At 62.0% G+C, this 111,063-nt stretch carries 109 protein-coding genes, 1 tRNA gene, 1 pseudogene and 1 riboswitch; of the genes and pseudogenes, 57 read left to right on the top strand and 54 right to left on the bottom strand.

The genetic code is table 11. From position 1 onward, the window contains the following. Window positions 1-24 precede the first annotated feature (24 nt). Window positions 25-666, bottom strand: coding sequence for a DNA-3-methyladenine glycosylase family protein (locus AC0L3L_RS06370; protein WP_473636955.1), 642 nt, complete (start codon window positions 664-666; stop codon window positions 25-27). Between the two features lie 92 nt (window positions 667-758). Between AC0L3L_RS06370 and gluQRS the strand changes: the two genes are divergently transcribed. Then, entirely contained in the window at window positions 759-1,634 is an 876-nt protein-coding gene (gene gluQRS, locus AC0L3L_RS06365) for a tRNA glutamyl-Q(34) synthetase GluQRS (RefSeq protein ID WP_473636954.1), read from the top strand. Between the two features lie 463 nt (window positions 1,635-2,097). Beyond that, on the top strand, window positions 2,098-2,973 hold the full coding sequence (locus AC0L3L_RS06360) for a DMT family transporter (protein WP_473636953.1): 876 nt from the start codon (window positions 2,098-2,100) through the stop codon (window positions 2,971-2,973). Between the two features lie 70 nt (window positions 2,974-3,043). On the opposite strand, the gene AC0L3L_RS06355 is transcribed toward AC0L3L_RS06360, so the two are convergent. After that, entirely contained in the window at window positions 3,044-3,895 is an 852-nt protein-coding gene (locus AC0L3L_RS06355; RefSeq protein WP_473489271.1) for a YihY/virulence factor BrkB family protein, read from the bottom strand. A gap of 57 nt (window positions 3,896-3,952) precedes the next feature. Here AC0L3L_RS06355 and AC0L3L_RS06350 point away from each other — a divergent pair, with 57 nt between their 5' ends. The 7 genes from AC0L3L_RS06350 (at window position 3,953) to AC0L3L_RS06320 (ending at window position 9,615) form a co-directional block, all read left to right on the top strand. After that, complete coding sequence (locus tag AC0L3L_RS06350) at window positions 3,953-4,819, top strand: SDR family oxidoreductase (RefSeq protein WP_123149185.1); 867 nt, start codon at window positions 3,953-3,955, stop codon at window positions 4,817-4,819. Window positions 4,820-4,842: 23 nt separating this feature from the next. Beyond that, window positions 4,843-5,034, top strand: coding sequence for a twin transmembrane helix small protein (locus tag AC0L3L_RS06345; RefSeq protein WP_123149186.1), 192 nt, complete (start codon window positions 4,843-4,845; stop codon window positions 5,032-5,034). Window positions 5,035-5,062: 28 nt separating this feature from the next. Next, window positions 5,063-5,644, top strand: a complete 582-nt coding sequence (locus AC0L3L_RS06340; RefSeq protein WP_473636952.1) for a cob(I)yrinic acid a,c-diamide adenosyltransferase — start codon at window positions 5,063-5,065, stop codon at window positions 5,642-5,644. 25 nt (window positions 5,645-5,669) lie between these two features. Further along, the gene (locus AC0L3L_RS06335) at window positions 5,670-6,470 is read left to right on the top strand and encodes a rhomboid family intramembrane serine protease (protein ID WP_473489273.1); all 801 of its coding nucleotides are present in this window, start codon (window positions 5,670-5,672) and stop codon (window positions 6,468-6,470) included. 312 nt (window positions 6,471-6,782) lie between these two features. Further along, complete coding sequence (locus tag AC0L3L_RS06330) at window positions 6,783-7,532, top strand: electron transfer flavoprotein subunit beta/FixA family protein (protein WP_473489274.1); 750 nt, start codon at window positions 6,783-6,785, stop codon at window positions 7,530-7,532. A gap of 157 nt (window positions 7,533-7,689) precedes the next feature. After that, entirely contained in the window at window positions 7,690-8,619 is a 930-nt protein-coding gene (locus AC0L3L_RS06325) for an electron transfer flavoprotein subunit alpha/FixB family protein (protein ID WP_473636951.1), read from the top strand. A gap of 117 nt (window positions 8,620-8,736) precedes the next feature. Beyond that, window positions 8,737-9,615 carry a 3-hydroxybutyryl-CoA dehydrogenase gene (locus tag AC0L3L_RS06320; protein WP_292192597.1) on the top strand — a complete coding sequence of 293 codons (879 nt, stop codon included), beginning with the start codon at window positions 8,737-8,739 and terminating at the stop codon, window positions 9,613-9,615. 443 nt (window positions 9,616-10,058) lie between these two features. Here the strand turns inward: AC0L3L_RS06320 and AC0L3L_RS06315 are convergent, their stop codons facing one another. From AC0L3L_RS06315 to AC0L3L_RS06285, 7 genes are all read right to left on the bottom strand, one after another. After that, entirely contained in the window at window positions 10,059-10,748 is a 690-nt protein-coding gene (locus AC0L3L_RS06315) for a response regulator (protein ID WP_473636950.1), read from the bottom strand. Beyond that, entirely contained in the window at window positions 10,745-13,468 is a 2,724-nt protein-coding gene (locus AC0L3L_RS06310; protein ID WP_473636949.1) for a DUF4118 domain-containing protein, read from the bottom strand. Before AC0L3L_RS06310 ends, AC0L3L_RS06315 begins: the two co-directional genes overlap by 4 nt. A gap of 121 nt (window positions 13,469-13,589) precedes the next feature. Further along, complete coding sequence (locus AC0L3L_RS06305; protein ID WP_473636948.1) at window positions 13,590-14,453, bottom strand: DUF4118 domain-containing protein; 864 nt, start codon at window positions 14,451-14,453, stop codon at window positions 13,590-13,592. 240 nt (window positions 14,454-14,693) lie between these two features. Beyond that, entirely contained in the window at window positions 14,694-16,613 is a 1,920-nt protein-coding gene (locus AC0L3L_RS06300) for a potassium transporter Kup (protein ID WP_473636979.1), read from the bottom strand. Between the two features lie 208 nt (window positions 16,614-16,821). Next, a complete protein-coding gene (locus tag AC0L3L_RS06295; protein ID WP_473636947.1) occupies window positions 16,822-16,911 on the bottom strand; it encodes a K(+)-transporting ATPase subunit F in 90 nt (29 codons plus the stop codon). A gap of 520 nt (window positions 16,912-17,431) precedes the next feature. Continuing rightward, a complete protein-coding gene (locus AC0L3L_RS06290) occupies window positions 17,432-18,070 on the bottom strand; it encodes an NrsF family protein (protein ID WP_473636946.1) in 639 nt (212 codons plus the stop codon). Between the two features lie 52 nt (window positions 18,071-18,122). Further along, entirely contained in the window at window positions 18,123-18,677 is a 555-nt protein-coding gene (locus AC0L3L_RS06285; protein WP_473636945.1) for a sigma-70 family RNA polymerase sigma factor, read from the bottom strand. A gap of 207 nt (window positions 18,678-18,884) precedes the next feature. Here AC0L3L_RS06285 and AC0L3L_RS06280 point away from each other — a divergent pair, with 207 nt between their 5' ends. The 3 genes from AC0L3L_RS06280 to AC0L3L_RS06270 all read left to right on the top strand — a co-directional run bounded on the left by AC0L3L_RS06280 (window position 18,885) and on the right by AC0L3L_RS06270 (window position 22,737). Further along, entirely contained in the window at window positions 18,885-19,895 is a 1,011-nt protein-coding gene (locus AC0L3L_RS06280; protein ID WP_473636944.1) for an iron ABC transporter substrate-binding protein, read from the top strand. A 176-nt stretch (window positions 19,896-20,071) separates the two neighbouring features. Next, a complete protein-coding gene (locus AC0L3L_RS06275; protein WP_473636943.1) occupies window positions 20,072-21,658 on the top strand; it encodes an ABC transporter permease in 1,587 nt (528 codons plus the stop codon). Further along, on the top strand, window positions 21,655-22,737 hold the full coding sequence (locus tag AC0L3L_RS06270) for an ABC transporter ATP-binding protein (RefSeq protein ID WP_473636942.1): 1,083 nt from the start codon (window positions 21,655-21,657) through the stop codon (window positions 22,735-22,737). Before AC0L3L_RS06275 ends, AC0L3L_RS06270 begins: the two co-directional genes overlap by 4 nt. A 47-nt stretch (window positions 22,738-22,784) precedes the next feature. On the opposite strand, the gene AC0L3L_RS06265 is transcribed toward AC0L3L_RS06270, so the two are convergent. The 5 genes from AC0L3L_RS06265 to tlpA all read right to left on the bottom strand — a co-directional run bounded on the left by AC0L3L_RS06265 (window position 22,785) and on the right by tlpA (window position 27,999). Then, window positions 22,785-23,852: a sn-glycerol-3-phosphate import ATP-binding protein UgpC gene (locus AC0L3L_RS06265; RefSeq protein ID WP_473636941.1), complete on the bottom strand. Its 1,068-nt coding sequence runs from the start codon at window positions 23,850-23,852 to the stop codon at window positions 22,785-22,787. Between the two features lie 7 nt (window positions 23,853-23,859). Further along, entirely contained in the window at window positions 23,860-24,708 is an 849-nt protein-coding gene (ugpE, locus tag AC0L3L_RS06260; RefSeq protein ID WP_473636940.1) for a sn-glycerol-3-phosphate ABC transporter permease UgpE, read from the bottom strand. Between the two features lie 8 nt (window positions 24,709-24,716). Then, window positions 24,717-25,601, bottom strand: coding sequence for a sn-glycerol-3-phosphate ABC transporter permease UgpA (ugpA, locus tag AC0L3L_RS06255; protein ID WP_473636978.1), 885 nt, complete (start codon window positions 25,599-25,601; stop codon window positions 24,717-24,719). Between the two features lie 81 nt (window positions 25,602-25,682). Next, entirely contained in the window at window positions 25,683-26,993 is a 1,311-nt protein-coding gene (gene ugpB / locus AC0L3L_RS06250; protein ID WP_473636939.1) for a sn-glycerol-3-phosphate ABC transporter substrate-binding protein UgpB, read from the bottom strand. A gap of 319 nt (window positions 26,994-27,312) precedes the next feature. Beyond that, window positions 27,313-27,999 (bottom strand): thiol:disulfide interchange protein TlpA, encoded by a 687-nt coding sequence (gene tlpA, locus AC0L3L_RS06245; protein ID WP_473636938.1) that lies wholly within the window; start codon window positions 27,997-27,999, stop codon window positions 27,313-27,315. Window positions 28,000-28,034: 35 nt separating this feature from the next. Here tlpA and argH point away from each other — a divergent pair, with 35 nt between their 5' ends. The 3 genes from argH to lysA all read left to right on the top strand — a co-directional run bounded on the left by argH (window position 28,035) and on the right by lysA (window position 31,190). Beyond that, window positions 28,035-29,435, top strand: a complete 1,401-nt coding sequence (gene argH, locus AC0L3L_RS06240) for an argininosuccinate lyase (RefSeq protein WP_473636937.1) — start codon at window positions 28,035-28,037, stop codon at window positions 29,433-29,435. Window positions 29,436-29,662: 227 nt separating this feature from the next. Then, window positions 29,663-29,869, top strand: a complete 207-nt coding sequence (locus AC0L3L_RS06235) for a lipoprotein (RefSeq protein ID WP_095493413.1) — start codon at window positions 29,663-29,665, stop codon at window positions 29,867-29,869. A 52-nt stretch (window positions 29,870-29,921) separates the two neighbouring features. Continuing rightward, window positions 29,922-31,190 carry a diaminopimelate decarboxylase gene (gene lysA / locus AC0L3L_RS06230; protein WP_473636936.1) on the top strand — a complete coding sequence of 423 codons (1,269 nt, stop codon included), beginning with the start codon at window positions 29,922-29,924 and terminating at the stop codon, window positions 31,188-31,190. A gap of 31 nt (window positions 31,191-31,221) precedes the next feature. On the opposite strand, the gene AC0L3L_RS06225 is transcribed toward lysA, so the two are convergent. Continuing rightward, a complete protein-coding gene (locus AC0L3L_RS06225; protein WP_254018312.1) occupies window positions 31,222-31,524 on the bottom strand; it encodes an ArsR/SmtB family transcription factor in 303 nt (100 codons plus the stop codon). A 50-nt stretch (window positions 31,525-31,574) separates the two neighbouring features. On the opposite strand from AC0L3L_RS06225, the pseudogene AC0L3L_RS06220 reads away from it, so the two are divergent. Next, window positions 31,575-32,493: pseudogene (locus tag AC0L3L_RS06220) on the top strand (threonine/serine dehydratase). A 172-nt stretch (window positions 32,494-32,665) separates the two neighbouring features. Beyond that, complete coding sequence (locus AC0L3L_RS06215; RefSeq protein WP_473636935.1) at window positions 32,666-35,314, top strand: TIGR02302 family protein; 2,649 nt, start codon at window positions 32,666-32,668, stop codon at window positions 35,312-35,314. Window positions 35,315-35,326: 12 nt separating this feature from the next. Here the strand turns inward: AC0L3L_RS06215 and AC0L3L_RS06210 are convergent, their stop codons facing one another. Beyond that, complete coding sequence (locus AC0L3L_RS06210) at window positions 35,327-36,184, bottom strand: LysR family transcriptional regulator (protein ID WP_473636934.1); 858 nt, start codon at window positions 36,182-36,184, stop codon at window positions 35,327-35,329. A 274-nt stretch (window positions 36,185-36,458) separates the two neighbouring features. On the opposite strand from AC0L3L_RS06210, the gene AC0L3L_RS06205 reads away from it, so the two are divergent. Then, on the top strand, window positions 36,459-37,409 hold the full coding sequence (locus AC0L3L_RS06205) for a DMT family transporter (protein ID WP_473636933.1): 951 nt from the start codon (window positions 36,459-36,461) through the stop codon (window positions 37,407-37,409). A gap of 120 nt (window positions 37,410-37,529) precedes the next feature. Here AC0L3L_RS06205 and AC0L3L_RS06200 read toward each other — a convergent pair whose 3' ends face one another. From AC0L3L_RS06200 to AC0L3L_RS06190, 3 genes are all read right to left on the bottom strand, one after another. Next, window positions 37,530-37,901: a response regulator gene (locus tag AC0L3L_RS06200; protein WP_473636932.1), complete on the bottom strand. Its 372-nt coding sequence runs from the start codon at window positions 37,899-37,901 to the stop codon at window positions 37,530-37,532. Between the two features lie 369 nt (window positions 37,902-38,270). Further along, a complete protein-coding gene (gene hpt / locus AC0L3L_RS06195; RefSeq protein WP_123148635.1) occupies window positions 38,271-38,813 on the bottom strand; it encodes a hypoxanthine phosphoribosyltransferase in 543 nt (180 codons plus the stop codon). 25 nt (window positions 38,814-38,838) lie between these two features. Then, complete coding sequence (locus AC0L3L_RS06190; RefSeq protein WP_473636931.1) at window positions 38,839-39,477, bottom strand: hypothetical protein; 639 nt, start codon at window positions 39,475-39,477, stop codon at window positions 38,839-38,841. A gap of 192 nt (window positions 39,478-39,669) precedes the next feature. Between AC0L3L_RS06190 and ftsE the strand changes: the two genes are divergently transcribed. The 3 genes from ftsE to AC0L3L_RS06175 all read left to right on the top strand — a co-directional run bounded on the left by ftsE (window position 39,670) and on the right by AC0L3L_RS06175 (window position 42,112). After that, on the top strand, window positions 39,670-40,329 hold the full coding sequence (gene ftsE, locus AC0L3L_RS06185; RefSeq protein ID WP_010911739.1) for a cell division ATP-binding protein FtsE: 660 nt from the start codon (window positions 39,670-39,672) through the stop codon (window positions 40,327-40,329). Further along, window positions 40,322-41,311 carry a cell division protein FtsX gene (locus tag AC0L3L_RS06180; RefSeq protein WP_123148633.1) on the top strand — a complete coding sequence of 330 codons (990 nt, stop codon included), beginning with the start codon at window positions 40,322-40,324 and terminating at the stop codon, window positions 41,309-41,311. The genes ftsE and AC0L3L_RS06180 overlap by 8 nt, the downstream gene beginning before the upstream one ends. 78 nt (window positions 41,312-41,389) lie before the next feature. Next, window positions 41,390-42,112, top strand: coding sequence for a YdcF family protein (locus tag AC0L3L_RS06175; RefSeq protein ID WP_123148632.1), 723 nt, complete (start codon window positions 41,390-41,392; stop codon window positions 42,110-42,112). A gap of 24 nt (window positions 42,113-42,136) precedes the next feature. Here AC0L3L_RS06175 and AC0L3L_RS06170 read toward each other — a convergent pair whose 3' ends face one another. The 3 genes from AC0L3L_RS06170 to AC0L3L_RS06160 all read right to left on the bottom strand — a co-directional run bounded on the left by AC0L3L_RS06170 (window position 42,137) and on the right by AC0L3L_RS06160 (window position 43,920). Next, window positions 42,137-42,769: a pyridoxamine 5'-phosphate oxidase family protein gene (locus tag AC0L3L_RS06170; protein WP_473636930.1), complete on the bottom strand. Its 633-nt coding sequence runs from the start codon at window positions 42,767-42,769 to the stop codon at window positions 42,137-42,139. Between the two features lie 12 nt (window positions 42,770-42,781). Next, window positions 42,782-43,252, bottom strand: coding sequence for a nuclear transport factor 2 family protein (locus AC0L3L_RS06165; RefSeq protein ID WP_473636929.1), 471 nt, complete (start codon window positions 43,250-43,252; stop codon window positions 42,782-42,784). Between the two features lie 116 nt (window positions 43,253-43,368). Further along, window positions 43,369-43,920 carry a carboxymuconolactone decarboxylase family protein gene (locus AC0L3L_RS06160; RefSeq protein ID WP_473636928.1) on the bottom strand — a complete coding sequence of 184 codons (552 nt, stop codon included), beginning with the start codon at window positions 43,918-43,920 and terminating at the stop codon, window positions 43,369-43,371. 107 nt (window positions 43,921-44,027) lie between these two features. Here AC0L3L_RS06160 and AC0L3L_RS06155 point away from each other — a divergent pair, with 107 nt between their 5' ends. Both AC0L3L_RS06155 and AC0L3L_RS06150 read left to right on the top strand, forming a co-directional pair. Continuing rightward, a complete protein-coding gene (locus AC0L3L_RS06155) occupies window positions 44,028-44,939 on the top strand; it encodes a LysR family transcriptional regulator (RefSeq protein WP_123148629.1) in 912 nt (303 codons plus the stop codon). A 103-nt stretch (window positions 44,940-45,042) separates the two neighbouring features. Continuing rightward, entirely contained in the window at window positions 45,043-45,837 is a 795-nt protein-coding gene (locus tag AC0L3L_RS06150) for a lysophospholipid acyltransferase family protein (RefSeq protein ID WP_473636927.1), read from the top strand. A 26-nt stretch (window positions 45,838-45,863) separates the two neighbouring features. On the opposite strand, the gene AC0L3L_RS06145 is transcribed toward AC0L3L_RS06150, so the two are convergent. The 3 genes from AC0L3L_RS06145 to AC0L3L_RS06135 form a co-directional block, all read right to left on the bottom strand. After that, complete coding sequence (locus AC0L3L_RS06145) at window positions 45,864-46,481, bottom strand: LysE family translocator (protein WP_473636926.1); 618 nt, start codon at window positions 46,479-46,481, stop codon at window positions 45,864-45,866. Between the two features lie 146 nt (window positions 46,482-46,627). Continuing rightward, window positions 46,628-47,575, bottom strand: a complete 948-nt coding sequence (locus AC0L3L_RS06140; RefSeq protein ID WP_473636925.1) for an aldo/keto reductase — start codon at window positions 47,573-47,575, stop codon at window positions 46,628-46,630. A gap of 165 nt (window positions 47,576-47,740) precedes the next feature. Further along, the gene (locus AC0L3L_RS06135; protein ID WP_473636924.1) at window positions 47,741-48,709 is read right to left on the bottom strand and encodes a GlxA family transcriptional regulator; all 969 of its coding nucleotides are present in this window, start codon (window positions 48,707-48,709) and stop codon (window positions 47,741-47,743) included. A 169-nt stretch (window positions 48,710-48,878) separates the two neighbouring features. Between AC0L3L_RS06135 and AC0L3L_RS06130 the strand changes: the two genes are divergently transcribed. Beyond that, window positions 48,879-49,859 (top strand): quinone oxidoreductase family protein, encoded by a 981-nt coding sequence (locus AC0L3L_RS06130; RefSeq protein ID WP_473529026.1) that lies wholly within the window; start codon window positions 48,879-48,881, stop codon window positions 49,857-49,859. A gap of 85 nt (window positions 49,860-49,944) precedes the next feature. Here AC0L3L_RS06130 and AC0L3L_RS06125 read toward each other — a convergent pair whose 3' ends face one another. After that, window positions 49,945-50,490 carry a gamma-glutamylcyclotransferase gene (locus AC0L3L_RS06125; RefSeq protein ID WP_473529027.1) on the bottom strand — a complete coding sequence of 182 codons (546 nt, stop codon included), beginning with the start codon at window positions 50,488-50,490 and terminating at the stop codon, window positions 49,945-49,947. Between the two features lie 118 nt (window positions 50,491-50,608). Between AC0L3L_RS06125 and AC0L3L_RS06120 the strand changes: the two genes are divergently transcribed. Both AC0L3L_RS06120 and AC0L3L_RS06115 read left to right on the top strand, forming a co-directional pair. Next, a complete protein-coding gene (locus tag AC0L3L_RS06120) occupies window positions 50,609-51,607 on the top strand; it encodes a DUF2125 domain-containing protein (RefSeq protein ID WP_473636923.1) in 999 nt (332 codons plus the stop codon). Between the two features lie 54 nt (window positions 51,608-51,661). Next, window positions 51,662-52,585 carry a PfkB family carbohydrate kinase gene (locus AC0L3L_RS06115; RefSeq protein WP_473636922.1) on the top strand — a complete coding sequence of 308 codons (924 nt, stop codon included), beginning with the start codon at window positions 51,662-51,664 and terminating at the stop codon, window positions 52,583-52,585. Window positions 52,586-52,683: 98 nt separating this feature from the next. Here AC0L3L_RS06115 and AC0L3L_RS06110 read toward each other — a convergent pair whose 3' ends face one another. Together AC0L3L_RS06110 and hisC are read right to left on the bottom strand one after the other, a co-directional pair. Beyond that, complete coding sequence (locus AC0L3L_RS06110; protein WP_473636921.1) at window positions 52,684-53,619, bottom strand: prephenate/arogenate dehydrogenase family protein; 936 nt, start codon at window positions 53,617-53,619, stop codon at window positions 52,684-52,686. A gap of 19 nt (window positions 53,620-53,638) precedes the next feature. Continuing rightward, on the bottom strand, window positions 53,639-54,748 hold the full coding sequence (gene hisC, locus AC0L3L_RS06105) for a histidinol-phosphate transaminase (protein WP_473636920.1): 1,110 nt from the start codon (window positions 54,746-54,748) through the stop codon (window positions 53,639-53,641). A gap of 311 nt (window positions 54,749-55,059) precedes the next feature. Next, a riboswitch (SAM riboswitch) is annotated at window positions 55,060-55,137 on the top strand. A 119-nt stretch (window positions 55,138-55,256) separates the two neighbouring features. Here hisC and metX point away from each other — a divergent pair. Next, a complete protein-coding gene (metX, locus tag AC0L3L_RS06100; protein WP_473636919.1) occupies window positions 55,257-56,426 on the top strand; it encodes a homoserine O-acetyltransferase MetX in 1,170 nt (389 codons plus the stop codon). Window positions 56,427-56,484: 58 nt separating this feature from the next. Beyond that, window positions 56,485-57,099, top strand: a complete 615-nt coding sequence (gene metW, locus AC0L3L_RS06095) for a methionine biosynthesis protein MetW (protein WP_023797197.1) — start codon at window positions 56,485-56,487, stop codon at window positions 57,097-57,099. Window positions 57,100-57,178: 79 nt separating this feature from the next. On the opposite strand, the gene AC0L3L_RS06090 is transcribed toward metW, so the two are convergent. From AC0L3L_RS06090 to AC0L3L_RS06080, 3 genes are all read right to left on the bottom strand, one after another. Beyond that, on the bottom strand, window positions 57,179-57,979 hold the full coding sequence (locus AC0L3L_RS06090) for a DUF1194 domain-containing protein (protein ID WP_425294106.1): 801 nt from the start codon (window positions 57,977-57,979) through the stop codon (window positions 57,179-57,181). 209 nt (window positions 57,980-58,188) lie between these two features. Beyond that, window positions 58,189-60,015, bottom strand: coding sequence for an ABC transporter ATP-binding protein/permease (locus tag AC0L3L_RS06085; protein ID WP_473636918.1), 1,827 nt, complete (start codon window positions 60,013-60,015; stop codon window positions 58,189-58,191). Between the two features lie 119 nt (window positions 60,016-60,134). Then, on the bottom strand, window positions 60,135-60,911 hold the full coding sequence (locus tag AC0L3L_RS06080; protein WP_473488135.1) for a class I SAM-dependent methyltransferase: 777 nt from the start codon (window positions 60,909-60,911) through the stop codon (window positions 60,135-60,137). 219 nt (window positions 60,912-61,130) lie between these two features. Here AC0L3L_RS06080 and gloB point away from each other — a divergent pair, with 219 nt between their 5' ends. Both gloB and AC0L3L_RS06070 read left to right on the top strand, forming a co-directional pair. Beyond that, window positions 61,131-61,898 carry a hydroxyacylglutathione hydrolase gene (gene gloB, locus AC0L3L_RS06075; protein WP_473636917.1) on the top strand — a complete coding sequence of 256 codons (768 nt, stop codon included), beginning with the start codon at window positions 61,131-61,133 and terminating at the stop codon, window positions 61,896-61,898. Between the two features lie 22 nt (window positions 61,899-61,920). Then, window positions 61,921-62,361: a cupin domain-containing protein gene (locus tag AC0L3L_RS06070; RefSeq protein ID WP_473636916.1), complete on the top strand. Its 441-nt coding sequence runs from the start codon at window positions 61,921-61,923 to the stop codon at window positions 62,359-62,361. Here AC0L3L_RS06070 and AC0L3L_RS06065 read toward each other — a convergent pair. Genes AC0L3L_RS06065 through AC0L3L_RS06055 form a run of 3 tightly spaced genes read right to left on the bottom strand, consistent with a single transcriptional unit; the run spans window position 62,336 to window position 64,708 of the window. Continuing rightward, the gene (locus tag AC0L3L_RS06065; protein ID WP_473636915.1) at window positions 62,336-63,004 is read right to left on the bottom strand and encodes a lysoplasmalogenase; all 669 of its coding nucleotides are present in this window, start codon (window positions 63,002-63,004) and stop codon (window positions 62,336-62,338) included. The genes AC0L3L_RS06070 and AC0L3L_RS06065 overlap by 26 nt on opposite strands. After that, on the bottom strand, window positions 63,004-63,891 hold the full coding sequence (gene yddG, locus AC0L3L_RS06060; protein ID WP_473488106.1) for an aromatic amino acid exporter YddG: 888 nt from the start codon (window positions 63,889-63,891) through the stop codon (window positions 63,004-63,006). The genes AC0L3L_RS06065 and yddG overlap by 1 nt, the downstream gene beginning before the upstream one ends. A gap of 28 nt (window positions 63,892-63,919) precedes the next feature. Further along, on the bottom strand, window positions 63,920-64,708 hold the full coding sequence (locus AC0L3L_RS06055) for a DUF3108 domain-containing protein (protein WP_473488105.1): 789 nt from the start codon (window positions 64,706-64,708) through the stop codon (window positions 63,920-63,922). Window positions 64,709-64,965: 257 nt separating this feature from the next. On the opposite strand from AC0L3L_RS06055, the gene rpmB reads away from it, so the two are divergent. The 3 genes from rpmB (at window position 64,966) to AC0L3L_RS06040 (ending at window position 66,809) form a co-directional block, all read left to right on the top strand. Next, window positions 64,966-65,262: a 50S ribosomal protein L28 gene (gene rpmB / locus AC0L3L_RS06050; protein WP_023797188.1), complete on the top strand. Its 297-nt coding sequence runs from the start codon at window positions 64,966-64,968 to the stop codon at window positions 65,260-65,262. Window positions 65,263-65,343: 81 nt separating this feature from the next. Then, on the top strand, window positions 65,344-66,024 hold the full coding sequence (locus tag AC0L3L_RS06045) for a queuosine precursor transporter (RefSeq protein ID WP_029348632.1): 681 nt from the start codon (window positions 65,344-65,346) through the stop codon (window positions 66,022-66,024). A gap of 83 nt (window positions 66,025-66,107) precedes the next feature. Further along, on the top strand, window positions 66,108-66,809 hold the full coding sequence (locus AC0L3L_RS06040; protein ID WP_473636914.1) for a spermidine synthase: 702 nt from the start codon (window positions 66,108-66,110) through the stop codon (window positions 66,807-66,809). Between the two features lie 33 nt (window positions 66,810-66,842). On the opposite strand, the gene AC0L3L_RS06035 is transcribed toward AC0L3L_RS06040, so the two are convergent. The 4 genes from AC0L3L_RS06035 to AC0L3L_RS06020 form a co-directional block, all read right to left on the bottom strand. Then, a complete protein-coding gene (locus tag AC0L3L_RS06035; protein ID WP_473636913.1) occupies window positions 66,843-67,874 on the bottom strand; it encodes an esterase-like activity of phytase family protein in 1,032 nt (343 codons plus the stop codon). Further along, window positions 67,871-69,769, bottom strand: a complete 1,899-nt coding sequence (gene cobT / locus AC0L3L_RS06030) for a cobaltochelatase subunit CobT (protein WP_473636912.1) — start codon at window positions 69,767-69,769, stop codon at window positions 67,871-67,873. Before cobT ends, AC0L3L_RS06035 begins: the two co-directional genes overlap by 4 nt. Before the next feature lie 47 nt (window positions 69,770-69,816). Beyond that, on the bottom strand, window positions 69,817-70,803 hold the full coding sequence (gene cobS, locus AC0L3L_RS06025; protein ID WP_258121816.1) for a cobaltochelatase subunit CobS: 987 nt from the start codon (window positions 70,801-70,803) through the stop codon (window positions 69,817-69,819). 122 nt (window positions 70,804-70,925) lie between these two features. Next, window positions 70,926-71,555 carry a J domain-containing protein gene (locus AC0L3L_RS06020; protein WP_473546905.1) on the bottom strand — a complete coding sequence of 210 codons (630 nt, stop codon included), beginning with the start codon at window positions 71,553-71,555 and terminating at the stop codon, window positions 70,926-70,928. A 193-nt stretch (window positions 71,556-71,748) separates the two neighbouring features. Between AC0L3L_RS06020 and AC0L3L_RS06015 the strand changes: the two genes are divergently transcribed. Further along, a complete protein-coding gene (locus tag AC0L3L_RS06015) occupies window positions 71,749-72,051 on the top strand; it encodes a BolA family protein (protein ID WP_077372975.1) in 303 nt (100 codons plus the stop codon). Between the two features lie 129 nt (window positions 72,052-72,180). On the opposite strand, the gene AC0L3L_RS06010 is transcribed toward AC0L3L_RS06015, so the two are convergent. From AC0L3L_RS06010 to AC0L3L_RS05995, 4 genes are all read right to left on the bottom strand, one after another. Continuing rightward, a complete protein-coding gene (locus AC0L3L_RS06010) occupies window positions 72,181-72,984 on the bottom strand; it encodes an alpha/beta hydrolase (RefSeq protein ID WP_473636911.1) in 804 nt (267 codons plus the stop codon). Between the two features lie 219 nt (window positions 72,985-73,203). Next, complete coding sequence (locus tag AC0L3L_RS06005; RefSeq protein WP_473488099.1) at window positions 73,204-74,097, bottom strand: HlyC/CorC family transporter; 894 nt, start codon at window positions 74,095-74,097, stop codon at window positions 73,204-73,206. Then, window positions 74,094-75,257, bottom strand: a complete 1,164-nt coding sequence (gene aroB / locus AC0L3L_RS06000; protein WP_473636910.1) for a 3-dehydroquinate synthase — start codon at window positions 75,255-75,257, stop codon at window positions 74,094-74,096. Before aroB ends, AC0L3L_RS06005 begins: the two co-directional genes overlap by 4 nt. After that, window positions 75,254-75,859, bottom strand: coding sequence for a shikimate kinase (locus AC0L3L_RS05995; protein WP_473636909.1), 606 nt, complete (start codon window positions 75,857-75,859; stop codon window positions 75,254-75,256). Before AC0L3L_RS05995 ends, aroB begins: the two co-directional genes overlap by 4 nt. A 274-nt stretch (window positions 75,860-76,133) precedes the next feature. Here AC0L3L_RS05995 and AC0L3L_RS05990 point away from each other — a divergent pair, with 274 nt between their 5' ends. The 5 genes from AC0L3L_RS05990 to AC0L3L_RS05970 all read left to right on the top strand — a co-directional run bounded on the left by AC0L3L_RS05990 (window position 76,134) and on the right by AC0L3L_RS05970 (window position 80,138). Beyond that, complete coding sequence (locus AC0L3L_RS05990; protein ID WP_095493454.1) at window positions 76,134-76,286, top strand: histidine kinase; 153 nt, start codon at window positions 76,134-76,136, stop codon at window positions 76,284-76,286. 23 nt (window positions 76,287-76,309) lie between these two features. Continuing rightward, on the top strand, window positions 76,310-77,227 hold the full coding sequence (locus tag AC0L3L_RS05985) for a site-specific tyrosine recombinase XerD (protein WP_473636908.1): 918 nt from the start codon (window positions 76,310-76,312) through the stop codon (window positions 77,225-77,227). A 99-nt stretch (window positions 77,228-77,326) separates the two neighbouring features. After that, window positions 77,327-78,277, top strand: coding sequence for an acetyl-CoA carboxylase carboxyltransferase subunit alpha (locus tag AC0L3L_RS05980; protein WP_473636907.1), 951 nt, complete (start codon window positions 77,327-77,329; stop codon window positions 78,275-78,277). A gap of 287 nt (window positions 78,278-78,564) precedes the next feature. Beyond that, window positions 78,565-79,857: a L,D-transpeptidase family protein gene (locus tag AC0L3L_RS05975; RefSeq protein WP_473636906.1), complete on the top strand. Its 1,293-nt coding sequence runs from the start codon at window positions 78,565-78,567 to the stop codon at window positions 79,855-79,857. A 5-nt stretch (window positions 79,858-79,862) separates the two neighbouring features. Next, the gene (locus AC0L3L_RS05970) at window positions 79,863-80,138 is read left to right on the top strand and encodes a sulfurtransferase TusA family protein (RefSeq protein ID WP_473636905.1); all 276 of its coding nucleotides are present in this window, start codon (window positions 79,863-79,865) and stop codon (window positions 80,136-80,138) included. Window positions 80,139-80,309: 171 nt separating this feature from the next. Here the strand turns inward: AC0L3L_RS05970 and AC0L3L_RS05965 are convergent, their stop codons facing one another. Both AC0L3L_RS05965 and AC0L3L_RS05960 read right to left on the bottom strand, forming a co-directional pair. Then, entirely contained in the window at window positions 80,310-81,410 is a 1,101-nt protein-coding gene (locus tag AC0L3L_RS05965; RefSeq protein ID WP_473636904.1) for a CobW family GTP-binding protein, read from the bottom strand. Between the two features lie 4 nt (window positions 81,411-81,414). Next, the gene (locus tag AC0L3L_RS05960; RefSeq protein WP_473636903.1) at window positions 81,415-82,605 is read right to left on the bottom strand and encodes a D-alanyl-D-alanine carboxypeptidase family protein; all 1,191 of its coding nucleotides are present in this window, start codon (window positions 82,603-82,605) and stop codon (window positions 81,415-81,417) included. Between the two features lie 355 nt (window positions 82,606-82,960). Here AC0L3L_RS05960 and AC0L3L_RS05955 point away from each other — a divergent pair, with 355 nt between their 5' ends. Then, window positions 82,961-84,124 (top strand): M20 aminoacylase family protein, encoded by a 1,164-nt coding sequence (locus tag AC0L3L_RS05955; protein WP_473636902.1) that lies wholly within the window; start codon window positions 82,961-82,963, stop codon window positions 84,122-84,124. Between the two features lie 336 nt (window positions 84,125-84,460). Here the strand turns inward: AC0L3L_RS05955 and AC0L3L_RS05950 are convergent, their stop codons facing one another. Next, window positions 84,461-84,754, bottom strand: a complete 294-nt coding sequence (locus AC0L3L_RS05950) for a hypothetical protein (RefSeq protein ID WP_473636901.1) — start codon at window positions 84,752-84,754, stop codon at window positions 84,461-84,463. A gap of 149 nt (window positions 84,755-84,903) precedes the next feature. On the opposite strand from AC0L3L_RS05950, the gene AC0L3L_RS05945 reads away from it, so the two are divergent. Then, window positions 84,904-84,980 (top strand) — tRNA-Arg (locus tag AC0L3L_RS05945). A gap of 79 nt (window positions 84,981-85,059) precedes the next feature. Here the strand turns inward: AC0L3L_RS05945 and AC0L3L_RS05940 are convergent. Together AC0L3L_RS05940 and AC0L3L_RS05935 are read right to left on the bottom strand one after the other, a co-directional pair. Beyond that, a complete protein-coding gene (locus AC0L3L_RS05940) occupies window positions 85,060-85,449 on the bottom strand; it encodes a hypothetical protein (protein WP_473636900.1) in 390 nt (129 codons plus the stop codon). Between the two features lie 152 nt (window positions 85,450-85,601). After that, window positions 85,602-86,585 (bottom strand): SMI1/KNR4 family protein, encoded by a 984-nt coding sequence (locus tag AC0L3L_RS05935; protein WP_473636899.1) that lies wholly within the window; start codon window positions 86,583-86,585, stop codon window positions 85,602-85,604. Between the two features lie 329 nt (window positions 86,586-86,914). On the opposite strand from AC0L3L_RS05935, the gene AC0L3L_RS05930 reads away from it, so the two are divergent. Continuing rightward, window positions 86,915-87,451 carry a DnaJ domain-containing protein gene (locus AC0L3L_RS05930; RefSeq protein ID WP_473636898.1) on the top strand — a complete coding sequence of 179 codons (537 nt, stop codon included), beginning with the start codon at window positions 86,915-86,917 and terminating at the stop codon, window positions 87,449-87,451. Window positions 87,452-87,711: 260 nt separating this feature from the next. On the opposite strand, the gene AC0L3L_RS05925 is transcribed toward AC0L3L_RS05930, so the two are convergent. From AC0L3L_RS05925 to AC0L3L_RS05905, 5 genes are all read right to left on the bottom strand, one after another. Next, window positions 87,712-88,236: a prepilin peptidase gene (locus tag AC0L3L_RS05925; protein ID WP_473636897.1), complete on the bottom strand. Its 525-nt coding sequence runs from the start codon at window positions 88,234-88,236 to the stop codon at window positions 87,712-87,714. A 9-nt stretch (window positions 88,237-88,245) separates the two neighbouring features. Next, window positions 88,246-88,791: a tetratricopeptide repeat protein gene (locus AC0L3L_RS05920; RefSeq protein WP_473636896.1), complete on the bottom strand. Its 546-nt coding sequence runs from the start codon at window positions 88,789-88,791 to the stop codon at window positions 88,246-88,248. 58 nt (window positions 88,792-88,849) lie between these two features. Next, complete coding sequence (locus AC0L3L_RS05915) at window positions 88,850-89,479, bottom strand: type II secretion system F family protein (RefSeq protein WP_473636895.1); 630 nt, start codon at window positions 89,477-89,479, stop codon at window positions 88,850-88,852. A gap of 339 nt (window positions 89,480-89,818) precedes the next feature. After that, window positions 89,819-90,790: a type II secretion system F family protein gene (locus AC0L3L_RS05910; protein WP_473636894.1), complete on the bottom strand. Its 972-nt coding sequence runs from the start codon at window positions 90,788-90,790 to the stop codon at window positions 89,819-89,821. Continuing rightward, a complete protein-coding gene (locus AC0L3L_RS05905) occupies window positions 90,790-92,181 on the bottom strand; it encodes a CpaF family protein (RefSeq protein WP_473636893.1) in 1,392 nt (463 codons plus the stop codon). Before AC0L3L_RS05905 ends, AC0L3L_RS05910 begins: the two co-directional genes overlap by 1 nt. 517 nt (window positions 92,182-92,698) lie before the next feature. On the opposite strand from AC0L3L_RS05905, the gene AC0L3L_RS05900 reads away from it, so the two are divergent. The 10 genes from AC0L3L_RS05900 (at window position 92,699) to AC0L3L_RS05855 (ending at window position 100,888) form a co-directional block, all read left to right on the top strand. Then, window positions 92,699-92,908, top strand: a complete 210-nt coding sequence (locus AC0L3L_RS05900; RefSeq protein ID WP_473636892.1) for a Flp family type IVb pilin — start codon at window positions 92,699-92,701, stop codon at window positions 92,906-92,908. A gap of 97 nt (window positions 92,909-93,005) precedes the next feature. Then, window positions 93,006-94,046, top strand: coding sequence for a Flp pilus assembly protein CpaB (gene cpaB, locus AC0L3L_RS05895; RefSeq protein ID WP_473636891.1), 1,041 nt, complete (start codon window positions 93,006-93,008; stop codon window positions 94,044-94,046). Between the two features lie 43 nt (window positions 94,047-94,089). After that, window positions 94,090-95,535 carry a type II and III secretion system protein family protein gene (locus AC0L3L_RS05890; protein ID WP_473636890.1) on the top strand — a complete coding sequence of 482 codons (1,446 nt, stop codon included), beginning with the start codon at window positions 94,090-94,092 and terminating at the stop codon, window positions 95,533-95,535. Between the two features lie 4 nt (window positions 95,536-95,539). After that, the gene (locus tag AC0L3L_RS05885) at window positions 95,540-95,809 is read left to right on the top strand and encodes a hypothetical protein (RefSeq protein WP_473636889.1); all 270 of its coding nucleotides are present in this window, start codon (window positions 95,540-95,542) and stop codon (window positions 95,807-95,809) included. A gap of 60 nt (window positions 95,810-95,869) precedes the next feature. Further along, window positions 95,870-97,402 carry a TadE/TadG family type IV pilus assembly protein gene (locus AC0L3L_RS05880; RefSeq protein WP_473636888.1) on the top strand — a complete coding sequence of 511 codons (1,533 nt, stop codon included), beginning with the start codon at window positions 95,870-95,872 and terminating at the stop codon, window positions 97,400-97,402. Between the two features lie 5 nt (window positions 97,403-97,407). Next, window positions 97,408-97,932, top strand: a complete 525-nt coding sequence (locus AC0L3L_RS05875; protein WP_473636887.1) for a TadE/TadG family type IV pilus assembly protein — start codon at window positions 97,408-97,410, stop codon at window positions 97,930-97,932. Window positions 97,933-97,973: 41 nt separating this feature from the next. Further along, window positions 97,974-98,570, top strand: coding sequence for a TadE family protein (locus AC0L3L_RS05870; protein ID WP_473636886.1), 597 nt, complete (start codon window positions 97,974-97,976; stop codon window positions 98,568-98,570). Then, entirely contained in the window at window positions 98,567-99,730 is a 1,164-nt protein-coding gene (locus AC0L3L_RS05865; protein ID WP_473636885.1) for a CpaE/TadZ family protein, read from the top strand. Before AC0L3L_RS05870 ends, AC0L3L_RS05865 begins: the two co-directional genes overlap by 4 nt. After that, the gene (locus AC0L3L_RS05860; protein ID WP_473636884.1) at window positions 99,714-100,304 is read left to right on the top strand and encodes a L,D-transpeptidase; all 591 of its coding nucleotides are present in this window, start codon (window positions 99,714-99,716) and stop codon (window positions 100,302-100,304) included. The genes AC0L3L_RS05865 and AC0L3L_RS05860 overlap by 17 nt, the downstream gene beginning before the upstream one ends. Window positions 100,305-100,306: 2 nt before the next feature. Then, window positions 100,307-100,888: a hypothetical protein gene (locus tag AC0L3L_RS05855; RefSeq protein ID WP_473636883.1), complete on the top strand. Its 582-nt coding sequence runs from the start codon at window positions 100,307-100,309 to the stop codon at window positions 100,886-100,888. A 455-nt stretch (window positions 100,889-101,343) separates the two neighbouring features. Here AC0L3L_RS05855 and AC0L3L_RS05850 read toward each other — a convergent pair whose 3' ends face one another. Further along, window positions 101,344-101,883, bottom strand: a complete 540-nt coding sequence (locus AC0L3L_RS05850; protein WP_473636882.1) for a hypothetical protein — start codon at window positions 101,881-101,883, stop codon at window positions 101,344-101,346. Between the two features lie 296 nt (window positions 101,884-102,179). On the opposite strand from AC0L3L_RS05850, the gene AC0L3L_RS05845 reads away from it, so the two are divergent. From AC0L3L_RS05845 to AC0L3L_RS05830, 4 genes are read left to right on the top strand one after another with little or no spacing between them, the layout of a single operon-like run. Next, complete coding sequence (locus tag AC0L3L_RS05845; RefSeq protein ID WP_473636881.1) at window positions 102,180-103,628, top strand: TolC family protein; 1,449 nt, start codon at window positions 102,180-102,182, stop codon at window positions 103,626-103,628. A gap of 40 nt (window positions 103,629-103,668) precedes the next feature. Continuing rightward, window positions 103,669-105,798 (top strand): type I secretion system permease/ATPase, encoded by a 2,130-nt coding sequence (locus AC0L3L_RS05840; RefSeq protein ID WP_473636880.1) that lies wholly within the window; start codon window positions 103,669-103,671, stop codon window positions 105,796-105,798. Between the two features lie 49 nt (window positions 105,799-105,847). Then, window positions 105,848-107,137, top strand: a complete 1,290-nt coding sequence (locus AC0L3L_RS05835; protein ID WP_473636879.1) for an HlyD family type I secretion periplasmic adaptor subunit — start codon at window positions 105,848-105,850, stop codon at window positions 107,135-107,137. Window positions 107,138-107,168: 31 nt separating this feature from the next. Next, window positions 107,169-107,765 (top strand): ribbon-helix-helix domain-containing protein, encoded by a 597-nt coding sequence (locus AC0L3L_RS05830; protein WP_473636878.1) that lies wholly within the window; start codon window positions 107,169-107,171, stop codon window positions 107,763-107,765. Window positions 107,766-107,828: 63 nt separating this feature from the next. Here AC0L3L_RS05830 and AC0L3L_RS05825 read toward each other — a convergent pair whose 3' ends face one another. Next, window positions 107,829-108,782, bottom strand: a complete 954-nt coding sequence (locus tag AC0L3L_RS05825) for a transglutaminase-like cysteine peptidase (RefSeq protein ID WP_473636877.1) — start codon at window positions 108,780-108,782, stop codon at window positions 107,829-107,831. A gap of 323 nt (window positions 108,783-109,105) precedes the next feature. On the opposite strand from AC0L3L_RS05825, the gene AC0L3L_RS05820 reads away from it, so the two are divergent. Next, window positions 109,106-111,063 (top strand): Ig-like domain-containing protein (locus tag AC0L3L_RS05820; RefSeq protein ID WP_473636876.1); only part of this gene is annotated, 1,958 nt, incomplete at its 3' end.

Genomic DNA, 111,063 nt, shown 5'->3' with positions numbered 1-111,063 from the left:
GGATTTTCATGCTTTTTTGCGGATTCAGGCAGGAGGCGAGGCGTCCCTGCCCCGGGTTTCACGATAATAGGCCCAAAAAAGCCTTGATGCGACACCTCGCCACGGGCTCCATGATTCGGCGAGCTGGATCAGTGTTTTCTCGGGCGGACGCGGGTCGATGCCGAGCGCGTGGCCGACCGCGCTCTGCAGGGCAACGTCGCGTGCCGGGAAGACATCGGGGTGGCCGGCGGCGAACAAAAGATAGACTTCCGCCGTCCACGGGCCGATGCCCGACACCTTGGTCATCGCCGCGATCGCCTCAGTGGCGTCGAGCAAGCAGAGATGATCGAGGTCGAGGCCATCGACCACCGCCTGGGCGACGGCGATCAGGCCGCGCTGCTTCGGCCGCGACAGTCCGGCCTCGCGAAAAATGGCTTTGTCGGCGGCAAGAATGGCTTGCGGCGTCAGCGGATCGACGAGTTTTGTCAGCCGCCCGAAGATGGCGTCGGCGCTGGCGCGGGAAACCTGCTGCGAGACGATGATCGAGGCAAGGCTTCTGAACCCCGGCTCGGAAAGCCGAAGCGGCACCTCGCCGGCCATGCCGCGCACCTTTGCAAGACGCGGGTCGAGCAGGCAGAGCGCGTCGAGCCCTTGCGCGATGTCGTCGAGCGTGGCGATGCGTTGCATGCTTGCTTGTTCCCAGCGCAAAATAGCAATTCGTAATCAGGCGCAAAGTAGCAACTGGCGAAAGCGCCGCACAACCCGATTGCCGCTCAAGGATGACACTCCTGACATTCCGCTTCGCGCCGAGCCCAAATGGCGAACTGCATCTCGGCCATGCCTATTCGGCGTTGCTCAATCAAAAATTGGCGAGGGCAACCGGCGGGCGCCTGTTGCTGCGCATCGAGGACATCGACACGACGCGCTGCACGCCGGAATTCGAGGCCGGCATTTTACGCGACCTGAGATGGCTCGGGTTTGGCTGGGAAGAACCGGTGCGCCGTCAGTCCGAGCATTTTTCGGACTATCAGGCGGTGCTCGACCGGCTGATCAGGGAAGAACTCGTCTACCCAGCCTTCATGAGCCGCGGCGAAATCCGCGCCTTCATTGCCGACAGCGAAAAGCGCGGCCGCGACTGGCCGCGCGACCCGGACGGGGTGCCGCTCTATCCCGCCGTCGACAAGGCATTGCCGATGAGGGAACGCCAGCGACGGATTGCCGAGAATGCGCCCTTCGCCTGGCGGCTGGACGTCGGCGCTGCGATGGCGCGCGCCGGCACAGACCTGTCATGGCTGGAATTTTCGGATGAGAGGCTTTCCGCGACACGCACGGCCCGTGCTCGGCCGCAGGACTGGGGCGACGTGATCGTGGCGCGCCGTGAAATCCCGACAAGCTATCATCTCGCCGTCGTCGTCGACGACGCGCTGCAAGGCATCAGCCATGTGGTGCGCGGCCAGGACCTCTATTCCGCCACCGGCGTGCAGCGCCTGCTCCAGGAGATCCTCGGGCTGCCGCAACCAAGCTACTTCCACCATCGTCTCGTCCTCGGCCCGGATGGACGAAAGCTGTCGAAGAGTTTTGCGGATACCGGCCTTGCCGCTTTGCGCGAGGCCGGCGCATCACCGACCGATGTCAGGCGGCTGATTGGGATGTAGTTCCTCGACACAGTAGTTTTGACAGGTCGAGCCGATCGGCAGCGAACGTCGACAATTCCTTTCAGCGGCCAATCTCACTGGCAGATCGCAAACCTAGAAGATTAGCTGAAACACCCCCTCGCTTCGTTCATCCCAGGGCGGAGCAAGGAGCGAAGCGACGCGGCGCAGACCCTGGGATGACGAAGGCGCGGGGGCTCACGGCTAATCGCCAGCGTCAGGGATGGCGGCTGGAGGCCGGCCGAAAGCGACCGTCCACGGTCGCTTTCAGGCTCGGTCTAAGAACCAAATCCTCTGTGCAGAGGAACTGGATCATGTTTTGATCTTGATCCTCCCTGCCCCAGAGCGCCTCCTTCAATTCGGGTGAGCCTATGGATCAACCGTTTGGTTTTGCTTGCCGGGTTGAACCGCATTAGAGCAGTCGCGACAGTCAACCCCTCACCGAGCACGCGGCAGCCTTCCGAAAATGCACAGCATCAAGCGGTTCATCCCCGCCTCTTTCGTCGTCCTGTGGGCGACCGGCTTCATTGGCGCGCGTTACGCCATGCCGTGGGCCGAGCCGTTCACCTTCCTGGCCGCGCGCTTCGTTCTGGCAGCCGTCCTGTTGGCCGCCTTGATGGCAGCACTCGGTTCGAGGCGGGCGACCCGCGCGGAAGCGCTGCACGCGACCGGCGCCGGCATCCTGATGCATGGCGTCTATCTCGGCGGCGTGTTCTGGGCCATCCATCGAGGCATGCCGGCCGGGCTTTCGGCCTTGATCGTCGGGCTGCAGCCGCTGATCACGGCGGTGATGGCCGGCCGGTTTCTTGGCGAGGGCATCCTGCCGCGCCATTGGGCCGGTCTCGGCATCGGCCTGTTCGGTGTGGTCATCGTGCTGTGGCCGAAGCTCGGTGCCCTCGGCGGCGGCGTGACGGCCGAGACGCTGGCCGCCTCGCTTGTCTCGGTGCTCGGCATGAGCGCCGGCACGATCTGGCAGAAGCGCTTCGCCTCCGGCGGCGATCTCGTGGCTGCCACCAAATGGCAATATGTCGGCGGCGCGTCGGTGATGGTCCTTGCCTCGCTCGCCTTCGAGACGCAAACGGTGGTCGTCAACGGCGAGCTGATCTTTGCCATGGCATGGCTGGTGCTGGTGCTGTCGATCGGTGCCATCTTCCTGTTGATGGTGATGATCCGCGACGGCGAGATGTCGAAAGTCGCTTCGCTGTTCTATCTGGTCCCGGCGGTCACCGCGGTCATCGCCTGGATATTGTTCGGCGAACAGTTGACCCTGGTCCAGATCGTCGGCATGGCGATCGCGACGCTCGGCGTCGGGCTGGCAACCGCTCAGCCGACCAAAGCATGATCCCGAACCGAAGGTCAGCGAAGCAAAAAGTGGGAACCGGTTTTCGGAGAAGATCATGCTCAAATAAGAATCAGCCAACCCGGGCGCGTGCCTCCAGATAGCGGCTGATCGCGGCGTTGAGCTCACCGCCGAGGATGAAGATCGCCGAGACGATGTAGAGGAAGACGACCGCGACCATGATCGAGGCAAGGCCGGCATAGGTCGTCACATAGGACGAGAAACGGTCGAGATAGGCGGCGAAGATTGTCGACCCGATGAGCCAGGCAATCAGCGTGAAGATGATGCCCGGTATGATCGAGACGAAGCGGCGCTTGCCCGCAGGCAGCCAGTAATGCACTGCGAACAGCCCGCCGACGATGACGACGGAGGCGATGATGTAACGCCACAGCGTGATCGTGCCCATATAGGGCTTTATCCATTCGAAATTGGCCTCGGCCAGCCGCCCCAGTAAGGGCGCGAAAACCACGAGCACGCTGATCACCAGAAAACCTGCCGTGGCGATCAGCACGAAGACGATGCTCTGCACCCGGCGATAGATGATGCCGCGCGTTTCGGAAACGCGGTAGGCGCGGTTGAGCGAGGTGCGCAGCGCCTCGATGCCGTTCGAGGCGAAGAAGGCGGCAAGCAGCACGCCATAGGTCAACAAGTCGGTGCGCTGCACGGTGAGCACGTTGAGCACTTCGCGCGCGATCGGCTTGGCGATTTGCTCGGGCCAGGTGTCGAAGACGAGATGCACGGCGGTGTCGGCAAAAGCCTGTGCGCCGAGGAAGCTGGCCAGCGTCGTGGCGAAAATCAGAAAGGGGAAAAGCGCCATCAGCGCCGTGATCGCCAGATGACTGGCCATCGCCCAGCCATCGTCTGCATCGAAATGGCCGAACGCGTCATAGAGCACGCGTTTGACGGCTACGATCTTCCGCAACACGAACCGCGTTCCCTTCGATTGTCTCGACGCCGAGAATATGGGAAGGGATTGCGGCAAATGGCAAGCCTAGGTCAAAGCACGCCTCCTCCTGGAGGAGAGTTGCGCACCATCATCGTCACCGGAGCTTCTTCCGGGATAGGCGCCTATTGCACCCGGGCGCTGAAGGCGGAAGGCTGGCGGGTGTTCGCGACGGCACGCAAGCCGGAGGATATCGCCGCCCTCGAGGTCGATGGTATCGAGGCCTTCTATCTGGACTACCGCGAGACCGGATCCATCGAGACGCTGGTGGCGTCAGTGCTGGAGCGGACGGGCGGACGGCTCGATGCCCTGTTCAACAACGGCGCTTACGCACAGCCCGGCGCCGTCGAGGACCTGCCGGTGGCAGCACTCAGGGAGCAATTCGAGGCGAATGTCTTTGGCTGGCATGACCTTACCCGCCGCGTCGTCCCGGTGATGCGGCGCCAGGGCCATGGCCGTCTTGTCCACTGCTCCTCGATCCTCGGCCTGGCGCCGCTGCCCTTTCGCGGCGCCTATTCGGCGTCGAAGCACGCGATCGAAGGGCTGATGCTGTGCATGCAGCAGGAACTTCAGGGCAGCGGCATCCATGTCTCGCTGATCGAGCCGGGGCCGGTGACATCGAAGATCGCCAGCAACGGCCTTGTGTGGTTTCTCAGGAATATCGACCGTGAGAATTCCGTCCACCGCCGCGCCTACGAGGCGCAGCTGCAACGGCTGCAGGCCGGCGGCAGCACGTCACGGCTGAAGCCTGGGCCGGAGGTGGTTCATGCGGCCTTGCGCCATGCGCTTCTGTCGCGGCGCCCGCATCCGCATTATGTGGTAACGGTGCCGGCCAGGATCGGCGTTATCCTCAAACGCATGCTGCCGGCATCAATGCTCTACCGCCTGCTTGCCAAACGCGCCTGAACGCAATCGACTGGAAACACACTATGGCAACCGTCTTCAACATCCTCGCTGTCCTCGTCATGGTCGCCGTGGTGATCGTGCTGATCCGCGGCCTCGTCAACATGATGCGCGGCGGCTCCGGCATGACCTCCAACAAGCTGATGCAGACGCGCGTGCTGCTGCAGTTCGTGGCATTGGTGCTGATCATGCTGGCGGTGTATTTCACCCGCAAGTGACGAGGGTGGCGAGTTCGGGAGGCAGAGCGTGGTCAAGCTCAACAAGATCTATACCCGCACCGGCGACGACGGCACCACCGGCCTCGGCACCGGTGAACGGCGGCAGAAATCCGATCTGCGCATCGACGCCTATGGCACGATCGACGAAGCCAATGCCTGCATCGGCATGGCCCGCATCCACACCGCAGCAACATATCCGGCGATCGATGCGATGCTCGGCCGTATCCAGAACGACCTTTTCGACCTCGGCGCCGATCTGGCCGTGCCGGACGACGGCAAGCCGCTCGACTATGAGCCGCTGCGCATCACCGCTGCGCAGACCGACCGTGTCGAAAAGGACATCGACCTGCTCAACAAGGACCTGCAGCCGCTCAAATCCTTCGTGCTCAACGGCGGCACGCCGGCGGCGGCTGCCCTTCACCTCGCCCGCACGGTTGCACGGCGGGCCGAGCGCATCATGGTGGCTTTGACGCAGGTCCCAGGCGAGCAAGTCAACCGCGAGGCGATAAGATACATCAACCGCGTATCGGACTTTCTGTTCGTCGCCGCGCGCGCAGTCAATGACAATGGAAACGCCGACGTGCTATGGGTTCCCGGCAAGAACCGCTGAATCTGCCGAGGCGGGAGGGGGTCCGATGTTCATCCCGCTTTATGACACCAACCGGCTGCGCCACATCAAGCTGCAATATGTGACGATCGGCCTGATCGCGTTCAACACGCTCATCTACTTCGCCACCGCGCTTGGCGGCGAGCAGTTCACCAACGCCGCTGTGCTGGGCCTCGGCTTCATTCCGTCGGTCGTCCACGACAGCGTCGAACTGGCTCCGCAGTTTGTCGTCATTCCGGAGAGCCTGAGCTACGTCACCTATTCCTTCCTGCATGCTGATATTTTCCACCTCGGCGGCAACATGCTGTTCCTCTGGGTGTTCGGCGACAATGTCGAGGACGCGCTCGGCCATGTCCGCTTTCTCATCTTTTATCTGCTTTGCGCCATTGCCGGCGCCTTCTTCCAGGGCCTGATCGCGTGGGACTCGCAGGTTCCGCTGATCGGCGCGTCAGGCGCCATCGCCGGCGTGGTCGCCGCCTATCTGATCCTCTACCCCAGGGTGAAGGTATGGGTGCTGGCCTTCGCCCGCATCCCACTGCGCATCCCGGCCTTCATCCCGCTCATCCTTTGGATCCTGTTCCAGATCGTGATGTTCGCCGCCGGCGGCGAGGATCAGATTTCCTGGGCCTGCCATGTCGGCGGCATCATCGCCGGGGCCGTGCTGGTGCTCGTCTTGCGCAACCGCGCCGTACCACTGCTTGCCGGTGCTGAGGAAGAAACCACGTTGGTCGTCGGCCCGGCACCCGCTGCTGCAGAGCCCACGGCAAGCGACCCGCTAGCGCAGCCGGCGCCGCGCTGGGGCCGGGGAAGCGCCTCCAGTCCGGACTGAACCGATTTGAGTGCGTCGCGGATGATTTGGGCGCGCCCCGGATATTGACGTGCGGGGTCGCCGCAACTACGGAAGCTTTCCCACAATGCATGTCGCGCAAAAGTGTGCAGCGGTTTTGCGATAACGAGATGCATAAAACAACAACCTAAAGCGCGTCGCGTGTGGCCGGTCAAACGCGACGCGCTTTAGGCGGTCGGAGACCAGAATTCCGTCCGGAATGTCGGCTTTCGACAACTCTGAAGAGGCGCACACTGCTATAGCGCGCCCGACTATCTTGAAAGAGGTGGCTATCGTGAAAGAGGTGACAGGCAAATGAAGATCCTTGTGCCCGTGAAGCGGGTTGTGGATGCGAATGTGAAGGTTCGTGTGAAAGCTGACGGTTCGGCGGTGGAACTCGCCAACGTCAAGATGGCGATGAACCCGTTCGATGAGATCGCGGTCGAGGAGGCGATCCGGCTGAAGGAAGCCGGCAAGGCCGAGGAGATCATCGTTGTCTCGATCGGACCGCAGCAGGCGCAGGAGACCTTGCGCACCGCACTCGCCATGGGCGCCGACCGCGCCATCCTGGTCAAGACCGACGAGCAGACCGAGCCGCTGGGTGTCGCCAAGGTGCTGAAAGGCGTCGTCGAGGCGGAAAAGCCCGGTCTCGTCATTCTCGGCAAGCAGGCGATCGACGACGATTCCAACCAGACCGGCCAGATGCTGGCCGCACTTCTCGGCTGGGCGCAAGGTACTTTTGCTTCCAAGGTCGTGATCGATGGCGACAAGGCCAAGGTGACGCGCGAGGTCGATGGCGGCCTGCAGACGGTGGAGCTGAAGATGCCGGCGATTGTCACCGCGGATCTTCGCCTCAACCAGCCGCGCTATGCCTCGCTGCCCAACATTATGAAGGCCAAGAAGAAGCCGCTCGACGAGAAATCGCCCGCCGACTACGGCGCCGACGTCAAGCCGCGCCTGAAAGTGCTCAAGACCGAAGAGCCGAGCGGCCGCAAGGCGGGCGTCAAGGTCAAGAGCGTCGCCGAGTTGGTCGACAAGCTCAAGAACGAAGCCGGCGTGCTCTAAGGAAATCCGATGAGGCCGGCCTGCAAACGGCCGGTTTCTCCGCTTCCGGTGCTCACGTACTGAAGTACGCTCCGCTCCGGTTCTCGAAACCAACCGTTTTCGACTCGGCCTGACCGGATTTCAGGGAGTCTCGAAAAGGAAAGTCAGGGATATCATAATGGCTATTCTTCTGATTGCCGAACACGACAATGAAACGCTTTCCGACCAGACCGCCAAGGCGCTTTCGGCGGCACTGCAGATCGGTTCGGACGTGCATGTGCTGGTCGCCGGCAAGGGCGCCAAGCCGGCAGCCGACGCCGCCGCCAGGCTCAAGGGCGTGAGCAAAGTGCTGCTCGCCGAAGCCGACGAACTCACCGAGCGTCTCGCCGAGCCGCTGGCGGCGCTCGTCGTCGGCCTCGCCGGCGCCTATGACACGATCATCGCGCCGGCGACCTCGTCGGGCAAGAATGTCGCGCCGCGCGTGGCAGCCCTGCTCGATGTCGCGCAGGTGTCGGAGATCATCGAAGTGGTGTCATCAGACACCTTCAAGCGGCCGATCTATGCCGGCAACGCCATCCAGACGGTGCAGTCGAGCGACGCCAAGAAGGTCATCACCGTGCGCACCGCCTCCTTCCAGGCCGCACCCGAGGGCGGTTCCGCTCCGGTCGAGACGATTCAGGCGGCGGCCAATCCCGGCCTGTCGAGCTTCGTCGAGAACAAGCTTTCCGAGACCGATCGCCCAGAGCTGACTTCGGCCAAGATCATCATCTCGGGCGGCCGCGCGCTGGGCTCTTCGGAGAAATTCCAGGAAGTCATCCTGCCGATCGCCGACAAGCTCGGTGCGGCCGTCGGTGCCTCGCGTGCCGCCGTCGACGCCGGCTACGCGCCGAACGACTGGCAGGTCGGCCAGACCGGCAAGGTGGTCGCACCCGATCTCTACATCGCCGTCGGCATCTCCGGTGCCATCCAGCATCTTGCCGGCATGAAGGATTCGAAGGTCATCGTCGCCATCAACAAGGACGAGGAAGCGCCGATCTTCCAGGTCGCCGACTACGGCCTCGTCGGCGACCTTTTCGTCATTCTGCCGGAGCTGCAAAAGGCGCTTTGACGCCTTCTGGCAAAGCGTATTAAATTGTGAAGCGCGGGGTAGACGAAGTCGCCCCGCCCTTTTAGTTTGCACCGCACAAAAAGCAGGCCGCAAAGGCCTTTTGACGGGATCGGTGTAATGAACAAGATCGAGACGATCGGCATCATCGGCGCGGGCCAGATGGGCGGCGGCATTGCGCATGTGTCCGCGCTTGCGGGCTACAAGGTGCTGGTCTACGACATCTCACCCGACCGCATCGAAAAGGGCATCGCCACGATCAGCGGCAACATGGCCCGCCAGGTCGGCTCCGGCAAACTCGAGGAAAAGCTGCGCAACGAGGCGATGGCGCGCATTTCGGCAGCGCCCACCATGGCCGATCTTGCGGGTGCCGATCTGGTGATTGAAGCGGCGACCGAGGACGAGACGGTCAAGCGCAAGATCTACGCCCAGCTCTGCCCGCAGCTCAATCCCGAAGCCATCCTGGCGACGAACACCTCGTCGATCTCGATCACACGTCTCGCCGCGCAGACCGACAGGCCGGAGCGTTTCATCGGCATTCATTTCATGAATCCGGTTCCAGTGATGAAGCTGGTCGAACTGGTGCGCGGCATCGCCACCGAGGACCAGACCTTCGAAGCGGCAAAGGCCTATGTGAACCATCTCGACAAGACGATCACCGTCTCGGAGGATTTTCCGGCCTTCATCGTCAACCGGATCCTGCTGCCGATGATCAACGAAGCGATCTACACGCTCTATGAGGGGGTCGGCTCGGTCGACGCGATCGACACCGCCATGCGGCTCGGCGCCAACCATCCGATGGGACCGCTGCAGCTTGCCGATTTCATCGGCCTCGACACCTGCCTGTCGATCATGCAGGTGCTGCATGACGGTCTGTCGGATTCGAAATACCGCCCCTGCCCGCTGCTGGTGAAATATGTCGAGGCCGGCTGGCTCGGCCGCAAGACCGGACGCGGCTTCTACGACTATCGCGGCGAGCATCCCGTTCCGACGCGCTGACCGGCGATACGAGCCACCGGACATCGCGCGCGGTCGCGCTGAGCGAAGACCATGCGGCTGTTCTGTCGACAGCTTCGTGGCCGCGGATCGAAGACCGCATCGGGCCGAAAGTGGACTGGCGGCTTCTGGTGCGAGATGTGAGTGAGCGGACGTTCTGCACGGCAAGGGTTTGTCCTGATCTGACCATTGCCGTTCCGAAATCGATTTTCTCTCCCGAAACCCGGACCTTCGCGAGGGGCCGATCGAGCCTGGCAAAAAATGCCGAAAGGCACTCGCTTTTGCTCTGCTCGATATGGAGACATCGAGAATGATGTTCTCGAAAGGAACGAAGTCGCCGATCTTCTTGCCAGATCCATTGATGATGCCCTCTTGCCCCGCTTTCTATCTTGAGCAGATCGGAGCGACGAACCGTTCGGTTCAATCTTCCGCCGTATTGCCGCCCCTCAATTCGGTGCACGCAGCCGATAGCCGATCCCGGTTTCCGTAAGGACATACTGGGGACGTTCAGGAATTTTTTCGATCTTCTGTCTGAGCTGGCGGACATAGACCCGTAAGTACTGCGTGTCGGTCAGACCATCCCAGAGCTCGCTCAGCAAAAACCTGTGGGTCAGCACCTTGCCCGCGTGCTGGACCAACAGACGCAACAGGTCATATTCCTTGGGAGAGAGCTTTATTTCTTCTTCGCCTATCCTGACGATGCGACGCACCAGATCGACGGAAAGATCACCGACATGAAAAATCGGTCGCTCGCCCTGCACCTGGAGCTGGTGCCGAAGTGCCGCCCGCATTCGTGCGAGAAGCTCATCCATGCCGAAAGGCTTCGTCACGTAATCGTCGGCGCCGAAATCGAGCGCCTGGACCTTGCCAGCTTCGTCGCCCCGGCTTGACAGAACCACGATCGGGACGCCCTCGTTGCGTTCGCGGATCATCCTCAACAATTCGAGGCCGTCGATGTCGGGAAGACCTAGATCGAGAATGATCAGGTCAGGATTCTGGGCCAACAACTCCAGGCCCGCCTTTCCGTTCGGCGCTTCGAGGACGTCATAGCCGTGAGTCCCCAAACCCATACGCAGCAGCTTGCGGATGGGCGGCTCATCGTCGACGATCAAAACCCGGAGCGTGGAAGCGGTCATGCGGCAGTGTCCAATTGCTTGGAGTTCGCGGGAACGGGCAGCCTGATCGTGAACACCGCTCCGGAGCGGTCGGAGCGGTTCGCCGCGCTGATTGTCCCGTTCATCGCTTCGATGAATCCCTGCGAAATCGCGAGCCCCAGGCCGGTGCCGGCCCGCACTTTATCGCCCTTTCGCGCCCGATAGAACTTGTCGAAGATGTGCTCCAAGTCGCCAATCGGAATACCGTCGCCCTCGTCGAACACTTCCAGGCAGACTGAATTTTCATCACGCCGGCCCTCTATGCGGATGGCCGTCCCGGCTGGGGAGTACTTCGCTGCATTGTCCAGGAGATTGAACAGTGCCTGCTCGAACAGGACAGCATCAAGCATCAGCATCGGCAGGTCGGGGGCGAACTCCAGCTCGACCTCATGCCCACTGAGAATTCGAGTAGCGCGATCAAGCGCGCTTCCCACGATTTCTCCGATATCGTGCAGAGATGTGTTCGCAACGACCGCGCCCGATTCGAGCTTGGTCATGTCGAGGAGGTTGGCGATAAATCGGTTGAGCCGCTCTGCCTCGTCGATGATCGTCGCAAGCAGCTCGGCTCTTTGCGCATCCGCAAGGTCGGGCCACATATCCCGCATCGCTTCTGCTGATCCAAGTACCGCGGAAAGCGGCGTCTTCAGGTCATGCGAGATCGATGTCAGAAGAGCCGATCGTAGCTTCTCGGTTTCGACGGTATGTTTGACGCGTTCCATGTCCTCGACCAGATGGACCCGCTCGATGGCCAGTGCCGCCTGATCGGCCAAGGCGTCGAGCAGGCGCCGCCCGTCGGGCGTGAGAAGTGGCCCCGGCTTGTCGCTGTCGATGCCAACAACGCCCACCGCCCCGCGTCCGGTCCGCATCGGCAGGAACAAGCGCCTGGCGCCGGGCAGGTTCTCTGAGCCGCGCCCGGCCGGGCGATTGCTTTGCCAGGTCCACTTGGCCGCCGCCAAATCGGCCTCGTCCAGCGTGTCTTCTGGTGGATAGCCGGCCTTGACGGCAATTGAACCATTTTCCGGCAGGAGCAGGACCACCCGTACTTTCAGCATCAATGCTGTCTGGTAAGCAGTTGCCCATAGAACATCGTCGAGGATACCGACGCTGGCGAGCTTCTGGGTGAAGGAATAAAGCAGCTCTGTGGTGCGGGCGCGGGCCATCGCAACGAGGGAATGTGCACGTGCGCGCGCCGCAACATTCGAGACGACGATGGCAACGATCGTGAAGAACAGGACAGCTATGAGGTTGGTCGGATCTGAAATGAAGAGCGTGTAGTAGGGCTTGGTGAAAAAGAAATTATAGCAAAGCGCCGATGCGACGCTGGCAAAAAGCGAAGGCAACAAGCCGAAGCGCACAGCAATGCCGACGACGGCGGTGAGAAAGACGAGGTCGGTATTTGTGACGCCGATCCACGGCCATAACGCTGTGCTCATTGCGACCGCCGCAGCGACCCCGAGCGTTGCATAGGCGTAGGGTAGAAAGTCGAAGGGCCGCGGCCGTTCGTCCGTCTTCACGGTGTTCCTGGGGATGAGATCGCTCTTCAACTCCTCGCCGGCGATGACATGAACGCTGATGTTGCCAGCTCCACGCACCAGGTCATGCACGACGGAGCCGTGCAGAATTTCAAACCATCGCGAGCGGCTCGATTTGCCGATGACGATATGCGTGACGTTGTTCGCCTGCGCGTAGGCGATCAGGTCGTCGGCGACACGGCGCGCGCCGCCCGGGATGGTAATGGCCTCGCCCTCAAGGCTCTGCGCCAGGCGAAGCGTATCTGCGACGCGGTCACGCTGTTCTTCATTCAGCTGCAGGCTGCGCCGCGTTTCGATCGAGAGCGCCGTCCACGGAGCGTGCAGGCGATCCGCGAGGCGCTTGGTGTAGCGCACCAGCCCCACGGCGCGTGGATCCTCACTGACGCAGACCAGAATGCGTTCACCGGCCGGCCATGGTCCCGCGATGGCGCGTGCCTGCATCTGCGTCAGCAATTGCTCGTCGACCCGGTCAGCCGTGCGGCGCAGGGCAAGCTCGCGCAGCGCCGTCAGGTTGGCTGGCGAGAAGAAGTGCTCCAGCGCCCGCTCGGCCTGCTTGGGAATATAGACTTTGCCTTCCTTGAGGCGTCCGATGAGGTCTTCAGGGGTCAGATCGATCAGTTCGACGGAATCCGCTCGGTCGAAGATCGAATCCGGAACCGTCTCCCGAACGCGAATTCGTGTGATCTGCGCAACCACGTCGTTCAGGCTCTCGATATGCTGGATATTGACCGTGGTATAGACGTCGATGCCGCTGTTCAAAATCTCCTGCACATCGAGGTAACGTTTGGGGTGGCGGCTGCCCGGCGGATTGGTATGAGCGAGTTCGTCGACGAGAACGATTTGTGGACGGCGCGCCAGGATGGCGTCCAAATCCATTTCCTCGAGCGATCGGCCCCCATATTCGATGCTGCGGCGAGGAATGACTTCGAGGCCTTCCAGCAGGGCCTCGGTCTCTTTCCTGCGGTGGGTTTCCACAACCCCCACGACGACGTCCTGGCCGTCCTTCTTCCGGGCACGGGCGGTCTGCAGCATTCCGTAGGTCTTGCCGACGCCAGTCGCTGCTCCGACGAAAATGCGAAGCTTGCCGGCTCGCCCTTCCTCCGTCCGGGCCGCCTCGAGCAAGGCCTCGGATGAGGGCCGCTTATCACGATCGCTTCGTTCTTCCGGCATCACGCTTCGATACTATCCGGATGTTGACAGGAAAGCATCGCATTCAGTTTGCCGATCGAGCCGAAGCGCGATTCTCCGACTGCTCATTGAACCGTTCCGAGCCGGTCGGATGCGAACTGCCTTATGGCCGAGCATCGCGGTTAGCCCGGAAATGCCGATGGTCAAGGGCCACGGCTAAAAAACGCCCTACGATATCGACTAGCGTGCCGGGCACCGGCGGACGTTCATCGGGATCGAATGCAAGTCCAATGGCGGCGGACTGGCCCTCTGCCGTTGCCACGGGCCAGAAGTCGAACCGCGAGGTCAACGCCGGGTAGACTCCGGCGGGCGAAAAAAGTCCCGTGGCCAACGACGAGCGCGCCGCCTCGATCTCTGCCTCTTGCGGCTCCACGCCACCGACACTCTCAACGGAAACTACTTTGCCCTCCTTAACCAGAATAATGACGACAGGAACCTGGAACAGCGCCGCAAGAGCATGGGAAGTGATTGAGACGATCGCCTTCGCATTGCTGGCCGCCACGACGTCATTGCTGTAGCCTTGCAGCACCGTCAGCTGCCTTCTCAGGAGCGCCGCATCAATTGCCCTGCGCCGGGAGGTAAAGGCAACGGCACTCACGATAAGTCCGACGACAAAAAGTAGCCCGATCGCCCAGACGTTTGCCGGCTCGTCGACGATCAGCGTATAGCGAGGCTCCGTCAGGAAGAAGTTGTAAGCAAGAGCCCCAAGTACCGCCGAAAAGAGGGAGGGGCCTAAACCCAAGCCAACGGCCGCTATGATCACCGGCACCACAAATATGAGGGAGATGTTTGGGATTGCCACTTGGCTGTCGACACCGACAGCCACGACCGCCGCGACGGCGGTCATTGTAAACGTAGCAAGGTAGCGCACTACAGCTGGAGCCTCTGAGGAGGCCAAACGCAAAATCGGATCGGCATCCGGCAACAGCCTGGTTTCCCACCGCAGCTTCGGCTTGACATCGGCCATTGGTTCAACTCCCCAGCCGGTTACACGCGGTCTTATGCGGCAATTTGCTGGCGTAGAGCATACCAGCCTGCCTGCTACGGGCCGCCGCATGACACGAACCTAGGTGGACACCCATAAAGGTTCCATTCGTGCGGGTGCCGCAAAAAATAAAAATCCCATAAAAATTCCATAACCTTGTTCGACGACGGTGCCGGGGACTCAAAGGAAGGCGTCGCAAATTGATGCCCGCCGCGAGTTGGGTCAGATGGTGACTTGGGTGCCGATCTCGACCACGCGCCCAGTCGGGATCTGAAAGTACTCCGTGGCGTCGGCGGCGTTCCCCGCCAGTCCGATGTACAGCCGATCCTGCCAGAGCGGCATGCCGGAATTGGGTGAGGCCTTGAGCGAGCGCCGCGACAGGTAGAAGGACGTCGTCATGATGTCGAACTTCCAGCCCTGCTTGCGGCAGATCGCCAGCGCGCGTGGAATGTTGGGCTGCTCCATGTAGCCGAAGGTCAGCGTCACCCGCATGAACAACTCGTTGATCGTTTCCATCTTGACCCGATCGCTGTCGGGCACCACCGGCTGCGGCGCCGTCACCACCGACAGGATGACGTTCTGTTCATGCAGCACCTTGTAGTGCTTCAGGCTGTGCATCAGCGCGGTCGGCGCGCTTTCTGGATCGCTGGTCAGGAATATCGCGGTGCCTGAAACCAGGTGCGGCTTCTTCTTCAGGAGATTGTCTGCAAGGAAAGCAAGGGGAATTTCGCTCTTGCGGGTCTTGTCGAACAGATAGCGCGTTCCGCGAATCCAGGTCCAGATGATGAGGCACATCACGAGCGCAATGGTGAGCGTGACCCAGCCGCCGTTGACCACCTTGATGACATTTGAGCCAAGAAATACCAGATCGACGACCAAGAATAGTGCTGTAGCCCAGAGCGCCGCAGTCCAGGACCAATTCCAGACCCGGCGCATAACGACGAAGAGGAGCAGATCAGTCACCACCATCTGACCGGTAACCGAAATGCCGTATGCCGACGCGAGATTGCTCGACCTTTCAAAACCCAGCACCAGCACGATGACGCCGGCGCCGAGCATCCAGTTGACTCGCGGAAGGTAGACTTGGCCCTCCTGTGTCTCAGATGTGTGTAGAATACTAAAGCGCGGCAGGAGGTTCATCTGCACTGTCTGGCGGATCAACGAATAGGCCCCGGAAATGACGGCTTGGCTGGCGATAATTGTGGCGGCCGTCGCCAAACCAACCATCGGCAATAGCGCCCACCCCGGCTGCATGTCAAAGAACACGTTTTCGGGCAAGTTAGTCCGCGTCAGAATGTAAGCTCCTTGCCCTGTGTAGTTTAAGAGAAGACAAGGGAAAACGATGGACAGCCACGCCAAGACAATCGGTCTCCGACCGAAATGACCGAGATCGACGTAAAGCGCCTCCGCACCCGTGACAGCTAGAAAAACAGCGCCGATTGTACCTAGCGAGAGCGCTGGATTGGCGGCGAGAAAATGAATCGCATAATAGGGATTAATCGCCCACAGCACGTCGGGATTGGCGATGATATGGGTTAATCCCGAAATTCCGATCGCTATAAACCAGATACCGGTAATTGGGCCAAATACGCCTCCGACTGCGCCTGTTCCAAAGCGCTGAACGGCGAAAAGCGCAATTATAATAAGCACCGTGATGGGCACGACATAGGGCTCGAAGGCTGGCGCCACAGTCTCAAGACCTTCCACCGCCGCAAGCACCGAAATTGCGGGCGTGATCATGGAATCGCCTGTAAACAGTGCCGCACCAATGACGCCTAAGGCCAATATGGCGGTCGAATGCGCAGGGAAACTCCCGCCTGCAAGCGACATCAAAGAGAGCGTACCACCCTCGCCCTTGTTGTCGGCCCGGAGTACGAACCTGATATACTTGACCGTCACGATCAGCGTCAGCGCCCAAACGATCAACGAAAGGACACCAAGCACGTCCTCGCGCGGCGCTGAGCCATCCGAGGCAGCCACCCGAAGTGCTTCGCGAAACGCATAGAGCGGGCTTGTTCCGATGTCGCCGTAAACGACGCCCAGCGCTCCAATCGTCAAGATTTTGAGATTGGGCTGGCCTGATGGTTCGTGGGCTGCAGGCTGCGCGAGATCGGCACGCCTGCCAACGTCATTATTAGCCATCGAAGCTACTCCATCCAGAACTGGCGGGTTGCGAAGGTTCTGTTGGGCCACAAGAGCGGTGGGTTCGCTGCCACGACCGATGCGACCCATGGCCCATACCCTGCCTGTTAGCGCGACACATTAAGGAGCCTAGCCTGTCTTTCGAGAGCGGCGAGTGCCCCGAACGAGGTCGTGGCCTGAAGCCAGTCAGCGATGGTCATGACGCGCCCTAGAACCGGTCGGGCCGCGGCAGCGCGCAGGCGAGATAGATCATCAGTCCCACAGTCACGATGCTGGCGAGCAAGTAGTCGAGAGTCATGGAAACCCCGTTGTAGCCGGTTACAGGTACACCGACGCTTGAAAAGCCTGCGACTGATTGCGAGCCTGACAACAAATCCATCCCGGGACGTGAATTGTTCGGCACGATACCTGCACGCTCGTCAAAAACTCGCGAACAGTCTTCGCGTCCTTCGAGCGGCTAATTGGCAGTGAACGCATATGTTTTCTAGAGGTAGGCGCGCTAGATGTTATAGGAATCCCATATAGGTGCCGTGCAACACCCCGCGGCGCGAACGGCGGCTCTGGAGAAGCGCGGCAATTGGCGCAACCGCGACGTCCAGCGTGACCGCGATGTCTGCTTTCAGGCGGTGGCAAAGCTGACCTCAACGGCCGACATCGGCGCAGAGCTGCCATTCAGAATCTGACGTGTGAGTGTCGCCTTCGGGTCAAGGGCATGAATTCGGCACGGGCGAACGAATTTTCGCAACGGGTCGAACCAGGTCATTCAGAAATGAATGAGTTTTGACGTTAGAGCATCACGGTCTCCGATCGCGCCGTCGCTACCAGCGCACGAAAAGCCGCCCACCGAGCGCGCCGAGCGCGGCGAGAATGGCAATCGCGATCGTGTACCAGGTGGCGACGAAAAGCGGCGAGTCGTCGAAGCAGTGTGCGGCATAGAAGGTTGCCGCCAACCCACCGGCGAGCAGGCCCGCCACCGTTCCAGCAAGCACCGGCCACGTCGGCGCGCCATAGCGCAGCACCGCCAGGAAGACGGCAAGCGGACCAATGCCGATCAGCGGAATGAACGTCAGGCAGACAACCAGGTTGCTGCCGACCAGCCGCGCGCCCCAGTCGGCCGCAGGCACGGAAAGGAGCTCCAGCACCACGGCAATGATCACCAGCAGCGGTGCGGCAATCATCCAGGCCGCCGCCCTGCTCGTAGATGCACCGGGTGTCGACAGGGCGCGGATCAAGACGAAGGCGCTGACGGCCAGAGCCGTCGTGAAGACGAACTTGGCAAGGAAGCGCATCGTATGCATGGCGGTGGCGATGTCGGTGCGTGGGCCGATCGTCAGCCAAAAAACCACCGCCGCGATTAGCGTAGCCGCACCGGCCGCCACCCACCAGGCCGAGCCAAGCGGCATCGCCCTGCAGCGGGCATCGGCGTCAAGCGCCTTGATGAGATCGTCGGTCCTCATGTCATTCCCGCTTAAACTGTTTGGCCCGCCCGAATTGCTTGGCCCGCCCGAATTATTTGGCCCGCCCGAATTGTTTGGCCGCGAACCGTTTAGCAATAGCTGCGAGCCCACGATGCAGCGATACGCGCACCGCCGTCTCGCTGATACCGAACTTCACCGCCGTCTCGCCGATGGAACGGCCTTCGACCGACACCGACGAAACCACGGAACGTTGCGCCGGCGGCAGGCCGTCCAGGGCCCGATTGATGTCGCGCTCGCTGACCGTCTCGGCCTCCGGTTCGGCGAAGGTCTCGGCGATCTCATCGATCTCGATCTCGACGCGCCGCCCGCGCCGCCGAAAGGCGTCGATCAGCTTGAAGCGCGCTATCGCGTAGACCCAGGGCAGCACAGGTAAATCCTGGCGCCAGGTATGCCGTTTCACATGAATAGCCAGCAAGGTTTCCTGCACGACATCCTCGGGATCGACCCCGCCCTGAACGATCTTGCGCCGGGCGAATCCTCGAACGAGAGCAGCCGTCCGGCGCAGAAAGTCGGCGTAAGCCTTTTCATCTCCCGCGATCGCGGCCCGCATCAGCCGGGAAAGGTCGGCTTCGTCCTTGCCGGTCACAAGAGTTCACTCCCGATATTCGCGCCTCGGCGCTGATTTGTTACGTGGCCGGCGAAATAATGTCCAAGCCAAAATATGGGAATATCACGAAGGTTTCACCTCCAGCGCCCGATTACGCAGCTCATCAATGTTGACTACACCGGTCAGGAATTGATAGGTGCAGCCGTGCTAAATCAAAGACCATCGAGATCGAGAGGGATGACGTCCATGAAATATGCTCTTTCCGCCCTTGCCGGTGCCACGGCACTTGCAATCAGCCTGGTCGCCGGCCGCCCGGCGATGGCCCAGGACGGCGGCATCGTCGTCTACAATGCCCAGCACGAAAGCCTGACCAATGCCTGGGTTGAAGGTTTCACCAAGGAAACCGGCATCAAGGTCACCGTTCGCCACGGCGGCGACAGCGATTTCTCCAACCAGATCGTCGCCGAAGGCGCCGCCTCGCCTGCCGACGTGTTCCTGACGGAAAACTCGCCCGCCATGGTGCTGGTCGAGTCCGCCGGCCTGTTCGCGTCGGTCGATGCCGATACGCAAGCGCAGGTCCCGCAGGAGTACCAGCCGGCCAGCGGCAAGTGGGTGGGCATCGCCGCGCGCAGCACCGTCTTTGTCTACGACAACACCAAGCTGACCGCCGAGCAGTTGCCCAAGTCGCTGCTTGATCTCGCCGATCCGAGCTGGAAGGGACGCTGGGCCGCTTCGCCCTCCGGCGCCGATTTCCAGGCGATCGTCAGCGCCCTTGTGCAGCTCAAGGGTGAGGCCGCAACGGCCGACTGGCTGAAGGCAATGAAAGAGAACTTCACCGCCTACAAAGGCAACAGCACGGTGATGAAGGCGGTCAATGCTGGCGAGGTCGAAGGCGGCGTGATCTATCACTATTACTACTACGGCGACCAGGCCAAGACCGGCGAGAACAGCAAGAACATCGGGCTCCACTATTTCAAGAACCAGGATCCGGGCGCGTTCGTCTCGGTTTCCGGCGGTGGCGTGCTGGCCTCCAGCAAGCACCCGAAGGAGGCCCAGGCATTCCTGAAATGGGTGACCGGCAAGGGTGGTCAGGACGTGCTGAAGACCGGCAATTCCTTCGAATACGCCGTCGGCAAGGGCGCGGATTCCAATCCGGCGCTGGTGCCGCTGGCCGATCTGCAGGCGCCGAAGGTCGACGCGACGACGCTGAACTCCAAGAAGGTGACCGATCTGATGACGGCAGCCGGCTTGCTTTAGTTAGCGTTCGTCCTAAAAGGGCAACCGACTGCGCTCCTGCGGGAATTCGCTTTCCGCAGGAGCGCTCTGTTTTTCGAGATGGCATTCGTCGATGACGACAAGCTGTGTTTTTGGCCATTTTTGCGGCCCTTCGACCGTTTCCGCCACTGGGCGGCAGCGGCGCGGCGTCTGAGCTGATGCATTCTGGGGCCGATCTTGCACGTTCAGGCTTGCCGACCGGCGTGGCGGCTGGGCAATGGACGCGCCGGCGGCCGATATCCTGGATTTCGCTCGCCGCCATCCTGGTCTCACTTTTCTCCCTGCTGCCGCTCGCCTTCATCATCTGGATTGCCGTGCAGACCGGCTGGGAAACCGTATCGGCACTGGTGTTCCGGCCGCGCGTCGGCGAGCTGCTGGCCAACACCCTGCTTTTGGTGGTGCTGGCTGTACCGATCTGCATCGTGCTCGCGGTGGCGCTGGCCTGGCTGACCGAACGCAGCAGTCTTCCCGGCGCCCGCCTGTGGGCCTGGCTGTCGGTGGCGCCGCTCGCTATCCCTGCCTTCGTGCACAGCTACGCCTGGATCACCCTGGTGCCGGGACTGCACGGCCTGTGGGCCGGCGTTCTGGTTTCCGTCGTCGCCTATTTCCCGTTCCTCTATCTGCCGGTGGCGGCAGCTTTGCGCCGGCTCGATCCTGCCCTCGAAGATGCCGCGGCAGCCGTCGGCCTCGGGCCGTGGCGCGTGTTCAGGCGGGTGGTGCTGCCGCAGCTCAGGCTCGCCATCTGCGGCGGCTCGCTGCTGATTGGCCTGCATCTCCTGGCCGAATACGGCCTCTACGTGTTCATCCGCTTCGACACCTTCACCACGGCGATCGTCGACCAGTTCCAGTCGACCTTCAACGGCCCCGCCGCCAATATGCTGGCTGCGGTGCTGGTGACATGCTGTTTCGTGCTGCTCGGGATCGAAGTGCTGGTGCGCGGCGAGGAGCGCTATGCCCGCGTCGGCTCGGGCGCCGCGCGGCAGCAGCAACGCACAAGGCTCGGCCGCGCCACGATCCCGTGCTTGGCTCTGCCGGTCGTCACCACCCTGCTGGCGCTGGGCGTGCCGTTCGTCACCATCGGCCGCTGGCTTGTGGCCGGCGGTGCCGATGTCTGGCGCCTCGATGAGATCGGCTTGGCGCTCGGCCAGACCCTGTTCCTGGCGCTCGCCGGTGCGCTGCTCGCTACCGTCGCCGCCATGCCGATGGCCTGGATCTCGATCCGCGCGCCGGGACCGCTGCAGCGTCTCCTGGAGGGCTGCAACTACATCGTCGGCTCGCTGCCCGGCGTCGTCGTGGCGCTGGCGCTGGTCACCATCACTGTGCGCATCGCTCTGCCGCTCTACCAGACCCTGTTCACGATCCTGGTTGCCTATGCGCTGATGTTCCTGCCGCGCGCCCTGATCAGCCTGCGGGCGTCGATCGCGCAGGCGCCGGTCGAGCTCGAACGCGCCGCTGCCAGCCTTGGCCGATCACCGCTCAAAGCGCTGTGGTCGACGACAATCCGTCTGTCGGCGCCGGGAGCCGCGGCGGGCATGGCGCTGGTGGCGCTCGGCATCATGAACGAATTGACTGCAACGCAGATGCTGGCGCCCAACGGCACCCGTACGCTGGCGATGGCGTTCTGGGCCCACAGCGGCGAGATCGACTATGCCTCCGCCGCACCTTACGCCCTTATCATGGTGGCGATGTCGCTGCCGCTGACCTGGCTGCTCTACGTCCAGTCGAAGCGGATGGCCGGGCGATGAGCTTCCTCGAACTCACCGATGTGCACAAGCACTACGGCCCGGTGGCTGCACTGGCCGGTGTCGATCTCAGCGTGGACAGCGGCAGCCGCACCGCAATCGTCGGGCCGTCCGGCTGCGGCAAGACGACCTTGCTGCGGCTGATCGCCGGCTTTGAGTCGCCGGACCAGGGCCGCATCGTGCTCGACGGCGAGGTGCTGGCCAATGGCGGCGCCGCCGTGCCCGCATATCGGCGGGGCATCGGCGTGGTGGCGCAGGACGGCGCCCTGTTCCCGCATCTGAGCATCGCCGCCAATATCGGCTTCGGCATGCGACATCACGAGGACAAGCGCACCGAGCGCATCGTCGAACTCGCTTATATCGTCGGACTCGACAAGGCGATCCTGAAACGGCGGCCGCACGAGCTCTCCGGCGGCCAGCAGCAGCGTGTGGCGCTGGCCCGCGCCATGGCCATGAAGCCGCGGCTGATGCTGCTCGACGAACCATTCTCGGCGCTCGACACCGGTCTGCGCGCCTCTATGCGCAAGGCGGTGGCCGAGCTTCTGGAGACCGCCGGCATCACCACGATCCTGGTCACCCACGACCAGGCCGAGGCGCTGTCCTTTGCCAGCCAGGTCGCGGTGATGCGTGACGGGGTATTTTCGCAGGTCGGCACGCCGCGCGAGCTCTATCTCAAGCCGAAGGACAGGATGGTCGCCGAATTCCTCGGCGATGCCATCATCCTGCCGGCCAAGATCGCGGACGGTTTCGCCAGCTCGCCGCTCGGCCGCATCGCCGTCGACAGCACCGAACGGCGCGATGTCGTCCGCATCATGCTGCGGCCGGAACAGGTGCTGTTGAAACGGACATCGCGCGAAGGCATGTCGGGCACGCCGGACATGCTGTTCGGCGAAGTGACGGAATCCGAATTCGCCGGTTCGATGTGCACCATCGCGGTGCGGCTCTTGAACAGTCCCGATCCGCCGGACGCAGCCGCGATCGGCAACACGCCATTGATCCTGCGCAAGCCGGGCATGGACACACCGGTGGTCGGCGAGATCGTCCGGCTGACGGTGTCGGGAAAGGCGCATGTATTTGCCTGAACGCTCTTGCGCCTCTCGCGGTTCGCTGGTCGGGACGACAGGCGACTTCAATCGACCCGCTTACCGGCCTGATCGAACCAGTGCAGCTTTTCGGCCCTGGCCACGACGCGCAACTGGTCACCGGGCTTCGCGGTAGCGCGACCCGAGACGCGCACCACGATACGGCTGCCGCCTGCTGCGCAGTGAAGAAAGCTTTCGGCACCGACCGGCTCGACCGCCTCGACTGTCGCCGGCAGGACGAGCGCACCGGGCAGCGCCTCCGCATTGAAGGTGACGTCGGCATCTTCCGGGCGAAAACCCAGTGTCACGGCTGGTGTTTCGCGGGCCGCGAAGCCGATCGCCGTGCCGTCAGCCAATATCGGGCCCGAGGAACTTCCGGTCAGCGCCAGAAGATTCATCGGCGGCGCGCCGATGAAGGAAGCGACGAAGATCGAGGCCGGCTTCTCGTAGATGTCGAGCGGCGCGCCCGTTTGCTCGACCAGTCCGGCGTTCATGACAACAAGGACGTCGGCCAGCGTCATCGCCTCGAGCTGGTCGTGGGTGACATAGACCGAAGTGACGCCAAGCTTGCGCTGCAAATTCTTGATCTCGACCCGCATCTGGCCGCGCAATTTGGCATCGAGATTGCTGAGCGGCTCGTCGAACAGGAAGACTTTTGGATTGCGCACGATGGCGCGACCCATGGCAACACGCTGGCGCTGGCCGCCGGAAAGCTCGCGCGGGCGCCGGTCGAGCAGCGCCGAGAGCTCCAGCACCTTGGCGGTCGAGCGCACCCTGCTGTCGATCTCGTCCTTGGGCGTGCCGCGATTGCGCAGGCCATAGGCCATGTTGTCGTAGACCTTCATATGCGGGTAGAGCGCGTAGTTCTGGAACACCATGGCGATGTCGCGCTCGGTCGGGCCGATGGCGTTGACCACCTTGCCGTCGATGGCGACCGTACCGGCAGAAATCGTCTCCAACCCGGCGATCATTCTGAGAAGGGTGGATTTGCCGCAGCCGGATGGACCGACCAGCACGCAAAGCTCCTTGTCGGGAATGGCGATGGAGACGCCCTTCACGGCTTCGACGCCGCTGGGATAGACCTTCTTCACATCCTTCAGATCGACGGTCGCCATCAGCTTCTCACTTTTCGGATTCGACCAGGCCGCGCACGAACCATCGTTGCATCAGCACGACCACCAGGATCGGCGGCACGATGGCCAGCATCGCCGTGACCATGACCAGGTGCCATTCGGTGTCGGCATCGGCGAAGGAAACCATCTTTCTCAGTGCGATGACGATGGTGTTCATATCGTTGCTGTTGGTGACCAGCAGCGGCCAGAGATACTGCGTCCAGCCGTAGATGAAGAGGATCACGAACAGCGCCGCGATGTTGGTGCGCGACAACGGCAAGAGGATATCGAAGAAAAAGCGCCATGGCCCGGCACCGTCGACACGCGCCGCCTCGACCAATTCGCCCGGTATGGTCATGAAGAACTGGCGGAACAGCAGCGTCGCGGTGGCCGAGGCGATCAGCGGGATGATCAGGCCGGCATAGGTGTCGATCATGCCGAGATCGACCATCACCTTGTAGGTCGGCAGGATGCGCACCTCCACGGGAAGCATCAAGGTGATGAAGATCAGCCAGAAGAAGATCATGCGTAGCGGAAAGCGGAAGAACACGATCGCGTAGGCCGACAGGACCGAGATGAAGATCTTTCCCACCGCAACGCCGAGCGCCATGATTGTGGTGTTGAGGAGCAGTTGGCCGACGCTGACGCCGCCGATGCGACCAATGCCGCCGAACAGCGCCTCGCTGTAATTGTTCCACAGCTGGCCGCCGGGCAAGAGCGGCAGCGGCGGCCTGAGGATGGTCTGCAGCGTGTGTGTCGAGGCAACGAAGGTATAGTAGATCGGAAAAACCACGATCAATATGCCAAGGATGAGCACGGCATGGGCGATGAAGGTGCGGAGCGGGGATTGGCCGATCATCGCTGCCCTCAACCGTAATGGACTTTGCGTTCCACGTAGCGGAACTGGATGGCGGTCAGCGCGATGACGATGGCCATCAGGATGACCGACTGCGCCGCCGAGTCACCCAGGATCAGATTGACGAAGCCGTCATTATAGACCTTGTAGACCAGCGTCTCGGTCGTCTTGCCCGGGCCGCCGCCGGTGACGGCATGAACGATGCCGAAAGTGTCGAACAGGGCATAGACCGTGTTGACGACCAGCAGGAAAAAGGTCGTCGGCGCGAGCAGCGGGAAGACGATGGTCCAGAAGCGCTTGGTCTCACCGGCGCCGTCCATGGCCGCCGCCTCGATCAGCGTTTTCGGCACCGCCTGCAGGCCGGCGACGAAGAACAGGAAATTGTAGCTGATCTGCTTCCAGGCAGCCGCCGACACCAGCAGGATCATGGCGTGGGTGCCGTTGAGCAGCGGATCCCAGGCGATGCCGATGCTTCTCAGCAAATAGGCCAACGAGCCGATCGAAGGATTGAATAGAAACAGCCACAGCATGCCGGCAATCGCCGGCGCCACGGCATAAGGCCATATCAACAGTGTGCGGTAGAGGCCTTTGCCGCGCACTGCCTTCTCGGCCATGACCGCAAGCAGGAGGGCCACACCCATGGCAACGATCGCCGTCGCAAGCGAGAACACCACCGTGACCTTGATCGAGTTGAGGTAGGCCGGATCGGCCAGCACCTTGCGGAAATTGGCGAACCAGACGAACTTGGTCCTCAGCCCGAACGGGTCTTGCCTGAGCATCGACTGGTAAAGCGCCTGACCGGCCGGCCAGTAGAAGAAAACCAGTGTTATGGCGAGTTGTGGCGCCACCAGCAGGAAGGGCAGGATCTTGTTGGGAAAGACGATGCGCGGAGACAGGCTGATTTCCCTCGCTATCCAGGGGTCGCCCACGCCAGCTCGCGTGGGCGATATTCCAATCGACCAACCGAGATAATCTCGTCAGTTCTCTAGCGCTTCCTTGATCGCGGCGTTGCCGCGCGTGACCGCGTTGTCAAGCGCCTGCTGAGCGGTTTGCTGGTCGGCCAGCATCTTCTCCAACTCCTCGTTCTGGATATCGCGCACCTGCGGCAGATTCGGCAGGCGCACGCCCTTCGAGTTGTCGGTCGGTGCCTTGCCCGTCATCTGCAGGATGGGCGTCTCGCGGCCGGGGTTCTTTTCATAAAAGCCTGATTTCTTGGTCGCCTCGTAGGCGGCGAGCGTCACTGGCAGGTATCCCGACTTCTGGTGCAGATATTCCTGCACATCGGTCTTGGACAGGTAGGCAAAGAAGGCCGCGACGCCCTTGTATTGCTCGTCCGACTTGTTGCCGAACACCCACAGGCTGGCACCGCCCGGCGTGGTGTTTTGCGGTGCGCCCTTGGCGTCGCTATCGTAGGGAAGCTGGCCGATGCCATAGTTCATGCCGGACTTGACGATGTCGCCGAGACCGCCCGAGGATTCGGTGAAGATGCCGCATTCGCCGGCAAGGAAGATCTGCTTGGCTTCGGAGGTGCGCCCGCCATATTTGAAGGTGCCATCCTTGGCGAGGTCTGCGAGCGCCTGGAAGTGGTTGACGAAGATCGGCGCATTGATCTTGAGTTCGACATCACCGCCGGCCAGACCGTTCTGCTGGGTGGCCCAGGACACATCATTCCACGCCGCGAAATTCTCCAGATGGATCCAGGTCAGCCAGGTCGAGGTATAGCCGCATGAGGCGGCGCCGCTCGTCTTGATCTTCTTGGCAGCTTCCCACACCTCGTTCCAGGTCTTGGGCGGGCTGTTCACGTCGAGGCCCGCTTTCTGGAAGATGTCCTTGTTGTAATAGAGGATCGGCGAGGAGGAGTTGTAGGGGAAGGACAGCATGGTGCCGTCCGGCTTCGAATAATAGCCGACGATGCCGGGCAGATACTGGCTCTTGTCGAAGGTCAACCCGGCACCGGTCATCACCTCGGCCACCGGCTTGATCGCACCCTCGGCCGCCATCATCACGCCGGTGCCGACATCGAACACCTGGAGAATATCGGGCGCCTGTCCGGCGCGGAAGGCGGCGATGCCGGCATTCAGCGTCTCGGGATAGGTGCCCTTGAACACCGGAACCAGCTCATAGTCGCTCTGACTGGCGTTGAAATCCTTTGAGATCTTGTCGACGACCTCGGCGTTGGCGCCGGTCATGGCGTGCCACCAGCTGATCTGCGTGACGGCGAAGGCGGAGGTGGTGGAAAGCAGGGTCATGGTGGCGGCGACACCGGCCGCGAAGCCGAAGAACTTCATGTTTCATCTCCCGTTTTGTCATTGGCGAAAGGGCACTCTCGCAAAGGCAATATGTGCCGCTCGTGACAATTGGACAACGGTTTTGTTGCGGATCGATGAACTCGATCTCGGCCTCAAAATGGTGCACGTTTCGAAATGAGAGCTGATGGAAAGCAATTTGCCAAGCCGGCTTACGGATCGAACAAGGCGACCGAGATCGGCACGATCGCCGGCGCCTAAAGCGCGTCGCGTTTGAATGGATTCCTGCGACGCGCTTTAGGTTCTTGTTTTGATGCATGTCGTTATCGCAAAACCGCTGCGCACCTTTGCGCGACATGCATTAGTCCGACTTGCCGAGCGCCGTCTCGACCAGCCGCTTGGCGTCCGGGCTCGACCATTCGGCCGGGCCGTTCATGTGAGCGATCAGGCAGCCTTCACCGTCGATCAGCATGGTCACCGGCAGGCCGAGCGCCAGGCCGCGTGTCTTGAGATCGTTGAACAGCGCCATCGTCGAATCGCGGTAGTAGCCGAGCGCCTCGACGCCGGTTTCCTCGAGGAACTTTTTTGGCTTGGTGTCGTCGCCGGCATCGACATTGACCGCGACGACCTCGAAGGCGTCGCTGCCCATTTCTTTCTGCAGCGCGTCGAGCGCCGGCATTTCGGCGCGGCACGGCGCGCACCATGTCGCCCACAGATTGAGCAGCACCGTCTTGCCGGCATGGTCGGCGAGCGTCATCGGCTTGCCGCCAGGGTCGTTGAAGGCAAGGCTTTTCAGCGATTGCGGCGGATCGGCCGGCAAGAGTGCGGCAACCTGCCCGGTAGCAGCCGCCGCGACCGTCTTGGCGCGGTCAGCCTTGGCGGCGCAGGCGGCATCGTCCTTGCTGTCGTCAACTGCGACTTGAGCGGGGGCGTTGTTGCCAGAACCGCTCTCGCTGACATATACCGCGACCGCGCCGGCCAGCACGCCCGCCACCAAAGCGGCGAGGATGAGGCGCGGGGCCGGAAAAAATCGATTGCCGTCTGCCATTTTTTAAAAACTGCTCCGGAGCACGGGTTATAGCGATGAGCGACAAGAAGGCCAGCAACCAGATGTGGGGCGGACGTTTTGCCTCGGGTCCGGCCGCGATCATGGAAGCCATCAACGCGTCGATCTCGTTCGACCGCAAGCTCTATGCGCAGGATATCAGAGGCTCGATCGCCCATAGCGAGATGCTGGCGCAAACGGGCATTATTTCGGCGGCCGATCAAGAAAAAATCGCTCACGGGCTGAACACGATCCTGGCAGAGATCGAAGCCGGCACGTTCGAGTTCTCGACCAGGCTGGAAGACATCCACATGAATGTCGAGGCTCGCCTTGCCGAGCTGATCGGGCCGGCCGCCGGCCGCCTGCACACCGCCCGTTCGCGCAACGACCAGGTGGCGGTCGACCTCAGGCTGTGGGTCAAGGACGAATGCTTTCGCGTCGCCGAGGCGCTGAAGGGCCTGATCACGGCGTTCCTGGAACGGGCCGAGGAGCATGCGGCAACGGTGATGCCTGGCTTCACCCACATGCAGGCGGCGCAGCCGGTGACCTTCGGCCACCACTGCATGGCCTATGTCGAGATGTTTTCGCGCGACCTGTCGCGCGTTCGCGATGCCATCGAACGGATGGACGAAAGCCCGCTCGGTGCGGCCGCCCTTGCCGGCACCAGCTTTCCGATCGATCGGCACCAGACGGCCAAGGCGCTCGGCTTCCGCGAGCCGATGCGCAATTCCCTGGACAGCGTTTCGGACCGCGATTTCGCGCTGGAGTTTTTGGGGCTGGCGGCGATCTGCGCGACGCATCTGTCGCGGCTGGCCGAAGAGATCATCATCTGGTCGACGCCGCAATTCGGCTTCGTCAGGTTGTCCGACAGTTTCTCCACCGGCTCCTCGATCATGCCGCAGAAGAAGAACCCCGACGCTGCCGAACTGGTGCGCGGCAAGACCGGCCGCGTCACTGGCCATCTGGTCGGCCTGCTGACTGTCATGAAGGGCATGCCGCTGACCTATGGCAAGGACATGCAGGAGGACAAGGAATCCGTGTTCGACGCCGCCGAGACGCTCGACCTGATGCTGGCGGCGATGACCGGCATGGTGCGCGACATGACGGTGAACGCCGCCGCCATGAAGAAGGCCGCCAGGTCAGGCTATTCGACCGCAACCGATCTTGCCGACTGGCTGGTACGCACGCTCGGCCTGCCGTTCCGCGAGGCGCACCATGTCACCGGCCGCGCAGTGGCGCTGGCCGAAGAGAAGAAGATCGGGCTCGACAGGCTGCCGCTGGAAGACTTGCAGTCCATTCACCCCGGGATCACGGCGGACGTGTTCTCCGTGCTTGCCGTGCAGAACTCGGTGAAGAGCCGCACGAGCTTCGGCGGCACCGCGCCGTCGGAAGTGAGGAAGCAGACCCGATACTGGAAAAAGCACATTGCCAAGGCGTGATGCTCGTGCGGCGAATCCGAAATTCGCATCACGTTGGAGCAGCGCGGCGAACGAATTTCGGATTCAAAAGCCGCACGAGTTAATTGATGAATTCTAGTGTGGTTTGGATTTGAAGTTCCCTAACGCGAATGCCATCAATGACAGGAACTTCAAATCCACCACACTAGGTGCAATGCCAGAAAAACTCGGCTAAAAGCGGCGGGCAAAAGTTTCGGACGGATGGATCGATGACCGCAAGCAGGATTTTGGTGACGCTCGCGCTGCTGGCGGCGCTGGCAACCGTAACGGCCTGCGGCAGGAAAGCCGGGCTCGAGACGCCCTATGAGGCGGCCGTGCAGGCGCGCAAGGACGCACAAAAGGCCGAGCAGCCTGTGCCGCCCGAGCCGGAAAAACCGGTCAAGGACAAGAAGTTCATTCTCGACCCGTTGATCTAGAGCCGATGAGATCGGCCGATCTCATCGTGCTCCAACTTCCGGAATCTCTGTTGTGAACCATTTCGACTACCGCGACGGCGTGCTGCATGCCGAGGACGTGGCGATATCTGATATCGCCGCAAGCGTCGGCACACCGTTCTATTGTTATTCGACGGCGACGCTGACCAGGCATTTCCGCGTGTTTGCGCAGGCCTTTGCCGGGCTCGACGCGCTGGTCTGCTATGCCATGAAGGCGAATTCCAACCAGGCGGTGCTGAAGATCCTGGCAAAACTCGGCGCCGGCGCCGACGTGGTTTCGGAAGGCGAACTGCGCCGCGCGCTGGCCGCCGGCATTCCGGCCAACAAGATCCTGTTTTCCGGCGTCGGCAAGACCGCGCGCGAAATGGATTTTGCGCTCTCGGCCGGCATTCTCTGCTTCAACGTCGAATCCGAGCCGGAACTGGACCTGCTGTCGACCCGCGCCACGGCACTGGGCAAGGTGGCGCCGATCTCGCTGCGCATCAACCCGGATGTCGATGCCAAGACCCACAAGAAGATCTCCACCGGCAGGGCCGAGAACAAGTTCGGCATTCCTTGGCAGAAGGCGCGCCAGGTCTATGCCCGCGCGGCTGAACTGCCTGGCATCAAGGTCACCGGTATCGATACCCATATCGGCAGCCAGATCACCGAATTGCAGCCCTTCGACGACGCCTTCGCGCTGCTGGTGGAACTGGTCGGCGTGCTGCGTGCCGACGGGCACGCCATCGAGCATATCGATCTCGGCGGCGGCCTCGGCATTCCCTACCGCGTCGACAACAGCCCGCCTCCGTTGCCGGACGCTTATGCCCAGATCGTCAGGAAGCACGTCGCCAAGCTCGGGCTGAAGGTCATGTTTGAGCCGGGCCGGCTGATCGTCGGCAATGCCGGTGTCCTCGTCTCGCAAGTGATCTTCGTGAAGGAGGGCGACGCCAAGAACTTCCTGGTCGTCGACGCCGCGATGAACGATCTGATCCGGCCGACACTCTATGACGCCTTCCATGACATCAAGCCGGTGGTGCAGCAGCCGGCCGCGGCGCCGCGCATGACGGTCGACGTCGTCGGCCCGGTCTGCGAGACCGGCGATTATCTCGGCCTCGACCGCGAACTGCCGCGGCTGAAGGCCGGCGACCTGATCGCCGTCGCCACCGCCGGCGCCTATGGCGCGGTGCAGGCCGGCACTTACAACACCAGGCCGCTGGTGCCCGAAGTGCTGGTCGACGGCGACCGTTTCCATGTCGTGCGCCCGCGCCAGACCTATGACGAGCTGATCGGGCTGGATTCTCTGCCTGATTGGCTGAGGTAGAGAGCTTGCAGCGTCACAGCCGGAGCTGAAGCTACAGCCGGTGCTGAATCAGCGCCCTGGTCTCGGCGATCCTGCCCTCGTCGCGGCGATAGAACGTCCACTGCTTGATGCGTTTGCTGCGCAGAAGGCCCGCCTGGGTCAGCACCCGCATATGCTCGCTGAGCGTCGCCTGGGTGATGCCAAGCTTTTCGGCGATCAGCAGCGCGCAGACGCCGTCCTCGACCAGATCGCCATCCGCTTGGCGTGGAAAATGCGCGCGCGGGTCCTTCAGCCAATCGAGGATTTGCAGCCTGCGCTCGTTGGCAATCGCCTTGAAGACATCAACCTCTTGCATTTAGCCATTTTGCTAAGTTACTAAGTGATGTCAACCCTCGGGAGCAGACCATGCTGAACGGCAATATGATCACACGCGAACGCATCGCCGCAATGGAGCCGCGCATCCGGCCATTCGTGCGCCACACGCCGGTGCTGCGCGTCGACATGGCCGATTTCGGCCGTCCGCCTCTTGCCGTCGACCTGAAGCTCGAATGCCTGCAGCATTCCGGGTCGTTCAAGGCGCGCGGCGCGTTCACCAATCTTCTCGAACGGCCGGTTCCCGCGGCCGGCGTCGTCGCCGCATCCGGCGGCAATCATGGTGCCGCGGTCGCCTATGCCGCCATGCGGCTCGGCCACAAGGCGACGATCTTTGTTCCCGAAGTGAGCCCGCCGGCCAAGCTGGAACGCATCCGCGGCTACGGCGCCGAGCTGGTCGTCGCTGGCCGCCAGCGAAAGCTTCGCGGAAAAATCCGGTGCGCTGCAGATCCACGCCTTCAACCAGGAAGAAACGCTGATCGGGCAAGGCACGCTCGGCCTCGAGATCGAGGCCGACCGGCCCGAGCTCGACACGCTGCTGGTCGCCGTCGGTGGCGGCGGCTTGATCGGCGGCATCGCCGCCTGGTTTGCCGGCCGCATCAGGATCATCGCCGTCGAGCCCGAGGGTGCGCCGACGCTTCATCGCGCCTTCGAGGCCGGCCGGCCCGTCGACGCCCCGGCGGAAGGCATCGCTGCCGATTCGCTGGCGCCGAAGCGCGTCGGCGAAATGATGTTTCCAATCGCCGAAGCCTTCGTCGAGCGTTCCATACTGGTCAGCGACAACGAGATCATCGCCGCGCAGGCGGCGCTTTGGGACCGGGTGCGAATCATCTCCGAGCCGGGTGGCGCAGCGGCGTTCGCAGCGCTCCTGTCCGGCCGCTACGCGCCGGCTGCGGGCGAGCGTGTCGCCGTGCTGGTCTGCGGTGCAAACGCCAATCCGGCTAAATTCTGACGATAATAGGGTAGTCCTGTTCACGTTTTCGGGAACCGCCTCGCCTTCGCCGTGTTTGTTGATATGCTTCGAGTGACGTGCATCTAAGACTTTGAGTCCTTCGCATCCGATTTTCGGACCGGTGCGATACGTTTGTGAGGTTCGGGTTATCCCGCCCGAACAGGAAGGGCCGATGACGCAACGACCCACCTTCACCAGCGATCGCAGCCTGGCCGGGCGCCTTGCCCTGAGCAGGCTGGCGACGCGGGTCTCGATGACGGTCGAGCGTGGCTGGCCGTTGCTGCTGCCGCTGGTCATCGTCGCCAGCCTGTTCCTCAGCGTCTCGTGGCTCGGCCTCTTCCTTCTGCTGCCCGACACTGCGCGCGTCGGACTCGTGGCAGTGTTCGGCATCGCAGCCGTTGCAGCACTCTATCCCCTGCGTTTCTTCCGGATGCCGACCAGCGCCGAGATCGACCGGCGCATCGAGGCGGCCAACCAGTTGCTGCACAGCCCGGTGCTGGTGCAGACCGACCGGCCGAGCGGCAGGGAAAGCATATTTTCGCAAGCGCTGTGGCGCGAGCACCAGAAACGCATGGCCGAAAAACTCGGCGACCTCGGTGGCGACCTGCCGCGCACCCGGGTGCCGGAGCGCGACCCGTGGGGGCTGCGCGCCGTGGCGGCGCTTTTGTTGGTCACCGCCTTTGCCTTCTCCTTCGGACCGTCGGGCGGCCGCATCGCAGACGGGTTCAGTGCCCACGCGGCGCGCGACGCCGTGCCGCCGCGCATCGACGCCTGGGTGACGCCGCCGGCCTACACCGGCAGGCCGCCGGTCTTCCTCACTTCCCCAGCCCTCGCCAACCCAGCCCTCGCCAACAATGGCAATCAGGCTGCGTCCACCTTCACCGTTCCGGAAGGCAGCGATGTGTCGCTACGCGTCACCGGCGGTTCGGGCGAGGAAACGCTGAGCTACGCCGACGCCGACGGCAACGCCCGCACCATCGAGCCGGCCGGGCAGCAGGCCGACGCGGCCAAGCCGGCGGCGGCAACGCCCTCCACGGCAACGCCCTCCACGGTGCGCCAGTTCACCGGAAAGCTGACGGCCAACGGCACGCTGACGCTGAACTCGGGCAATGACGAACTCGGCAACTGGGCCTTCGCGGTGATCCCTGACAAGCCGCCGCAGATCCGCTTCGTCGGCGAGCCGAAACGCGCCGTCAATGGCTCCTTCGAACTCAACTACCAGATCGACGACGACTATGGCGCAGCCTCCGCCAAGGCGGATTTCGTATTGGCCGACCCGCCGGCGCCGAATGCGCATCCGCTCTATGGCCCGCCCGAAATGCCGCTGACGCTGCCGCGCCGCGGCGCCAAGGGGAATGCCGCCAAGACCACCAAGGACCTGACCGAGCATGTCTGGGCCGGCGGCAACATCGAGCTCAGGCTTGTCGCCACCGACGATGCCGGACATACGGCAACCAGCGAAACCAAGACGCTGGTGATGCCGGAGCGGCCTTTCTCCAACCCGCTGGCGAGGGCCGTGATCGAGCAGCGCCGCGTGCTGGCGCTCGACGCCAACGCCAAGAGCCGCGTGCTCGACCTGATGGACGCGATCACGCTCAGGCCCGAAGACACGTTCGACAACATGGCGCACTACCTCGCCATCATGAGCGCCCGCACCCGGTTGAAGATGGCCGACAACGACGACAAGTTGCGCGACGAGGTCGCCTATCTGTGGGAGATCGCGCTCGGCATCGAGGAAGGCAATCTTTCGGAGGCCGAGAGGCGGCTGCGCCAGGCTCAGCAGGCGCTGCAGGACGCGATCAAGAACGGCGCCAGCGACGAGGAAATCGACAAGGCGATGAAGGAACTGCGCGAGGCGATGAACCAGTTCCTGCAGGAATTCGCCCAGCGTGCGCAGCAGAATCCGAACGCGCCGCAAATGCAGCAGAATGGCCAGGAACTGCGCCAGAGCGACATCGAACGCATGATGGACCAGATCGAAAACCTGGCGAAATCAGGCGATCGCGACAGCGCGCAGCAATTGCTTTCGCAGCTGCAGGACATGATGAACAATCTGCAGGCCGGACGTCAGCAGCAGGGCGGCCAGCAGAACAGCGAAATGCGCCAGCAGATGGACAAGCTCGGCGAGATCATGCGGCGCCAGCAGGAGATGATGAACGAGACCTTCCGCTTGGACCAGATGCAGCGCGGCCAGCAACAGCGCGGGCAGAATCGCGAAGAGCAGCTCGGCGAGAATGGTGAGCAGGGCCAAATGGGCGAACAGGGCGAGCAGCCCGGCCCAGGTGAAGACCGCGATCCGCTCGGCCGGCCGAACCCGATGACGCCGCAGGAATTCGCCGACGCGCTGAAGCGGTTGCAGGAAGGCCAGGGCAAGCTGCAAGGCGACCTCGAGCAGCTGAGAAAAGGCCTCGAAGGCATGGGTCTCGAGCCCAACGAAGGGTTTGGCGAGGCCGGCAAGTCCATGGGCAACGCCGAACAGGCGCTTGGCGACAGCGATGGCGACCAGGCCGTCGGTCACCAGGGCCGCGCGCTGGAAGCGTTGCGCAAGGGCGCCAAGGACATGATGAAGCAATTGCAGGCCATGCAGGGCGACGAGGGCGAAGGCGAGCGGGGCGGCCGCCAGCAGAACGCCGACCGCGATCCGCTCGGCCGGCCGCGCGCCACCGAAGGTCCCGATTTCGGCGATTCGGTGAAGGTGCCGGACGAGATCGATGTGCAGCGCGCCCGCCAGATCCTCGAAGCGATCCGCAAGCGGCTCGGCAACGCGCTCAGCCCCGACATCGAGCGCAGCTATCTGGAGCGGCTGCTGGAGCTGAAGTAAAGCTGCCCTGCTCTAGCGGTCGGTGAACGCCTCTCGAATCGCCTCTTGCATGCCGTCGATGGCCTCGCCGGAGGCGTTCGGATTGCGCCGCAGCACCACGTTCGAGGAATCGATGTCGCCGAACCCATCGGCGGCCGTAAGTTCGCGGCAGGCGGCCGGGATGTTGCTGCGCGAGATCGGCGCAATCGCCAGCCCGGAGGTGACGGCGAGCCGCAGGCCGCCATTGGTGTCGCTGGTATAGGCGACACGATAGGCGAGACCGCGCTGTTCCAGCGACTTGATGGCGAAATCCTTGCACCAGCCGGCACGGTTGTAGAGCGCGATCGGCACCGGCCGCTCCTCATGCATGTGATGCAGCTCCGACGTCACCCATACGGTCGGGTCATGCATCAGCACCTCACCGCCGGAGAGATCCTGCCATTCGAACACCACCGCCAGATCGAGCTCGCCGGCGGCGAGCGCCGCGATCTGCGCACCGGAATGCGCGTAGCGGACGGTAATGTCGACCTGAAGATGGCGCTTGGCAAAGGCGCCGAGCGCGCGCGACAGGATCGCGTGGCCATATTCCTCCGGGATGCCGATGCGCACCGGCCCGCCAAGCGGCGCCGCGACCATCGATGCCGCCGTCTCGTCCAGCAGCGATACGATCCGGCGGGCGTTGACGATGAGTTCGCCGCCGCGGCGCGTCAGCGCCACACCACGCGAGCCGCGCTCGAACAGGCTGTCGCCGACCACATTTTCGAGCTTCTTCATCTGCATCGAAACCGCCGATTGGGTACGGCCGGCCTGCTCCGCTGCCTTGCTGAAATTGCCGGTGTCGGCGACCGCGACGAAGGTGCGCAGCAGATCGCTGTCGAGCGTGGGCTTCATTTGTCCGCCATAAGAAAATATGATTGCTGGCATCATTCCAATTCGTTTGCAACATGTCAAACGGCGGATAATAGTCACCTCACCCATTGGATATGCGGCTGCGAAATCGGCCGCGGACCAATCTAGAGTCCTCACTCGTACCCGCTGCCCGAAACGGTGGCGGGTTCTTTTTGATGCATGTCGTCCAAAAGTGCGCAGCGGTTTTGGGACAGCGACATGCATAACCAAACCAGGCCGGCTCTCGGGCCGCACACGCAAGGAGCCGTTCAACGACATGCAGAACCGGTTCGTTTTCGGCATGGCAAGCCTTTGCCTCGGCGTTCTGGTGTTCTCGCTCCAGGACCCGGTGATCAAGGCCGTATCGAGCACTTATCCGGTGACCGAGGTGATGGCGATCCGCTCGATCGTCGCCCTGCCCATTCTTCTCGTGCTTGTTCATGCCGATGTCGGGCTCAGCGCGATCTTTTCGAAGCGGTTTCGCATGCTGACGATGCGCGCCTTCATCCTGTTCACCTCTTACACGGTCTACTACCTGGCGATCGCCGCCCTGCCGCTTGCCGACGCGGTGGCGCTCTATTTCATGGCGCCGCTGTTCATCATGGCGCTTGCCGGCCCTTATCTCGGCGAACGGGTGGCGTGGCAGACACTGGTCACCGTCATGGTCGGAATGCTGGGCGTGCTGGTGATGCTGCGGCCCGGTGCCGGGCTGTTCGACTGGGCGGCGCTGCTGTCGCTGGCCTCGGCGGTTCTGTACGGTTTTTCGCAGTTGATGGCCCGCAAGATCGGTGACACCGAATCATCCACGGTCATGGCGTTCTATCAAAACGGCGTCTATCTCCTGGGCGCTGCAGCGGTGGCCGGGCTGTTCTGGCTGGCAGGAATAGCTCACCCCACGCATCCGAGCCTCGAATTCCTGGTCAGGCCATGGATCTGGCCGACGCCGATCGATTTTCTGACGATGGCCGCCTGCGGCTTCGTCGCTTCGGCCGGGATGATCCTGTTGTCGCAAGCCTACCGGCTGGCGCCCGCCAACAGCGTCGCCACCTTCGAATACACCGGCATCATCTGGTCGCCGCTGTGGGGTTTCCTGTTCTTTGCCGAAGTGCCGCGATCGACCACCGTCGTCGGCGCCGTCCTCATCATCGGCGCCGGTCTGTTCGCGCTCCATGCCAGCCGGCGCCGGAGCAGCGGGCCGGCAATCGCGGCGACCTGCGATCCCGCCTGACCGCGATTAGGCTTGGATTCTAATGCATGTCGCCCAAAAGTGCGCAGCGGTTTGGGACGACGACATGCATAAAAACAAGAACTTAAAGCGTCGCATGAATCCCTTCAGACGCGACGCGCTTTAGGCAAAACAGGCGAGCGCCTGTTCGACACGCGCGCGGATTTCGGCCAGCGTGAACGGCTTCTGCACGACATCCACAATGACGCCGTTCAATTCCTCGGCGCGTTCGCGCTGGTCGGCATAGCCGGTCATCAGCAAGATCTTCATCGCCGGGAAAAGCGACGCCGCCGCCTTGGCCATTTGGATGCCGTCCATCTCCGGCATGCGGATATCGGAGACGATAAGGTCGTAGCCGCCACGTGCTGCGCGGATCAGGGCAAGCCCTTGCGCGCCGTCGGCGGCGATGTCGATCATATGCCCGGCGCGTTCGAGCGCGCGGGCGGCGAGGGTGCGGACGGATTCATCGTCCTCGACGATCAGGAGCTTTGCCATAGCGGAATGTTGCCGTGGAAAAGTTGACTTTTTCTGAACCGCAACCGCAGTCAGGGAGAAAATCCGGAGCGCGCCGCATCGAAGAATTGCATACAGCGATTTCAAGCCCAGCGCACGGATCGAGCACCAAGGTGTGTTGAGATTCAGGTCAGGCCGAGTCGAAAACAGGGGCTTCCGAGAACCGGAGCGGAGCGTACTTTTGGTACGTGAGCCCGCGCATGATTTCGAAATCGAATTTGATTTCGGAAAGGTCATGCGCAAAATCAGAGTTCTACAGCGTCCTTTGCGCGCCCAAGAAGGCGCGCGGCGCTGTAGTAAGCGCAGGAAGCCGCTGTTTGCAGGCTGGCCTCACCTGAATATCAGCACACCCTAGGCGTCGCCCTTGACGACGCCTACAAACGGCAGTTCGCGAAAGGCGTGGGCGACATCCATGCCGTAGCCGACGACGAAATAGTCGGGGCAGTCGAAGCCGACATAGTCGGCGATGAGCGCGGTCTGGCGCCGCATGCGCTTGTCGAGCAGCACGGCGATGGCGCAGCTTTTGGCGCCACGCGACAGCATCAGGTCGCGGGTGAAGGACAGCGTCTTGCCGGATTCGAGGATGTCGTCGATCAACAGCACGTCGCGGCCGGCGACCTCATTGTCGATGTCGCGCAGCACCCTAACCTCGCCGCTGGTGGTGCCGGCGCCGTAGCTGGAGATGAAGATGAATTCGACCTCGGGCGACAGGCCGACATCGTGCATGGCGCGGATGAGATCGGCAGCGAAAATGAACGATCCTTTCAGCACCGAAATCACCAGAAGGTCCTGATAGTCGTGTCCGGCAATCTCCTTGGCGAGCTCCAAATTGCGGCGGGCAATCGCCGACGCCGAAAACAGAACCTCGATATCCTTGCCGCGCACGACTGGCATTGGCAGCCTTCCAGAAATGATCGCCCTAGTTGGCGAAGGTGACCGAGACGGTCCTGACCCCATTTCTAGGCATGTCGAGCCGGCTCGAAAAGCCAAATCTTGCGCCGGGCGCCAGCAAACGGTTGAATGTCTCCAGCGTATAGCGGGTTGTGCGCCTGTCATTGCCGGTGACCCGGATTTCCAGCGGCGGCAACGGCGACGGACTGGCGCCGTCATTCGCGGCCTCGCCACCGACGAACAGGACAGGTTTCGGCCCGGACGCATCGATACGCGACGTAACGCCTGAAATGGTGAGTGCAGCGCCCGCTTCCTGTGCCGCAAGAAGAAGCGGCGCCTGGCGCACCAGCGCGTGCCCGCCCGAGACCCAGAAGGCTGCAAACACGGCACTGAGGCCGGCGATCCAGAAGATCGGGCCGCCGCGCGCCCGCAGCCGTTCCATCGCGGCTTTCGGCTTGCGCAGCATGTCCATGCCTTCGAGCGATGGCGTGGCGATCACGCGCGAAAGCGGCGGTGAAGGGTCCATGCTGGCGGTGCGGCGCGGCAGCACCTCGTAGTCGGCATCGACGATGTCGTCGGCCGGATCACGCATGATGCGTTCCGGCGCGGCCGTGTCGGCCATGATTTCGCCGGAAACCGGGCGCGCGGTTCGATCCTCAGCCATCATGGCCCCAGCACTACGGAACTTGTTCGCTCTTCGTTTCTTTTGCGTAAACGGAAATGGTTAACGCTTCCCCATCGGTACCCCTGTGACGCGCCCAAAAAACCTCAGAATTAACCGCCGGTTAACCATGCCGGCCGATGGTCTTTTCTCAGAGAAGGCTGGCTCGTCGCCGCCGCAAGTTTCAGGTCGTCGAACGTGATCCGCTTCGAAAATGTCGGCCTCCGCTATGGCATGGGTCCGGAAATCCTCCGCGACATTTCCTTGCACATACCGGAGCGCTCCTTCCAGTTCCTGAGCGGCCCTTCGGGCGCCGGCAAGACGACGCTGCTGCGGCTTTTGTTCATGTCGCTCAAGCCGACGCGCGGACTGATCACCATCTTCGGCAAGGACCGCTCGCGCATCTCGCGCACCGAGCTGCCGCATCTGCGGCGGCGCATCGGCGTCGTGTTCCAGGACTTTCGCCTGCTCGACCACATGACGACCTACGAGAACGTGGCCTTACCGCTGCGCGTCCGCGGTCGCGAGGAGGCGAGCTACCGCACCGACGTGACCGAGCTCTTGAAATGGGTCGGCCTTGGCGAGCGTATGCATGTGCTGCCGCCGGTGCTGTCGGGTGGCGAGAAACAGCGTGCCGCAATTGCCAGGGCGCTGATCGAGCAGCCCGAGATCCTGCTTGCCGACGAGCCGACCGGCAATGTCGATCCGCCGCTGGCGCGGCGCCTGTTGCGGCTGTTCATCGAACTCAACCGACTGGGCACCGCGGTGGTGATCGCAACCCACGACCTCGGCCTGATGGAACAGGTCGACGCACGGCGCATGATCCTGGCCGGCGGAAGGCTGGATATCTATGACTGACCATTCCGTTCAGCATGTCGAAGACCAGCACGCCGGGAAGGCTGCGACGACGCAGCGCGTTCAGCGCAAGATGGCGCCGATCGTGCCGGCGCAGAACATCGCCGGCCGGGCTCTGGTCCTGGTCATCGCCATCATGACGTTCCTCTCCTGCCTGACCTTCGGCGCGGTGACGCTGGTGCGCGACACCGCCTCGGTCTGGGAGAACCAGATCTCACGCGAGGCGACGATCCAGATCAAGCCGGTAGACGGCCTCGACATGGAGGCAGCACTTGCCCAGGCCTCGCAGATCGCTGGCGAATTTCCTGGCGTGAAGAGCGCCAGGATCGTCGACCGCGATGCCACGGCGCGGCTACTGGAGCCGTGGCTCGGCTCGGGTCTCAACATCGACGACCTGCCGGTGCCGCGTCTGATCATCGTCACCATAGACGAGAACAACCCGCCCGACTTCGCCGCAATGCGCGCCGCGATCACGCCGAAACTGCCCAGTGCAGCGCTTGACGACCATCGCACCTGGGTCGACCGGCTGGTGGCTATGGCCCGCACCACGGTGACCATCGGCATCGCCGTGCTGGCGCTGATGCTGTCGGCAACCGTGCTGACCGTGGTGTTCGCGACGCGCGGCGCCATGGCCGGCAACGGCCACATCATCGAGGTGCTGCATTTCGTCGGCGCCGAAGCGCGCTTCATCGCGCGCGAATTCCGCCACCACTTTCTGGTCACCGGCATGAAGGGTGCAGCCGCCGGGGGTGCGGCGGCGGTGCTCGTCTTCATCGTCTTCTCATGGTGGTCGTCGCGCAACATGGCAACGCCTGAGGCAGATCAGGCGACCGCCTTATTCGGCAATTTCGCCATCGGTTCGGCAGGCTATCTCGGCGTTGTCCTCATGGTGCTGGTCATCGGTGCGCTGACGGCGGCAACCTCCCATGCCACCGTCGTCACCTATCTCAGCGACATCGATGTCCGCCAACCGGACGCGGGGTGATCACGAATAGAGAATTAACGTAACGTAATGTGTGCTTTTTCACCTACTAAACGCCGCATTTCGGGGTTAACGATAAAGATGATGGACGCGCGCGACTCGACCGGAATGGCTGGACAGTTGCCCTTGGTGATTACGCGTTCCCGCGAGCGCGCCAAGCCTAGCCGATTGGCAGGCGCGTTGCGCATCTCCGCGTTCTTTCTGCTCGTGCTGGCAACGCTGTTTGCCGGCGGCTTCGGCTGGTTCGCCAACACCGTCAGCCGTCTCGCGACGCCTACCAATCCGGCAAAAGCCGATGCCATCATCGTGCTGACCGGCGGCCATTCACGTCTCGACGCCGCCATGGGTCTGCTGGCATCCGGCAAGGGCGAGCGGCTACTGATCAGCGGCGTGCATCCTTCCGCCAGCCGCCGCCAGCTTCAGGTCGCGACCCGCGGCGACAAGAAATTGTTTTCCTGCTGCGTCGATATCGACCGCGCCGCGCTCGATACGATCGGCAATGCCGAGGAAAGTGCCAAGTGGGTGGAAGACCACGCCTATGGCACCGTGATCCTTGTCACCAACAACTATCACATGCCGCGCAGCCTGCTGGAAATGGGCCGGCTGCTGCACAAGGCCAAGCTCGAGCCCTATCCAGTGGTCAACAGCAATCTCGGCAATGGCGGCTGGCTGACCAAGCCGAGGGCGCTGCGCGTGCTGTTCACCGAATACAACAAATATCTGCTGGCGCTGGCGCGCGGCATCGTGCCGGTAAAGCCAACGCCAACCGGCGTCGCGCTGGCCGAGGCTGCTGCGCCGAACTGAGCCGATCTGGAAGCGGCAGCGGCATCATTCCTTGACCGTGGCGCTTGAGGCGTCACGCAGACGCGCGTTCTCCTGTTCGAGCCATTCGATACGCTTTTCCCTCTCGGCCAGCGCCGCCGCCACATCGGCCGCTTCGAAACGCTGTGGTATGTGCTGCGGGCAATTGGAATCCCAAGCCGAAACCGTGAACAGGATGATTTGCTCGGGGCGCGCCTTGTAGCCTTCCGGCATCAGCTTCGCCATCAGTTCGGCATCGTCCTCGACGACACGCGCGCTGCCCCAGATCTTGATGCGCTGCCGGTGCGCATAGTCGATCAGGAACAGGAATGCGCGGGGGTTGTCGTCCAGATTGCCCTGGGTGATGAATTGCCTGTTGCCGGAGAAATCCGTGAAGCCGATCGTCCGCTCGTCGAGCACCTTGAGGAAGCCGGCCGGCCCGCCGCGATGCTGGATATAAGGCTGGCCCTCACCATTGGCCGTCGACAGGAAGACGCTGGTCTGCGCCTCGATAAAGGCGGCGAGATCGGGCGTGATATCGGCTTGCCAGCCGCCACGCTCCTCGACACGCGCATAGGCATCACGTGAGCCTTTGCGGACCTGGATCGCCTTGACGGTTGGCGTAAAGGCGACATCGCTGGTGAAGACGTGAGCATTCATGGAAAGCCTCCTTCAAAGGCCGAGTTCCGTCAGAGAGGGATGGTCGTCCGGCCGGCGGCCAAGCGGCCAATGATATTTGCGGTCGGCCTCGAGGATCGGCAGATCGTTGATGCTGGCGATGCGCAAGCGCATCAATCCAAGCTCATCGAACTCCCAGTTTTCGTTGCCGTAGCTGCGAAACCACGAGCCGCTGTCGTCGTGCCATTCATAAGCGAAACGCACGGCGATACGGTTGTCGCGGAACGCCCAGACCTCCTTGATGAGCCGGTAGTCGCGTTCGCGATCCCATTTGCGTGTGAGGAAGGTCTGGATGGCGTCGCGCCCTTGCAGGAACTCGGCCCGGTTGCGCCAGCGGCTGTCGATTGTGTAGGCAAGCGCGACCCGTGCCGGATCACGGGAGTTCCAGGCATCCTCCGCCATGCGTGCCTTTTGTGCGGCGGTCTCGGCGGTGAATGGCGGTAGCGGTGGGCGGCTTTCAGACATGGGAACTCCTTGCGATGGGCTAGAGCGGCGGACTTTCAAGTCGAACCGTACCGCCGCTCTATCTCTTTTGTTTGAGCATCGGATTTTCCAAAAAGCCGACACAGTGGTCGCTGAATTCAGACTGCCTTGCGGGCAGAAACGACAGGAAAGTCGATCTCCGTCCTGGCAACCTCATTGACATAGTTGGTCCAGACATTGAGAGCGACATGCTGGACGATCTCGATGATCTGCGCATCGTCGTAGCCTGCGAGCCTGACGGCGCTGAGATCCTCGTCACCGATATGGCCGCGGTCGCGCGCAATCTTGGCGGCGAAACGCACCGCTGCGGCGGCCTTGGGATCGTTGGACCCGCCGCCGCGATTGGCGACCATCTCGGCATCGTCAAGCTTGGCGAGGTTCTTGCCGAGATAGGTGTGGGCGGAAAGGCAGTAGCTGCAGCCATTGATCTCGGCGACCGCCAGAGCGATGCGCTCGCGCGTCGGCGCGGGCAGGCGGCCTTTGGCAAGCGCTCCGGACAGGCTGAGATAGCCTTCAAGCGCAGCCGGGCTATTGGAAACAAGCCTGAAGAGGTTTGGCACGACGCCGAGTTGCTTCTCGACGGCATGTAACATCGGCTGCGACGCAGCAGGCGCGGCCTCTATGGACGCGGGCGTAGGGATACGGGGCATCGGCATTCCTTCTCATTGATCAGCTTCGCCGCCAAAACATGGCCCCTTCCATCATTCGGATGTAGCTGTCATATTTGCAATTGATCCTTCCAATTTCCGGGAGAAGTATGGATCGCCTCGAGGCCATGTCGCTTTTCGTCGCCGCGGTGGAGGCCGGCAGCCTTTCGGCCGCCGGACGCCGTTTTAGCATCCCGCTTGCAACGGTCAGCCGCAAGGTCTCCGACTTGGAGCGGCATCTGAAGACGCGTCTCCTGAACCGCTCGACGCGGCAGCTGACGCTGACCGACGCGGGTCACGCCTACCTCGCTGCCTGCCATCGTATTCTCGACGAGGTCGGCGAGGCCGAGCGTGCCGCCGCCGGCGAATACAGCGCCCCGACGGGCGATCTGATCATCACCGCGCCGATCGTCTTTGGCCGCCTGCATGTGCTACCGGTCGTCACCGGCTTCCTTGCCGCCTACCCCGACGTGGCTATCCGCCTGATGCTCGCCGACCGGATAACCCAGTTGACCGAGGAGCACATCGATCTCGCCGTCCGCATCGGCGAGCTTCCCGACTCGAGCCTGGTGGCCACCCGCATCGGCTCGATCCGGCGCGTTGTTTGCGCGAGCCCGGCCTATCTGGCCGAGCACGGCATGCCAAAGACGCCGAAAGACCTCGCGGCACACAGCTGCGTCACCTTCGAAGGGCTCACCGCTCCTGCCGCATGGACTTTTTCCACCGGCAAGAGCGACCTCACTGTTCCGATCCGCTCACGGCTTCGGGTCAACACCGCGGAAGCGGCGATCGATGCCGCGATTGCCGGCGCCGGGATGACGAGGGTGCTTTCCTACCAGATCACTGCTGCGGTGCGGTCCGGCACGCTCCGCACCGTGCTGGAGGCATTCGAGCCGCAGCCATGGTCGGTCAGTCTCGTGCATGCCGGCCAGGGTCTACTGCCGGTGAAACTGCGCGCGTTCCTCGATTTCGCCGCCCCACGCCTGAAGAAGCGGCTGGTGCAAGCGACGTGGCAGGCCTGACGAACGGATAGCGGGTTCATCAAGTCGGATCGATCTCGCATCGTTTCCTTTTTGCTCGCGCTTGGTGTAACCAACGCACACCTCCTCACCGGGCACTTCCCACATGCTCCTTATTCGCTCGCTGGCGTTCAACCTCGTCTTCTACGTCAATCTGATCGTCCAGATGGTCCTCTGGACCCCGTACTATTTTCTGTCGCCGCGCCACCGCGCCTGGTTTGTGCCGAAATTCTGGTCGCGCACCAGCATGTGGCTCTATGACAAGATCGCCGGCACCAAAAGCGAGATCACCGGCCAGGAAAACCTGCCCGAGGGTTCCTTCATCCTGGCGCCGAAGCACCAATCCTTCTGGGACGCGATCGCCTTCTTCCCCCTCCTGCAAGATCCGATCTACATCCTGAAGCGGGAACTGACCTGGATCCCGTTCTTCGGCTGGTACATTTTGAAAATGCGGATGATCCCGGTCGACCGCGGCAGCCGCTCGAAGGCGCTGAAAGCGGTGGTCGCCGCGACTAGGCAGGAGCTGGCGCGCAATCCCCGCCAGCTGATCATCTATCCCGAGGGCACGCGCCGGGCGCCGGGCGACGAGCCGGCCTATAAATACGGCATCGTCGAGCTCTATACCCAGCTTGGCATTCCCGTGGTGCCGGTCGCCCATGTTGCCGGCCTCTACTGGCCGCGCCGGAAATTCCTGCGCTATCCCGGCACGATCAAGGCGCGCTTCCTGCCGCCGATCCCGGCGGGGTTGGGCAAGGAGGAATTCATGGAACGGCTGGTCGGCGAGACGGAAGCCGCCTGTGACCAGCTGCTCATCGAGGCGTCCCAGGCGCCAAACCCGCCGCCAATGCCGCCGACGGCGGTAAAGCGGCTGAGGGAACTTGGCTCCGATACCCCGGCCTGAACCATCTGCTTGGTCGGCAGTATCCCCTAGGGAATCACAGCCAGCGCCGTTGTCAAAACCAGTGTCGCCGCGAACGTCAGATTGATGATCCGCGAGGCCAGCGGTTTGCGCAGGAAGCGCGCAAACGCTGCTCCGGCGAGAAGCCACAGGACATGGATGGCGACGATCATCGAAGCGAGGACCGCCAGCTTGAGCCCTGCATCGAGCTCACCGGCGGACGACGTGCCGGCAAATACGGCGGCAATCGCCACATAGGCTTTCGGGTTGGCGACGGCCAGAAGAAACCCGCCGAGGAATGTGGGACGTGCCGCCCCGCCGGTACGCGCTGCCAGAGGCGGAGCCGTTGCTATCTTGAAGGCGAGGTAGAGGATGTAGGCTGCGGATGCCAGCGCCAGGAGCGGTGTAAGCTTCGGCACAGAGGCAAGGATGGCCGTAATGCCCGTCGCCACGACCAAAAGCACGGCGACCGTCCCAAGAATGATGCCCGAGGCGTAGCGGAGCGAATCGCGCAGACCGAAGGCGGCGCCAACGGCGGTGACGCTTATCGTCGCCGGCCCCGGACTACCCATCACGACCGCCGATGCCAGCACAAGTGCGAGCAATTGCTGCCATAGTTCCGGATGGGAAAAGACCAGTTCGGACATCTGTATACCAGTATCCAGGCGCGATGCGGGCAATGGTATGGCAGGACAGACCAGGGCGTCTTGAACGATCGTGCAGGGAGCCTTCCGGCGCAGGCCGCGCACGGTCCTTGGCTGCTGTTGATCAAGCCGCCGCTTCGCGCTGGCGTCTATGCGCTCGCGCTGTCGAGCTCAGCGATATCGTCCGGACTGAGCTTCAATGATGCGGCGCGGGCGAGGCTATCGACCTGGTCCAGCGTCGTGGCGCTGGCGATCGGCGCCGTTACGCCGGGCCGCGCGATCACCCAGGCGAGCGCCACTTCCGCCTGCTTGGCCGCGTGACGCGTCGACACGGCGTCGAGTGCTGCCAGGATGCGCATGCCGCGCCCGTTGAGATAGCCCTTCACGCCGTCGCCACGCGCGCTTTTGCCGAGATCGGCTTCGCTGCGGTATTTGCCGCTCAAAAACCCTTTGGCGAGGCTGAAATAGCTGATGACGCCGATATCCTCGGCCATGCACAGATCGCGCAGCGGCCCATCGAAGGAGGCGCGATCATAGAGATTGTATTCCGGCTGCAGCACCGCATAGCGCGGCAGGCCCCGCAGGCTTGCCACGTCGAGCGCGGCGCGCAACTGGCCGCCGTCGAGATTGGAAGCGCCGACATGGCGGATCTTGCCCTTGGCGAGCAGTTTTTGGTAGGCGCCGAGCGTTTCCTCGTAGGGGGTGGTCGAGTCCGGCCAGTGCGACAGATAGAGATCGACGACATCGGTCTGTAGCCGCTGCAGCGACGCATCGATGGCCTTTTCGATATAGGCGGCGGAGAGATCTTTCCTGCCCTGCCCCATATCCGACCCGACCTTGGTGATCACCACGACCTTGTCGCGATTGCCGCGGCTCTTCATCCATTTGCCGATGATGGTTTCGGATTCGCCGCCCTTGTTGCCGGGAACCCAGCGCGAGTAGGAATCGGCGGTGTCGATGGCGTTGAGACCGGCGCCGACGAAGCGGTCGAGCAGGTCGAAAGAGGTTTTCTCGTCGGCGGTCCAGCCGAAGACGTTGCCGCCCAGAACCAGCGGCGCGATGGACAGGTCGGTTTGACCGAGACGACGTTTCTGCAAGACTGATCTCCGTGGGGAATGGAAAGGAGCGGGCGAAAAGCCCTCGCTTACCTAGGTCTCACCGCGCCGAGGTCAAAGGCCTGGCCATTCTTTCCGACGGACCACTGCTTCACAAGGGCGCGATCCGGGGGCGCGATCCGCCGCGTTCGAGGTTCCAGCCGATGTCTACTGGCTCTGGCGCCGGTATTCACCAGGCGGCAGTCCGACCACGCGGTTGAAAAGTCGGCTGAATGAGGCCGTGTCCCGGTATCCGACCTGGTAACATATTTCCGAAATACCGAGTTTGGTGCTTTCAAGAAGTGTTTTCGCGGCCTCAAGGCGCCGGTCTTGGATCCATCGGCCGGGAGTGGTATGCAATTCATCGGAAAACCGGCGCGCAAGCGTTCGCGGCGACAGACCGAGTTGCGCACCAAGGAAGGCAAGGTCGAGCGCTCCGAGCTGTTTTCTGGACAAAGTTTCGAGCCGGCCGCGGAACGGCTCTTGCGAAGGCAGCAGATCGGTAAGCGGAAACTCGTAGGGTGTCTGGATCTGCCGCGACGGCGGCAGCACCAGCAATTTGCGAACCAGGCGCTCCTCCCTGGCGAAGCCAAGATCCCGCAGAAGCGCCTTGCCGAGCTCCAGGCCTGAAAAACCGCCGCCGCAAGTGTAGATCCGTCCGTCCCCGATCAGCACACGTGAAGCGTCCCAACGCACCTTCGGAAAGCGACGCTGGGCATCGGTCTTCAGCCACCAGGAGATCGTCGCGCGCTTTCGGTCGAGAAGACCGGCGTCTGCCAGGAAGTAACCGGCCCCGCAATGCGCGGCGATGATGGCGCCGTCTCGTTGCGCACTTGCGATAAGCGGCGCGGCGTGGCGGCTCTCTTCCTCCAGCGCGGCAACAAGCTCCGGGATTTGCATACCGGGCATGGCCAGCAGGACCAGCAGGTCCATACGCTGCGAGGGTTCGCGTCGGGTGTGAAAGGAAATGCCAGGCGTCGTCGTGGCGTCGGCCTGCCGTGCCACGAATTCGAAGGAAATCGCCGGCGCGCCGCGAATGGTATTCACCAACTCGAACATTTCGACAAGCGTCGCGGCGACGGCCGAATAGAAGGTCGACGGCAGCCAGATCACGGCGTGGACGGGACGACTGTCCAAGATGGCTCCTTTGAACAACTATGGCAAGTTTAGCACATAGATTGTCAAATCTGCCAATTCCGATTTTTGCCAGCGGCCTTAGGTTCCGCGACGCCGATGCAAACACCGGTGCCTGCGATCTGGCCGCGTCCAGATTGCATGGCCAGATCGCCCGTTATTGGAGACCACCATGAAAGCAGTTGTATTCGACGCAATCGGCTCGCCGCAGGACGTGCTCTATCTCGGCGACGTGCCCATGCCGCGAATCGGCGACGGTGAGGTGCTGCTCAGGATGGTCTCCGCCTCGATCAACCCTGGCGACTTTCTGTTCATCCAGAACCTCTATCCCGAACCGAAGAAGCCGCATTTCCCCCACCAGATCGCCGGAAATCATGGCGCCGGTATCGTTGAGGCCGTGGGTGCGAACGTCGCCTTGAAACCGGGCACGCTTGTCGCATTCAGCTACTACAACAGCTGGGCAGAATATGCGGCCGTCCCGGTCGCTTGGCTGATCCCGCTGCCCGCCGGCTATCCGGTCGAACGCGCCGGGCAGATGGTGAACCCCATCACCGCCTGGGACCTGCTGGCGGATTCCCGTGTGCAGCCTGGACAGTGGCTGGCCGTCACGGCCGGCTATTCATCGGTTTCGACGATGGTGATGCAGTTCGCCCAACGGCGCGGCATCAACGTGATTGCGCTCGTGCGACGATCGCGCGACAGGCTGGACCTGAAGCGGCTTGGTGCCACCGCCATCCTCGATCTGTCGGGTTTGAAGGTCGGCATCAGGGAAGCAGTCATGGACATGACCGACGGCGCCAAGCTGAACGGGATCATCGATAATGTCGGCGGACCCGTCACTGGCGAGTTGATCCGCACCCTGGCGATGGGCGGGCAGATGGTTATCAATGGCGGCATGAGCACCGAGCGTTTCGAACTGCACAATTTCGACGTGCTGCTGAGCGGCCTCGAGATCAGGGCAAATATCTACCGCTACTTCTTTTCGCCGCCTGTCGAAGCCGACCGGCCAGTGTTGCGCGAAATTGTCGACATCTTCGGCCAACCCGATTTCCATGTTCCTGTCGGCGGCATCCATCCGCTGGCGGAGTTCGAGCTCGCCGTGACAAACAGCCTGGATCGCGCCGATCTCGGAAAGCAGATTTTCAGGATGTAACCCGGACCATCATCCCGAACCGAAGGGTTGCGACGCAAAAAGTGGGAACCGGTTTTCGAGATCATGGTCAAACAACGAAAGAAGATCACGACCCGATCCGTTTCGCCACCTCTTCCAGCCAGTGGTCGCGGATGCCCAGCGCTTCGAGGTGCTCCAGCGTGCTGAGCACGTAGTCCTCGTTCCTTCCCGACTGGCCGACCGCACCGCGAACGACTGTCGCCGCATCGGCAGCATCGAGCGCGCCGGCATATTGCTCGTGGGCACGATCGACGACATAGGCGACGGCCGAGACCGTCTCGCCCCCATCCGTCTCGCCGTTCGTAGCGTCATTGTCGAGGCGAATGCTAAGCATGCGCTCGCGATAGACATTGGTGACCAACTCGCGCTCGCGCAGATAGGTGATGACCTCGTTGCGCAGATCGCCGGGAACGCGGAAAGCCAACCCGATGCAGGAGCCGCCACGGTCGAGGCCGAGCACCAGGCCGGGCCGTTCGCGCGTGCCACGATGCACGAAGGAGTAGACGCACAGCGAGCGGCGGTAGCCGTGGAGGCGGGCGCGCCGCGTCTCGACATGCGCAAATCCCGGCCGCCAGATCAGCGAACCGTAGCCAAAAACCCAAAAATCGCCCATATCGCCAAGCCTGGTTGCAGCACCGCACTGGAATCGGTTTTTTCAATCCGTCTCCGTCTACCTGATGTTGCCGGAAACGACAGTCCCCTCTGCAACACGCGCTAGCGAGAGCCGCAGCATGACGTCAAGTGACGAGCGTCCGCCGAATTTTCGCCGCCGCCTCTTCTGGCTTGGCGCTTTCATCCTTGTGCTGTTCGGCCTCTACAGCGCCAGCTGGTTCTACCTGGCGGACAAGGTCAAGAGCGAAGCCGACAGAGCGGTGGCCGAGCTCAACGGCAATGGCATCGAGGCGGATTGCGCCAATCTCACGGTCAGCGGCTATCCCTTGAGCTTCGCCATCTCCTGCGACAGCCTGGCTTATCAGGACGACAACAGGAACGTCGCAGCCTCGCTCGGCAGCCTCAACGCCGTCACGCATATCACCCAGATCCTGTCGCCTGGCGCCGACCTGCGGGGGCCGCTCAGGACCTCCGTGCCGGGGATGGCGCCGCTGTGGATCGACTGGGATAATCTGCGAGCGACCGTCAAACTGTCCTGGCCCCTGCCCCGGCGCGTTTCACTGGAGGCCGAGGGCCTGTCAGCCCAAACCGATCCGGCGGATGGCACAGACCCGGTCGAGCTGTTCAGCGCCGGGACAGCGGCCGGACAACTGCGTCCGAACGGCCAGGACATCGACTATTCCGGGAGTTTCACCAATCTCGAAATCGAACCAGGGGCGATCGATGGCCGCGTGCTGCCGCCGCTCGACGGCAGTGGCGACGTGACGCTGAAGAACGGCGTGGCGCTGATCAAGACACAAACAGAGAGCCTGCGCGGCCAGGCGGTGGATATCGGCAGGCTCGATGTGTCGTCGGGGAGCGCGCGCGTCACCGTTTCCGGACCGGTGTCGGTCGATGCCGACGGGCTGATCGACGCCGACCTGATGATCAAGCTCAGCGACCCAAGGGCGGTGGCGGAAATCCTTGGCGAGGCAATCCCGGAGCAGAAGAGCCAGATCAAAACCGGCTTTGCCGGGCTGGCGCTGCTTGGCAACGAACCGTCGATGCCCCTCAAGGTCGTCAAGGGCAAGGCCTCGCTGGGTTTTATCCCGCTGGGCAGGATCAAGCCGGTGGATTAGACCATGATTGCGAACCTCCAGTTCGGAAAAGACCATGGTCAAACAGGAAGATAGATGAACAGCCCGGTGAAGCTCCTGAGCGTTGGCGCGCTGACGCTCGATACCATCCTTCGCGTCGACGCTCTTCCGAGACGCCAAGGCAAGTTCATCGCGTCCGACGGCGTCCAGATCGCCTCGGGCATGGCTTCGAGCGCGGCCTGCGCCGCACGCCGCCTCGGCGCGGACGTATCGCTGTGGGCGAGCGCGGGGGACGACCCCGTCGGCGATCAGCTGGTCGCCGGGATCGGGGCCGAGCGCGTCGATTGCAGCTTTGTCCGGCGCGTCACCGGCGCGCGGTCGGCACTGTCGGCCATCTTGGTCGACACGCATGGCGAGCGCATCATCGTTCCTTTTTATGACAAGCTCGCCCAGGCCGACCCCGAGGCGCTACCCACCCAGGATCTCACCGCATTCGACGCCGTCCTGGTCGACGTGCGCTGGCCGGGCGCAGCAGCTTTGGCCCTGGCGGCGGCGCGCGCAATCGGCCGTCCGGCCATACTGGACGCCGACACCGCGCCACGAGACGTGCTGGAACGGCTGTTTCCGCTGGCCTCGCACATCGTCGCGTCGGAGCCGGCGGCGTTCATCCTCTGCGGCGAGGAGCGAGGCCCGCCAGAGGCCTGTGAAGCGCTGGCCAGACGCACCGATGCGTTTGTCGCGGTGACCGGCGGCGCGGCGGGAAGCTGGTGGTTCGACCGCTCAGTGGGATCCGTGCGCCATGTCGCGGCGCCAAGGATCAAGGCAGTGGATACGCTTGCCGCCGGCGACGTGTTTCACGGCGCCTTTGCCGTCGGGCTGGCGGAGGCGATGCCGATCGAATGGACATTGCGCTTTGCCAGCGCCGCCGCTGCGCTCAAATGCCTGCGCTTCGGCGGCAGGCTGGGCGCGCCGGACAGGGCCAAGACACTGGCGATGATGGCGGCTCACTGGCCGGCCTGAGACAGCGGCGGGCTTTCAAATCGAATCGTACCGCTGCTCTATCTTTTTGTTTGAGCATCGGATTTTCCCAAAACCGGTGCCCCTTTTGGTCCGATGCCCTATCCCTTGGCCGGATGTTCCACCGCCTGCCGGCCAAAGTCCGGTACGTCGATGTCCTGGCCGGCCTCGATGATCGAGCGGCGGACGGCGCGGGTGCGGGTGAACAGGTCGAACAGTTTTTCGCCGTCGCCCCAGCGGATCGCCCGCTGCAGCGAGGCCAGATCTTCCGAGAACCGCGCCAGCATTTCGAGGATGGCATCCTTGTTGTGCAGGCAGACATCCCGCCACATAGTCGGGTCGGACGCGGCCAGGCGAGTGAAGTCGCGAAACCCGGAAGCCGAATATTTGATCACCTCCGACTTGGTCACCGACTCCAGATCGTCGGCGGTGCCGACGATGTTATAGGCGATGATGTGCGGCAGGTGCGAGACGATCGCCAGCGTCATGTCGTGATGCTGGGGATCCATCGTGTCGATGTTGGACCCGCAGCGCCGCCAGAATTCCGAGAGTTTTTCCAATGCGGCCGGATCGGTGCCGGGCAACGGCGTGAAGATGCACCAGCGGTTTTCGAACAGGTCGGCAAAGCCGGCGTCCGGGCCCGATTTTTCGGTGCCGGCCAGCGGATGGCCGGGAATGAAATGCACGCCGGCAGGCACATGCGGCTGCATCTGCGCGATGACCGAGGCCTTGGTCGAGCCGACATCGGTGAGGATCGCGCCCGGCTTCAGCGCCGGTGCGATTTCCTCGGCGACCTCGCCCGAAGAGCCGACCGGCACCGAAACGATGACCAGGTCGGCATCGCGGACCGCCTCTTTCGCATCCATCGCGTAGGAGGAGCCGAGGCCGAGTTCCCTCGCCCGCGCCAGTGTCGCTTCGCTGCGCGTCGAGATGGCGACGTGGCCGGCAAGGCCTTCGCGATGGATTACGCGGGCCAGCGACGAGCCGATCAGGCCGATGCCGACCAGCGCGATCTTTTCGAACATCGGTGATGTCATTGTTTCAGCTTTTCGGGGTTCAGCTTTTCAGAAATGCCGCAAGGGCGGCGACAACGCCGCGATTGGCCTCTTCGGTGCCGATGCTCATGCGCAGTGCATTCGGGAAGCCATAGCCGGAAACGCGCCGCAATATATAGCCGCGCGCACAGAGGTAATCGTCCGCAGCCGCCGCCGAATGTTTTTTGTCCTCGGGAAAGTGGATGAGGACGAAATTGCCGACGCTCGGCGTCACCCGCAGTCCGAGCTTGGTCAACTCCTCGCTCACCCATCGCAGCCAAGTGTCGTTATGAGCCACGCTGCGCTCGACATGGGCGCGGTCGCGGATCGCGGCAATGCCGGCCTCGATCGCCGTCGCGTTGACGTTGAAGGGACCTCGCACGCGGTTGATCGCGTCGATGATATGCATCGGCGCGTACATCCAGCCGATCCGCGCACCGCCGAGGCCGAGCTTGGAGAAGGTGCGGGTCATAACCACGTTTTCCGCGCCAGCCACCAGCTCGACGCCGGCTTCATAATCATTGCGGCGGACATATTCGGCATAGGCTGCATCCAGCACCAGAAGCACGTTTCGAGGCAGGCTGGCATGCAGGCGGCGCACCTCCTGGAACGGCAAATAGGTGCCGGTCGGGTTGTTGGGATTGGCGAGGAAGATGATCCTGGTACGCGGCGTCACCGCAGCGAGGATCGCATCGACGTCGGCGCGCTCATTGGTTTCCTTGACCGACACCGGGACAGCACCTGCCGACTGGATGTAGATCTTGTAGACCATGAAGCCGTGTTCGGTGATCACAGCTTCATGGCCGGGCGCGAGATAGGTCTGCGCAAGCAGGCCGAGAATCTCGTCGGAACCATTGGAACAGACGATGTTCGCCGGGTTGAGGCCATGCACCTCAGCGATCGCCTCCCGCAGGCGCCTGGCGGTGCCGTCGGGATATATGTCGAGTTTGGCCGCGACGTCGCGCGCGGCTTCTATCGCCTTCGGCGAGGGGCCGAGCGGGTTCTCGTTCGACGACAATTTGTGGACCTTGGCAACGCCGGCCGGCGCCGTGCTTTTGCCCGGCACATAGGCTTCGATGTCCATGATCCCCGCGCGGGGCGTTGGACGTGCCTGATCCGATGCCTGGTTCATATTGCAAAAATCCGTCGAGAACGCTTCCACCTAGTGTGGTGGATTTGAAGTTCCTGCCATTTTGGTGGCAACAGCGCTCAGGAACTTCAAATCCAGCACACTAGAATTCATTGGTTGCTAGTGTGGCGAATCCGAAATTCGCCCACTGCGCTGCTCCAACGCGATGCGAATTTCGGATTCGCCACACTAGAAGCCGCAGCGGAAATACAAGCCGTGGCCTGGAATGTCGAGAGGCGGCGATCATGGGTGAGCGACTGGCGTGGGTGAACGACTGGCCGTTGACGCCGAGACGCTCCGGTCCTAGAAGAAAGGCGAAATCCCGTGGTGATTTGGCCGGTCGGCTTGCAGCCACGTTAAACAACTCGCTAAAGGGCCGTTTGCATCCTGTAACCGGCTTTGCGAAGGCGATGTCGGTTTTTTGTTGTCCGTAGCCGGCCGGACAGTCGCATCGACCCGAAAATCGGAATCGACTTTCGGAAAGCGCGATGGGTTAATGTAAGAGGATGCGATGGTCGCGCTGCGCACTAAAAGAACCAACAACGAGGCCGACGAGCCGTCGAGCCCGGTGTTGCGTTTCGGTGCCGACAAGCCGCTCAAGCTCGATGCCGGCACGCTGCTGTCACCGTTCCAGATCGCCTACAAGACTTACGGCACGCTCAACGACGCCCGCTCCAACGCCATCCTCGTCTGCCATGCACTGACCGGCGACCAGCATGTCGCCAGCACCAATCCAGTGACCGGCAAGCCGGGCTGGTGGGAAGTGCTGATCGGCGCCGGCAAGATCATCGACACCAGCCGCTTCTTCGTCATCTGCTCAAACGTCATCGGCGGCTGTCTCGGCTCGACCGGCCCCGCCTCGACCAATCCAGCCACCGGCAAGCCCTACGGGCTCGACCTGCCGATCATCACCATCCGCGACATGGTGCGGGCGCAGTTGATGCTGGTCGACCATTTCGGCATCGAAAAACTGTTCTCGGTGCTCGGCGGCTCGATGGGCGGCATGCAGGTGCTGCAATGGGCGTCGAGCTATCCGGAGCGCGTTTTCTCAGCACTGCCGATCGCCACTGGCGCGCGCCATTCCTCGCAGAACATCGCCTTCCATGAGGTCGGCCGGCAAGCGGTGATGGCCGATCCGGACTGGCATGGCGGCAAGTATTTCGAGCAGGGCAGGCGCCCGGAAAAGGGCCTGGCTGTGGCGCGCATGGCCGCTCACATCACCTATCTGTCGGAAGCGGCCCTGCACCGGAAGTTTGGCCGCAACCTGCAGGACCGTGAAGCGCTCACCTTTGGTTTTGACGCCGACTTCCAGATTGAGAGCTATCTGCGCCATCAGGGCATGACCTTCGTCGACCGCTTCGACGCCAACTCCTATCTCTACATGACCCGGGCGATGGACTATTTCGATCTCGCCGCCGATCATGGCGGCCGGCTGGCCGACGCCTTTGCCGGCACCAGAACCCGTTTCTGCCTGGTCTCCTTCACCAGCGACTGGCTGTTCCCGACCGAGGAGAGCCGCTCGGTCGTTCACGCGTTGAACGCGGCCGGCGCCTCGGTGTCCTTCGTCGAGATCGAGACCGATCGCGGCCACGACGCCTTCCTGCTCGACGAGCCGGAGCTGTTTGCCGCCATCAACGGCTTCATCGCCTCGGCGGCTCGCGCCAGGGGGCTCAGCGCATGATCCTGAAAAGGCGCAGACTTTTCGGATCAAGGTCATGCGCCAAGCAAAAGCCACGATCATGAGTGTCAACCACGCCCAGCGCGTCGACCTCGAAGTCGTCGCCGATCTCATCCCGCCGCAGTCGCGGGTGCTGGACGTCGGCTCCGGTGATGGCCTGCTGCTCGAATTGCTGCAGGCAACGAAGCAGGTCGACGGCCGTGGGATGGAACTGTCGCAGCGCGGCGTCAACGAATGCGTGGCGCGCGGCCTGTCCGTCATCCAGGGCGACGCCGACAAGGACCTCAAATTCTATCCCGACAAGGGTTTTGATTTCGTCGTCCTGTCGCAGACCTTGCAGGCGACCCGCAACCCGAAGCTGGTGCTCGACGAGTTGCTTAGGATCGGCAAGCACGCCATCGTCTCCTTCCCCAATTTCGGCCACTGGCGGGTGCGCCTTTCGCTGTTCGTCGAAGGGCGGATGCCGGTGACCAAGGACCTGCCCTATTCCTGGTACGACACGCCCAACATCCATTTCTGCACCATCCGCGACTTCGTCAATCTCTGCGAAGAGCTCGGCGCAACGGTAGAAAAGGCAACCGCGCTCGACGCCAATGGCCAGAAAATCGGCCTGTCGATGCCTTGGTGGTTCTGGAATTTCTTTGGCCAGCAAGCGGTGTTCCTGCTGAAGCGATAACGGCCGTCGCATATGGCGCGCGGCCGGCAAGAGTCCGGAGACCATCTGCGACTGTTCGCCATTCATCGACCAAGTCTAGCTAGCGATCAAGCTCCGGAAAATACGGATCGGAGAAAAACTGGCGGCCGCGCTCGCCTTGCAAACAGTCGACCGGCGTTGCCGCATCGACCCGGAGTGTCGCGGGAGCGGCCCTGGGACCGGCAACACCGCTGACCTCCAGGACCAGCTTGCGGCGTATGGCGGTCACGAATTCGGAAGCGGCATAGACCGGCAGCACGAAGGAACCTGGCCCGCCGGTAACGCACTCGGCATAGTACCGGTCGAGATGGCTAAAGCTGGGCGACGGGCTGATCAGGATCGGCAGGCCGTTGACGACGATGTCCTTTGCCACCGCGGCGTCGCGTGTCGTGGTGACGGGCATCCCGGTATTGTTGGGGCCATCGCCTGAAATGTCGATGACGCTGCGCGTCGCGTCGAAAGCGGCTCCATCCAAAAGCTTGGCGCCGAAGGCGAGCGCACCGGAAATCGAGGTGCCGCGAAAGCTCCTGAACGGGCGCGCCTCGATCTTGTCGGCGAAAGCGTTAGCGCTCTCAGCATTGTCGATGACCTGCCAGGCAATGACCGCATCGTCGCGGACGGTGCCTGCCCATTCGAAATAGGCCAGCGCAATGCGGCCGGTCACGCCCGAACGCACCGCATTGATGAAGTCGGGGTGGCGCAGCGCCTCGACATAGCCGGCGCGCTGCAGCGCGAATTCCTTTTCGTCCATCGAGTGCGAAATGTCGACCGCCAGCACCAGTTCGACGTCCACTGCAATGGCATCGGCGGGCGCGGCCAGTGGTGCTGCCTGAGCGCAGGCAAGGCAGGCAAGCAGGCTAATGCATGTCGCCCAAAAGTGCGCAGCGGCTTTGGGGTAACGACATGAATAGAAACAGAGGCTTAAAGCGTGTCGCATGAATCTCTTGAATCTCTTCACCGGGACGCACTTTAAGCGCGTCAAGCATGGGTCCAACGCCGCAGACTTCCGAACGATACCGGCAATCTTTCGCTGCGATCACGGCGAAATAAAGCTTGCCGGCGTATGGCCGGCTACGTCTCTTGGTAGGCTGCGGTGACGGCCGGGGGTGGTTCGATCGCGCCGGCCCTGACACGGACTGGCTTGAGAGCCGGTCGCTCGATGTCTTTCACGATCGCCAATGAGCGTGGAAAGAATTCAATGTTCTGCTGGCCTCGGCCGATGTTGAGGATTGCGGCGTCGGCCAGACGCGCCTCCAGCATCGACAGCACCCGCCTCAGCGTCGCGCCGTCGAACGTGTCCAAGGCCTCGTCGATGATCACCCATTTCGGCTGCCGCAAGACCAGCCGGGCAAAGGCAAGCAGGCGCTGCTCGTCATCGCTCAATTCGCGCTCCCACCGCGCCGAGCGGTCGAGCGAGGACGACAGACGCCCGAGACCGACCTCGGCAAGCACCGCCGAGATCTCGGCGTCGCTAACCGCCGCATCGGCGTGGTCGAGCACTTCGCGCAGCGTGCCGAGCGGGAAATAGGGTTTTCGGGGAACGAAGGCGGGCACCTCTCCGGCCGGCATGCCGATCCGCCCGCTTCCCCACGGCCACAGACCGGCAATGGCGCGAAAGAACAGCGTCTTGCCGGCGCGCGGATCTCCGGTGATCATGACGCGCTCGCCGGCGCGGATTTCGATATGGGGCTCGGCGAGCTTCGTACATCCATCCCGCGACGCGACCTCGAGGTTCTCGAATGTCAGCCTGCCATTCGGGTTTTCGCCGATCGTGATGCGTTCTTCGCTATCGTGCAGCACATCCGTTTCAACGAGCGCGATGCGGAAATCGGCGACGCGCATCAGCGTGGCGCGCCAATCGGCGATACCGCCGATATTGTTGATGAACCAGCGCAACGAGGCATGCACCTGGTTGAAGGCGCCGACTGCCATCATCAGCCCGCCGAAGCTGATATCGCCGGCAAAATAGACCGGCGAGGCGACGAGGATCGGCGCGACGACAGTGATCCAGCCATAGGTATCGGTCACCCAGGAAAGATTGATCTGGGCGCTGTAGATGCGCCGCATCGCGCCCAGCACCGTGCCGAGGTCGAGCTCGAGCCGTCGTCTCGCGTCGGCCTCGCCGTGCGCAAGCGCGATGGCATCGACATTCTCGTTGACGCGGACAACCGAGGAGCGCAGCTCCGCTTCACGCGTATAGCGGTCGCTGTTGAAGCGGATGAGCGGCCGTCCGACCAGCCAGCTCAGCCAGGAGGCCGTGCCGGCATAGAGGATCGCGGCCCACACCATGTAGCCCGGAATGGCCAGCGAATAGCCGCCGATATGGAAGACGAAGCCCGAAGACAGCGACCATAGGACGCCGACGAACGAAACAAGCAGAATGAACGACTGCAACAGCCCTATGCCGAGACCGGTGGAAAGATCGGAGAGATGCCCGGCATCCTGCTGCAGGCGCTGGTCAGGGTTGACGCCGATGGCGCCGGCGTTGGCGAGCCGGAAGGCGCGGGCCGGCCGCATCCATTCACCGATCAGATCGAGGGTCAACGCCTCGCGCAGCTTCAGCCGGATCGTCTGGTCGAGCCAGGTCTGGCCGACATTGAGCACCACAAGCCCGCCGGCGATGGCGGCAAAGACCAGAAGCTGGTGCAGGAAGCCCTGCATGTCGCGCCGAGCCAGCGCATCGTAGAAGGGCTCGTTCCAGCGATTGAGCAGAACCTGCCCAATCGAGGTTGCCACAATGACGGCGACTATGCCGACGCAGGCCCAGAGCAGGTGTTTGCGGATCGGCGAGGTCCCCAGCGCCAGCTTGATGGTCGCCAATTGGTCACGCAGGCTGCTGGTTTCGATCGACGCGGCAACCGGCTTGGCGCTGGCTTCGACATCCGGATAATCAGCCATTGGTGAAGTCCTTCAATTCGGAAGCGGTGCTGGAACCGATGAACATGTCGACTCAATCGGGTACCTAACCCGCCCTCGACAGATAGGTGAGAAAAACTGCGATTCCGATCACGAACATGTCATCGACGGCCCGGCAATGTTGCGTTCCCGGTCGGCGATATCCGGCCGAGCCTTGTGGCGCCATGCGGCGAGAAAACCGGCACGAAGACGCGGCGAGAGGCGCGCTGGACGACCGGCACGCCCTGATAGAGCCGCTTCTGCGCCTCGACCACGATGACGCCGGAAAAGATCGGCCAGAACCTGCGGCCGGCGCGCTCCAGCACATTGTGGAACTGCATCATGAAGCGTCGCCGCGATGGCGGGAAGAACAGGGCGTCGGACCAGGCCGCGGGCGTGAAGTTTGCTTCGCGCAGCAATTCGGTGAGCTGGCCGCGCGAAAACGGCCGGCCGCTGCCGAACGGCGTATGCTCGAAACGGGCCCAGACACCGCGCCGGTTGGGCACGACGATGACGACGCGGCCGGCGGGCGACAGCACCCGCCAGATTTCGTTCAGCGTCTCGCGCGGGTTCTCGGCATGTTCGAGTGAATGGACGAGCAGCATGCGGTCGATGGAGGCATCGACCAGCGGCAATTCCTCATCGAAGACCAGTGCGGTCGCGGTCGGCCCCGTAGCCGGCCAGACCACCGCGCCTTGCGTTGCCGGCATGAAGGCAAAGACGCGCTCGGCGTCGGTGCCGAACCGCTCCAGCCACGGCAAGGTGTAACCGAGGCCGACCAGCCGCTCATTGGGCACGACAGCCCATATCGAGGACAACGCCATGGTGATCGAGCGTTCGGCCAATCGCCCGAGCGTGGTCGAATAGAAGGAGCGAAGGTCGACGATGTCGGAATGCATGCGCGGGACGGTATCTTCGATGCTGTCCAAGTTCAACAAAGGCGCCAAGTTCTACAAACGCGGATGACATCCGCGGGCAAGCGCCCTATGTCTGCGGCGACTACTGCATCGGCCCGAAATCGGTTTCGATTTCGGAAAGCACGATGCAGCAGATAAAAGTGTTTAGAGCGTCCTTTGTGCGTCCAACTGGACGCACGGCGCGCTAGTGGAGAGAACGCCATGCCGGTTGAAATCGAACAGTTCATGTGCCGCAGCGACAATTTCGGTGTGCTGGTGCATGACCCGAAAAGCGGCCAGACCGCGATCATCGACGCGCCCGAGGAGGCGCCGATCCTGGTCGCGATCGAGCGTACCGGCTGGACGCCGACGATGATCCTGACCACCCATCACCATGTCGACCATGTCGAGGCCAATCTGGCGCTGAAGGAGCGCTTCAAGCTGCGCATTGTCGGACCGGAAGCGGAAAAGGCAAAAATCCCCGGCATCGACGAAACCGTCGAGCAAGGTTCGGTCATCCACCTCGGCGACGAGAGGATCGACGTGATCGCCACGCCCGGCCACACGGCAGGCCATGTCTCCTATCATCTGCCGGCATCGAAAGTGGCGTTCACCGCCGACACGCTGTTCGCGCTCGGCTGCGGCCGGCTGTTCGAGTGCAAGCCGCCGGTGATGTACGATTCGTTGAAAAAGCTCGCGGCACTTCCGGCCGAGACGGTCGTTTATTGCGGCCATGAATACACGCTCTCCAACGCCCGCTTCGCGCTGACCGTCGACCCGACCAATTCGGCATTGAAGGAGCGCGCTGCGAAAATCGAGGCGCTGCGCGCCGACGGCAAGCCAACGCTGCCGACCACGATCGGCGAGGAACTGTCGACCAATCCGTTCCTGCGCTGGCACGACCCGGCAATCCGCAAGCATCTCGGCATGGAGAAAGCCTCCGACGCCGAAGTGTTCGCCGAAATTCGCAAGCGCAAGGACAACTTCTGAACACCACGACGTGCTGGAAATCATGCCCAGTTCCGCCGAAATCATCGCAACGCTCGGCCTGAAACCGCATCCGGAAGGCGGCTGGTATGCCGAGACCTTCCGCGATGGCGCGGAGGGCGCGCGCGGCCATTCGACCGCGATCTATTTCCTTTTGGAGCAGGAGCAAGTGTCGGCCTGGCACCGCGTCAAGGACGCGGCCGAGGTCTGGCACTTTTACGCCGCCGCTTCGCTGGCGCTGTCGATGCACCGGGAAAACGGACCAGTGATCGAGCAGGTGCTCGGCACGGCATTGGCGGCGGGCGAGCGGCCGCAGATCGTTGTGCCGGCAGGCTGGTGGCAATCGGCACGCAGCCTGGGCGAGTGGACGCTGGTCGGCTGCACCGTGGCGCCAGGCTTCGATTTCGCCGCCTTCGAACTGGCCGAATCGGGTTGGAGTCCTAACCCAGCAGGAAACCCATCGTGATCGCCATCTGGGCGGCGTAATACAGCATCCAGGCCGCGTAGCGCATCCAGGCGCGGTGTGGCGAGATGGCGGTCAGCAGGAACTTTTCCGAGGCGAGCAGCCCGTCGGACGCCATGAACAGCGCGGCGCCGCAGATGATCCAGAAATTACTCAGGGTGAGGGCTGAAATCGCCATGGCGAGGATTGCCGCGATATAGACGCCGACCGGAAGGCGCAAGGCAGGGCCGACACGGCGCCAGAGCGCAAAAAGCATGGCGAGCGCGAACACGGCCATTGCCACAGCAATCGCCGCGCGCCACGGCTCGGCCGAGAGCAGCCCGACCCCGTCGCCGAAGCGCAGGAACAGCGCGATGTAAAGCCCATGCGCAACGAGAAAACTGGCCAGCCCGCCGAGAAAAGCCTTTTCACCCTCGCGTGACAGCAACGCGTCGCCGATGGCGCTGAGCGTCAGCGCCGCTACGAGCAGCCACGGACCGCCCTGCAGCGATGCCAGCACGCCAAGCATTGCCACGGCCAGCGTCTTGACCGCAGAACGCGCAAGCGTCGGCGGCATGTCGATGGTGAAGACGTAGATCACCGCCGCCACCAGCGAAAACAGCAGCGTCGCATTGGCGTTGGCGTCGATGCCGCCGGGAAACGGCATCACGCCTCTGCCTCGCTCGCAGCCCTCTTGCGCAAGAACAGCGATTTCGCCGCAAGGGCTGCCCCGCCGGTTATCAGCACGCAGGCGGCGAGTATCCGCAGAGACGGCTCGGCGAAACCGGCTGATATCAGCACCAGCGTCGACAGCAGCGGCGCGGCATAGCTCGCCGCGCCCAGCACCTGGATGTTGCCGCGCTTGACGCCGATATCCCAGGCGTAGAAGGCCGCGCCCACCGGCATCAGGCCGAGGCCGAGCACGGCCAGCCACTGGCCGGCGCCGACAGGCAGCACCGTCTGTTCCAGCATGAGATGGCAGACAAGCGAAAGCGCTGCCGTAGCCGCACAGAACCAGGTGACGATGCTGGTCGGCACCGACGGAAAGCGGCGCGACAACAGCGAATAGTACGACCACAGCACGGCGCAGACGCCGGCCATTGCATAGCCGAAGGCATAGCGTGCGTCGAAGGCAAGCCCGCCACCCTTGGTGACGATCAGGACAGTGCCGGCAAGGCCGAGCAGCGCGCCGACGACATGGTTCCAGGCCAGCCGCTCGCCCGGCATCAGCGCCGATCCGAGCACGATCAGCAGCGGCCACAGATAGGCGATGAGGCTCGCCTCCACCGCCGGCGCGTTGCGCAGCGCGGTGAAGTAGAAGAAGTGATAGCCGAACAGGCCGGCAATGCCGATCAGCCACACTTGCGGCGGTATCTTCTCGCTGCTGTCGGTGGCCGGCGTGAACAGCCGCGCGACGAGCCCGACGCCGGTGCCGATCGTGAAGGTGATCGCCGAAAGCAGGAACGGCGGCACCGCGCCGGAGGCGTCCGTAAGCAGCGCCAGCAGCGCCCACATGGCGATCGCCGAGAAGCCGATCAGTGTTGCGCGCCCCATGTCCGTCTCCGGCGGCGCGCGATCGCGCCTATTCTGTCGCTTCGAACCGCTCCGCGCTGACGGTGAGGGTGCCGATTTTCGTACCGACCGTGGCGTGGATCGGCGCATATACGCCGGTTTGGCCGACCGGTGCAAACGTCACCATGATGCGGCTGCGATCCTTCAGGTACTTCAAAGCTTTGCGGTTCTTGCGGTAACCCGCCACTGGCTCAAAACCCAGCCTGCAAGTGACGGTATCGCCCTCGTAGCCGCGCACCGAGGTCGAGCCTTTCGACTCGTAGGTCAGCGTCAGATTGGCACGCATCTCGCCGTCATAGAGTTTCACCGTGCGCCCGCAGACCTTGTCGAGGCTATCGGCATGGATGACGGTGGCGGCCATCGGATCAAGCACCGATGCGAGATGGCCGGCGCCCAGCGGTATCCAATTCTTGGGATTGCGCTTCTTCGGCGCAGGCACGACCTTCGTCGCGATAACGGCGCCATTGGCGAACTGGATATCGATCATCGACGCCTTCTCGCCCGACTTGTAGTCGGCGTGGAACGCTTGCGGCTGCAATTGCTTGCCCGAAATCTTGCCCTTTGACGAGATCGTGCCACGTGTGTCGTCGAAGATTGTGGCTAGGCCGGCGCTGGAGACGCTGCCGTCGATCGAATAGGTATCGCCTTCGTAACTGCTGGAAAAGGTTGCCTTTGCCACCGAGAGGCCGAGGATCGACACCGTATACTCGCCCTTGAAGGATTGTGGCGTGGCAGCAGACGCTGCCGTCGGCAGCGCGACGGCAAGCGAGGCAAGGAGAGCATGAGACGAACGAAGCATGGCGGGGATTGATCCTCGATTTTTCAGCGGAAGCGGACAACTCCGGCCGAGTATCTCCTTGTGCGACCGCTTATAGGCTGAATTCCGGCCTTTATGTGAAAGGCGTCGTCACACCCGCGCGCAAGCCGGAGCTTGACGCATCGGCGAAATGCAACTATGGAACGCCAACTTTTTCCATAAGGCCGCCTGACCGAAACCGCGCGCCACCCGGCGCGGGTCGAATGTTTGGCCAGACCGAGAACTGAAGGTTTAGAACCATGTCCCGCACCTGCGAACTCACTGCCAAGGCAGTCATGTCCGGCAACAATGTGAGCCACGCCAATAACAAGAGCAAGCGTCGCTTCCTGCCCAATCTCGTCAATGTGACGCTGATCTCGGAAGCGCTGAACCAGAATGTGCGCCTGCGCATTTCGGCCAACGCGCTGCGTTCGGTCGAGCACCGCGGCGGCCTTGATGCGTTCCTGGCCAAGGCCGACGCCAAGGAGCTGTCGCAGCGCGCGCGCCTGCTGAAGAAGCAGATCGCCAAGAAGCTTGCCGAACAGCCGGCCGCTTAATTTTTCAGGCAACCGCCTTCCAAGGAGTGTCGTCCGAACTCGGCATGACACCCCGCTGGTTCCATTACCCAGGATAAAAAAATGAGTTTTTTCTCCCGATATCTGCCCTTTGTTGCGGCCATGGCGCTTGTCGTGGTGGCGTCGAACATCCTCGTGCAGTTCCCGCTGCAAGGTGCGATCGGCGGCTTGTCGCTGGCCGACATTCTGACCTGGGGCGCCTTCACCTATCCGTTCTCCTTCCTGGTCACCGACCTTGCCAACCGCCGTTACGGTCCGGCCGTGGCGCGCCGGATCGTGTTTGTCGGCTTCACGGCGGCGGTGATCTGCTCGGTCGTCATCCCGCCCTTGCTGTTCCGCTACGGTCTGATCGAGTTCGAAACGGCCGCCGACCGGCTGGTGCGCATTGCGGCGGCTTCCGGCACCGCGTTCCTGATCGCGCAATTGCTCGACGTGACCGTGTTCAACCGGCTGCGCCGGCAGAGCTGGTGGCGGGCGCCGATCGTCGGCACGCTGGTCGGCTCGGTATTCGACACCGCCGTGTTCTTCACCGTCGCTTTTTCCGCGGCTTTCGCCTTCGCTGGCCCGAACGATGGCTTCGCGCTCGAAACCGCGCCGCTGATGGGCGTGCTGCCGGTCGAGACCATGCGCTGGGTGTCATGGGCGCTCGGCGACCTCGGCGTGAAGCTGATCATCGCCGTGGTGGCGCTGATCCCCTACCGGCTGCTTGCCGCTCGCTGGAGCCAGCCGGCACTGGCGGCATAGAGCATGATCCCTGAAGGTGGGAACCGGTTTTTGCTATCGCAGACCTTCGGTTCGGAAAAGATCATGCTCACAGGTTCTAGAGCATGATCCCATGGGTCCAACTCGGTACCGCGAAAACGGCGGACGGCGGATATGAGCTTCGCCTAAAACAACGCGGTGCCGAATTCTCGATCATGCTCGGCTCGAACGAGCTGATGAACAGCCGCCTCAGCGGCTCCGAGGAAGCGCTGGCCCGGCTGTCCTGCCAAAGGATTGCCGGCCGTCGCCAGCCGAAAATCCTGATTGGCGGGTTGGGCATGGGTTTCACGCTGCGTGCCGCTCTCGCCGAGCTTGGCGCAGATGCCGGTATCGTTGTCGCCGAGTTGGTGCCCGCCGTCGTGGCGTGGGCGCGCCGCCCGATGGCGGCGGTGTTCGGCGGCTGTCTCGACGATCCGCGCGTGACTGTTCGCGAAATGGATGTCGGGCAACTCATACGATCGGAAGCCTCGGCCTGGGATGCCATCCTGCTCGACGTCGACAACGGGCCGGACGGGATCGTCCACAAGGCCAACGATGCTCTCTACAGTATAGCCGGGCTGATCAGCGCGAGAGCAGCGCTCACGCCCGGCGGCGTGCTGGCGGTCTGGTCACAGGGACCCGACAGCGGTTTTACCCGCAGGCTCAAGCAGGCGGGCTTCGCGGTCGAGGAAGTCAAGGTCCGCGCCAATGGCAAGCGCGGCGCGCGCCACGTCATCTGGATCGCGACCAACGGACCCCAGCCTGCGGCAACCGGCGCGAAGCTGTAGACTTGTTATCGGCCGTCCCTTGCCGACCGCCTCTCAATCCTCGTGCAGCACAAATTCCAGGTAGAGATTGCGCTGCAGCATCGAGTGGTTGTCGTCGGAGATCAGCGACACCATCAGCGCGCCGTCGTCGCGGGTCCAGACGTCTAGCCCTTCCATGTTGTCGATCTGGTAGCTCATGTCGGCTTCCATCAGCACCGGCCCGTCGGCAACGGCGCCCTTCTCGACGCTCTCGCCATAGATGCGCCGCAGCCGGATCTTGACGCCGCGGGCCATCGAATAGCTGCGCTCTAAAAGCAAGAGGTCGCCGTCCGGCAGGAAGGCGCCGTCGGTGATATCGAAATCGCCGTTGCGCTTAACGGTGAAAACGCCTTTGTGCGGCCCTTCGATAACAGCCGCATAGATGTTGCCTGATTTGTCGAGGCTCTTTTCCGAGACAACGACCAGCCCGCCTTCGTGCTGCCCGTGAGGATTGGCGTGCGTGATGGTCTCCAAGCCGCGATTCCGGCGAAGCTCCCAGGCTGGAATCAGGAAATCCAATTGCTTGAACGGCGGCTTCATGTCGCCCGGTTCGATCTTGAACTGTGCAATGCGGTGATCGCGCTCGAAGCCGACTGTGGCAATGCCGTCCTTGACCGCGAGCCCTTCGGAGTCGACCTGCCATTTCTCGTCGATCAGCTGGCCCGCCTCGTCGGCCATTTGCTGCATACGGAAATTCTGGATGGCCGACGGGCGCTTTTCGGCATTGTGGGTAACGGTGCCGAAGAACCAGAAACCGGTGTCGGCGACGCCGATGAAATCACTGCCGGGCTTGAGGAAGCGAAACGCCGACAGCGCGCCGAAATCGCGTGACGGTGAGGTCATTTCCAGCCCGCCGACGAATTCGAGCGAGCCGAATCGCTTATCGTCACGGCCGATGTGAAACCGGTCTATAGGCCGTGCCGAGATTTCGATCGGCTCGACCGAAGCGGTGCCGGCGGCGATGCAAGGCGACAGGGCGATGCCGGCAACGAACAGCGCTGTGGCGGCGAAAAGCGTCTGCCGAAAGCCGCCACGCGAAAAAATCATCCGGCGCGCCGCATGCCGCCGCGTCGCGTGTCCCGCGTACTTTCCTCGCCAAACAGCGAGGCCAGTTGCTCGGTCATGGCGCCGGCCAGTTCCTCGGCATCGACGATGGTGACGGCGCGCCTGTAATAGCGGGTAACGTCGTGGCCGATGCCGATGGCCAAAAGCTCGACCGGCGAGCGCGTCTCGATCAGTTCGATCACCGCGCGCAGATGCCGTTCGAGATAGTTGCCCGGATTGACCGACAGCGTCGAATCGTCGACCGGTGCGCCGTCTGAGATCATCATCAGGATCTTGCGCTGCTCCGGCCGGGCGATCAGGCGGTTGTGCGCCCACAGCAGCGCCTCGCCATCAATGTTTTCCTTGAGCAGGCCCTCACGCATCATCAGGCCGAGATTGCGGCGCGCCCGCCGCCACGGATGGTCGGCGGATTTGTAGATGATGTGGCGCAGATCGTTGAGCCGGCCGGGGTTCGGCGGCTTGCCTTCCTTCAGCCATTTCTCGCGTGCCTGCCCGCCCTTCCAGGCGCGGGTGGTGAAGCCGAGGATCTCGACCGAAACGCCGCAGCGTTCCAGCGTGCGCGCCAGAATGTCGGCGCAGGTGGCGGCGACCGTGATCGGCCGGCCGCGCATCGAGCCCGAATTGTCGAGCACCAGCGTCACCACCGTGTCGCGGAATTTGGTGTCACGTTCCTGCTTGAAGGACAGCGGCTGCATCGGGTCGATGACGACGCGCACCAGCCGCGCCGGATCGAGATAACCCTCTTCGAGGTCGAAATCCCAGGACCGGTTCTGCTGCGCCATCAGGCGGCGCTGCAGCCGGTTGGCCAGCCGGCCGACAACGCCCGACAGGTTGGCAAGCTGCTTGTCAAGGAAGGCGCGCAGCCGATCTAATTCCTCTTCCTCGCACAGGTCCTCCGCACCCACCGTTTCGTCGAAGGCGGTGGTGAAGATCTTGTAGTCGATCTCCTTCGACAGATTGGTGAAGGGATTGTCGTTGCGGCGCGCCTCGCCGGGTGTCTCGGCATCGGCGTCGTCATCATCGGACAGGTCGTCGGCGGTGGCATCGGATGCCTCCGTCTCGGCCGATTGCTCGTCGTCGGACGACGCCTCGGTATCGTCGGACTGCGACTGCTCGGAGCCGGAATCGTCCTCGCCGCCCTCCTCGCTCTGGTCCTCGCCTTGCGGCTGGTTTTCGTCATTGTCCTCGGAGTCTTCGGTCTCCTGGTCGTCGCCGAGTTCCTCGGCCATTTCCATGGAAGCCAGCATCTCGCGCACGACGCGGGCGAAAGCCTGCTGGTCGTCGAGCTTTGCCGACAGCCCGTCGAGATCGGCACTTGCCTTCTCCTCGACCCACGGGCGCCAGAGGTCGACCAGCCGCTCGCCGCTCTTCGGTACGGCGCGGCCGGTCAGCTTTTCGCGGACCATCAGGGCCAGCGCTTCCTCGATCGGCGCATCGGCCTTGTCCTTGACGTCGATGAGGTTGGCCCTGGCGTATTTGTCCTCGAGCATCGAGCCGATGTTGTCGGCGACGCCCTGCATGGCGCGGGAGCCGATCGCCTCGACGCGAGCCTGCTCGACCGCATCGTAAATGGCGCGGGCCTGTTTGCCCTCCGGCGCCAGCCTGGTGTGGATGCGCGTGTCGTGGCAGGCGCGCTTCAACGCCATGGAATCGCCTAGCCCGCGGGTGATGGCGATGTCGGCCTTGGACGCTTTCTTCGGCAGTTCAGGCAGCCGGGCGCGGCTGCCGGCGAGCGCCGGCCGATCCTTGGCGAAACCGACTTCGAGGTCCTTGTCGCCGGCAATCGCGCGCATGCAGACGGTGACGGCGCGCTTGAAGCTGTCGGCTTCAGAACCCGTCTTCGACTTGTTGCGCGTGTTGTCGCCCGGACCCGCCATCGATCATTCCTTGGAGCATGACCCCGAAAATCGGAATCGAGCCATGCTTAGCCCAGCACCACGTTCGCTGCGCTCTCCGGCAGGTCCTGGCCGAAGGCGCGCTGGTAGAACTCGGCGACCAGCGAGCGTTCCAGCTCGTCGCATTTGTTGAGGAAGGTCAGCCTGAACGCCATGCCGATATCGCCGAAGATCTCGGCATTCTCGGCCCAGGTGATGACAGTGCGCGGGCTCATGACAGTCGACAGGTCACCATTGATGAAGGCCGAGCGCGTCATGTCGGCGACACGCACCATCTTGTTGACGATCTCCTTGCCCTTGCCGTCGCGATAGTGCTTGGCCTTGGCCAGCACGATATTCACCTCGTTGTCGTGCGGCAGATAGTTCAGCGTGGTGACGATCGACCAGCGGTCCATCTGCGCCTGGTTGATCTGCTGGGTGCCGTGATAGAGGCCGGTGGTATCACCGAGACCGACGGTGTTGGCGGTCGAAAACAGCCGGAACGCCGGATGCGGGCGGATGACCCGGCTTTGGTCGAGCAGCGTCAGCCGGCCGGACGATTCCAGCACGCGCTGAATGACGAACATCACGTCCGGACGGCCGGCATCGTACTCGTCGAAGCACAGCGCGACATTGTGCTGGTAGGCCCAGGGCAGGATGCCGTCGCGGAATTCGGTGATCTGCAGCCCTTCCTTGACGACGATGGCATCTTTGCCGACGAGGTCGATGCGGCTGACATGACTGTCGAGATTGACGCGCACCATAGGCCAGTTGAGGCGGGCGGCGACCTGCTCGATATGCGTCGACTTGCCGGTGCCGTGGTAGCCCGACACCATGACGCGACGGTTGTAGGCAAAGCCGGCGAGGATCGCCATCGTCGTGTTCTTGTCGAACAGGTAGTCCGGGTCGATGTCGGGCACATGCTCGCTCGTCACCGAATAGGCCGGCACCACCATCTTGGACTCGAAGCCAAATTTCTCCTTCACCGGCACAGTGGTGTCGGGCAGGTTGGCGATGTCGCGATCGACCTTGTTCATCTTATCAACGTCTCCACGGGCGAAACGCCTGATTTCGCCGGCAATCGATTTTGTCCGGGGGCGGTCTTAAAGCCTTTTCCAACCTTATGAAAGTTTGAAAACGACACGAACCGTAAGGTCGCTCAGCACAATCCTGCCTGCTTGAGCACGCGATAGGCCTGGAGCACATCGCGGAACCGGTCTTCCGAACCTCTGTCGCCGCCATTCGCATCCGGATGGTGGCGTTTCACCAGTTCCTTATACCGCGCCTTGATGTCCGTGCCAGTCGCCTTTGTATCAAGGCCAAGCGTTTCAAGCGCCTTGGCCTCAAGCGGCTTGGCCTTGCGCTCGCGGGCTTCGCGCGGATCCTTCGGACCTTTGAACAGGTCGAACGGATCGCGCATGCGGTTGTAGTAGCCGGCGCGGCCGGAACGCTGCTGGGCGAAATCGGGCGAGGAGCGCGTCGAGGCGCCGTTAACGCCCATCTTCCATGTCGGCCGGTGGCCGGTCATCGCTTCCTTCTGAAAACGGGCGATCTCGGTATCGGGGACACCGGAGAAATAATTGAAGCCCTTGTTGTACTCGCGCACATGATCGAAGCAGAACTGAAAATATTCGCCCTCCTTCATGCGTCCGACCGGCGCGCGATGGGTGCCAGCCTCCTTGCACCCGTCCCACTGGCAGATCGGCGAGCGCGACTTCAGCTCCGCATCCTTCTCCGGGCGGATGCGGATTTTCTCGAAATATTTGGGATACGGTTTCATCTCACCCATTTATGGGCTGTTCGCCGGTGCGAAACAAGAATTGACATTTTCGCGATGATCGCCCTAACCGCTGAATCGCGGCATAAAGCGGGCGATCGGCGAATTTTGTCGCGGCGGCGGCACCGCGCGTCCTTCCGGACGCGCAAAGGGCGCCGATTTTCGGGGGTCATGCGCCCGCCATATGTGGTGAAGGGAAGTACGAATGTCCATACAGTCGACGATGGAAGGCAAGTTGAAGAAGGCGTTCTCGCCGGAGCGGCTGGTCATCATCAACGAAAGCCATCTGCATGCAGGCCATCACCATCAGGACTCCGACCATCACGGCACCTATGACGGTACCGGCGAGACGCATTTCCGCGTCCGCATCGTCTCCTCGGCCTTTGCCGGCATGAGCCGCATCGAGCGCCACCGCGCGGTCAACGCATTGCTGGCCGACGAGTTGAAGGCTGGTGTCCACGCGCTGGCGATCGAGCCGGCCGCGCCGGACGAAAAGACCAGGTGGTAGGCATTAGAGCAATTCCAGGAAAAGTGTGAAACGGTTTTCCCGGGAAAAGCGCATAGCGCTTTCCCTAGGGAATTGCGCAAAAACAAAGAGATAGAGCGGTTCGGCGTTTCCGTGAAACGATGAACCGCTCTATCCGAGCGCTGCCTTCAGGAAAATCATCACCGCACCGGTCAAGGCGTCGCCTTCGTCGCCGAAATCGCGATTGATCGACATGTGCGAATAGGCGCTGCCGTCGAACAGTCTCACCTCCGTTCCGGCCGCCCGCAGGCGCTCGGCGAAGGCCCGTGAGGCTGCCGCACGACCCGCTGCGCGCGAATAGGCGATGAAGGTCGGCGGATGTTTGCGGCTCCCGACATGGGTGGCAGGCGACAGCGCGCGCCACTGCGCGGGGTCGGGAAATGCCCGGGCATAGGCCGGTGTCATGCCGCCGCTCCTCGCAAGCGCCTCCAGGTCATAGGCCCTGGTGTCGTTCAGGACCAGCGCCGCGACGTCGGGCAGACCGCCGCGCAGCCCGGTCAGTGCGGCGAGATGGCAGCCGGCCGAATGCCCCATGACCGCTATCCGGTTCGGATCGCCGCCGTATCTGGCGATGTTGGCGCGCACGTAGCGATATGCCTGCTCGACATCGTCCGCCTGGGTGGCGACATCGGCCTTAGGCAGCAACCGGTAGTCGATGGAGACGAAGCAGAAGCCATTGTCGAGCAGGAAGGCCGGCTTGACGTTGACGTTGGTGCGATTGCCGGCCCGCCAGGCACCGCCATGGATGAAAAGCACCACAGGCAGGGAGCTTGCGCCATCAAGCGAGTAGATGTCGAGCCTGGCCGGTCCGTAGTCGAAGGTTTGCGGAGACGGCGAGCGCCGGCGCGATGCCGCCGGAGCGCTGGCCGGCAACAAAGCCATCGACATCAAAAGCAGGGTTCGCCGATCGATCACCGTCATCTCCAGACAGCCCAGTCGAAAGTGCACGCCGGCGCGGCGAGCGTCCAGTCAAGGATTGGTTAGCCGGGACAGAACCTACCAGAACTAATGCATGTCGCCCAAAAGCATGCGCTCGGGCCTGACCCGAGGGTGCGCAGCGGTTTTGGGACAACGACATGCATAAAAACAAGAATTTAAAGCGCGTTGCGTGAATCTTTTCAGACGCCACGCGCTTTAAATGTCGCCGGCCGGCCTGATCCTCAGCCTTGCGATCCGGTTCTTGTCGCGCTTCATGACGACGAAGCGCTTGCCGTGAAAGGTGAAAGCCTGCTTCTCGTCCGGAATCAATTGCGTCTCGTGGATAACGAGACCGGCAATGGTGGTGGCTTCTTCGTCCGGCAGGTTCCAGTCGAGCGCCCGGTTCAGGTCGCGGATCGACACAGTGCCGTCGACGACAACGGAGCCGTCGGCTTCCTGCTTGACGCCCTGCATGTCGATATCGTGCTCGTCGGCGATTTCGCCGACGATCTCCTCGATGATGTCCTCCAGCGTCACCAACCCCTCGACCTCGCCATACTCGTCGACGACGATGGCGAAATGCGCCTTGCGGCGCAGAAAGGCGTTGAGCTGTTCCTGCAGCGTCGTGGTGTCGGGCACGAACCACGGTTTTGTCGCGATCTTCATCACGTCGATCTGGGAAAAGTCGTTGCCGACATCGTTCAGCGCGCGCAGCAGGTCCTTGGCGTGCAGCACACCGACGATGTTGTCGAGCGAGCCCTTCCACAACGGCAGGCGGGTATGCGGGCTCTGCAGGATCTCGCGCACCACCGCTTCCGGCGGATTGTCGGCATTGACCGACCGCATGTTGGTGCGATGGACCATGACATCGGACACTTCGAGCTCATCGAGATCGGACAGGCGACCGATGCGGGCGCGATCCTCGCGCACCACCTGGCCGCCGCGCCGAAAATCGTCGACGGCGCCGCGCGCTTCATCATGGTTCGAATGCTGCGGCTCGATGCGCTGCAATTGATAGCCGAAGGCGGCGAGCAGGCGCGCGCGAAAGGCGAAGGCGAGCAGGCCGAGCCCGGCAAGGACGCCAGCGACGATCCAGCCGCCCTCGTTCATCCCGGGCGGCTCTTCTGCTGACCCGGGCTGCCTTTCGGCTGACCCGGATGGTTCTCCCTCAGAAACGACAGCACTTCCGACGCCGGCACATCCCTGGCGATGAAGGCCTGGCCGATGCCGCGCGTCAGGATGAAGGTCAGCGCGCCGCGCGACACCTTCTTGTCCTGGGTGATGAAGGCGAGCAGCGCCTCGGCATCAGGCAGTTCACCCGGAATATCGGCCATGCGCCAAGGCAGGCCAACGGCGCGAAGATGCGCCTCGACGCGCGCCGCGTCGTCGGGACTTGCCAGATTGAGGCGCGACGAAAAGCGATAAGCCAGCGCCATGCCGATGGCGACTCCCTCGCCGTGGACAAGACGGGCGCTGTCATATCGGGTGGCGGCCTCGAGCGCATGGCCGAACGTGTGGCCGAGATTGAGCAGCGCGCGGTCGCCGGTCTCGAACTCGTCGCGGGCGACGACATCGGCCTTGGCGCGGCAGGCTTCGGCGATGGCCTCGGCTCGCTGCGGGCCGCCGGCAAACACTTTGCCCCAGTTCTCCTCCAGCCAGGCGAAGAAGTCGGGGCGGTTGATGAGCCCGTATTTGGCGAGTTCGGCGTAACCCGCCCTGAATTCCCGGATCGGCAGCGTGTCGAGCACTTCGGTATCGACCAGCACCAGTTTCGGCTGGTGGAAGACGCCGACGAGGTTCTTGCCGCGCGCACTGTTGATGCCGGTCTTGCCGCCGACGGAAGAGTCGACCTGCGCCAGCAGCGAAGTCGGGATCTGCACGAAATTCATGCCGCGGCGCACGATGCCGGCGGCAAAGCCGGCCAGATCGCCGATGACACCGCCGCCGAGCGCGATGACGACATCGCCGCGCTCCAGTCTTGCGGCGAGGACGCCGTCCACCACCTCTTCGAGATGCGCAAAACTCTTGGTTTTTTCCCCAGCCGGCAGCGTGATGACGGCAGGCTGGGTGCCGCCCTTTTCGAGGCCGGCCTTTAACGTCTCGAGGTGGGCGGCGGCGACGTTGACGTCGGTGACCACGGCGGCGCGCGCGCCGGGCAGGCGGCGCAAAATCTCGCTGCCGGCGCGCAAAAGCAGGCCGGAGCCGATCAATATATCATAGGCACGATCGCCGAGCCCGACTTCGACGGTGACGGTCGCATTGCTGCTCACGAGCGCACCTCGCCTGTCGCGGCTGCAACGCCGAAATATCCGCAAAGCTCGTTCACCACCTCGGCCGCAATGACCTCCTTGCGATCGTCGCGGGTCGGCACGGTGACATCTGCGGCTGCGTAAACCGGATAGCGCTCGGCCATCAACCGCTCGATCACGGCGCGGGGATCGGCGCTTTTCAGGAGCGGCCGGTTCTGCTTCTTGGAAACGCGGTCCATCAAGAGGTCGATCTCGGCCTTCAGCCATACCGACACGCCATGGCCGGCAATGGCCTCCCGCGTCTGCGCGCTCATGAAGGCGCCGCCGCCCGTCGACAGCACCTGAGGCCCGTGTTCCAGCACGCGCAGGATGACGCGCTGCTCCAGCGCCCGGAACTCGGTCTCGCCATAGCGTTCGAACAATTCCGGGACGCTCATGCGCGACACGCTTTCGATTTCCTGATCGCTGTCGATGAAAGGCAGTCCCAGGATCGCCGCCACCTTGCGGCCGATCGCCGTCTTGCCGGCGCCCATAAGGCCGACAAAGACGATGGAACGGTTGCCCAGCCGGCCGAGCAGCGCGGCATGGCTCTCATCAGGAGGATTTGTTGGTAGCGCGTTCATGACACCATGATGTTTCGAGGCAGGTTCCGCAAAACTGTCCCAGGGTTTTGCGACAAGAACCTGCGACAACCAAAGAATCCAAGCAGGCATTCATGGGCCAGCCCACGAATGCCTGCTTAGGCCCTCTTTGCCGGCGTATCGACATCAAAAGCCTGTTTGCGTCAAGCGTGGCGCGGTCGTGCGTCATCCGAGCTTCGCCCTTGAATTGGCCGGATTGGCGTCTCATAAGGGCACAGGGTTTGGAAACGCAGAACAAGCAGACGGGCGAAAATTGATGCCGACACTGTTTCGCTTTGTCGTGACGCTCACGATTCTGGCCGGCATTGTCTATGGCGCGATGTTCGCTCTGGCGATGTTCGTCGAGCCGAGAAAGGCCGAGATGAGCGTACGCATTCCTCCCGAAAAGCTGAATCCCCAGAAGAACTGAATCAAGAAAAACTGACCCGAGAAATGAACAGCGCGGCCCGCATCGAAGCCTTTCTGGAAATGATGAGTGCCGAGCGCGGCGCTGCCGAAAACACGCTGTCCAGCTATCGCCGCGACCTCGAAGACGCTTCGGCCGGGATCGACGGCGGGCTCGCTTGTGCCGCCGCCGCCGATATCCGCGCCTATCTCGACGATGTCGCCGCGCGCGGTTTTGCCGCCACCTCGCAGGCACGCAAACTGTCGGCGATCCGCCAGTTCTTCAAGTTCCTCTATGCTGAAGGCCTGCGCCGCGACGACCCGACCGGAACCCTGGACAGTCCGAAGAAAGGCCGGCCGCTGCCGAAGACGATGAGCGAGGCCGACACCGGCCGGCTGATCGACCGTGCGGCGCAAGAGGCAGCTGACGCCTCGCTGAACGATGGCGACAGGCTGGCGGCGTTGCGCCTGCATGCGCTGGTCGAGGTGCTCTACGCCACCGGCCTGCGCGTCTCCGAACTGGTCGGCCTGCCGGTGACGGTGGCGCTGCGCGACGATCGTTTCTTCATGGTGCGCGGCAAGGGTGACAAGGAACGCATGGTGCCGCTGTCGGCAAAGGCGCGCATGGCGATGCGGGCCTGGCTCGCTGCCCGGGCCACGGTGCCGGCTTTCGCAGATAGCCCGTTCCTTTTCCCGGCAGCAAGCGACAGCGGCTATCTCTCCAGGCAGGTCTTCGCCCGCGACCTGAAGGGCCTTGCCGCGCGCGCCGGCATCGCCTCGGCGAAAATATCGCCGCATGTGCTGCGCCATGCCTTCGCCAGCCATCTGCTGCAGAACGGCGCCGATCTCAGGGCCGTGCAGCAGTTGCTTGGCCATGCCGATATTTCAACGACGCAGATTTACACGCATGTGCTGGAGGAGCGGCTGGTGCGGCTGGTCAACGATCATCATCCGCTTGCCGACTAGACGTCATATCGCTATGTGAGGGCGACGTTCCACCGCCCGGAGCCTCTATTTCCCAGGTTCCGTCAGTCATTGCCTCCCGGCTTATCGGTCCGCTCAAGAATGTACAATTACCTCGATTTCGAAAAGCCGGTTGCCGATCTCGAAGGCAAGATTGTCGAGCTGAAGAAGCTCGCCGAGAATGGCGAGGCGGTCGATGTCGGCGATGAGATCAGCCGTCTCGAGAAACGCGTGCGCGACGCATTGCGCGACACTTATAGGGCGCTGACCCCGTGGCAGAAGGTGCAGGTGGCGCGCCATCCGGACAGACCGCATTGCGTCGACTACATCAAGGGCCTGTTCAACGATTTCACGCCGCTTGCTGGCGACCGCAATTTCGGCGAGGACCAGGCGATCGTCGGCGGCTTCGCCCGCTTCCGCGGCGAGCCGGTCGCGATCATCGGCCAGGAAAAGGGTTCGGACACGGCCAGCCGGCTGAGGCATAATTTCGGCTCGGTGCGGCCGGAGGGCTACCGCAAGGCGGTGCGGCTGATGGAACTCGCAGACCGCTTCAATATCCCGTTGCTGACGCTGGTCGACACGGCCGGCGCCTACCCCGGCGTCAATGCCGAGGAGCGCGGCCAGGCGGAAGCCATCGCCCGCTCGACCTCGGCCTGTCTCGGCCTGAAGGTGCCGTCGATCTCGGTGGTCATCGGCGAAGGCGGCTCGGGCGGCGCCATCGCTATCGCTACCGCCAACCGCGTCTACATGCTCGAACACGCCATCTATTCGGTGATCTCGCCGGAGGGCGCCGCCTCGATCCTGTGGCGCGACACCACCCGCTCGAAGGATGCGGCGACCAATATGAAGATCACCGCCCAGGATCTGCTGGAGCTGAAGATCATCGACGCCATCATTCCCGAACCGCTCGGCGGCGCCCATCGTGGCCCGGAGACGGTGATTGCCGCCACCGGCGATCTCATCGCCAAATCGATGAAGGAATTCTCGGGCGCCAACACCGATTTTCGTGAGCAGCGCCGCGAGAAGTACCTGGCCATGGGGCGAAACCTCTAGACCATGATCCCAAACCGAAGGTCAGCGTAGCAAGAAGTGGGTACCGGTTTTCGGAAAAGATCATGGTCAAACAAGAAGATTCAGGCCGTCCGATTTCTATCGGACGGACCGCCAGACTGTTTCGGCGCTGCAATGTGGCGAGATTGAGCGTTTCCGCCACAAAAATGCCGCTGCACTCGTTTCAATCAGATTGCCGTAAGGCCCGGCGCTTGCGGTAAGGAATTTTCAAGGTTAACGGACTTAGGGTTGCGGCGCTGATGCCTGCGGCCGAAAGAAAAGACATAGCCATGTTTGCCAAGCTTGCCCGCACCGGACTTGTGATTGCCGCGTTAGGCGTCGCCGGCTGCACCGATTCTTCGATGAAGGATTTTGCCCCCCAGGCCAACAAGCCGCTGCCCGACAAGATCCTGGCCGGCATGAAGGCCAAGGGCATGACCCGCACCTCGCCGGTGATGGCCCGCATCTTCAAGGAAGAGGGCAAGCTCGAGATCTGGAAGGCCAAGACCAATGGCCGCTACGATTTGGTCGCCAGCTACGACATCTGCAAATGGTCGGGCAAGCTCGGTCCCAAATACACCGAAGGCGACCGCCAGGCGCCGGAGGGCTTCTACACGGTCCGTCCGGCGCAGATGAATCCGCGGTCGAGCTATCACCTTGCCTTCAACATCGGCTATCCCAACGTCTACGATCGCGCCAATGGCCGCACCGGTTCCCATCTGATGGTCCATGGCGCCTGCTCGTCGTCGGGCTGCTATTCGATGACCGACGCACAGATCGAGCAGATCTACGCCTTCGGCCGCGATGCCTTCCAGGGCGGGCAGACCGAGTTCCAGATCCAGGCCTTTCCGTTCCGCATGACCGCCGCCAACATGGCGCGTTATCGCAAAGATCCGAACTACGAATTCTGGAAGATGCTGAAGGTCGGCTACGATAATTTCGAGATCACCAAAGTGCCGCCGAAGGTCGACGTCTGCGAGAAGCGCTATGTCTTCAACCAGGTCGCGGCTGACGGCGCGACGTTCGATCCGGCCGGCGCCTGCCCCGCGACGACGCAGCCGGATTCGCTGAAGAGCGCCTTCAATGCCTATCAGAGCACCTACGAAGCGGCTTTCAACGGCGCGGTCAAGGCCAGCGTGCCGGCGCCCAAGCCGACCATCGCCGGCATCAAGGAAGCCAGCATCGTCTCCGAGTGGTCAAAGAAGCGCGCCCGTGGCGAACGCGTGCCGATCGATCCGCCGTCGTTCAACGCCGACGGCTCGGTGACCGAGACGGCGCGCATGGGCCGCATCGATTCGCCGGCGGGCCGCAAGATGGCCGCGCTCGACGCCGAGAAAGCCGCCAAGCAGAAGGCCGAGGAGCAAAGGCTTGCCGCGATAGAAGCAGCCAAGGCCGAGAAAGAGGCGGCCAAGGCTCAGGCTCTGGCCGAGAAGGAAGCTGCCAAGGCCGCCGCGGAAATGCCTGTCGTCACCGCCACCGTAGCGCCATCGCAGGCCGCCCCGGCAGTCGAAACGCAGGCTGCGGACGCCGAAAGCACGGCGACAAGGCTGAAGAAGAAGCTGTTCGGCATGTTCGGCGGCTGAGGTTCATGCTTGAACAAGAAGATGGCGGCCAGGAAGACAGGCCCTCAACCAGCCCCGCCGCCGTCTACGACCTCAAAGGTCTGAAATGCCCGTTGCCGGTGCTCAAGGCAAAAAAGCGGTTGGCCAGAATGCAGCCGGGCAGCCGCCTGTGGCTCGAAACCACCGACCCCCTCGCCGTCATCGACATTCCCGCCTTCTGCACCGAGAGCGGCCATAATCTGATCGAAACGGCAGCGACCTCAGGCGGCCATCGCTTCCTCGTCGAGCGCGGAGCGGGATAATCTCCCCCCTCGAGGGGGAGATGTCGCCGAAGGCGACAGAGGGGGTCGCCGCGCGTAAAGCGCCAACCTTGATCTGCCCCAGGAAGCCGCGTCCGGTCGCGCCGACCCCCTCTGGCCTGCCCTCTTTACCACCAATTGGCATCTCCCCCTCAAGGGGGGAGATCAGCCGCTTCACCGCCCGGCGATGGCCAGCGGGTTGTTTTCCAGCGCTGCGCGGTCCGGTGTGTCGATCGATGGCCGGTTGGTGAAGGCGGCAAACAGCCGGCGGACGTAATCTTCCGGCATGTCGAGCGTGATCAGCACCAGCCTTGTGCCGCGTTGGCCGTCCGGCCAGGACGGCAGCCGCGCCGGCGGGTGCAGGATCTTTTGGACGCCGTGGACGACCAGCGGCCGCGATGGGTCTTCCAGCAATTCGATGATGCCCTTCATGCGCAGCAGGCGCTCGCCATGCGCCGATCGCAACAGGTCGAGGAACATCTCGATCGCCGAAAACGGCACCGGCCCTTCATGAACCAGCGAGTAGGCGCGCACGCGGGAATCGTGCCGATGATCGTGCTCATGGTCGCCGTGGTCATGATCGCCATGGTGATCATGGGCGGCTTCCTCGCCCAGCCAGCGCCGCACGTCGGCGGACTTGGTGGCTGGGTTGTAGAGGCCGCAATCGAACAGCGCCGCTACATCGGTCCTTCTGTCACCCGCATCGAGCAGCTCGGCACCCGGATTGATCTGCCGCAGCCGGGAGCGCAAGGCCTCGACGTCGCGCGGATCGGCGGCCAGATCGGCTTTCGTCAGCACGATGCGGTCGGCGACCGCCACCTGCTTCACCGCCTCGACATGGGCGTCGAGCGTCGCATTGCCGTTGACCGCGTCGACCAATGTGATGACGCCATCGAGCCGGAAGGCATGGACCAGCGCCGGATGCGCCATGATCGACTGAAGCACCGGCGCCGGATCGGCGAGGCCGGTGGTTTCGATGACGACACGGGCAAGCCGGGCGATGCGGCCGGTCTGCAGCCGGTCGACGAGATCGGCCAGCGTGTCGACCAGTTCGCCGCGCACCGTGCAGCAGAGACAGCCGTCGGAAAGCTGGATGATACCGTCGGAGGCCTGTTCGACCAGGAGATGGTCGATCGCCACCTCGCCGAACTCGTTGATGATGACCGCCGTGTCGGCAAGCGCGGGATCCCTGAGCAGCCGGTTGAGCAGCGTCGTCTTGCCGGCGCCGAGAAAGCCGGTCAGCACCGAGACGGCGATGGGAAAGCCGCTGCTCATCAGGCTAGTTCACGGCCTTGGCGGGCTCCTGGGCCGCAGTTGCGGAACCGATCACTGCCGGCTCGGCGCCGGGCGGCGGCGGCAGGTCGGGCCGCCAGTTCGGCAGCGGCACGTCTGCATATTCCTGGCCCGATGCATCGAGCATCGCCTTCGGCTTCGGCCCGGTGGCGCCACCAAGCCCGACGGCGACCAATGTCGGCACATGGTCGAGCTTTTTCCGATAGGGAGATTTTGGCGCATTCTTATCGCCGACGGGGACGGCAGCTTCCGACTGCTCCTTAGCCGGCTTCTTCCTGCAAATCTCATCATTCAGGTCGTTGACCGATGTGGTGTCGCCATAGGAAGGCAGCGCCGCCACCGTCAACCAGCCCGGTGTCGGCGTGGCAAAGCCGTGGTCGAGCAGCCTGGCGACGATCTCGGCGCGGGAGACGGCCGACTTCTCGCCAAGCACCACCGCCACCAGCGTGCGCCCGTTGCGTGTTGCCGAGCCGATCATGTTGAAGCCCGAGGGACAGACGAAACCGGTCTTCATGCCGTCGGCGCCGGGATAGCGGCCGATCAGGAGATTGTAGTTCGGGATCTGCTTCTTGCCGACGGCCAGGCCCTCGATCGAGAACCATGGGGCATATTGCGGAAATTCCGTGCGGATCGCCATCACCAGCAAGCCGAGGTCGCGCGCCGTCGTATACTGGTCTGGCGAAAACAGCCCGTTCGGGTTGACGAAATGCGTTCCGGTCATGCCGAGCCGGCGCGCCTCGGTATTCATGCGTTCGGCGAAAGCGGCCTGCGAACCGCCGATGTTCTCGCCGACGGCCATGGCGACATCGTTGGCCGATTTGACCAGCATCATCTTCAGCGCGTTGTCGAGCCGCATGACCGAACCCGGCTTGAAGCCCATCTTGCTCGGCGGCTCGCCGGCGGAACGCTTCGTGACCTTGATCGGCGAATCGAGCTGGGCCTCGCCCGCGGCAATCGCACGAAATGCCACATAGGCGGTCATCAGCTTGGTCAGCGAGGCAGGGTACCAGCGCTTGAAAGCCTCCTGGTGCTGGAGGATCTTGCCATTCCCCAGGTCGAACACGATCGTCGGATTGGCGAGAGCCGGTCCGGCCAGCACCGGAAGCGCCACGGCGCCCGCCAGCAATAATGCATGTCGCGCAAAAGTGTGCAGAGGTTTTGCGATAACGACATGCATAAAACAACGTGCATGTCGCGCAAAAGTGCGCAGCGGTTTTGCGACATGCATAAAAACAACAACGCTAAAGCGCGTCGCCCGGTCAAACGCGACGCGCTTTAGTTTGAAGAAATGCCTGTACCGCATGGTGGAATCCGAAATCGCCTCTTGCCGCAGTCGCCTCTGGCTCCGTAAGATTTGTTACGCGATCGCCAGCATGGTGATCCGGCCCTATCCGGATCGCAATCTTGCGGTGCTATTTAGCCTATGTGACGTCAACATGGCAAAGTGCCTGAATGACAATTCTAAAACAGCAGGCACAATTTGCAAAGCAGCAGGCAGAGCCCGTCTGCTCCAACAGCGAGATGGAACCATCATGCCGATCCTGAACCGCGCCGCCGAAATGCAAGACGAGGTTGCCGGCTGGCGCCGCCATCTGCACCAGACGCCAGAGCTGAATTTCGACGTCTTCAAGACCGCCGCCTTCGTCACCGAGAAGCTGAATGCCTTCGGTTGCGACGACGTGGTGACCGGGCTCGGCAAGACCGGCGTCGTCGGCATCATCCGCGGCCGCCTGGGCGAAGGCACGAGCATCGGCCTGCGCGCCGACATGGACGCGCTGCCGCTCAACGAGATCACCGGAAAACCTTACGCCTCGACCGTTCCGGGCAAGATGCACGCCTGCGGCCATGACGGCCACACCGCGATGCTGCTCGGTGCTGCCAAATATCTTGCCGAGACGCGCAATTTCGCCGGTTCCGTCGCAGTGATCTTCCAGCCGGCCGAAGAAGGCGGCGGTGGCGGCAACGAGATGGTCAAGGACGGTATGATGGAGCGCTTCGGCATCTCCAAGGTATTCGGCATGCACAACATGCCGGGCCTGCCGGTCGGGCAATTCGCCATCAAGCCGGGCCCGATCATGGCGGCGACCGCCGAATTCACCATCACCGTCAAGGGCCGGGGCGGGCATGCGGCGATGCCGCACGGCACGATCGACCCGATCGTCATCACCAGCCAGCTCGTCGGCGCTCTGCAGACGATCGCCTCGCGCAGCACCGATCCGGTCGAGGCTGTCGTGGTGTCGGTGACGAAATTCCACGCCGGCGACGCCTATAACGTCATTCCCGAGAGCGCCGAGATCGCCGGCACCGTGCGTACGCTGAAGGGGGAGGTCGCCAGGAAGGCAGAGCAGCGCGTGCGCGCCATCTGCGAGGGCGTGGGCGCGGCCTTCGGCGCAACGATCGAGGTCGACTACAACGCCAATTATCCCGTCACCTTCAACCATCCGGAGGAGACGGCCTTTGCCAGCGACGTCGCGGCTGATGTCGCCGGCGAGGCCCATGTGCACCGCGCCATCCAGCCGGTGATGGGCGGCGAGGATTTCTCCTATATGCTGGAGGCGCGGCCCGGCGCCTTCATCTTCATCGGCAATGGCGACACCGCCGGTCTCCACAATCCGGCCTACGATTTCAACGACGAGGTCATCCCGCACGGCATGAGCTACTGGGTGAAGCTCGCGGAGACGGCGCTGGCCGCCTGATGCATACAAAGCCTACCCTCGGGCTTGCCCCATATAGGGTAGGGCAATCGCATATGAGAACTGCCCCCTCATCCGGCCGCGGAGCCTGTCCTCGGGCTTGCCGGAGGCAAGACCCGTGGGCGGCCACCTTCTCCCCGCCGGGGAGAAGAGAGAAGCGTCAGCGCTGGCTCCTCTCCCCTTGGGGAGAGGTCGGATTGTCCCGAATTGCCCTTCGCAATTCGGTTGGCAATCCGGGTGAGGGGGTACTTACCAATATGCGATAGCCCTGCCATGTGGAGGGGAGCCGCAACCGTTGGGAAGAAGCTATACGAAAATCAATCGATGGTGCCTTGACCGCTATGGTCCGCTCTTCGGGTCGTCGACCTCCAGCGCCTCCATGACGGGCGCCGGATCACTCTCTTCGGCCGCAGCCTGCGGCTCTGGGCCTGCCCTGGCCTTGCTCAGGGCTTCCGCAATAGCCGCTTCAATGTCGCCGATCTCGTCTTCGCGCACCTCGTGACCATAGCCGGCCGCGTCGGCATCCTGTTCGAATTGCTGAGCCAGGACCGCCACGCTCACCTCGCTTTCAGCGGGCAGGTCGCCGACGTTCTCCTGGAGCCAGGTTTCAAAGAACTCTTTCGTAGCACTCATGCGGCATCTCCTTCGGCACACTAAAGCGCGGCGGTGGTCCGAAGTTCCGCTATCCCCAGTCCATCTTTGCGATCCACTCGCAACCGGCCGATTGCATCGAGCCTGCCTCTTGGCGAAACGGTCCGAAGCGGTTATGTGTCGGGCCGCGTGGTCCCGTAGCTCAGTAGGATAGAGCGGCAGATTCCTAATCTGTAGGTCACAGGTTCGATTCCTGTCGGGATCACCACGCTTAGCAACGGGGAGGATTATATTCCTGATCGCAATGGTCCTAGCAAGCGCCTACCTTGCGCACCTCCGGAGCTGCCTCAATCGATCAGGTCGATTTCAAATTCCGGTAACCGCTGCCACTGCTGCAACGGTGTTTCGCGCCGCCAATATTCCAGCACCTTAATTCCCTCGGCGCTCACATCGCCGTTCTTGGCGTGCAGACCTGCTGGTGGTTCTCCTATCGGAAGAAACTGGCGTCGGATTATTTGTTCGGCTCTTTCGAATTGCTCGGTGTAGCCGCATATCAGTTGTAGGTATTCGGGACCACCGCGAGCCCGAGCCAATACGAGGACACATTCTCTGCTGGACCCGCCTGGACGGAAAGGGACATAGCGCGGCACACCGTATCTATCCCACCAAATCGGTTCTCTGTTGATCAACGATTGGATGTCGTCATAGGCGTCGATGTCATTGTGGACGTTGTGCATCAGACTCCCCGCCTTCAACGTAAGGCGCCCTTAATAGACCTCAAATCTCATGAATGCTCAACCAGACGGCGCCGAGTGGCAGAAGGGCGCGCTAGCATTCGTCCCAGAAGTCCTGAAGCGAGGCGTGCCGAAGGTCACCGAAATACGTGCCGTCATAGGAAGGGGCCAGGTGCGCCCAGAAGGCTTCGTGCGCCTTCGTGGAAGTCGTTTGATGGGGGGGCTTTCAATCGGAACCGGCGCAGCACTGGCTCTTCCGCCGCTTCCAATCTGAAATTGCCGCTTTCCAGCAGGCCGGCGATCCACTCGAGGAACTTGCCAAGGGTTTCCGCAAGCACCGCCTTCACGTCTTCGTCGCGCCCAAAGAGGATGACCTGGCCGACGCGACCGCTGGGCCAGGGATCGAAATCGAGACCGATATGATTGCCTGAGCCATCATGGGTCAGCGGTATCCAGCGCGCATTGATATAGGCCGGGTCAACCGCGTGTTCAGGCCACGCCCCTCCGGGAATTTCATAGCGATTGCCGCCGAAATCGGCGAGCACATCGACCCAGGCTTTCCATTGCGCCCCTGCCTGATGCAGCGGCAGCAGCGGATGCCCATAGATATGGCCCCGACGGTCGTCGTTTTCGCCGTCGTGCCATCGGTATAGGTCGCGATAGGCGCGCGGCATCTTGAGGCCGATCAGGCGCTCGAACGCATCCAGTTGCGCGTCCGTGGCCGGCGGATTGAACACATATTTGTCTGGCGGCAGATGGGCAGCATACCAGGCATCAAGGCGCGCAAGCACCGGCGCGATATCTTCCTCCAGCAACGGCTTCGCCTGTCCCGGCGGCCGTTTGGGACGGCTGGTTTCGGCCATGGGGGATTTTGTCCTGATTTGCCGCATTGCGCACATGGTAGGAAGCAGCCCCGCAAGGCTCAGGGCTCCGAAGATAGACGCACCGATCAGCACATTGCGCCTGCTCCGATCCATCACGGACATTCCGGCGCGATTGATCGGCGCCGCCACACAAGCCCTGAAGGCATCGCAGGTCTCGGCCCGAATTCGTTTGCCGCCATTCAGACGAAGTCCGAGTCTGGCGGGTAACGGTTGTCCATGATTACCTTCATAGCAGACACTTATACCAGAGATCACCAATAGCGACTCATAGCGAGGGCAGTTCGAGCCTTGGAAGACGATCCGTCAATCGAAATCGGATCGGTGCACGAGGACTACCAGGCGGGCATCAGTGATCCCGACTGGAGAGAATGATCGCCGACGTATATCGGCGGATGACCGGAATGAGGGCAGCCCTTTGCAGGGGCGAAGCTTGCGCGCTAGTATCTGCAAAACGGGAGGGGGACTAATGCCACGAATTGAGCGAGTAGAAACCCGCAAGCGCGGATTTCTGGCTATGACCGCAAGACACTCCGGCGACGTTCTCTCGACTGTGTGCGCAATAGCGTTGTTGTGGGAGCACCACTTTGTTCATTGACTACTACGAACTCCTGGAAATCAGCCCGAACGCCAACTCGGAAACGATAGAACGGGTATTTCGTTATTTTGCTATGCGCTACCATCCCGACAATCAGGATACCGGCGATGCATCACGCTTCAGTGAAATCGCGGAGGCCCATAATACTCTCAAAGATCCGGTCAAACGCGTGCAGTACGACATTCAGTATAAAGACCATTTGAAACTTCGCCTCGAGTTGATTGAGGAAGTCAGCAACACTAAAGGAATCGAACGGGACGGCGTCATTCAGGCCAAACTGCTCTCGCTACTTTATGTCAAACGCCGACAAGACGTCAACAATCCTGGCATTGGCGATGAAGAACTCGAACGCATGTCGGGCTGTCCGCGTGAACATCTGGAATTTCATCTCTGGTATCTAAAAGCAAAAGGCTGGATAGGAAGGGTCGAAAACGGGATGTTCGCGATTACCGTAGAAGGCATCGATCGCGCCAATACCGAACATCGTCGTGACACCTCCACCAGACTACTGAATCATACAGGCTGACGAGTGGAAGCTCGCGTGCCAGTGCCCCTTGGATTAGCCCTTGGGAGCCCCACCAGCGCGGTCAAGTGCCATATTTATGCCCCTTGGGAAAACTCATTTAACAAGATCGTCGTTCCCTAACGGTTAACGTGAAACGGTGTCTGGTGTCATTGAACGGAACCTACTGCTCATCGACCTCAGCACTGGCGTCTGACGCGAGCCGCTTGAGAACATAGACGCCCGAGATGTACAGCCAAGCAGTTGCGGCAATTCCTGTCTGGTCAGATCGCCGGACCGGGATGGGGCATCAAGGTGACGTAGACCTGAAACACTATCGTGCAGATCGCCGCGAGCGAGATCGGCACGCCAAACGGCACAACGCCTTTGCGGTCCAGGTGCTGAACGTAGAGGCGGAAGACGCCCGCGGGCAGCATGAGCGGATTTTTGACGACCATCGCCGTGGCGAGAGCGAAAACCAGCAGCAGCACTGAAAATACGACGAGGCCGCTGCCGCCGATCAGCAACGGCACCACCGTCATCAGCTTGACGTCGCCGGCCCCGACCTTGCGCAGGGCCCAGAACGGGAAGAGCGCAACAAACAGCAAAAGACCGGCAAGCGCACTCAGGCCCATGTCCCACCACGACCCGGATTGCACCGACAGGAGCGTCAGCGAGCCCAACCCCAGGCAAAGCAGCAGCAGCACATTCTGGTTGGATATCTTCTGGGTGGTGAAGTCGAGCCAGGCGATCCTTGCCAGCAAAGGAATGGCTAGTCCCTTCAGCAGCAGCGATGCGGCGAGCAACATGCGATAGCCTTACCGCTCGAGATTCTTCACGCTGGACGACAGGAGCTGCAGATTGTTGGCCACGGTCGGATCGTTGGGCGCCAGCTCATAGGCCTTGAGGAAATTGCTGCGCGCATCCTGCAGCTTGCCGCGCAGCAGGTAGGAATAGCCGACATTGTTGTAATATTCGGGCGTCCCGCCGACCAGCCGGAAGGCCTGGCGATAGGCGTGGTCGGAGAGGTCGAAGCGGCGGATACGATCGCTACAGGCGGCCAGGCCCATCCAGGCACCACCGTCGTTGGGCGCCAGTTGCGTCGCCTTGTAGAACAGGGCGCCGGCATTGCCGTAGTTTTCCGCACGGAACTGGTTCTTGGCTTCGGCAACAGCCTGGTCCGAGGCATAGTACTCGACGTCGCTGACCGTCTTCAGCCCGTCGAAGGCATCACCAAAGGCTGTTACGTCACCTTTTGAGGGCTCGTTGGTGCGGACGACGCCACCGGTATCAGCCGTTTGACAGCCGGAAAGCACGATGAGCAGCACACCGGCTACGGCTGCGAGGCGCATTGGCCCTGTCATTTCGTCCCCCAAAAGAGTTCTCTCCGACTCTGTATTTTCGACCAAAGCATATACCTGCCTAGAAGAAAACACCCCTCATTCGGACAATAATCGGTAACAGCACAATCATCAGGACAACCGGAAAGACGCAGATCCCCAACGGGATCATCATCTTGACCGGCAAGGCGTTGCCGCGCTCTTCAGCGCGAAGAATTCTCTTGCCGCGCATTTCATCGCTGTAAACGCGTAACGCATCCGTCAGGCTGGTGCCAAGTTCTTCCGACTGCCGAAACAGTATCGAGAGCGCTCGAGCCTCCTCCAGACCAAGACGATCGGAGAGATCTCGAAGGCCCTCGCGCAGCGGCTTGCCGGCGCGCAGTTGCAGATTCATGATCGCTAGCTGGATGCCGAGCCATTTGTGGGTGCCGGCCAATTCCTGGCTGACGCGCTCCACCGCCGCCTCAAGACTCATGCCGGCGTCGGCACAGGTGATCATCATGTCCATGAAATCGGGAAAACCCCGGCGATACGTTTCCTTCTGCGCATTCTCGAAACGATCGAGGGCGATGCTCGGAATGACGAGGCAAGCAAGGCCAAACAAAGCAGCAGCTGCGAATGTCAGGAACCCTGGTAGTTGCGGCGGCACCACCGCAACCAACCCCGTGTATGATCCGAAAAAGCCGGCAGCGACAGCGCCGAAGCGCGACAACGTATACATCAGAGGCGCGCTTGCTTGATAGAATCCTGCGCGAAAGAGCTTTGCCTCAAGGGCATTCGGCTCGCCTCTCTCCTTTTCGACCGATCGGAAGTAGGCGTCGACCGGGCGCTGTGCCGCAATTTTGGCAAGCTGATCCTGCCCAGCAAGGGACCGGCGGTCGGTAATTCCCTCGGAACGCAAGCTTTGCGCCACCAGTTTGCGGGTCTGAAGGGCAGGCCTGAAGACAAGCGCTCCGAACAGGAATAGCGCCATCGCCGCCAGGAAAACGGCAACGGAGACCAAAAGGCCCAGACTTTGCGAGTTCGAAAACAGGTCTATATCACGCTCCCGTCAGAAATCGAAGTTGACCATCCGATACATGATGAAATCACCCAGCAACGCCCACAGTCCGAAGATCAGGAATGCAGGCATGACGAGCGGGTTGTTCCATATGTCGCCGTAATAGCTCGGTGCAATGACCACAAGCAGACCGAACATGACGAGCGGGAACAGGGAGATGATCCATGCCGACATCCGGCCTTCGGCCGAGAGCGCCCGGATTTTCATCCGCAATTTCTCCCTCTCGCGCAGCACCGATGAGAGATTCGACAGGATCTCAGTGAGGTTTCCACCTGTCTTGGCCTGGATCGAGAGCGATACCGAAAGCAGATGGAGACCTTCAAACCCTACACGTTGCGACAGCTTCCGCACTGCCTGTTCAATGCTGAGACCAAAGGTGATTTCGTCGGAAACAATGCCGAACTCGGTGCCGATCGGATCAGGCATTTCACGGGCGACAAGACTTATGGCTACGGAAGTCGGATGACCGGCGCGCAGCGAACGCACGATCATGTCGAGCGCATCGGGAAGCTGGGCAGCGAATTTCAGGATACGCTTCTTGCGTGCGCGTCGAAGGACGAGAAGCGGCAGCGCAAATCCCACCAGCAGGAAAGCGATCAGCGCCGCTACGCTGGAAAAGCCAAAAAGCAATCGCAGCACCAGCCCGAGCACCAGCCCGCCAAGAAGGAACATTGCGCCGAAAGCCAGCGGATTGCCGGTAATGCCGGATTGTGTGTAGAGCCTGTTCAAAGCGACCATGCCAGAGATGTAATCGCCCGAATCCGTCAGCCCACGTTCGCGGAGCAAGCCCTGAAGGGTCTTTTCGGCAGGTGCCTCCTCCGCCAGGCGCGCGAGACGACGGTTGATCGTGCCGGCTCGAACGCGCCGCGCGGCATAGGACACATAGAGGGATTCAGCGGCAAGGATCATCGACGCGGCTGCAAGCACATAGATAAAGTAAAGCAACGTCTGGCCGGTCGGCATCAGAGCGGCACCTGCGGATTGAAGGCATCCTTGGCGAAGTGGTGGCCGAGCGTCGCCGCCTCCTGGGCAAAGCGCGGACGGACGCCGGTGGCGCGAAATTCTCCGATGATCTTACCTTCGGCAGTCGAATCCCGGCGAACGAAATGATAGATTTCCTGGAGTTGGACGACATTGCCTTCCATACCGGTGAGCTCCGAGATGGAAACGACCCGCCTGCCACCGTCTGAAAGGCGCTGTGTCTGCACGATGATGTCGATGGCCGACGCAATCTGCGCTCGGATGGACTCATGGGTCATCGGCATGCCGGCCATGCCGACCATCTGTTCCAGCCGCGATATTGCATCGCGCGGCGTGTTGGCATGGATGGTGGTCATCGAGCCTTCGTGGCCGGTGTTCATGGCTTGCAGCATGTCGAAGGCTTCCTCGCCGCGAACCTCGCCGACGATAATTCGGTCGGGCCGCATGCGCAGCGCGTTCTTGAGCAGTTCGCGCTGACGAACCTCGCCCTTGCCCTCGACATTGGGGGGACGCGTCTCCAACCGGCCGACATGCGGCTGCTGCAGTTGCAGTTCCGCGGCGTCCTCGATGGTGATCAGGCGCTCCTTGGCCGGGATATAGCTCGACAGCGCGTTGAGCAAGGTCGTCTTGCCGCTGCCTGTGCCGCCCGAAACCAGGATCGACTTGCGCGCCTGCACCGCGATCCGCAACAGGTCGATCATCGGCTGGCGGATCGAATTAAACACCATCAGGCGTTCGAGCGAGTAGGGATTCTTCGAGAATTTGCGGATCGACACCAGCGGCCCATCGACCGAGATCGGCCGCACCGCGATGTTGACGCGCGAGCCGTCTTCCAGCCGTGCATCCACCATCGGCGCCGATTCGTCGACGCGCCTGCCGATGGCCGAAACGATCTTGTTGATGACGCGCAGCAGATGCGCCTCGTCGCGGAAGCGGATCGACGTCTCCTCAAGCACGCCGCGCCGCTCGATGAAAACGCGGTTGTGGGTGTTGATCAGGATGTCAGCAATCGAGTCATCCTTGAGCAGCGGTTCGATCGGCCCGAGCCCAAGCATCTCGTCGGCGGTGTCGCTGGTCAGTTGATCGAGTTCGCGCGCGTTCAGCGGCACGTTTCGACCGCGGACGAATTCGCGCACGATCGGTCGGATCTCGTTGAGGATCTCACCCTTGGACGCTGTTTCGAGGACGGCAAGATTGAAGCGGTCGATCAGGTGACGATGGAGATCGACCTTGAGTGTCAGGAAATCGTCGCCATGCGGCGCGAGATCGGAGGCTGGGGAAAGCGTGGCGGCGACAGGCGACACCGCCGCTATCGGCTGGAGCGTTGGCTCGACCCGTGGCTCGCTTGGCCCCTTGATGAATCGCCCCAGCATGACGCTCTTCCCCTTTGAAATCCCCACCGCGAAACTAAGCGTTAACCACGCGTGGCACAAGCGCCAGCCGCACCATGCAACTTAATACTTCAGACATAGTTAAAATCAAGGATAAGAAAACGCGACGTTTATTTGGTCAGCGGCGCTGTCCTAATGGAACACTCGCCTTCAATGCTAGATGCTTTTTTGTCACAAAGGCGCCATGGAACCCACGCAAACCCCTTAGATATAAAGGAATATGCACTATCGCTAATACCGCCCCACTTCCGCCATACCCACGGCCAAATTGTGAACGAATGGTTAAGAAGGGTTGAAAAATGAGCCGAATCAATGTTTTGGTCTGCCTGAGATCGGCAATATTCTTGCCAAATCATGTATAGGAAAGTTAAGCAATCCTTAATCCCGTTTGACTCTGATTTTCGTCGGGACTTAGATCGAGATGACGGGGGATGCTTGGGTATGGATTTCATCCTTGGCTCGTCTCGTCGGGTTCAAACCTCCAAAGGGAGAAATTGGCATGAAGAAGCTCATGACGATGGCCCGGCAGTTCCGCGACGACGAAAACGGCGCTGCCATGGTCGAATATTCTATCCTGGTCGGCATTATCGCCGGCGCCGCGATTCTCATCATCGTCGGCATCGGTCTTTGGGTGAACGGCCGGTTTACCGATCTCTGCACCGACTTGGCCTCAGCAGCCGGCACATGCGCCAGCGGCACCGGTAGCTGATCAATGCTTGATCTTCAGGCCCGGATTTGTTCGATCCGGGCCTGAGTCCAATCGCGGCGGGCGAATTCCCGCATTATGGGCTTGGGGCTTGGGGTTCATGCGCGCCAATACACTTATCATGATCGTGCTCGCCGGTGTATTTGGCGTGCTTGCGGTCGTTCTCATCAATATCTGGCTGGCCAGCCAACGCAACGCCATGGCAGAGGCTAACGGTGTCCAGCGCGATACAGTCGTGGTGGCGGCGGTGGCGCTGAAGTTCGGCGATACTCTCACCGCCGACAAGCTGCGCGAAATCGCCTGGCCGGCGGGTGCGGTTCCGGCCGGCGCCTTCAAGACGACGAAAGAGGCCCTGGCCGGCGAAGGCACCAAGCAGGCGCTGCAGGCGATCGGCGCCAACGAGCCTCTTTTAGCTACCAAGATCACCGGCCCCGGCCAGCGCGCCACGCTTTCTGCAGTGCTCGGCGAAGGCATGAAAGCCGTTTCTATCAGGGTCAACGACGTGCTCGGCGTCGCCGGATTTGTCTTTCCCGGCGACCGGGTCGACGTGCTGCTGACGCGCACAGTGCGCGGCGATGGTGGCCCGGACAAGAGTTTTGTCGACGTGCTGCTCCAGAGCATGAAGGTGCTCGCCGTCGACCAGGTCGCCGACGAAAGCAAGGAAAGCCCGACGGTGGTGAAGTCCGTCACACTTGAAGCCAGCACCAGGGACGCGCAGAAGCTTACGCTTGCCGCCGGCGCCGGCCAGCTCTCACTGGCGCTTCGCCAGGCCGCCGCCAGCAGCGGCGAGACGACCGAACGCGTGACGCTGTCGGACTTGACCGGCGACACGCCCGCCGATGTTGCCGCCAGGCAGGCCGAACTCGCCAAGCAGGCAATAGCCGAGGCTGAGGCCGCGGCCGAGCGCAAGCGCGCAGACGACAAGATCAATGGGCTCACCCAGGCCGTGGAGAAGGTGGGAAGCAGGCTCGACCTGTTGAGCAGCGCAAAACCTGCTCCAGCAGTGGCCTCAGCACCCCAGGTGCAAGAAGTGGTTAAGGAAGTCATCAAATATGTGCAGCCGGAGCCGCCGGCGCGTGCGACGATCGGCGTCTTTAGGGGTGTGAAGCTCGAATCCTACGACGTGCCGCGACAAAAATAACGCTAGGGTATTGTCGAACGATTCGGCAAGGGGGGTAGTCTAGATGCGTATGTTCCGGGGACCACTGGCGGCTGCCGCGCTGGCCTGTTCGGTCATTTTACTGCCGATCGACCTTGCTGCTCATGCAGCCGATCGCAGGATCGATGTATCGAACCCCAGCGTCCACCGCATTTTCCTGCCGATGTCGCAGTCGGTGACGATCCAGGTGAACGCCACTCTCGGCGATATCGTCGTCGGCGACGAGAAGATCGCCGATGCCCAGCCAATGACCGACCGGACGCTCTATGTCATAGGCAAGAGCGCCGGCACCACCACCGTCAACCTGTTTTCAGAAGACAAGCGCTCGCTTGGCGTGATCCAGATCGAGGTCGGCGTCGATGTGAGCGACATGGCGCAAGCGATCCGGCAGGTCGCGCCCACGGCGCGCATCGATATCGGTTCGATCAACGGCAAGGTCAGGCTTGGCGGCCATGTCAAGGACGGCGCGACGCTGGCGGCGATCATGGAGGTTGCCCAGCAATATGGCCCCGACGCGATCATAAACGCCGTGACCGTCGACGACAGCCAGCAAGTAAACCTCGAAGTGCGCGTGCTTGAGGCCAAGCGCAACGCCGGCCGCGATCTTGGCGTCTCAATCAGGAGCACCAACGGCAGCGGCACGACCCGCACCGCAACGGGCATAGCCGCCGTCGACGAAGACGGTGTGGTGCTGGGGCCGGGCAATCTGCTTACCGGCCTTCTTTCGAACACCAACCCGTTCGCGGCGCTGATCACCCGCGTCATCGACAGCAACATCAAGGTCGACCTGATCATTGAGGCGCTCGAGGCCAAGGGCGTGGTGCGCACCCTTGCCGAACCCAACCTCACCACTCTTTCCGGTGAGCTGGCCAGCTTCAATGCCGGCGGCGAAGTGCCTATCCGCACCCTGAACGAGGATGGCGAGATCAGCATTGAGTACAAGCAGTTCGGCGTCAATCTGCTGTTCACGCCGGTCGTGCTCAACAACGACAAGATCAACATCAGGCTGGCGCCGGAAGTCAGCGACCTCACCGGTTTCACCGTCGCCGGCGACCCGATCTTCACCAACCGCAAGCTGTCTACCGTCGTCGAGTTGCGCGACGGCCAGAGCTTCGCGGTCGGCGGGCTTTTGTCCAGCAAGAACACCAAGATCCAGAGGCAGGTGCCGTGGCTCGGCCAGGTGCCGATCGTTGGGACGCTGTTCCGGAATTCGAGCAACCAGAAGGAAGAGACCGAACTGGTCGTGATCGTCACGCCGCGTATCGTGCGGCCGGTAAAGCCTAGCGAGCAGCTGGCGACGCCGTTCGACAAGACACGGCCCGCCAACGACCCGGAGTTCTTCATCCTCGGTCAGCTCGAAGTGACCAAGGACATGGTGCGCAAATATGAACTGGGCGAAGGCGTCGTCGGCCCCTACGGCCACATGCTCGACCTGAAATCCAAGGACAAGATGATCTATGTCAAGAAATAGCGCCTTGATCCTTCTTTTGTGCGCCGGCGCTTTGACGGGCTGCGCCGCCGACTACCTGAACAATTACGAAACGGTGACACTGGCTGCCGGCGACACGCAGAAGTACAATTCGCTGCTGCAGACGGTCGATCCGCTCAATCCGGCGTCGAAGAACACGGCGATCGAAGGCGACGGTGCTCGCGCTGCCGCTGTTGCCCAGAGTTACAAATTTCCACCACCGCCACCGCCGCCGCCGGCCATCACGGTCAATGTCGGCAACACCGGGGTTGAATAGAAGGGTGCGGGTTCAGCGTCAGGCAAAGCGACTGGCGTCAGGGGAGCTAAGAGTAAGGCCATGCTGCGGATTGTTCGCGCGTTCTGGCACGATCAGAGGGGAATAGCGCTGATACTGGTCAGCATCATGCTGCCGGCAATCATCGGCTTTTCCCTGCTGGCGATCGACATGAGCCGGGTCAACAACTTACACAATAATTTGCAGAAGGGGGCCGACAGCTTTGCGCTAGCCGCGGCGGCGGAACTGGACGGAAGCAGCGGTTCCTGGGCACGAGCCGAACGCGCCATGGCGATGCTCATAGACAACGAAAGCAATTTCTCCACGGCAGGCAGGTTCACCCTGACCTCCGGTCAGCCAGGAGGCTCACAACCCTGCAACAGTGCTGGCGCCATTTCCTGGTGCTTTCTCAAAGCGATCCCCGCCAACGACGGAACCAGGATTACAACCGCCAATCTGGCCACCTATCGTGCTGATGCCAACCAGGCTTTCGGAGAGGCGGAAACGCGGTTCATCCAGGTGACGGTCGTTCCCCAAGGGTTCGCCGCGATCTTTCCCGCCTCGATTCTATCATCCGGCACCAGCAACTCTTGGACCATAGGTGCCGTCGCTGTCGCGGGGTTCACCTCCGGTGTGTGCGATTTTACACCGGTCTTCATGTGCAACCCCTATGAGATGGTGAACGGGACAAACAATGCCGGGGGTTATACGCTTGAGCAGGCCGTTTCCGATCCGGCCGTGCGTCGCCGGCTTATCGAACTGAGGAAGGTCGGAAATGGGGCTGCGGCCGGCCCGGGCAACTTCGGCTTCCTCGAGCCTCCGCCAAATGTGGGAAATGGTGCCCAAGCACTGGCTCAGACGATCGCAACATCGACGCCAATCGGCTGCTACAATTCCGCGAACGTAACGACAAAGACCGGTCAGAACGCCGGCCCGGTGCAAGACGCCTTCAATGTTCGTTTCGGGATTGGAGCCAGCGGCAATCACTTCAACAGCCCAGAGTACGGTCCCGCCGCCAATGTCCGAAAAGGGGCGATACAGACCACAGGCAGCGCCAATCAATGCCCTTCCATGAACAAACTTTCATTCACCGAAGCTGGAACGATGGGCCTTCCGCGCGATGCGACAACCCCGTATCTGGGCGGCAGGATGGGCGACGGAGATTGGAATTTTTCCGGCTATTGGAGCACCAACTTCGGTTCAGCTACCTATCCATCGTCATGGGATACGACCAAACCGACGCGTTATGAGGTCTACCGTTACGAGATATCGGCCGGGTTGGTGGGCACCGCGTCGACCGGTGGAGAGATCGGAACGCCGCCCGCAGCTTGCCAACCGCCTGTCACGACAGTTGATCGTCGTTTGATTTATGGCGCTATCCTGAACTGCAATGCTCTCGAAGCTGCGGGCAACGGCCTGTCGGGCCACAGCACCAATCTGCCGGTCGAAGCCTTCGGCAGTTTCTTCCTCACTGAACCCGTACCGTCAGCATCGGAAGATGCATCGGTGATGGTCGAACTCGTCGACGTAACCGGGGGTGCCGGCCAGGGTACGCTCGACAATTTCCTTCGCGACGAAGCCCAGCTTTATCGGTGATGGCGATGATCAGAACCCTGTTCCGTTACCTCGACAGATTTCGACGCGACCATCGCGGCACAGCACTTGTCGAGACGGCGCTGATACTACCGCTCATGGTGCCCCTCACGGCGGGCGTGTTCGAATTCGGCAATCTGATCCATAAAAAGCTGCTGATGGAGGCCGGGCTTTCGGACGGCGCGCGCTTTGCCGCTCGCTGCAACAGTCAGTTGTACACCAAGGCCGGGCTGACGATCAATTGCGCCGATACTGCCACAAACATCGCGGTGTTCGGCAATGCTGCGGGGACAGGGAATGCGCGCATCGCCGGCTGGCCGAAGGCAAACGTTACCGTGACCATTGCCGCCTTAGGCTCGTGCCATGACGCCGTGGTCGCAGGTGTCACCCAATATCGCTCCACCACCTCGCAGGTCTGCATCGTCCGGGCCGCAGGCACGTTGGACTACAACGACATCGGAATGCTGTCGCTGCTCGGCATCGGCCCGATCACGCTCAGCGGCTTTCACGAGGAGCGGTTGATCCGGTTCTGATCATGATCAGGCGTTTCGCAAAATCGGAAGACGGCGCGGCGATGGTGGAGATGGCCATCGTAATGACGCTTATGTTTGCGCTCACTCTTGGTTTCGTCGATTTCGGCTATGCCCTCTATCAGTGGAACGCCGCCACCAAGGCCGTCCAATTAGGCGCGCGTCTGGCCTCGATTTCCGATCCGGTTGCCACCGCGCTAGCTACAGCCGCACCGACAACGACACCGGGCGCTCCGGTCATCGCTGCGGCCTACGGACCATTCACCTGCACTTATACTGCTGGCACAGGGGCTTGCAGCAATGGCGGCACATTCAATGCTGCCAATTTCAGTCGCATTTTTCGTGGCGACACGGCAATCACTAACGACGACACCTGTCCCGCGCTGGCGACTGACCAGCGGCCGGGTATGTGCCATTTCTTTCCTGGCCTCAGGCGCGACGACGTCGTCATCACCTATTCCGCCACCGGCCTGGGCTACCAGACTCGGCTGGGCGGGCCAGTGCCGACAATCGCCGTCAGCCTTCAGAACCGGACCTTCCAGTTCTTCTTTTTGCAAGGGCTGATGGGGTTTGCGAACATCACCATGCCCTCCATGCTGAGCACGGTCACGGGGGAAGACCTGAAGAGCACATCGCCATGAACGCCATCAACACCAAGGTTCTGCCGACCAAACGAAAGCAGGTGGCCCTATTCTCGTCGGATCCGCAGTTCAAGCGCGAGGTGGCGACGCGGCTCGACGCGCTGGCCATCTACGATGTCAGGATTTCCGAGACGGCTGACTTCCTCAACGGTCCGCCCCCTGAGACGCGCCCGGGCATCGTCATCCTCGACCTGGCCAATGGCGAACTGCTCGGCGAGCCCGGCATCGTCGCGGCGCGCGCCCTATGGGCGACCGTGCCGCTGATCGCGGTCTCCGACGAATTGACTTCCGAACAGACGCGCATCCTGGTTCGCATGAACGCTTCGGACTGGCTGCACAAGCCGCTCGACGCCAAAGAGCTGCTGAACGCGGTCACTTTCCACGACACCGGCAACCAGGGCACCAAGAGCCGCATCATCACTTTCATCAGCGCCAGCGGCGGCGCCGGCGCCACGACGATCGCTCTGTCGGCGGCGGAATTCCTGGCCTCGAAATCCACCGAACGGGCGGCTTCGACCTGCCTCGTCGACCTCGATTTCCAGAGCGCCAATTGCGGCGCCTATCTCAACCTGTTCAACCAGTTCGACCTAGCCGGCATCATCGGCCAGCCGGAAAGGCTCGATGTCGAACTGATGGACGTCATCAGGCTTTCGCGTCCGTCCGGCCTGACCCTCTATTCATTCGAGAGGCCGCAGCTGCCGTTTGAGCCGCAGGGCGCCGATTTCGTGTTCCGGCTGCTGGACCTCGTCGCCTACCGGTTCGACGACATCGTCATCGACCTGCCGAATATCGAAACCCCCTGGCAGAATTCCGTGCTTTCGACGAGCGACGAGATCTTCATCGTCTTCGAGCTCAACGTCGCCTCGCTGCGGCAAGGCAAGCGGCTTTACACGAAGATCCGCGAGCTGCGCGGCAATTCGGTGAGCATCACGCTGGTCGCCAACAAGCATAAGCGCAAATGGTTCGGCAACCACTTTTCGCGCAGCGAACTCGAGAAGATCTTCAAGGCGCCGCACATCAAGTCGGTCGGCCTGGACAATGCGCTGCTGACCGACGCGCTGAACCGGGCCATCCTGCCATCCGAAGTGGACGGGCGGGCGCGTTTCAACAAGGACCTGAAGCGGATGTTCAAAGAGCGGCTCGATGACGCTGCACGGTAGACACCGCATCGTCCCGAGGCTTGCCGGCGCCTGCATCATCGGTCTTGCCTTGGGGATGCCGGCCTGGGAATTCGCCCATGCCCGATCCGCGCTGTCGGACCGGCCGCCGCTGCCGGCAATGGGGCCCAGCCTGCGCAAGGCGGTTGCTCTCCAAACCGCGGAACATCCCGGCACGATCATCATCCGCAAGGACGAGAAGGCGCTCTATCTGGTGACCCGGCAGGGCCAGGCGCTGCGCTACCAGATCAGCGTCGGGCGCGACGGCTTTGGCTGGACCGGCATCGTCAAGGTCGGGGCGAAAACGGAATGGCCGGAATGGCGCCCGCCCAGGGAAATGCGCGCCCGCCAGCCGGAGCTGCCGGAAATGGTGCCCGCCGGTCCCTATAATCCACTCGGCGCCAGGGCGCTCTATCTGCTGCGGGACGGGCGCGACACGCTCTACCGCATCCACGGCACCAACGATCCCAAGGGCATCGGCTTCGACGGAACATCGGGATGTTTCCGTCTTACCAACACTGATGTGATCGATCTCTTCAAGCGCGTCTCGGTCGGCGCAAAGGTGGTGGTCCAATGACGATGATCAGCGAACCGGATATGCCGGCAATCGACATTGGGCCGGCAACCCACACGGAAGTGCAAGCTGCAGTGGGGAAACCGAGCAATGCGAGGATGATCGGCGTTGTCGCCGCCGGCGCCTTGCTGATCACGGCGGTGAACATAACGGCCGCGGTCTATTTCTACCGCGGCATCAACGATCTGCGCCTTGTCGAACGGCGGCTGGAACAGCTCGGATCGTTCGAGCAACGGATCGCAGCCCGGCTTGATACGGTCAACAACGGCTTTCAAAGCCGGTTCGAAAAACTGGACGGTCAACTGCAGGGCAGCTTCAACGAAGTCAAAGGCAGCATTGCCCGGCTTGAACAGGAGCTGCCCCTGGACAGTGACGACGACATGTCGAGCATCGCGGAGCCTTCCGTGATCACGACCAGCACCATGGCGGAAGCAGCCACCGATCTCGAAGAAGCGACCGAACCCAGTATCGTCGAAGCGCCGCGCCCGCCCAAAAAGAGGATCGCGGCGGCGCCCCCTCCCCCAAACTCGTCCTACCAGCGCATAGTGCAGCCTGACGGCAAGGTCCACTACAAGAAAATCAACTAGAAGCGACAGACATCGAGAGACGGGTTCTTGCGTTCAGCTGCGTGCCGAGCTGCCGTCGTCTTGTTGGCAATGCCGATCGGGAGCGCGACGGCTGCGACCTGCTACCATGTTGTCAATGTCGATTTTTGGGATGTTCTCTATATCCGATCGCAGCCAAGCCACCTCTCCCGGGCTACGGGCGCAATCGCTAGCGATCACAACGGCATCATCGTGGCCACAGGCCCATGCCGGCCGGCCGGGGCGGACCGAAAGCGGCAATGGTGCCCGGTCACCTACTATCCGTTGCCGTCAGTGAGCCTGGACGGCTACGTGAAAGCCCATTTCGTGAAAAACCACGGCGTGCCCCGGGTCCTAAAGCGCGTCGCGTTTGAATGGATTCATGCGACGCGCTTTAAGTTCTTGTTCTTATGCATGTCGTTATCGCAAAACCGCTGCGCACTTTTGCGCGACATGCATTAGAGATCCCGCTGCAGAGCAAAAATCCGTACGGCGAGCGCTCGGGAACGCTGTCGCGCTTCGCCGAGAAACGCAACATGACAGTAGGCGCAGGCCGCAGTGCCCAGAAGCAGCACCAGGCTGTTTTGCCATGTGAAATCGAGGATCAGCGAGAACGGATGGCCGCTTGGTGCGGCGAATGCCGCAATCGTGCTCGCCGTTTCAGAATGGCTGCTGGAAGCCACCATCAACCCGGCGAAAAGCAGAGCGGCGTGGTTGGCAAGGAAGAAGAACGCGGCCGATTTTCGCGTGCGGCAAGCCATCCAGCAGACGATCGATGCGGCGGTCAGGATGGCGGCATCAAGGGCCATCGAGCCGCTCAGATAGAGGTCGACCTGCTGCCAGAACATCATCGACAACGGGCGCAGTTCAAGCCAGATCCGCCACAAAGCGGGGCTGGCCGGATAGGTTCCGAGCAGGAACGTCGCTGCTCGCTCCCCTGCCAGAATCAGAAGAATGAGAGCCGGGAAGGCAAAAAGCAGTAGCGGCTTGCGCATCATGTTCCCTCGCCAATCGACAAGCAGGATAGACTGCAAAGATTGCGCGAGGCTTAAGGAAAGCGGCGAACAGCATTGATCACAGGCGCAGGCGCTTGCCGCAACCGCAGCGAGCGCCCGTTTTATGTGCCATTTTTGATACATCCCCGAAACTTTATGGCCCAAACCCTATTTAGAGCCGGTGCTAAATCAATAAACACTCACGTATTCGAAGAATTTATTGGATAATTTGTCAAAGCTTCGGTGAGAAGGCTTGGCCATACAAAAAGTACCGGGCAGAAGCGTGGGTGGGGTAGACCATGAATACGACAATCAAAGTGGCCATTGGCAAGCGCCTTGGCCTGCTCTTCACATTTTCGATGCTGGCTTGCGGGAGCGCTAGTGCCCTCACGCTTAAGGAAGCGATGGCCGTCGCCGTCGAGTCCAATCCGGAGATCGGCCAAGCAATAGAAAACCGCGAAGCAATCGAATTCGAGTTGCGCCAGGCCAAGGGCCTTTATCTTCCCAGCATCGACCTCGAAGGGTCGGCGGGTGTTCGCCGCCTCGACAATTCGTCCCAGCGGGCGCTTTCCCTGGAGGATGATCCCCTCTATCCGACAGAAGCAAGCGTCGTGGTTAGGCAGACGCTCTACGACAGCGGGGCCCGGCGGGCCGAGTTGGACCGTCAGGCGTCGCGGGTCGACGGAGCCTCGTTCCGGGTGTTGGAGCGGTCGGAATTTATCGGGCTCTCCGTCGTCCAGGATTACCTGGAATATATGCTGCAGGCTTCGATCGTTTCCGAGGCGAAAAAGAACCTGGGCTTCCATCAGGGGATTCTCGGCGATATCCGGCAAGGCATCGCGGGTGGTGCGTTGAACGATGCCGACGGCCAACAAGCCCAGGAGCGGCTTTTAGCAGCCAAGGCACGCTTGCAGGAAGCTTCCGAAGAGCTGGAGCAGTCCAAGATACGGTTTTTCAAGACCGTGGGAAAACCGCTGACCAACGCTTCCAGGCCGGGCGATGTCGCCGGCGCGCTGCCGAGGTCGCTTGATGAGGCACTGGGACTGGCTCGGGAGAACAATCCACGCGTCCACATGGCCAATAGCGATATCGACGCCGCCGCTTCCCTCGTGGATGCGGCCCGCGCAAAATTCGGTCCCGCTATTGTCGCCGAGGGCGTCGCTAGAGCCGGTTATGACATTGATGGCGACTACGGGGACGGCAGCGACCTGGAGGCGCGACTCGTGCTGCGCTGGAATCTCTACCGAGGCGGCATCGACAAGGCCAACGAACAGGAACAGATACGTCGTACCAGCGAACAGCGACTTGTATTGAATCAGGTCTTGCGGGAAATCGAGGAAGCCGTCCGCACCTCGTGGGATCGCCGTTTCCGGCAAGCCGAACTTGCCAAGACTCTGCGGCAGCAAGCTGCCGAGAGCGTAAAAATCGTCGCGTCCTACCGCGAGCAATTCAAGGTCGGACAGCGTTCGCTGCTCGACGTGCTTGACGCGCAAAATACGCGGTTCAACACAGCAGCGCTGGCGGATACTGCCTCCTACGCATCGCTTTTCGCGGAGTATCGGCTGTTGGCGGCGACCGGGCAGTTGCTGAAAACGATGAACCTTCAGCCGGCAAAACAGGCGACGGCTTATGCCAGGAGCGAGTTTGCAACGCCGGAGACTGCTGACACCGAAACCTATGCGCGCACCCCGTCGGAACAGAAAAATGATCTGCCTTTCGACATCCTCGCCCCGGTCAGGAAAAAATAGCTTGGTTTAAGGATCGATCGAGAGTCCTTGCGGGCAGATCGTGAATCAGCAACCCAACATCCTCTCCCCTAAAGAGGCATTCAAGGCCTGCTTTTCGGCTGTTGCCGGATATCTCGGCAGGCCGAGCGCCGAAACCGTCCTGTTCGCCGGGGTTCCGCTTTCAGAGACGCGAATAGAGGTGGAGGACATCAGGCATCTTGCCGAACGGATCGGTCTGGAGGTCCAGGAATTCAGCCACCGGGATTTTCTGCGCGGTCGTGTCGATCTTCCCGCCATTCTCTTTCGCGTCAGCCAGTTGCCTGTTGCCCTGCTGGCGGAGATGCAAGACGGCGCATATACGACTGCCCCGCAGGAAGATGGCCGCACGATCATCGCCAAATCCGAGCTTGCCGCCAGTTTCATCAGTGGCGGCGTATCCTTTTCGATAACCTATGCCAATGCCGCCGAAGGAATGAAGGTCGGTTCTGCGGCGAAGATAGAAAGGCGTCACTGGCTGACGGGAACGATGGGCGCCTTCTGGCGCACCTATTCGAAAGTGGTCCTGTCGGCGATATTCATCAATCTGCTGGCCATCGCCTCGCCGATCTTCACCATGAACGTCTACGACAGAATCCTGCCGAACAAGGCCATATCAACGCTGTGGGTTCTGGCAATCGGCATCGGCGCCGTCATTCTGTTCGATCTGCTTTTGAAGACCGCCAGGGCGTCTCTCATCGACTATGCCGGGCGCAAGGCAGATCTGCGAATATCATATCTTCTGTTCGAAAAAGTCCTCAACTCGTCTCTGTCAGCGCGCCCTGGCTCGACCGGTGAATACGCAAATCGCGTGACCCAATATGAGTTCGTGAGGGAGTTCTTCACCTCCAACACCATCAGCGTCTTCATCGATACGGCTTTTGTGTTCGTCTTTATTCTGGTCATCTATGCGATAGGCGGCTGGCTGGTGGTCATACCGGCATTGGCCTTCGTGGCGTCGGTCATCGTCGGGCTGATCACGCAGCGACGTATCGGCAAGCGAGTCGCCGCCTCGATGAACGAGGCTTCTCAGCGCCAGGCCTTGCTGGTCGAATCCATTTCGACGCTGGAGACGATCAAATCGCTGCGGGCCGAAGCGTATCTGCTGCGGAAATGGGGCGAGCATTCCAAGAACGCTGCCAACACGTCGGAAAAGATCAAGCAGCTTTCGGCCGCCGCCGGCAACATCACCCAGGCCATACAGCAGCTTGTGACCGTCGCCCTGGTCGTAGCCGGCGCCTATGCCTTCTCGGAAGGGGATATTTCTACGGGAGCAATAATAGGCACGGTCATGCTGGCGAGCCGCGCGGTTGCTCCGCTTGGCCAGATCGCCATCACGCTTTCGAGACTGCGGCAAGCCATGCTCTCGTTGAGAATCATCAATTCGATCATGGCTCAACCGGAAGATCGACCGGACACGGTGGGCTTCGTCAACCGCCCCATCCGCAACGGTGCGATGGTGTTCAGGAATGTCGGGTTCGTCTATCCCGGTTCGGAAAACGAGGTTCTGACCGGCCTCAATTTTTCGGTGAAACCGGGAGAACGGATCGGCATCATCGGCCGCATAGGGTCCGGCAAGACAACGATGGGTCGCCTGATCGGCAGGCTTTTCCTTCCGACCTCGGGAGAACTTTTGCTCGACGGCATCGACATCCGCCAATACCACCCGTCGGAGGTTCGCGCTGCGGTAGGAATCGTCGCCCAGGCCGGCGATCTGTTTTCAGGCACCATCAAGGAAAATCTCCTGATGGCGTGCCCCGAAGCGACCGATGAGGAAATCATCGACGCCGCAAAGGCCGCCGGCGTCGACGAGTTCGTCTCTCGCCACCCGCGCGGCTATGACATGAATGTCGGCGAGCGGGGTACCAATCTCTCGGGGGGGCAGCGACAGACGGTGGCAATTGCGCGCCTGCTGCTGACCAAGCCGAAAATCGTCTTCCTGGACGAGCCGTCAGGCTCAATGGATCTCGCCTCGGAACGACAATTGATCAAACAGCTCAAAGTGGCTTTCGACGGGAATACGACGCTGATCGTGTCGACCCACCGCTACAGCATGCTTGAGTTGGCGGATCGGCTTATCGTTATCGAGCAAGGCAGGATAGTGGCAGACGGGCCAAAGGAACAGGTCGTAAAAGCACTGCAGAAAAGTGGCTGATAAAAAGTAGATTATATTGAGCGAGTTCAATATAATGGGGCGTAAGGAAATGCTTGCCAAAGAAGATCGTCCGCCGCTTTTTGCGTCGGCGTCCATATTCATCATAGGAGCGCTCTTCGTCGTTTTTGTTGCTTGGGCGTCTTTTGCCGAAGTCGATGAAATCGCACGCGGCGACGGCAAGGTCATCCCGGCGTCCAAGACCCAAATCATACAGGCCAGCGAAGCCGGCGTCGTCCAGGAAATCGCCGTCAAGATTGGGCAGGTCGTCAGGAAAAACGACCTGATCATTCGCCTCGACAACACGCTGAATACGTCCAGCCTTGGCGAGCAGCAGGCTAAGTCACGCGCGCTTGAAGTGCGAATCGCAAGGCTCAAATACGAACAAAGCGGCAATCTCGCAGGGCCCTTTCCGTGCCCGGCCGACATTCAGTCGATCGCTCCGCAAATCTGCGACAATGAGCAGAAGCTCCTTATCGCCCGGCGCGAAAACTTCGACAATAAATTGTCGGTTCTCAAATCGCGCCTCGACCAGCGCGAGAAGGAATTGGACGAAGCAGCCGCCAATTCCGAACGCCTCACCAAGAATCTGGCCGTTAGCGACGAAGAGGCAAAACTGGTCGGATCAATGGTCAAAAAGGGACTGATGGCCAGGACAGAGCAAATCCGGGTCGAACGGGAGCAAACCGAGCTCAATGGTCAGCTGAATCTTTCCGGCGAGACAGTCAAGAAGATCAGGTCAACGATCACTGAAGCTCAACTCCAGGTTGAGGAGCTCGGCCTCCAGCTGCAGCAGGAAGCATTGGATGAACTGACGCAGGCGCTGGCCGAGCTTTCGGTCGTGGACGAAACCATTCGTGGGGCCACCGACAAGGTAGCGCGCACCGATATCCGTTCGCCGGTGGACGGCATCGTCAATACACTGGAGCTAAACACGGTTGGCGCCTTCGTCCAGCCTGGCTCGGTCGTGGCAGGCATCGTGCCCACCTCCGAAACCTTGCTGGTCGAAGCGCGCGTCTCGCCACGCGATGTCGCCTTCATTCGTCCCGACCAGGAGGCGCTGATAAAAGTCACCGCTTACGACTTCTCGATCTTCGGCGGCATCGAAGGCAAGGTCTCCAACATCACCGCCGACAGCCTGGTCGACGAGAAAACGGGTGAGCCCTTTTACCAGGTGCGTGTCGCGACGGACAAGTCGACCCTCGAACGGGACGGCAAGGCCTATTCGATCATCCCCGGCATGATCTGTTCAGTCGACATCAAGACAGGACGCAAGACGATCCTCAGTTACCTTTTGAAGCCGATCAACAAGGCGCGTCAGGAGGCCATGAGTGAGCGCTAGCACCAACTCTCCTCCCACCACCCATGATCGGTTGCTCCTGCCGATCACCAGAGAGGATTTCGGGCTGGAGTTCCGGGTTGTCGCGCGTGGCGGCATACGCCGCGGCATTCGTCTGGAAAAGGCTTTCTGGATGTCGCTGAAGCAGATGGCTGAAAACAGGAAATGCACGATCGGCATGCTGATCGACGAGATCGCCAAAAATCAAACCAAGGCTGGTAATCTGACGTCGGCGATACGGGTGGCCTGCATACTCGGGCTGGCGGATGAAAACCTGATCCTACGAAAGCTTGCATCGATCAGAACGATCAATGCCATATTGGTTGCCTGCCCCTCGCCCGCTTTTGCCTTGGCGTCATCGAAGAAGATCCTGACTTTCAATGCTCCGTTCCAGCAATTGGTCAAGCGTCAGTTGCCCATCGGACCAAACAATGATGCACGACAAGATCTCAAGCTGGCGCTGGATCTCAATGTCGTCGACATTTTTGCCCGACTCGATGCCAATGGCGAAGTTCCGATCGCCAGCGGCTTCGTCATCGGCGCCGGCGAACGTCGGTATCGGGGTCAATTGAATGCAGTGCGGGCGCCCGTACCCGAACCGGAGCTGCTGATGGCGTTCGTCAACGGCTAATTACAGAGCTGCCGCTCCGGGCAAGTGCAGCTCAATCCTGGCTGACGATGCTTCGCGTAATGTTCACAGGGACATATCCGGCTCCGAACCTTCGCCAGGAGCAACCGTTGCGAAAGCGCCTTTGATGTCGGCTATTTGCGCGCCCCCTGGTTTTGCGCCATGGATCCACGCCCGGTCAGTGCTGAAGGAATACAGCGGCAGATAATCAGGGAGATCGCTGTCTTTCAAAACAGTGTTGTTGAGACTGTCGAGGATGAATGTGCCGCTGTCCGTACTCACCGACAGCACGGCATGAAAGAATTTTCTGCGGCGATCCTGGAGAACAACAAGCGACATGCTCTGCGCCGGGATGCCGGCCCGCAGCAGTGCCGCCATCTTGAGGATGGCAAAATCCTCACAGTCGCCAGCCCGCCGCTCGAGGATTTCCGAAGGCTTCGCCCAATAGTCCAGCCTGCTGTAAACTGCGCTATCTTTCTTGTAGGCAATCGCGCGGTTTATGCTGCTGTTGATGAAGGACAGCTTGTCGCTGAATCCCCGGCCTTTGACAGCGTTAACGATCTCGGCAAAAGCAGCGCTCTTGCGCTCGCACGCACTGCTCGCAGAGCAGCCGGCGATGGCCCTGTAGACAGGTGCCCAGCGCGCCGAGACGGGAGAGTTGCGCATCGACAAGGCAACCGATCCGAACACACCGGGGATTATCGCCGCCGTCTGCACAGGATCTATGCCGACATCGCCCCGCGACGTCGAAAGAGCCTCCCCGTAATCAGCAACGGCTGGCCCGTAGCTGCCGGGAAACATGTCTGTGCGGTAAGCTTCAGCAGGCCGCCAAGGCTGAAATCTCGCCAGCGAAACGCCGCCGAGGCATGGCGGCGCCTGCACCTTTTCCAGCTGCGCACCGGCCGCAGCGACGTCCGCCACAATGGCATTCGCGAGTGCCGGCTGCGACAGGCCGACAAGGCCGATCGCCAGCAAAAGCATTTTGAGCCCGGTTGCCAGGCCAGCCTTTTCTTTTTTCATAACGCCCACCTTTGACTGTGGACGCTACCAATCTTGTCTCAAATTACTGGAAAGGAAGGTAGATAACATTGTCGCAATGGGCTACGTCTGTTTTGTATAAAATTTTATATATATTTATACTTATTCTTCCGCGTCATTGTCGTAAGGATTGCCAGCAAATCGGTCTGCGGCGACCAACATATATTGGGTTATATAAATGTGGTTTACCATGCGTAAAAAATAGTGGCAGATGCATATTAGGATATATGGAATAGATTACCAGACTGTTGCAAAGCCGAGGTGACCGCTGTCTCTTCCAGAGAAATACCGGAGGGGTTTCAGCTATGGCGAACATTACCGAATTGGACAGTGTTTCAGGTTCCTCGGACGAACATTCTGCTTCCAATGAACACGGCGGCCTGGCATCGGCGGCAGGTATCCAGGTCGCGCAAGCAGCCTCGACCGAGCAGCCGGCAGCAGCCGAGCCGGTGCCGGCGGATGTGGGCAACGGCGCACCAGTGCAAACGGAAGCGCCGGCAGCGGCCAATGCACCAGCGGCTGCGGCGCCGCATGAATATGTGGCCGACGCCAGCAACACCGTGAGATTTCCGGCCAACGTCGCCATCGACAATATCCGAGTCGATGGCCGCAACCTTCTGCTCGAACAGCCAGACGGCTCGGTGGTCGTCATCAAGGACGGTGCCCTGAACGTGCCGACCTTTATTCTCGGCGACATTGAGGTGCCGCGCGTCGCCTTGCTGGCGGCGCTTGAAGCAAGCCATGTCGACATTGCGTTCGGCGCCGACGGCTCGATCTCGGCGGGGCCGGGAAACGGGACGCCGGGCAGCGCCGGCGGAAACTTCGCGGTTCCGGTCGGTGGGATCGGCAATGGATTCGATCTGTCGGCGTTGCTGCCGCCGACGGCCTTGCAGTTTGGCCGTTTGGAGCCGCGGGAACTGACGATTGGCGTCAGGGAGAAAGACTCTACCCCTTCGATTGATCCTGTGGCCTCGACCACGGTCTATGAGGCTGGCCTGCCGGCACGCAGCGGCGAGTCACAAGGCTCGAACGAGCCTGCGACCTCGGAGACGACCTCTGGCACGATCGGCTTCAGCTCGCCGGACGGCGTGTCGGAAGTCTCGCTGGGCGGCCATGTGCTGACCGGTGTGCCCCAGACCTTCACCGACGCGACCGGCTCGCTGACAGCGAGCTATGTCTATGATCCCGCGACCGGCCTCGGCACGATCAGCTATTCCTATACGCTCATCGACAACACCTCCGGCGACGCCACCAGCGTAAACCTCCCGGTCGCGGTGACCGACGCCGACGGCGATCCGGCAGCGCCAGGCAACCTGGCCATCAACATCGTCGACGACGCGCCGACGACGATTGCCGACACGGACAGCATCGCGGCGGGTCAGTTCGGCCCCGCGACGGGTAATGTGCTTGCTGGCGGGACAGACGGCCTTGACGTCAACGTGACTGACGGGGCGGCCGACACGCAGGGCGCCGATGGCGCGACGGTGGTCGGGGTCACGAGCGGCACGACGAATTCCGATCTGGACGACGCTGGTACGCTTGGCGTGCAGATCCAGGGGACTTACGGCAAGCTGACGCTGAACGCGGACGGCACCTACAGCTATGCGCGCGATGCCGGCACCCCCGGCGGCGTCGACGACGTGTTCACCTACACCATCAAGGATGGCGACGGCGACCTGTCGCACACGACACTGACAATCTCGATCGGCGATGCACCGCCGGTGATCAGCGACCTGACGCCGGAGGCCCGTGGCGGCGACGTGACGGTGAATGAAGAGGCGTTGAATGTCGGGACGCCGGGCGGGCCTGGCTCGAACCCGTCAAGCACGGCCGAGACCGGTACGGGCACCTTCACCATCTCCTCGCCCGACGGCATTGCCTCGCTGACGATCGGTGGTCAGGCCTTCATCACCAATGGCGTGTTCACGGCGGGCTCGTTCACGACGCCGGAGGGCAACACGCTGGCTGTGACGGCCTACGATGCCGCGACAGGTCAGGTGAGCTACACCTACACGCTCCTCGACAATGAGGCACATCCCACCGCCCTCGGCGAGAACAGCCTGTTCGAGAACTTTGCAGTGGTGCTGACCGACCAGGACGGCCAGAGCGCCAACGATACGCTCACCATCGACGTCGTCGACGACGTGCCGACGGCGCACGCCAACACCAACAGCGTCGCCGAAGGTGCCATCGCCACCGGCAACGTGCTGAGCGACGGCACCGACGACGTGTTCGGCGCCGACGCTGCAGCCGCCGGTGGCGG

The sequence above is a fragment of the Mesorhizobium sp. WSM4849 genome (assembly GCF_055811385.1).
Note: the sequence above shows the minus strand (reverse complement) of the source record. Positions and strands in the feature narration are given on the sequence as shown.

What these genes read in the sequence shown, in the direction of transcription:
- AC0L3L_RS05980 (WP_473636907.1), top strand. Translation starts at nt 77,327, where the DNA reads ATGTACAATTACCTCGATTTCGAAAAGCCGGTTGCCGATCTCGAAGGC.
- AC0L3L_RS05865 (WP_473636885.1), top strand. Translation starts at nt 98,567, where the DNA reads ATGAACGCCATCAACACCAAGGTTCTGCCGACCAAACGAAAGCAGGTG.
- AC0L3L_RS06305 (WP_473636948.1), bottom strand. Translation starts at nt 14,453, where the DNA reads ATGGCCGATGTCAAGCCGAAGCTGCGGTGGGAAACCAGGCTGTTGCCG.
- AC0L3L_RS06370 (WP_473636955.1), bottom strand. Translation starts at nt 666, where the DNA reads ATGCAACGCATCGCCACGCTCGACGACATCGCGCAAGGGCTCGACGCG.
- AC0L3L_RS06155 (WP_123148629.1), top strand. Translation starts at nt 44,028, where the DNA reads ATGGATCGCCTCGAGGCCATGTCGCTTTTCGTCGCCGCGGTGGAGGCC.
- ugpE (WP_473636940.1), bottom strand. Translation starts at nt 24,708, where the DNA reads ATGATCGGCCAATCCCCGCTCCGCACCTTCATCGCCCATGCCGTGCTC.
- AC0L3L_RS06035 (WP_473636913.1), bottom strand. Translation starts at nt 67,874, where the DNA reads ATGATTTTTTCGCGTGGCGGCTTTCGGCAGACGCTTTTCGCCGCCACA.
- AC0L3L_RS06005 (WP_473488099.1), bottom strand. Translation starts at nt 74,097, where the DNA reads ATGAACGAGGGCGGCTGGATCGTCGCTGGCGTCCTTGCCGGGCTCGGC.
- argH (WP_473636937.1), top strand. Translation starts at nt 28,035, where the DNA reads ATGAGCGACAAGAAGGCCAGCAACCAGATGTGGGGCGGACGTTTTGCC.
- AC0L3L_RS05965 (WP_473636904.1), bottom strand. Translation starts at nt 81,410, where the DNA reads ATGAGCAGCGGCTTTCCCATCGCCGTCTCGGTGCTGACCGGCTTTCTC.
- hisC (WP_473636920.1), bottom strand. Translation starts at nt 54,748, where the DNA reads ATGAACCAGGCATCGGATCAGGCACGTCCAACGCCCCGCGCGGGGATC.
- AC0L3L_RS06015 (WP_077372975.1), top strand. Translation starts at nt 71,749, where the DNA reads ATGTCCATACAGTCGACGATGGAAGGCAAGTTGAAGAAGGCGTTCTCG.
- AC0L3L_RS06325 (WP_473636951.1), top strand. Translation starts at nt 7,690, where the DNA reads ATGGCTATTCTTCTGATTGCCGAACACGACAATGAAACGCTTTCCGAC.
- AC0L3L_RS05835 (WP_473636879.1), top strand. Translation starts at nt 105,848, where the DNA reads ATGCTTGCCAAAGAAGATCGTCCGCCGCTTTTTGCGTCGGCGTCCATA.
- AC0L3L_RS06320 (WP_292192597.1), top strand. Translation starts at nt 8,737, where the DNA reads ATGAACAAGATCGAGACGATCGGCATCATCGGCGCGGGCCAGATGGGC.
- AC0L3L_RS06160 (WP_473636928.1), bottom strand. Translation starts at nt 43,920, where the DNA reads ATGCCCCGTATCCCTACGCCCGCGTCCATAGAGGCCGCGCCTGCTGCG.
- AC0L3L_RS05920 (WP_473636896.1), bottom strand. Translation starts at nt 88,791, where the DNA reads ATGACAGGGCCAATGCGCCTCGCAGCCGTAGCCGGTGTGCTGCTCATC.
- AC0L3L_RS06295 (WP_473636947.1), bottom strand. Translation starts at nt 16,911, where the DNA reads ATGACTCTCGACTACTTGCTCGCCAGCATCGTGACTGTGGGACTGATG.
- AC0L3L_RS06275 (WP_473636943.1), top strand. Translation starts at nt 20,072, where the DNA reads ATGCATTCTGGGGCCGATCTTGCACGTTCAGGCTTGCCGACCGGCGTG.
- AC0L3L_RS06190 (WP_473636931.1), bottom strand. Translation starts at nt 39,477, where the DNA reads ATGATGGCTGAGGATCGAACCGCGCGCCCGGTTTCCGGCGAAATCATG.
- AC0L3L_RS06180 (WP_123148633.1), top strand. Translation starts at nt 40,322, where the DNA reads ATGACTGACCATTCCGTTCAGCATGTCGAAGACCAGCACGCCGGGAAG.
- AC0L3L_RS06055 (WP_473488105.1), bottom strand. Translation starts at nt 64,708, where the DNA reads ATGCTTCGTTCGTCTCATGCTCTCCTTGCCTCGCTTGCCGTCGCGCTG.
- AC0L3L_RS05950 (WP_473636901.1), bottom strand. Translation starts at nt 84,754, where the DNA reads ATGAGTGCTACGAAAGAGTTCTTTGAAACCTGGCTCCAGGAGAACGTC.
- AC0L3L_RS06215 (WP_473636935.1), top strand. Translation starts at nt 32,666, where the DNA reads ATGACGCAACGACCCACCTTCACCAGCGATCGCAGCCTGGCCGGGCGC.
- gluQRS (WP_473636954.1), top strand. Translation starts at nt 759, where the DNA reads ATGACACTCCTGACATTCCGCTTCGCGCCGAGCCCAAATGGCGAACTG.
- AC0L3L_RS05905 (WP_473636893.1), bottom strand. Translation starts at nt 92,181, where the DNA reads ATGCTGGGGCGATTCATCAAGGGGCCAAGCGAGCCACGGGTCGAGCCA.
- AC0L3L_RS06315 (WP_473636950.1), bottom strand. Translation starts at nt 10,748, where the DNA reads ATGACCGCTTCCACGCTCCGGGTTTTGATCGTCGACGATGAGCCGCCC.
- AC0L3L_RS06265 (WP_473636941.1), bottom strand. Translation starts at nt 23,852, where the DNA reads ATGGCGACCGTCGATCTGAAGGATGTGAAGAAGGTCTATCCCAGCGGC.
- AC0L3L_RS06110 (WP_473636921.1), bottom strand. Translation starts at nt 53,619, where the DNA reads ATGACATCACCGATGTTCGAAAAGATCGCGCTGGTCGGCATCGGCCTG.
- AC0L3L_RS05880 (WP_473636888.1), top strand. Translation starts at nt 95,870, where the DNA reads ATGCTGCGGATTGTTCGCGCGTTCTGGCACGATCAGAGGGGAATAGCG.
- AC0L3L_RS06345 (WP_123149186.1), top strand. Translation starts at nt 4,843, where the DNA reads ATGGCAACCGTCTTCAACATCCTCGCTGTCCTCGTCATGGTCGCCGTG.
- AC0L3L_RS05995 (WP_473636909.1), bottom strand. Translation starts at nt 75,859, where the DNA reads ATGAACGCGCTACCAACAAATCCTCCTGATGAGAGCCATGCCGCGCTG.
- AC0L3L_RS05955 (WP_473636902.1), top strand. Translation starts at nt 82,961, where the DNA reads ATGCCGATCCTGAACCGCGCCGCCGAAATGCAAGACGAGGTTGCCGGC.
- AC0L3L_RS06310 (WP_473636949.1), bottom strand. Translation starts at nt 13,468, where the DNA reads ATGCCGGAAGAACGAAGCGATCGTGATAAGCGGCCCTCATCCGAGGCC.
- AC0L3L_RS06115 (WP_473636922.1), top strand. Translation starts at nt 51,662, where the DNA reads ATGAACAGCCCGGTGAAGCTCCTGAGCGTTGGCGCGCTGACGCTCGAT.
- AC0L3L_RS06120 (WP_473636923.1), top strand. Translation starts at nt 50,609, where the DNA reads ATGACGTCAAGTGACGAGCGTCCGCCGAATTTTCGCCGCCGCCTCTTC.
- AC0L3L_RS06210 (WP_473636934.1), bottom strand. Translation starts at nt 36,184, where the DNA reads ATGAAGCCCACGCTCGACAGCGATCTGCTGCGCACCTTCGTCGCGGTC.
- AC0L3L_RS06335 (WP_473489273.1), top strand. Translation starts at nt 5,670, where the DNA reads ATGTTCATCCCGCTTTATGACACCAACCGGCTGCGCCACATCAAGCTG.
- AC0L3L_RS06080 (WP_473488135.1), bottom strand. Translation starts at nt 60,911, where the DNA reads ATGCATTCCGACATCGTCGACCTTCGCTCCTTCTATTCGACCACGCTC.
- AC0L3L_RS06045 (WP_029348632.1), top strand. Translation starts at nt 65,344, where the DNA reads ATGAGTTTTTTCTCCCGATATCTGCCCTTTGTTGCGGCCATGGCGCTT.
- rpmB (WP_023797188.1), top strand. Translation starts at nt 64,966, where the DNA reads ATGTCCCGCACCTGCGAACTCACTGCCAAGGCAGTCATGTCCGGCAAC.
- AC0L3L_RS06165 (WP_473636929.1), bottom strand. Translation starts at nt 43,252, where the DNA reads ATGTCTGAAAGCCGCCCACCGCTACCGCCATTCACCGCCGAGACCGCC.
- AC0L3L_RS06125 (WP_473529027.1), bottom strand. Translation starts at nt 50,490, where the DNA reads ATGGGCGATTTTTGGGTTTTTGGCTACGGTTCGCTGATCTGGCGGCCG.
- AC0L3L_RS06280 (WP_473636944.1), top strand. Translation starts at nt 18,885, where the DNA reads ATGAAATATGCTCTTTCCGCCCTTGCCGGTGCCACGGCACTTGCAATC.
- AC0L3L_RS05990 (WP_095493454.1), top strand. Translation starts at nt 76,134, where the DNA reads ATGCCGACACTGTTTCGCTTTGTCGTGACGCTCACGATTCTGGCCGGC.
- AC0L3L_RS05900 (WP_473636892.1), top strand. Translation starts at nt 92,699, where the DNA reads ATGAAGAAGCTCATGACGATGGCCCGGCAGTTCCGCGACGACGAAAAC.
- AC0L3L_RS06350 (WP_123149185.1), top strand. Translation starts at nt 3,953, where the DNA reads ATGGCAAGCCTAGGTCAAAGCACGCCTCCTCCTGGAGGAGAGTTGCGC.
- AC0L3L_RS05960 (WP_473636903.1), bottom strand. Translation starts at nt 82,605, where the DNA reads ATGCATGTCGTTATCGCAAAACCTCTGCACACTTTTGCGCGACATGCA.
- AC0L3L_RS05850 (WP_473636882.1), bottom strand. Translation starts at nt 101,883, where the DNA reads ATGATGCGCAAGCCGCTACTGCTTTTTGCCTTCCCGGCTCTCATTCTT.
- AC0L3L_RS06065 (WP_473636915.1), bottom strand. Translation starts at nt 63,004, where the DNA reads ATGCCGTTTCCCGGCGGCATCGACGCCAACGCCAATGCGACGCTGCTG.
- AC0L3L_RS06040 (WP_473636914.1), top strand. Translation starts at nt 66,108, where the DNA reads ATGATCCCATGGGTCCAACTCGGTACCGCGAAAACGGCGGACGGCGGA.
- cobS (WP_258121816.1), bottom strand. Translation starts at nt 70,803, where the DNA reads ATGAACAAGGTCGATCGCGACATCGCCAACCTGCCCGACACCACTGTG.
- AC0L3L_RS06330 (WP_473489274.1), top strand. Translation starts at nt 6,783, where the DNA reads ATGAAGATCCTTGTGCCCGTGAAGCGGGTTGTGGATGCGAATGTGAAG.
- AC0L3L_RS06205 (WP_473636933.1), top strand. Translation starts at nt 36,459, where the DNA reads ATGCAGAACCGGTTCGTTTTCGGCATGGCAAGCCTTTGCCTCGGCGTT.
- AC0L3L_RS06290 (WP_473636946.1), bottom strand. Translation starts at nt 18,070, where the DNA reads ATGAGGACCGACGATCTCATCAAGGCGCTTGACGCCGATGCCCGCTGC.
- metX (WP_473636919.1), top strand. Translation starts at nt 55,257, where the DNA reads ATGGTCGCGCTGCGCACTAAAAGAACCAACAACGAGGCCGACGAGCCG.
- AC0L3L_RS05985 (WP_473636908.1), top strand. Translation starts at nt 76,310, where the DNA reads ATGAACAGCGCGGCCCGCATCGAAGCCTTTCTGGAAATGATGAGTGCC.
- AC0L3L_RS05845 (WP_473636881.1), top strand. Translation starts at nt 102,180, where the DNA reads ATGAATACGACAATCAAAGTGGCCATTGGCAAGCGCCTTGGCCTGCTC.
- AC0L3L_RS06130 (WP_473529026.1), top strand. Translation starts at nt 48,879, where the DNA reads ATGAAAGCAGTTGTATTCGACGCAATCGGCTCGCCGCAGGACGTGCTC.
- metW (WP_023797197.1), top strand. Translation starts at nt 56,485, where the DNA reads ATGAGTGTCAACCACGCCCAGCGCGTCGACCTCGAAGTCGTCGCCGAT.
- AC0L3L_RS05970 (WP_473636905.1), top strand. Translation starts at nt 79,863, where the DNA reads ATGCTTGAACAAGAAGATGGCGGCCAGGAAGACAGGCCCTCAACCAGC.
- hpt (WP_123148635.1), bottom strand. Translation starts at nt 38,813, where the DNA reads ATGCCAGTCGTGCGCGGCAAGGATATCGAGGTTCTGTTTTCGGCGTCG.
- AC0L3L_RS05890 (WP_473636890.1), top strand. Translation starts at nt 94,090, where the DNA reads ATGCGTATGTTCCGGGGACCACTGGCGGCTGCCGCGCTGGCCTGTTCG.
- cobT (WP_473636912.1), bottom strand. Translation starts at nt 69,769, where the DNA reads ATGGCGGGTCCGGGCGACAACACGCGCAACAAGTCGAAGACGGGTTCT.
- AC0L3L_RS06085 (WP_473636918.1), bottom strand. Translation starts at nt 60,015, where the DNA reads ATGGCTGATTATCCGGATGTCGAAGCCAGCGCCAAGCCGGTTGCCGCG.
- AC0L3L_RS06270 (WP_473636942.1), top strand. Translation starts at nt 21,655, where the DNA reads ATGAGCTTCCTCGAACTCACCGATGTGCACAAGCACTACGGCCCGGTG.
- AC0L3L_RS05855 (WP_473636883.1), top strand. Translation starts at nt 100,307, where the DNA reads ATGATCAGCGAACCGGATATGCCGGCAATCGACATTGGGCCGGCAACC.
- yddG (WP_473488106.1), bottom strand. Translation starts at nt 63,891, where the DNA reads ATGGGGCGCGCAACACTGATCGGCTTCTCGGCGATCGCCATGTGGGCG.
- AC0L3L_RS06300 (WP_473636979.1), bottom strand. Translation starts at nt 16,613, where the DNA reads ATGGCTAATAATGACGTTGGCAGGCGTGCCGATCTCGCGCAGCCTGCA.
- AC0L3L_RS05975 (WP_473636906.1), top strand. Translation starts at nt 78,565, where the DNA reads ATGTTTGCCAAGCTTGCCCGCACCGGACTTGTGATTGCCGCGTTAGGC.
- cpaB (WP_473636891.1), top strand. Translation starts at nt 93,006, where the DNA reads ATGCGCGCCAATACACTTATCATGATCGTGCTCGCCGGTGTATTTGGC.
- AC0L3L_RS05825 (WP_473636877.1), bottom strand. Translation starts at nt 108,782, where the DNA reads ATGAAAAAAGAAAAGGCTGGCCTGGCAACCGGGCTCAAAATGCTTTTG.
- AC0L3L_RS06360 (WP_473636953.1), top strand. Translation starts at nt 2,098, where the DNA reads ATGCACAGCATCAAGCGGTTCATCCCCGCCTCTTTCGTCGTCCTGTGG.
- AC0L3L_RS05940 (WP_473636900.1), bottom strand. Translation starts at nt 85,449, where the DNA reads ATGCACAACGTCCACAATGACATCGACGCCTATGACGACATCCAATCG.
- AC0L3L_RS05925 (WP_473636897.1), bottom strand. Translation starts at nt 88,236, where the DNA reads ATGTTGCTCGCCGCATCGCTGCTGCTGAAGGGACTAGCCATTCCTTTG.
- AC0L3L_RS06170 (WP_473636930.1), bottom strand. Translation starts at nt 42,769, where the DNA reads ATGAATGCTCACGTCTTCACCAGCGATGTCGCCTTTACGCCAACCGTC.
- AC0L3L_RS05910 (WP_473636894.1), bottom strand. Translation starts at nt 90,790, where the DNA reads ATGCCGACCGGCCAGACGTTGCTTTACTTTATCTATGTGCTTGCAGCC.
- AC0L3L_RS06145 (WP_473636926.1), bottom strand. Translation starts at nt 46,481, where the DNA reads ATGTCCGAACTGGTCTTTTCCCATCCGGAACTATGGCAGCAATTGCTC.
- tlpA (WP_473636938.1), bottom strand. Translation starts at nt 27,999, where the DNA reads ATGGCAGACGGCAATCGATTTTTTCCGGCCCCGCGCCTCATCCTCGCC.
- ugpB (WP_473636939.1), bottom strand. Translation starts at nt 26,993, where the DNA reads ATGAAGTTCTTCGGCTTCGCGGCCGGTGTCGCCGCCACCATGACCCTG.
- gloB (WP_473636917.1), top strand. Translation starts at nt 61,131, where the DNA reads ATGCCGGTTGAAATCGAACAGTTCATGTGCCGCAGCGACAATTTCGGT.
- AC0L3L_RS06235 (WP_095493413.1), top strand. Translation starts at nt 29,663, where the DNA reads ATGACCGCAAGCAGGATTTTGGTGACGCTCGCGCTGCTGGCGGCGCTG.
- AC0L3L_RS05870 (WP_473636886.1), top strand. Translation starts at nt 97,974, where the DNA reads ATGGTGGAGATGGCCATCGTAATGACGCTTATGTTTGCGCTCACTCTT.
- AC0L3L_RS05860 (WP_473636884.1), top strand. Translation starts at nt 99,714, where the DNA reads ATGACGCTGCACGGTAGACACCGCATCGTCCCGAGGCTTGCCGGCGCC.
- AC0L3L_RS06225 (WP_254018312.1), bottom strand. Translation starts at nt 31,524, where the DNA reads ATGCAAGAGGTTGATGTCTTCAAGGCGATTGCCAACGAGCGCAGGCTG.
- AC0L3L_RS06150 (WP_473636927.1), top strand. Translation starts at nt 45,043, where the DNA reads ATGCTCCTTATTCGCTCGCTGGCGTTCAACCTCGTCTTCTACGTCAAT.
- AC0L3L_RS06200 (WP_473636932.1), bottom strand. Translation starts at nt 37,901, where the DNA reads ATGGCAAAGCTCCTGATCGTCGAGGACGATGAATCCGTCCGCACCCTC.
- AC0L3L_RS06175 (WP_123148632.1), top strand. Translation starts at nt 41,390, where the DNA reads ATGATGGACGCGCGCGACTCGACCGGAATGGCTGGACAGTTGCCCTTG.
- AC0L3L_RS06020 (WP_473546905.1), bottom strand. Translation starts at nt 71,555, where the DNA reads ATGGGTGAGATGAAACCGTATCCCAAATATTTCGAGAAAATCCGCATC.
- AC0L3L_RS06070 (WP_473636916.1), top strand. Translation starts at nt 61,921, where the DNA reads ATGCCCAGTTCCGCCGAAATCATCGCAACGCTCGGCCTGAAACCGCAT.
- AC0L3L_RS05875 (WP_473636887.1), top strand. Translation starts at nt 97,408, where the DNA reads ATGATCAGAACCCTGTTCCGTTACCTCGACAGATTTCGACGCGACCAT.